The organism is Citrobacter sp. CK185 (genome assembly GCF_030333565.1).
Taxonomy (GTDB): domain Bacteria; phylum Pseudomonadota; class Gammaproteobacteria; order Enterobacterales; family Enterobacteriaceae; genus Citrobacter_B; species Citrobacter_B koseri.
Map to the genome: position 1 here is coordinate 1 of NZ_JAOWFR010000021.1, position 115,343 is coordinate 115,343.

The 115,343-nt window shown below is 54.5% G+C and carries 102 protein-coding genes and 1 riboswitch (1 of these 103 running past the window's edge); of the genes, 52 read left to right on the forward strand and 50 right to left on the reverse strand.

Annotated features, from left to right (window positions below):
- Positions 1 to 81 precede the first annotated feature (81 nt).
- Positions 82 to 933, reverse strand: coding sequence for a glutamate racemase (gene murI / locus OGV79_RS05165; RefSeq protein ID WP_024130654.1), 852 nt, complete (start codon positions 931 to 933; stop codon positions 82 to 84).
- Positions 878 to 2,746, reverse strand: coding sequence for a TonB-dependent vitamin B12 receptor BtuB (gene btuB, locus OGV79_RS05170; protein ID WP_286467999.1), 1,869 nt, complete (start codon positions 2,744 to 2,746; stop codon positions 878 to 880). The genes murI and btuB overlap by 56 nt, the downstream gene beginning before the upstream one ends.
- A 65-nt stretch (positions 2,747 to 2,811) precedes the next feature.
- Positions 2,812 to 3,001: riboswitch (cobalamin riboswitch) on the reverse strand.
- Positions 3,002 to 3,115: 114 nt separating this feature from the next.
- Between btuB and trmA the strand changes: the two genes are divergently transcribed.
- Positions 3,116 to 4,216: a tRNA (uridine(54)-C5)-methyltransferase TrmA gene (gene trmA, locus OGV79_RS05175; protein ID WP_047459762.1), complete on the forward strand. Its 1,101-nt coding sequence runs from the start codon at positions 3,116 to 3,118 to the stop codon at positions 4,214 to 4,216.
- 117 nt (positions 4,217 to 4,333) lie between these two features.
- On the opposite strand, the gene OGV79_RS05180 is transcribed toward trmA, so the two are convergent.
- Together OGV79_RS05180 and fabR are read right to left on the reverse strand one after the other, a co-directional pair.
- Positions 4,334 to 4,693: a YijD family membrane protein gene (locus OGV79_RS05180; RefSeq protein WP_012133827.1), complete on the reverse strand. Its 360-nt coding sequence runs from the start codon at positions 4,691 to 4,693 to the stop codon at positions 4,334 to 4,336.
- Between the two features lie 15 nt (positions 4,694 to 4,708).
- Positions 4,709 to 5,344 (reverse strand): HTH-type transcriptional repressor FabR, encoded by a 636-nt coding sequence (gene fabR / locus OGV79_RS05185; protein ID WP_047459767.1) that lies wholly within the window; start codon positions 5,342 to 5,344, stop codon positions 4,709 to 4,711.
- Positions 5,345 to 5,542: 198 nt separating this feature from the next.
- Between fabR and sthA the strand changes: the two genes are divergently transcribed.
- Positions 5,543 to 6,943 (forward strand): Si-specific NAD(P)(+) transhydrogenase, encoded by a 1,401-nt coding sequence (gene sthA, locus OGV79_RS05190; RefSeq protein WP_012133830.1) that lies wholly within the window; start codon positions 5,543 to 5,545, stop codon positions 6,941 to 6,943.
- Here sthA and oxyR read toward each other — a convergent pair.
- The 4 genes from oxyR to argC form a co-directional block, all read right to left on the reverse strand.
- Positions 6,926 to 7,843, reverse strand: a complete 918-nt coding sequence (gene oxyR / locus OGV79_RS05195) for a DNA-binding transcriptional regulator OxyR (protein ID WP_012133831.1) — start codon at positions 7,841 to 7,843, stop codon at positions 6,926 to 6,928. The two genes, sthA and oxyR, sit on opposite strands and share 18 nt — an antisense overlap.
- A gap of 320 nt (positions 7,844 to 8,163) precedes the next feature.
- Positions 8,164 to 9,537, reverse strand: a complete 1,374-nt coding sequence (gene argH / locus OGV79_RS05200; RefSeq protein ID WP_012133832.1) for an argininosuccinate lyase — start codon at positions 9,535 to 9,537, stop codon at positions 8,164 to 8,166.
- A 116-nt stretch (positions 9,538 to 9,653) separates the two neighbouring features.
- Positions 9,654 to 10,430, reverse strand: a complete 777-nt coding sequence (argB, locus tag OGV79_RS05205; protein ID WP_012133833.1) for an acetylglutamate kinase — start codon at positions 10,428 to 10,430, stop codon at positions 9,654 to 9,656.
- 7 nt (positions 10,431 to 10,437) lie between these two features.
- Positions 10,438 to 11,442, reverse strand: coding sequence for an N-acetyl-gamma-glutamyl-phosphate reductase (gene argC, locus OGV79_RS05210; RefSeq protein WP_286468005.1), 1,005 nt, complete (start codon positions 11,440 to 11,442; stop codon positions 10,438 to 10,440).
- A 154-nt stretch (positions 11,443 to 11,596) separates the two neighbouring features.
- Here argC and argE point away from each other — a divergent pair, with 154 nt between their 5' ends.
- From argE to OGV79_RS05230, 4 genes are all read left to right on the forward strand, one after another.
- Entirely contained in the window at positions 11,597 to 12,748 is a 1,152-nt protein-coding gene (gene argE / locus OGV79_RS05215; RefSeq protein WP_024130656.1) for an acetylornithine deacetylase, read from the forward strand.
- A 287-nt stretch (positions 12,749 to 13,035) separates the two neighbouring features.
- Positions 13,036 to 15,687: a phosphoenolpyruvate carboxylase gene (gene ppc / locus OGV79_RS05220; protein ID WP_012133836.1), complete on the forward strand. Its 2,652-nt coding sequence runs from the start codon at positions 13,036 to 13,038 to the stop codon at positions 15,685 to 15,687.
- 218 nt (positions 15,688 to 15,905) lie between these two features.
- Positions 15,906 to 17,639, forward strand: coding sequence for a phosphoethanolamine transferase CptA (locus OGV79_RS05225; RefSeq protein ID WP_286468012.1), 1,734 nt, complete (start codon positions 15,906 to 15,908; stop codon positions 17,637 to 17,639).
- A 138-nt stretch (positions 17,640 to 17,777) separates the two neighbouring features.
- Positions 17,778 to 18,638: an AraC family transcriptional regulator gene (locus OGV79_RS05230; protein WP_058668390.1), complete on the forward strand. Its 861-nt coding sequence runs from the start codon at positions 17,778 to 17,780 to the stop codon at positions 18,636 to 18,638.
- Here OGV79_RS05230 and OGV79_RS05235 read toward each other — a convergent pair.
- The 5 genes from OGV79_RS05235 to OGV79_RS05255 all read right to left on the reverse strand — a co-directional run bounded on the left by OGV79_RS05235 (position 18,625) and on the right by OGV79_RS05255 (position 23,651).
- Positions 18,625 to 18,981, reverse strand: a complete 357-nt coding sequence (locus tag OGV79_RS05235; protein ID WP_047459781.1) for a PTS fructose-like transporter subunit IIB — start codon at positions 18,979 to 18,981, stop codon at positions 18,625 to 18,627. The genes OGV79_RS05230 and OGV79_RS05235 overlap by 14 nt on opposite strands.
- Position 18,982: 1 nt before the next feature.
- Positions 18,983 to 19,861 (reverse strand): [formate-C-acetyltransferase]-activating enzyme, encoded by an 879-nt coding sequence (locus OGV79_RS05240; RefSeq protein ID WP_286468016.1) that lies wholly within the window; start codon positions 19,859 to 19,861, stop codon positions 18,983 to 18,985.
- Complete coding sequence (locus OGV79_RS05245) at positions 19,827 to 22,124, reverse strand: formate C-acetyltransferase (RefSeq protein ID WP_286468023.1); 2,298 nt, start codon at positions 22,122 to 22,124, stop codon at positions 19,827 to 19,829. The genes OGV79_RS05240 and OGV79_RS05245 overlap by 35 nt, the downstream gene beginning before the upstream one ends.
- Before the next feature lie 112 nt (positions 22,125 to 22,236).
- Positions 22,237 to 22,557, reverse strand: coding sequence for a PTS fructose-like transporter subunit IIB (locus OGV79_RS05250; protein WP_024130658.1), 321 nt, complete (start codon positions 22,555 to 22,557; stop codon positions 22,237 to 22,239).
- Between the two features lie 14 nt (positions 22,558 to 22,571).
- Positions 22,572 to 23,651 (reverse strand): PTS fructose transporter subunit EIIC, encoded by a 1,080-nt coding sequence (locus tag OGV79_RS05255; protein WP_012133843.1) that lies wholly within the window; start codon positions 23,649 to 23,651, stop codon positions 22,572 to 22,574.
- A 308-nt stretch (positions 23,652 to 23,959) separates the two neighbouring features.
- Here OGV79_RS05255 and ptsP point away from each other — a divergent pair, with 308 nt between their 5' ends.
- The 3 genes from ptsP to gldA are packed head-to-tail and all read left to right on the forward strand — an operon-like array spanning position 23,960 to position 28,251.
- Positions 23,960 to 26,461: a phosphoenolpyruvate--protein phosphotransferase gene (gene ptsP, locus OGV79_RS05260; RefSeq protein ID WP_058668385.1), complete on the forward strand. Its 2,502-nt coding sequence runs from the start codon at positions 23,960 to 23,962 to the stop codon at positions 26,459 to 26,461.
- A gap of 11 nt (positions 26,462 to 26,472) precedes the next feature.
- Positions 26,473 to 27,135 (forward strand): fructose-6-phosphate aldolase, encoded by a 663-nt coding sequence (fsa, locus tag OGV79_RS05265; RefSeq protein ID WP_058668384.1) that lies wholly within the window; start codon positions 26,473 to 26,475, stop codon positions 27,133 to 27,135.
- A gap of 12 nt (positions 27,136 to 27,147) precedes the next feature.
- Positions 27,148 to 28,251, forward strand: coding sequence for a bifunctional L-1,2-propanediol dehydrogenase/glycerol dehydrogenase (gene gldA / locus OGV79_RS05270; RefSeq protein ID WP_012133847.1), 1,104 nt, complete (start codon positions 27,148 to 27,150; stop codon positions 28,249 to 28,251).
- 99 nt (positions 28,252 to 28,350) lie between these two features.
- Here gldA and katG read toward each other — a convergent pair whose 3' ends face one another.
- From katG to OGV79_RS05285, 3 genes are all read right to left on the reverse strand, one after another.
- Complete coding sequence (katG, locus tag OGV79_RS05275; RefSeq protein WP_286468041.1) at positions 28,351 to 30,531, reverse strand: catalase/peroxidase HPI; 2,181 nt, start codon at positions 30,529 to 30,531, stop codon at positions 28,351 to 28,353.
- A 162-nt stretch (positions 30,532 to 30,693) separates the two neighbouring features.
- On the reverse strand, positions 30,694 to 31,584 hold the full coding sequence (gene metF, locus OGV79_RS05280; RefSeq protein ID WP_012133849.1) for a methylenetetrahydrofolate reductase: 891 nt from the start codon (positions 31,582 to 31,584) through the stop codon (positions 30,694 to 30,696).
- A 157-nt stretch (positions 31,585 to 31,741) separates the two neighbouring features.
- Positions 31,742 to 32,650: a LysR family transcriptional regulator gene (locus OGV79_RS05285; protein WP_058668383.1), complete on the reverse strand. Its 909-nt coding sequence runs from the start codon at positions 32,648 to 32,650 to the stop codon at positions 31,742 to 31,744.
- Positions 32,651 to 32,741: 91 nt separating this feature from the next.
- Here OGV79_RS05285 and OGV79_RS05290 point away from each other — a divergent pair, with 91 nt between their 5' ends.
- Positions 32,742 to 33,113, forward strand: coding sequence for a carboxymuconolactone decarboxylase family protein (locus OGV79_RS05290; protein WP_012133851.1), 372 nt, complete (start codon positions 32,742 to 32,744; stop codon positions 33,111 to 33,113).
- Between the two features lie 80 nt (positions 33,114 to 33,193).
- Here OGV79_RS05290 and metL read toward each other — a convergent pair whose 3' ends face one another.
- Both metL and metB read right to left on the reverse strand, forming a co-directional pair.
- Entirely contained in the window at positions 33,194 to 35,626 is a 2,433-nt protein-coding gene (metL, locus tag OGV79_RS05295) for a bifunctional aspartate kinase/homoserine dehydrogenase II (protein ID WP_060815949.1), read from the reverse strand.
- 2 nt (positions 35,627 to 35,628) lie between these two features.
- On the reverse strand, positions 35,629 to 36,789 hold the full coding sequence (metB, locus tag OGV79_RS05300) for a cystathionine gamma-synthase (RefSeq protein ID WP_047459810.1): 1,161 nt from the start codon (positions 36,787 to 36,789) through the stop codon (positions 35,629 to 35,631).
- Positions 36,790 to 37,056: 267 nt separating this feature from the next.
- Between metB and metJ the strand changes: the two genes are divergently transcribed.
- Positions 37,057 to 37,374 (forward strand): met regulon transcriptional regulator MetJ, encoded by a 318-nt coding sequence (gene metJ / locus OGV79_RS05305; RefSeq protein WP_012133855.1) that lies wholly within the window; start codon positions 37,057 to 37,059, stop codon positions 37,372 to 37,374.
- A gap of 117 nt (positions 37,375 to 37,491) precedes the next feature.
- Here the strand turns inward: metJ and rpmE are convergent, their stop codons facing one another.
- On the reverse strand, positions 37,492 to 37,704 hold the full coding sequence (rpmE, locus tag OGV79_RS05310; protein WP_024130659.1) for a 50S ribosomal protein L31: 213 nt from the start codon (positions 37,702 to 37,704) through the stop codon (positions 37,492 to 37,494).
- A gap of 206 nt (positions 37,705 to 37,910) precedes the next feature.
- Here rpmE and priA point away from each other — a divergent pair, with 206 nt between their 5' ends.
- From priA to rraA, 7 genes are all read left to right on the forward strand, one after another.
- The gene (gene priA / locus OGV79_RS05315; protein ID WP_286468049.1) at positions 37,911 to 40,109 is read left to right on the forward strand and encodes a primosomal protein N'; all 2,199 of its coding nucleotides are present in this window, start codon (positions 37,911 to 37,913) and stop codon (positions 40,107 to 40,109) included.
- A gap of 155 nt (positions 40,110 to 40,264) precedes the next feature.
- On the forward strand, positions 40,265 to 41,290 hold the full coding sequence (gene cytR / locus OGV79_RS05320) for a DNA-binding transcriptional regulator CytR (RefSeq protein ID WP_012133858.1): 1,026 nt from the start codon (positions 40,265 to 40,267) through the stop codon (positions 41,288 to 41,290).
- An 86-nt stretch (positions 41,291 to 41,376) separates the two neighbouring features.
- Positions 41,377 to 42,381, forward strand: coding sequence for a cell division protein FtsN (gene ftsN, locus OGV79_RS05325; RefSeq protein ID WP_024130660.1), 1,005 nt, complete (start codon positions 41,377 to 41,379; stop codon positions 42,379 to 42,381).
- Positions 42,382 to 42,472: 91 nt separating this feature from the next.
- Positions 42,473 to 43,003, forward strand: coding sequence for an ATP-dependent protease subunit HslV (hslV, locus tag OGV79_RS05330; RefSeq protein ID WP_012133860.1), 531 nt, complete (start codon positions 42,473 to 42,475; stop codon positions 43,001 to 43,003).
- A 9-nt stretch (positions 43,004 to 43,012) separates the two neighbouring features.
- A complete protein-coding gene (gene hslU, locus OGV79_RS05335; RefSeq protein ID WP_012133861.1) occupies positions 43,013 to 44,344 on the forward strand; it encodes an ATP-dependent protease ATPase subunit HslU in 1,332 nt (443 codons plus the stop codon).
- Positions 44,345 to 44,410: 66 nt separating this feature from the next.
- Entirely contained in the window at positions 44,411 to 45,340 is a 930-nt protein-coding gene (menA, locus tag OGV79_RS05340; protein WP_047459819.1) for a 1,4-dihydroxy-2-naphthoate polyprenyltransferase, read from the forward strand.
- Positions 45,341 to 45,432: 92 nt separating this feature from the next.
- Positions 45,433 to 45,918 (forward strand): ribonuclease E activity regulator RraA, encoded by a 486-nt coding sequence (rraA, locus tag OGV79_RS05345; RefSeq protein ID WP_012133864.1) that lies wholly within the window; start codon positions 45,433 to 45,435, stop codon positions 45,916 to 45,918.
- Between the two features lie 165 nt (positions 45,919 to 46,083).
- On the opposite strand, the gene zapB is transcribed toward rraA, so the two are convergent.
- Positions 46,084 to 46,329 (reverse strand): septal ring assembly protein ZapB, encoded by a 246-nt coding sequence (gene zapB, locus OGV79_RS05350; protein ID WP_012133867.1) that lies wholly within the window; start codon positions 46,327 to 46,329, stop codon positions 46,084 to 46,086.
- A 390-nt stretch (positions 46,330 to 46,719) separates the two neighbouring features.
- Between zapB and OGV79_RS05355 the strand changes: the two genes are divergently transcribed.
- The 4 genes from OGV79_RS05355 to fpr all read left to right on the forward strand — a co-directional run bounded on the left by OGV79_RS05355 (position 46,720) and on the right by fpr (position 51,132).
- On the forward strand, positions 46,720 to 47,565 hold the full coding sequence (locus tag OGV79_RS05355; RefSeq protein WP_012133869.1) for an MIP/aquaporin family protein: 846 nt from the start codon (positions 46,720 to 46,722) through the stop codon (positions 47,563 to 47,565).
- A 23-nt stretch (positions 47,566 to 47,588) separates the two neighbouring features.
- Entirely contained in the window at positions 47,589 to 49,097 is a 1,509-nt protein-coding gene (gene glpK / locus OGV79_RS05360) for a glycerol kinase GlpK (RefSeq protein ID WP_012133870.1), read from the forward strand.
- Between the two features lie 182 nt (positions 49,098 to 49,279).
- Positions 49,280 to 50,290 (forward strand): class II fructose-bisphosphatase, encoded by a 1,011-nt coding sequence (gene glpX, locus OGV79_RS05365; RefSeq protein WP_112001490.1) that lies wholly within the window; start codon positions 49,280 to 49,282, stop codon positions 50,288 to 50,290.
- A 95-nt stretch (positions 50,291 to 50,385) separates the two neighbouring features.
- The gene (gene fpr / locus OGV79_RS05370) at positions 50,386 to 51,132 is read left to right on the forward strand and encodes a ferredoxin--NADP(+) reductase (protein WP_012133874.1); all 747 of its coding nucleotides are present in this window, start codon (positions 50,386 to 50,388) and stop codon (positions 51,130 to 51,132) included.
- Positions 51,133 to 51,207: 75 nt separating this feature from the next.
- Here the strand turns inward: fpr and OGV79_RS05375 are convergent, their stop codons facing one another.
- Positions 51,208 to 51,654, reverse strand: coding sequence for a DUF805 domain-containing protein (locus tag OGV79_RS05375; RefSeq protein WP_047459829.1), 447 nt, complete (start codon positions 51,652 to 51,654; stop codon positions 51,208 to 51,210).
- Positions 51,655 to 51,754: 100 nt separating this feature from the next.
- Between OGV79_RS05375 and OGV79_RS05380 the strand changes: the two genes are divergently transcribed.
- Positions 51,755 to 52,351: a YiiQ family protein gene (locus OGV79_RS05380; protein WP_047459831.1), complete on the forward strand. Its 597-nt coding sequence runs from the start codon at positions 51,755 to 51,757 to the stop codon at positions 52,349 to 52,351.
- 114 nt (positions 52,352 to 52,465) lie between these two features.
- A complete protein-coding gene (gene tpiA, locus OGV79_RS05385; RefSeq protein ID WP_024130662.1) occupies positions 52,466 to 53,233 on the forward strand; it encodes a triose-phosphate isomerase in 768 nt (255 codons plus the stop codon).
- An 82-nt stretch (positions 53,234 to 53,315) separates the two neighbouring features.
- Here tpiA and OGV79_RS05390 read toward each other — a convergent pair whose 3' ends face one another.
- The 6 genes from OGV79_RS05390 to cpxP form a co-directional block, all read right to left on the reverse strand.
- Positions 53,316 to 54,620 (reverse strand): SLC13 family permease, encoded by a 1,305-nt coding sequence (locus tag OGV79_RS05390; RefSeq protein WP_058668379.1) that lies wholly within the window; start codon positions 54,618 to 54,620, stop codon positions 53,316 to 53,318.
- A 73-nt stretch (positions 54,621 to 54,693) separates the two neighbouring features.
- Positions 54,694 to 55,443, reverse strand: coding sequence for a CDP-diacylglycerol diphosphatase (locus tag OGV79_RS05395; RefSeq protein WP_012133879.1), 750 nt, complete (start codon positions 55,441 to 55,443; stop codon positions 54,694 to 54,696).
- A 103-nt stretch (positions 55,444 to 55,546) separates the two neighbouring features.
- On the reverse strand, positions 55,547 to 56,536 hold the full coding sequence (gene sbp / locus OGV79_RS05400; protein ID WP_012133881.1) for a sulfate/thiosulfate ABC transporter substrate-binding protein Sbp: 990 nt from the start codon (positions 56,534 to 56,536) through the stop codon (positions 55,547 to 55,549).
- Positions 56,537 to 56,743: 207 nt separating this feature from the next.
- Positions 56,744 to 57,706 carry a 6-phosphofructokinase gene (pfkA, locus tag OGV79_RS05405; protein WP_012133883.1) on the reverse strand — a complete coding sequence of 321 codons (963 nt, stop codon included), beginning with the start codon at positions 57,704 to 57,706 and terminating at the stop codon, positions 56,744 to 56,746.
- A gap of 190 nt (positions 57,707 to 57,896) precedes the next feature.
- A complete protein-coding gene (fieF, locus tag OGV79_RS05410; protein WP_049011792.1) occupies positions 57,897 to 58,799 on the reverse strand; it encodes a CDF family cation-efflux transporter FieF in 903 nt (300 codons plus the stop codon).
- 148 nt (positions 58,800 to 58,947) lie between these two features.
- On the reverse strand, positions 58,948 to 59,448 hold the full coding sequence (gene cpxP / locus OGV79_RS05415; protein WP_012133885.1) for a cell-envelope stress modulator CpxP: 501 nt from the start codon (positions 59,446 to 59,448) through the stop codon (positions 58,948 to 58,950).
- 150 nt (positions 59,449 to 59,598) lie between these two features.
- Between cpxP and cpxR the strand changes: the two genes are divergently transcribed.
- Complete coding sequence (cpxR, locus tag OGV79_RS05420) at positions 59,599 to 60,297, forward strand: envelope stress response regulator transcription factor CpxR (protein ID WP_012133886.1); 699 nt, start codon at positions 59,599 to 59,601, stop codon at positions 60,295 to 60,297.
- Positions 60,294 to 61,667, forward strand: coding sequence for an envelope stress sensor histidine kinase CpxA (gene cpxA / locus OGV79_RS05425; protein ID WP_110494833.1), 1,374 nt, complete (start codon positions 60,294 to 60,296; stop codon positions 61,665 to 61,667). The genes cpxR and cpxA overlap by 4 nt, the downstream gene beginning before the upstream one ends.
- 269 nt (positions 61,668 to 61,936) lie before the next feature.
- On the opposite strand, the gene yiiM is transcribed toward cpxA, so the two are convergent.
- Positions 61,937 to 62,608 carry a 6-hydroxyaminopurine reductase gene (gene yiiM, locus OGV79_RS05430; RefSeq protein ID WP_286468068.1) on the reverse strand — a complete coding sequence of 224 codons (672 nt, stop codon included), beginning with the start codon at positions 62,606 to 62,608 and terminating at the stop codon, positions 61,937 to 61,939.
- Between the two features lie 153 nt (positions 62,609 to 62,761).
- Here yiiM and OGV79_RS05435 point away from each other — a divergent pair, with 153 nt between their 5' ends.
- Positions 62,762 to 63,652, forward strand: coding sequence for a dihydrodipicolinate synthase family protein (locus OGV79_RS05435; protein WP_047459842.1), 891 nt, complete (start codon positions 62,762 to 62,764; stop codon positions 63,650 to 63,652).
- Between the two features lie 52 nt (positions 63,653 to 63,704).
- On the opposite strand, the gene kdgT is transcribed toward OGV79_RS05435, so the two are convergent.
- On the reverse strand, positions 63,705 to 64,688 hold the full coding sequence (gene kdgT, locus OGV79_RS05440; protein ID WP_012133890.1) for a 2-keto-3-deoxygluconate transporter: 984 nt from the start codon (positions 64,686 to 64,688) through the stop codon (positions 63,705 to 63,707).
- Between the two features lie 341 nt (positions 64,689 to 65,029).
- Complete coding sequence (gene sodA, locus OGV79_RS05445; protein WP_024130664.1) at positions 65,030 to 65,650, reverse strand: superoxide dismutase [Mn]; 621 nt, start codon at positions 65,648 to 65,650, stop codon at positions 65,030 to 65,032.
- 288 nt (positions 65,651 to 65,938) lie between these two features.
- Here sodA and rhaT point away from each other — a divergent pair, with 288 nt between their 5' ends.
- Positions 65,939 to 66,973, forward strand: coding sequence for an L-rhamnose/proton symporter RhaT (gene rhaT, locus OGV79_RS05450; RefSeq protein ID WP_049009553.1), 1,035 nt, complete (start codon positions 65,939 to 65,941; stop codon positions 66,971 to 66,973).
- On the opposite strand, the gene rhaR is transcribed toward rhaT, so the two are convergent.
- The gene (gene rhaR, locus OGV79_RS05455) at positions 66,970 to 67,818 is read right to left on the reverse strand and encodes an HTH-type transcriptional activator RhaR (protein WP_047459845.1); all 849 of its coding nucleotides are present in this window, start codon (positions 67,816 to 67,818) and stop codon (positions 66,970 to 66,972) included. The genes rhaT and rhaR overlap by 4 nt on opposite strands.
- A gap of 153 nt (positions 67,819 to 67,971) precedes the next feature.
- Entirely contained in the window at positions 67,972 to 68,808 is an 837-nt protein-coding gene (gene rhaS, locus OGV79_RS05460) for an HTH-type transcriptional activator RhaS (RefSeq protein ID WP_012133897.1), read from the reverse strand.
- Positions 68,809 to 69,108: 300 nt separating this feature from the next.
- On the opposite strand from rhaS, the gene rhaB reads away from it, so the two are divergent.
- The 5 genes from rhaB (at position 69,109) to rhaM (ending at position 74,383) form a co-directional block, all read left to right on the forward strand.
- Positions 69,109 to 70,578: a rhamnulokinase gene (gene rhaB / locus OGV79_RS05465; protein ID WP_286468072.1), complete on the forward strand. Its 1,470-nt coding sequence runs from the start codon at positions 69,109 to 69,111 to the stop codon at positions 70,576 to 70,578.
- Positions 70,575 to 71,834 (forward strand): L-rhamnose isomerase, encoded by a 1,260-nt coding sequence (gene rhaA, locus OGV79_RS05470; RefSeq protein WP_049009558.1) that lies wholly within the window; start codon positions 70,575 to 70,577, stop codon positions 71,832 to 71,834. Before rhaB ends, rhaA begins: the two co-directional genes overlap by 4 nt.
- A gap of 143 nt (positions 71,835 to 71,977) precedes the next feature.
- Entirely contained in the window at positions 71,978 to 72,805 is an 828-nt protein-coding gene (gene rhaD / locus OGV79_RS05475; RefSeq protein WP_012133901.1) for a rhamnulose-1-phosphate aldolase, read from the forward strand.
- Between the two features lie 118 nt (positions 72,806 to 72,923).
- On the forward strand, positions 72,924 to 74,072 hold the full coding sequence (fucO, locus tag OGV79_RS05480) for a lactaldehyde reductase (RefSeq protein WP_286468078.1): 1,149 nt from the start codon (positions 72,924 to 72,926) through the stop codon (positions 74,070 to 74,072).
- Entirely contained in the window at positions 74,069 to 74,383 is a 315-nt protein-coding gene (rhaM, locus tag OGV79_RS05485; RefSeq protein ID WP_012133904.1) for an L-rhamnose mutarotase, read from the forward strand. Before fucO ends, rhaM begins: the two co-directional genes overlap by 4 nt.
- A 138-nt stretch (positions 74,384 to 74,521) precedes the next feature.
- Here the strand turns inward: rhaM and OGV79_RS05490 are convergent, their stop codons facing one another.
- Positions 74,522 to 75,070, reverse strand: coding sequence for a helix-turn-helix domain-containing protein (locus tag OGV79_RS05490; protein WP_012133905.1), 549 nt, complete (start codon positions 75,068 to 75,070; stop codon positions 74,522 to 74,524).
- A gap of 101 nt (positions 75,071 to 75,171) precedes the next feature.
- Between OGV79_RS05490 and OGV79_RS05495 the strand changes: the two genes are divergently transcribed.
- Both OGV79_RS05495 and OGV79_RS05500 read left to right on the forward strand, forming a co-directional pair.
- The gene (locus OGV79_RS05495) at positions 75,172 to 75,831 is read left to right on the forward strand and encodes an AzlC family ABC transporter permease (RefSeq protein WP_047459858.1); all 660 of its coding nucleotides are present in this window, start codon (positions 75,172 to 75,174) and stop codon (positions 75,829 to 75,831) included.
- Positions 75,831 to 76,154 (forward strand): AzlD domain-containing protein, encoded by a 324-nt coding sequence (locus OGV79_RS05500; protein WP_012133907.1) that lies wholly within the window; start codon positions 75,831 to 75,833, stop codon positions 76,152 to 76,154. Before OGV79_RS05495 ends, OGV79_RS05500 begins: the two co-directional genes overlap by 1 nt.
- A gap of 88 nt (positions 76,155 to 76,242) precedes the next feature.
- Here the strand turns inward: OGV79_RS05500 and OGV79_RS05505 are convergent, their stop codons facing one another.
- The 6 genes from OGV79_RS05505 to OGV79_RS05530 all read right to left on the reverse strand — a co-directional run bounded on the left by OGV79_RS05505 (position 76,243) and on the right by OGV79_RS05530 (position 82,088).
- Positions 76,243 to 76,455, reverse strand: a complete 213-nt coding sequence (locus OGV79_RS05505) for a YdgH/BhsA/McbA-like domain containing protein (RefSeq protein WP_012133908.1) — start codon at positions 76,453 to 76,455, stop codon at positions 76,243 to 76,245.
- Positions 76,456 to 76,553: 98 nt separating this feature from the next.
- Complete coding sequence (gene fdhD, locus OGV79_RS05510) at positions 76,554 to 77,336, reverse strand: formate dehydrogenase accessory sulfurtransferase FdhD (protein ID WP_353622140.1); 783 nt, start codon at positions 77,334 to 77,336, stop codon at positions 76,554 to 76,556.
- A gap of 216 nt (positions 77,337 to 77,552) precedes the next feature.
- Positions 77,553 to 78,143, reverse strand: coding sequence for a DUF1120 domain-containing protein (locus OGV79_RS05515; RefSeq protein WP_127891250.1), 591 nt, complete (start codon positions 78,141 to 78,143; stop codon positions 77,553 to 77,555).
- Between the two features lie 20 nt (positions 78,144 to 78,163).
- Positions 78,164 to 80,587 carry a fimbrial biogenesis outer membrane usher protein gene (locus OGV79_RS05520; RefSeq protein WP_115609785.1) on the reverse strand — a complete coding sequence of 808 codons (2,424 nt, stop codon included), beginning with the start codon at positions 80,585 to 80,587 and terminating at the stop codon, positions 78,164 to 78,166.
- Between the two features lie 36 nt (positions 80,588 to 80,623).
- Positions 80,624 to 81,307, reverse strand: a complete 684-nt coding sequence (locus OGV79_RS05525; RefSeq protein ID WP_012133912.1) for a fimbria/pilus chaperone family protein — start codon at positions 81,305 to 81,307, stop codon at positions 80,624 to 80,626.
- A gap of 73 nt (positions 81,308 to 81,380) precedes the next feature.
- A complete protein-coding gene (locus OGV79_RS05530; RefSeq protein WP_047459869.1) occupies positions 81,381 to 82,088 on the reverse strand; it encodes a DUF1120 domain-containing protein in 708 nt (235 codons plus the stop codon).
- Between the two features lie 642 nt (positions 82,089 to 82,730).
- Here OGV79_RS05530 and fdnG point away from each other — a divergent pair.
- Genes fdnG through fdhE form a run of 4 tightly spaced genes read left to right on the forward strand, consistent with a single transcriptional unit; the run spans position 82,731 to position 88,254 of the window.
- Positions 82,731 to 85,781 (forward strand): formate dehydrogenase-N subunit alpha, encoded by a 3,051-nt coding sequence (fdnG, locus tag OGV79_RS05535; protein WP_115591159.1) that lies wholly within the window; start codon positions 82,731 to 82,733, stop codon positions 85,779 to 85,781.
- Positions 85,782 to 85,793: 12 nt separating this feature from the next.
- Complete coding sequence (gene fdoH, locus OGV79_RS05540; RefSeq protein WP_071259455.1) at positions 85,794 to 86,696, forward strand: formate dehydrogenase O subunit beta; 903 nt, start codon at positions 85,794 to 85,796, stop codon at positions 86,694 to 86,696.
- On the forward strand, positions 86,693 to 87,328 hold the full coding sequence (gene fdoI, locus OGV79_RS05545; protein ID WP_049011887.1) for a formate dehydrogenase cytochrome b556 subunit: 636 nt from the start codon (positions 86,693 to 86,695) through the stop codon (positions 87,326 to 87,328). Before fdoH ends, fdoI begins: the two co-directional genes overlap by 4 nt.
- Entirely contained in the window at positions 87,325 to 88,254 is a 930-nt protein-coding gene (fdhE, locus tag OGV79_RS05550; RefSeq protein ID WP_047459875.1) for a formate dehydrogenase accessory protein FdhE, read from the forward strand. Before fdoI ends, fdhE begins: the two co-directional genes overlap by 4 nt.
- Positions 88,255 to 88,290: 36 nt before the next feature.
- Here the strand turns inward: fdhE and OGV79_RS05555 are convergent, their stop codons facing one another.
- From OGV79_RS05555 to OGV79_RS05595, 9 genes are all read right to left on the reverse strand, one after another.
- Positions 88,291 to 88,665 carry a type II toxin-antitoxin system VapC family toxin gene (locus OGV79_RS05555; RefSeq protein WP_047459878.1) on the reverse strand — a complete coding sequence of 125 codons (375 nt, stop codon included), beginning with the start codon at positions 88,663 to 88,665 and terminating at the stop codon, positions 88,291 to 88,293.
- On the reverse strand, positions 88,662 to 88,907 hold the full coding sequence (locus tag OGV79_RS05560) for a ribbon-helix-helix domain-containing protein (RefSeq protein WP_162790489.1): 246 nt from the start codon (positions 88,905 to 88,907) through the stop codon (positions 88,662 to 88,664). The genes OGV79_RS05555 and OGV79_RS05560 overlap by 4 nt, the downstream gene beginning before the upstream one ends.
- 312 nt (positions 88,908 to 89,219) lie before the next feature.
- Positions 89,220 to 90,161: a fatty acid biosynthesis protein FabY gene (fabY, locus tag OGV79_RS05565; RefSeq protein WP_024130670.1), complete on the reverse strand. Its 942-nt coding sequence runs from the start codon at positions 90,159 to 90,161 to the stop codon at positions 89,220 to 89,222.
- Positions 90,162 to 90,205: 44 nt separating this feature from the next.
- Entirely contained in the window at positions 90,206 to 90,643 is a 438-nt protein-coding gene (dtd, locus tag OGV79_RS05570) for a D-aminoacyl-tRNA deacylase (protein WP_047459887.1), read from the reverse strand.
- The gene (locus OGV79_RS05575) at positions 90,640 to 91,512 is read right to left on the reverse strand and encodes a virulence factor BrkB family protein (protein WP_012133924.1); all 873 of its coding nucleotides are present in this window, start codon (positions 91,510 to 91,512) and stop codon (positions 90,640 to 90,642) included. Before OGV79_RS05575 ends, dtd begins: the two co-directional genes overlap by 4 nt.
- On the reverse strand, positions 91,506 to 92,105 hold the full coding sequence (yihX, locus tag OGV79_RS05580) for a glucose-1-phosphatase (protein WP_047459890.1): 600 nt from the start codon (positions 92,103 to 92,105) through the stop codon (positions 91,506 to 91,508). Before yihX ends, OGV79_RS05575 begins: the two co-directional genes overlap by 7 nt.
- Before the next feature lie 352 nt (positions 92,106 to 92,457).
- Entirely contained in the window at positions 92,458 to 95,190 is a 2,733-nt protein-coding gene (locus OGV79_RS05585) for an autotransporter outer membrane beta-barrel domain-containing protein (RefSeq protein ID WP_286468086.1), read from the reverse strand.
- 436 nt (positions 95,191 to 95,626) lie between these two features.
- Positions 95,627 to 96,430, reverse strand: coding sequence for a DeoR/GlpR family DNA-binding transcription regulator (locus OGV79_RS05590; RefSeq protein ID WP_012133927.1), 804 nt, complete (start codon positions 96,428 to 96,430; stop codon positions 95,627 to 95,629).
- 32 nt (positions 96,431 to 96,462) lie between these two features.
- Positions 96,463 to 97,359, reverse strand: a complete 897-nt coding sequence (locus OGV79_RS05595; protein WP_200076280.1) for a sugar kinase — start codon at positions 97,357 to 97,359, stop codon at positions 96,463 to 96,465.
- A gap of 166 nt (positions 97,360 to 97,525) precedes the next feature.
- Here OGV79_RS05595 and yihU point away from each other — a divergent pair, with 166 nt between their 5' ends.
- From yihU to OGV79_RS05640, 9 genes are all read left to right on the forward strand, one after another.
- Positions 97,526 to 98,422, forward strand: a complete 897-nt coding sequence (gene yihU / locus OGV79_RS05600; protein WP_024130674.1) for a sulfolactaldehyde 3-reductase — start codon at positions 97,526 to 97,528, stop codon at positions 98,420 to 98,422.
- A gap of 22 nt (positions 98,423 to 98,444) precedes the next feature.
- Positions 98,445 to 99,323: a sulfofructosephosphate aldolase gene (gene yihT, locus OGV79_RS05605; protein ID WP_286468102.1), complete on the forward strand. Its 879-nt coding sequence runs from the start codon at positions 98,445 to 98,447 to the stop codon at positions 99,321 to 99,323.
- A 15-nt stretch (positions 99,324 to 99,338) separates the two neighbouring features.
- Positions 99,339 to 100,580, forward strand: coding sequence for a sulfoquinovose isomerase (gene yihS / locus OGV79_RS05610; protein ID WP_115182264.1), 1,242 nt, complete (start codon positions 99,339 to 99,341; stop codon positions 100,578 to 100,580).
- Between the two features lie 110 nt (positions 100,581 to 100,690).
- Positions 100,691 to 102,715, forward strand: a complete 2,025-nt coding sequence (locus OGV79_RS05615; RefSeq protein WP_115615286.1) for an alpha-glucosidase — start codon at positions 100,691 to 100,693, stop codon at positions 102,713 to 102,715.
- Between the two features lie 45 nt (positions 102,716 to 102,760).
- A complete protein-coding gene (locus tag OGV79_RS05620; RefSeq protein ID WP_012133934.1) occupies positions 102,761 to 104,143 on the forward strand; it encodes an MFS transporter in 1,383 nt (460 codons plus the stop codon).
- Between the two features lie 45 nt (positions 104,144 to 104,188).
- Entirely contained in the window at positions 104,189 to 105,583 is a 1,395-nt protein-coding gene (locus OGV79_RS05625; RefSeq protein ID WP_012133935.1) for an MFS transporter, read from the forward strand.
- An 88-nt stretch (positions 105,584 to 105,671) separates the two neighbouring features.
- Entirely contained in the window at positions 105,672 to 106,364 is a 693-nt protein-coding gene (ompL, locus tag OGV79_RS05630) for a porin OmpL (RefSeq protein ID WP_024130675.1), read from the forward strand.
- 253 nt (positions 106,365 to 106,617) lie between these two features.
- Positions 106,618 to 106,980 (forward strand): CHAP domain-containing protein, encoded by a 363-nt coding sequence (locus OGV79_RS05635; protein WP_071259439.1) that lies wholly within the window; start codon positions 106,618 to 106,620, stop codon positions 106,978 to 106,980.
- Position 106,981: 1 nt separating this feature from the next.
- A complete protein-coding gene (locus OGV79_RS05640) occupies positions 106,982 to 107,443 on the forward strand; it encodes a YqhG/Tai3 family protein (protein WP_110494844.1) in 462 nt (153 codons plus the stop codon).
- Positions 107,444 to 107,596: 153 nt separating this feature from the next.
- Here the strand turns inward: OGV79_RS05640 and typA are convergent, their stop codons facing one another.
- Positions 107,597 to 109,420 (reverse strand): ribosome-dependent GTPase TypA, encoded by a 1,824-nt coding sequence (gene typA, locus OGV79_RS05645; RefSeq protein WP_012133937.1) that lies wholly within the window; start codon positions 109,418 to 109,420, stop codon positions 107,597 to 107,599.
- 377 nt (positions 109,421 to 109,797) lie between these two features.
- On the opposite strand from typA, the gene glnA reads away from it, so the two are divergent.
- The 4 genes from glnA to OGV79_RS05665 all read left to right on the forward strand — a co-directional run bounded on the left by glnA (position 109,798) and on the right by OGV79_RS05665 (position 114,179).
- A complete protein-coding gene (glnA, locus tag OGV79_RS05650) occupies positions 109,798 to 111,207 on the forward strand; it encodes a glutamate--ammonia ligase (protein ID WP_024130676.1) in 1,410 nt (469 codons plus the stop codon).
- A 279-nt stretch (positions 111,208 to 111,486) separates the two neighbouring features.
- Positions 111,487 to 112,536, forward strand: a complete 1,050-nt coding sequence (gene glnL, locus OGV79_RS05655) for a nitrogen regulation protein NR(II) (RefSeq protein ID WP_047459914.1) — start codon at positions 111,487 to 111,489, stop codon at positions 112,534 to 112,536.
- A gap of 11 nt (positions 112,537 to 112,547) precedes the next feature.
- Complete coding sequence (gene glnG, locus OGV79_RS05660) at positions 112,548 to 113,957, forward strand: nitrogen regulation protein NR(I) (RefSeq protein WP_047463826.1); 1,410 nt, start codon at positions 112,548 to 112,550, stop codon at positions 113,955 to 113,957.
- 111 nt (positions 113,958 to 114,068) lie between these two features.
- Entirely contained in the window at positions 114,069 to 114,179 is a 111-nt protein-coding gene (locus OGV79_RS05665; RefSeq protein WP_096753919.1) for a YshB family small membrane protein, read from the forward strand.
- Positions 114,180 to 114,269: 90 nt separating this feature from the next.
- Here OGV79_RS05665 and hemN read toward each other — a convergent pair whose 3' ends face one another.
- Positions 114,270 to 115,343, reverse strand: partial view of an oxygen-independent coproporphyrinogen III oxidase gene (gene hemN, locus OGV79_RS05670; RefSeq protein WP_071259434.1) — the 3' portion only. The gene runs 300 nt beyond the window's last position; only the last 1,074 of its 1,374 coding nucleotides appear in the window; its start codon lies off the right edge, out of view; it ends in the stop codon at positions 114,270 to 114,272.

Genomic DNA, 115,343 nt, shown 5'->3' on the forward strand with positions numbered 1-115,343 from the left:
GCATTATAGGGAGTTATTCCGGCCTGACAAGGGGAAATTTAAAATTATTTTCCGACTGCTTTCTTTTTAAGCAAAACCACCTCAAACCGCCAGTTTTTCGAGCGTTTCGAAACCGTAACGCTGTAAAACGGGTATTAATTGCTCGGTCTCTGGCGTCATTGCCATGCAGAAAGCAATATTAGCCTCCGCTGATTTGGCATCCGGCGCTTCATGCTCTAACAACCAGGCTGTGCGACGCGCAATCGCCGCCCCGGAATCCACCAGCCTTGTCCCTTCAGGAAGGACCTGCAACAGTTCTTCCTGTAATAGAGGGAAATGGGTACATCCCAGAACAACCGTGTCGGGCGGTTCCGGCATCCGCAGCCAGGGTCTCAGGATACGGCGTAGTTCTTCCAGCGATACGGGTTCACCGTGCAGTTTGGCTTCCGCCAGCTCCACCAGTTCTGCCGATCCCAACATCGCTATCTGACATTCATTCGCGAATCGCGCTATCAGCTCATGGGTATAAGGGCGTTTTACCGTGCCACGCGTTGCCAGCAACCCGACGATGCCGTTGGCGGTCAGCCTCGCTGCGGGTTTAATCGCAGGTACGACGCCCACAACCGGGAACGCGAATTTTTCACGCAATGCAGGAAGAGAAACCGTGCTGGCCGTATTACAGGCGATTACCGCAAGTGAGAGAGGATAACGCTGCTGCACTGCGGTAACGATCTCGACGACGCGCTCGACAATAAACGCTTCGCTCTTTTCCCCGTAAGGAAACGCGACGTTATCGAAAGCATATATATAGTGGAGATTCGGCAGGAGATGCCGAATCTCATCGTAGACCGACAACCCACCGACGCCGGAATCAAACACCAGCACGGTGGGACGTGGATCAGAAGGTGTAGCTGCCAGACAAGTAGTACTCTCGTCCTGCAGTTTGGTAGCCATAAGCTGTCTCGTAATCTTTATCGAACAGGTTGGCGATTTTACCACGAACTGTCAGGCGATCGGTGATCGGATACGATGCAGAAACATCAACAGTGCTATAGCTCGGCAAGATTTGCTGGGTGTTATTGTACTGGGAGGTGTTGTTATCGTAGCGCTTGCCGTAATACTGCCACGATACATCCATATCGACGTTAAACATCGTCCAGTCCAGTTGATACTTCGCCTGGCGCTTCGAGCGTCGGGCTAACACTTCACCGTTGTCGTCATTACGCGGATCGACATATTGCAACGTAACACGATGGCTAAAGATGCCGGTATCAAAGCTGCCCGTCCATTCCACGCCTTTAATGGTTGCCGCATCAATATTGTCATACTCACCCTGGTAGGTGTTTGGATCAAAGTAGTAAGTGATCAGGTTAGTAATCTTGTAATGGTAGGCAGACAGGCGCCAGTCCAGCGGACCAGTGAGCCCTTCCAGCCCGGCCTCCCACTGTTTAGACTCTTCCGGTTTCAGGTTAGGATTCGCGTTGATGCCAAAACGGGTAGAACCAAACTGCTGCCCCAGAGATGGAGACAGGAACCCGGTACCATAGCCGATAGTTACTCGATAGTTGTCGATAAACTCCCATCCAGCCGTCGTCTGCCAGGTGCCATGCCAGCCAAACTGTTCATCATGATCTTCACGCCCTGAAGCCTCCAGCGTTACATCGCCGAATTGTTGCTGACCGGTCAGGTATAAACCGGTGTTATCGCGTTTATATGTGTCCGACATCACGGTATCGGATGAGGTCAAACGCTGCTGCTGCCAGTCTACGCCCGCGCTAACGGAACCGTGCCCCACGATAAGGTTATTACCCCATTGCAGGTTACGCTGGGTCATGCGATCGAGCGTCGTACCGTCATGATAGCGACCATAAATACTGCTGTAGTTATAGTCCTTCACCTTCTGGTAGCTGGCGAGAAGTTGTGAAGAGTAAATCCCGGAGTTGAATTTCAGACCTGCGTCCCAGCTCTGATTGTAGAGTTGCGATTCATCAGCACTGTAGGCCGGAATAGACGGCGGGCTTCCCAGATCGTAATCAGAGTTGTTGGTATAACTGTGACCACGGAAAAAACCATCGAAATTATCATTAAATTTATGTTCGAGGCTGCCCCAGAATGCCTTGCTGCGAAAACCATCGCGGTCGCGATCGTGATCCCAGGTTGAGCCGGGCTGTACGTTAAAGCCTTTATTGCCCTCATAAGAACCCGCTACCGTGGCGACAGTGTCGCCAAAGCGATGGCGCAACGTACCGTCATATTGCTGATAACCTTTTGAACCAACACCCGCAGTAATTTTTGACTGTTCTTGATCGGAGTGCGTAATAACGTTAATGACCCCACCCATTGCGCCGGAACCATAAATCGCGGAACGTGGTCCACGAATGTATTCCACGCGTTGCACCAGCGATATTGGAATCTGATTCAGATCGGGGTTATTCGTAATGCCAGGGCGGGTCATGGGAACACCATCGACCAGAACCAATACCTGTTTGGCTTCCGTACCACGAATAAACAAAGAAGAAGACTGCCCTATGCCGCCGTTTTGATTGATATCAACGCCCGGCAGGCGGCGCATCACATCATTCAAATTCTTCGCTTGCCAGCGGTCGATATCCTCACGCGTCACAACATCAGCAGGCGCCAGTACGGTATTAACAGGTTGTTGAAAACGATTTGCGGTGACGATCAGGGTGTCTGGGTTAGTATCCTGCGCCCAGCCAGAAAATGCCGTGACGGAGAGCGCCGTCAGCAGCGAAGATTTTTTAATCATTGTAAAGCATCCACAATATAAGAAGGATGCCGCAGGCTTCATCGATAGTACGCGATGATGAACACCAGATGCGACGTTAGCCGGCAGGTCTTCGGGCTTGGAAGGTTATCCTCAGGATACAAGAGATGATGACTTCCCGCCGGGTGGCAGTGTCTGCTTATGCTCTCATCTCACCTTTCCTTACCGCTGCGCGTCAGCTCCAGATTCGCACTGGATTCCCTATTAACTCACAGGACCGGCTCACGGATGCTACATTCTGTAACAATCTACGTCCAGACCGCATATCACAATATCGGAAATCATCAATGACTGGACATCTGATGAGCAATCCCTACAATCCCCGCGTACTTTTATTTTTCAGGATGCATCATGACCCCCGAACACCTTCCGACAGAACAGTATGACGCGCAGCTAGCCGAAAAAGTGGTGCGCTTGCAGAGTATGATGGCGCCGTTTTCTGACCTGGTCCCGGAAGTGTTTCGCTCGCCAGTCAGCCATTATCGGATGCGCGCCGAATTTCGCCTGTGGCATGACGGCGACGACCTGTATCACATCATTTTTGATCAGCAGACGAAAAGCCGTATCCGCGTCGACAGCTTCCCGGCGGCCAGCGAGCTGATTAACCAGCTGATGACGGCGATGATTGAAGGCGTGCGCCATAATCGCGTCCTGCGCCATAAGCTGTTCCAGATTGATTACCTCACCACGATGAGCAATCAGGCGGTGGTTTCGCTGCTGTACCATAAAAAGCTGGATGATGAGTGGCGCCAGGAAGCGGAAACGCTGCGGGATGCGCTGCGAGCGCAAAACCTGAATGTGCATCTGATTGGCCGGGCGACCAAAACCAAAATCGAGCTGGATCAGGATTACATTGACGAACGTCTGCCCGTGGCGGGAAAAGAGATGATCTACCGTCAGGTAGAGAACAGCTTCACGCAGCCCAATGCCGCAATGAATATTCAGATGCTGGAGTGGGCGCTGGATGCAACCAAAGCGTCGAAAGGCGACCTGCTTGAACTGTACTGCGGCAACGGCAACTTCTCATTGGCTCTGGCGCGTAACTTCGACCGGGTGCTGGCAACGGAAATCGCCAAACCGTCAGTCGCCGCAGCGCAGTACAACATTGCCGCTAACCATATTGATAACGTGCAGATTATCCGTATGGCCGCCGAAGAGTTTACGCAGGCGATGAACGGAGTACGCGAGTTTAACCGTTTGCAGGGCATCGACCTGAAGAGCTATCAGTGTGAAACGATTTTTGTCGATCCGCCGCGTAGCGGGCTGGACAGTGAAACCGAGAAAATGGTGCAGGCATATCCGCGTATTTTGTACATCTCCTGCAACCCGGAGACGCTGTGTAAGAACCTGGAAACATTAAGCCAGACGCACAATGTGTCACGTCTGGCTCTGTTCGATCAGTTCCCGTATACGCACCATATGGAATGCGGCGTGTTACTCACTGCCAGGTAAAACGTAGGCCGGATAAAGTGGTTACGCCGCCATCCGGCGATATGCCCGGTGGCGCTGCGCTTGCCGGGCCTACAAATCATCGTAGGCCGGATAAGGCGTTTACGCCGCCATCCGGCATTACTCCGCGACTTCCTGCTTGCGGTTACGCATCTTAAAGCCAATCCAGAACACCAGAATCACCGACAGCACCGCCGGGAAGAAGTTAGAACCGATATCCGGGTATTCCGCACGTACCACGGTGCTGTACAACAGCACGCCGAGGATAAAACAGGCGGCAGCCAGCCCCGGCAAGCCGACAGGCATAGTGCGGTTTTGATAACGTTGATGCAGGCAATAAACCGCCAGCACCAGCGCGATAATCGGGAATACAGAAAACGGCACGATGGAGCTAAACAGCGCCGCGAATGTGCCATTGATCGATAAGCCAGCGACCAGCGCCAGCAACAGCGTACCTTTATCTTGACCTGACTGTTTCATTGCTCGTCCTTCACGTTACTCGGAGTGATGTGCCATCTTCTCTTGTTCACGGCGGTACCAGTAATATGCCCCTTTCGCAATCATGCGCAGTTGCAGTACCAGCCGCTCTTCCAGCTGTCGGCGTTGTTCCGCACCAACATCCAGCGCCTCGGCACCTGCACTAAACACAATCGTCACCATCGCTTCGGCTTGCGCTTCAGTGAACGCGCGCGGCATATGGTTTTCGAGTTCCAGATAGTCCGCAAGTTCCGCGATGAAATGCTGAATCTCACGCGCGACTGCGGCGCGAAACGCGGCCGAGGTGCCGGAACGTTCACGCAATAATAAACGGAAGGCGTTAGGATTGTTGCCGATGAACTCCATAAATGTGGAGACCGAGGTACGGATCACACTGCCGCCTTTGGCAATACGCTGACGCGCCTGGCGCATCAGCTGGCGCAGCATTAAACCGCTCTCATCCACCATCGTCAGGCCAAGCTCATCCACATCGCGGAAATGGCGATAAAATGAGGTTGGCGCAATGCCCGCTTCACGCGCTACTTCGCGTAAACTGAGACTGGCGAAACTCCGTTCGGCGCTCAGTTGACTGAATGCGGCTTCTACCAGCGAACGCCGGGTTTTTTCTTTTTGTTGCGCTCTAACGCCCATCACGATGTCTGAATCCTTCCATATGCCTTATCTGGCACTATACCAGAGAACAAACTTAATCTGTTTGTTCAGCTTTGTGAATGATTGTTTACAGGCTGTTTGTGCTCCAGCTCCACAAAAAAGCACAACGATAATTGGGTTAAAGGCGCGCGAATGTTATCATCGTGTTTATTTTATGTATAAAAACAGGTGAGTAATACCATGCCACATTCCTGGGATTATGATGCAATCGTCATAGGTTCAGGCCCCGGCGGCGAAGGCGCTGCAATGGGTCTGGTTAAGCAAGGAGCGCGCGTCGCCGTTATTGAGCGTTATCACAACGTTGGCGGCGGTTGTACCCACTGGGGCACCATCCCGTCGAAAGCGCTCCGCCATGCCGTCAGCCGTATCATCGAATTCAACCAGAACCCCCTCTACAGCGACCACTCCCGACTACTTCGTTCTTCCTTTGCCGATATTCTCAACCATGCCGATAACGTCATTAATCAACAAACGCGCATGCGGCAGGGCTTTTATGAGCGCAACCACTGTGAAATATTGCAGGGTAATGCGCATTTTGTTGACGAAAACACCCTCGCGCTGGAGTGCCACGACGGCACGGTCGAAACCCTGACGGCGGAGAAATTCGTGATTGCCTGCGGGTCGCGTCCTTATCACCCGGCCGACGTTGATTTCGCGCATCCACGTATTTACGACAGCGACTCAATCCTTAGCCTGCATCACGAACCTCGTCACGTCATCATCTATGGCGCCGGGGTGATCGGCTGCGAATATGCGTCAATCTTCCGGGGAATGGACGTCAAAGTTGATTTGATTAACACCCGCGACCGTCTGCTGGCGTTTCTTGATCAGGAGATGTCCGACTCTCTCTCTTACCACTTCTGGAACAGCGGCGTGGTTATTCGCCATAACGAAGAGTACGAGAAGATCGAAGGCTGCGACGACGGCGTCATTATGCACCTGAAATCCGGTAAAAAGCTGAAGGCCGACTGTCTGCTGTACGCCAACGGACGCACCGGTAACACCGATTCACTGGCGCTGGGAAATATCGGTCTGGAAACCGACAGCCGTGGGCAACTCAAGGTCAACAGCATGTACCAGACCGCGCTGCCGCACATTTACGCGGTGGGCGATGTGATTGGCTATCCGAGTCTGGCTTCCGCCGCTTACGACCAGGGTCGAATTGCCGCGCAGGCGCTGGTGAAAGGCGAAGCGACCGCCCATCTTATTGAAGATATCCCTACCGGGATTTACACCATCCCGGAAATCAGCTCTGTCGGCAAAACCGAGCAGCAATTGACGGCGATGAAAGTGCCTTACGAAGTCGGACGTGCGCAGTTTAAGCACCTGGCGCGCGCGCAAATCGTCGGGATGAACGTGGGAACGCTGAAGATCCTGTTCCATCGGGAAACAAAAGAGATTCTGGGGATTCACTGCTTTGGCGAACGCGCGGCCGAAATTATTCACATCGGCCAGGCGATTATGGAACAGAAAGGCGGCGGTAACACCATTGAGTACTTCGTTAACACCACCTTTAACTACCCGACAATGGCGGAAGCCTATCGGGTAGCGGCGCTAAACGGCTTAAACCGCCTGTTTTAACGCTTTGTCGAAATGGCCATCCATCTCTGCACGGATGGCCTCCGCCAGTTGCTCATAGCGACTGCGCAGCGGCGATCCCGGACGATAAACCAACCCAACCGTACGCTTAGGCTCCGGCTTAATGCACGGCAGGTAGACTACGCCATCACGCTTACGCTCCTGCGGAACCGCCAGCGCAGGCAGTAAGGTAATACCGCTCCCCGCCGCAACCATGTTGCGCAGCGTTTCCAGACTGGTCGCCCGGAAATGGGTGTCTTCATCCGCGCCCGCCTCAAAGCAGAAGCCCATCGCCTGATCGCGCAGGCAGTGCCCGTCTTCCAGCATCAGCAGTTTTTCACCCGCCAGATCGGACATCGGCACACGATCGCGATTCGCCCACGGGTGATCCTCATAGATCGCCAGCATCATGGGTTCATCAAACAGCGGCACTTCGATAAACGCCTCGCTCTCTTTCACCAGCGCCAGGATCACGCAGTCAAGCTTGCCGCTGTCCAGTTGCGCCAGCAGCTGGTGCGTCTGCGCTTCATGCAGATACATTTCCAGCTTCGGGAAGGTCTGATGCAGCATCGGAATAATATGCGGCAGCAGATAAGGGCCAACCGTTGGGATCAGGCCGATATGCAATGGGCCAGACATCGTCTCACCTTGCTGGCTTGCCATCTCCTTGAGCACTTTGACCTCACGCAGCACGGTGCGCGCCTGATCCACCAGCAGTAAACCTGCCTGGGTGAACAGAACTTTACGACTCGTACGCTCCAGCAGCATTACGCCCAGTTCATCTTCCAGCTTACGGATTTGCCCGCTGAGCGTCGGCTGGCTGACGTGACAGGAGTCCGCCGCACGCCGGAAATGGCGGTGTTCGGCTAATGCCACCAGGTATTCAAGATCACGAATATTCATTATTCATCCTCCGTCGCCACGATAGTTCATGGCGATAGGTAGCATAGCAACGAACGATTATCCCTATCAAGCTTTCTGTCTAATAATACATCACAGAAACGGAGCGGTACCTCTTTAACCCTTGAAGTCACCGCCCGTTCAAAGAGTTTTTCTCAACTCGAAATAACTAAAGCCAACGTGAACTTTTGCGGACCCTATGGTCCGCTTTTTTTTTGCATAAATAAGCCCGACGTAATGCCAGGCTCTGATGACTGTTGCCGGATGGCGACGGTTCACAATTTTTTGTAGGCCGGATAAGGCGTCATCCGGCACCACGCCAGTTACGCCAGACGCGCCTTCGCGTAGTCGATCGCCTGCGCAACCTGCTGCGGTGAAACACCGCCTTTCGCCGCACGTTTATCCAGGCATGATTGCAGCGACAGAATCGGATACACATCATCGCCAATCACAGCGCTAAATTTTTGCAGGTCAGCCAGTGACAGATCTTCCAGCGGTTTTCCCTGTCGAATCGCTTCCACCACCGTTTCGCCCACAATATGGTGCGCTTCACGGAACGGCACGCCTTTGGCAACCAGATAATCCGCCAGCTCAGTCGCATTCGCATAGCCCTGCTGCGCCGCTTCCTGGCAGCGCGGACGTTTTACCTGAATGCCGTCCAGCACCAGCGCCGCCATGTGCAGGCAGTCCAGCCAGGTGTCGAGCGCATCAAACAGCCCTTCTTTGTCTTCCTGCATATCTTTGTTGTACGCCAGCGGCAGGCCTTTCAGCGTCATCATCATCGCCGTTAACGCCCCCTGCACACGACCGCACTTGCCACGGATCAGTTCCAGCGCATCCGGGTTTTTCTTCTGCGGCATCAGCGATGAACCCGACGTCACGCGATCGGAGAGTTCCACGAAGCCCGCTTCACCGGTATTAAAGAAAATCAGGTCTTCCGCAAAGCGCGACAGGTGAACCATGCCGATAGACGCGTCGGACAGCAGTTCCAGCACATGGTCGCGATCGGACACGCTGTCCAGACTGTTACGCGTCGCCGAGGCAAAGCCCAGCCAGCCTGCCAGCTGTTCACGGTCGATTTCATACGCCGTACCCGCCAGCGCGCCGCAGCCTAACGGGCTGACGTCCAGACGCTTGAGCGCATCCTGCAAGCGGCTCTCATCACGCGCCAGCATTTCCACATACGCCAGGCACCAGTGGGCAAACGTCACCGGCTGCGCGCGTTGCAGATGGGTGTACCCCGGCATGACGGCATCCTGATTATTCTGCGCCGTCTCTACCAGCGCGCTTTGTAACTGACGGTTAGCAGACAGCAGCTCGGTGACCGTATCTTTGCACCATAGCTTCAGGTCGGTCGCAACCTGGTCGTTACGACTGCGCCCGGTGTGCAGCTTTTTACCCAACTGGCCGACTTTATCGATCAGTTTGCCTTCCACCCAGCTGTGAATATCTTCCGCGTCGCTTTCCAGAATCTGCTGCGGATTCACCCGAACCTCTTCCAGCAGCGCGCTCAGCGCCTCTTCCAGTTGCAGTTGCTCATCCGCAGTCAACACCCCAACCGTGACCAGAGCTTTGGACCAGGCCACAGAGCCGACGATATCCTGCTCGGCCAGGCGGTAATCAAAGCGCAATGAGTCATTAAACTGTTTGAACCGTTGATCCGCTGCCTGTGTAAAACGCCCACCCCAAAGTGCCATAACATGCTTCCTTAATATCTTGAATTTCAATGCCGGATGGCGCTTAGCTTATCCGGCCTATAGGTTCGGTTCACCCAGGCCCGATAAGGCGTGGTCGCCATCGGGCACAAAATAGTTTAAGCCAGAATACGCGTACCGATCGGCGTACCGTTAAACAACGCCGGAAGCTGCTCGGCATGACGCCAGGAGGCGATATCCACCGGGCGCCCCAGCGTGCGGGCGGCGTCCAGCGCCGCGTTCACCTTCACAATCATGCCGTCGGTAATGATGCCCTGATCGATCAGCTGTTCCGCTTTGGCCGCCGTCATCTCGGCAATACGCTGACCTTTGCCATCCAGAATACCGCTTACATCAGAAAGCAGGATCAGATCCGCCCCCAGCGTTGCCGCCAGCGCCGTCGCCGCCTGATCGGCATTGACGTTCATCAGTTGCCCTTCTTCGGTCACGCCAATGGAACTGACCACCGGCAAGAAGCCGCCTTCCAGCAGCGTGTTAATCAGCTTAGGCGAACCAGGCTGCGCCAGTCCAACGTGGCCCAACTCTTCATCGAGCTGAGTCACTTTTACGCTATCGCCGTCGCCGAGATACAGGCCAACGGACGCGATATGGTGTTTTTTCGCCCACGCCAGCAAGGTTTTATTGGCGGTTCCCGCCAGCGCGCCGGTGATGATGTCAATCTGATCGGCGGGCGTCACGCGCAGGCCATTTTTCTTTTTCACCGGCAAATTTAACTGTTTCATCAGCTCATCCACAACGCAGCCGCCGCCGTGCACGATAATCAGCGGACGCTGATGCGACTCGCGGTAATTGACCAGCGCGGTAAACAGACGCTCCAGCGCCTCTTCGCTATCCAGTAATACGCCGCCCAGCTTGATAATTAATGGATTCATCATTGCACCCTTAAATAAGAGACTGCGTTTCAGCAAAGCCGAAACGGATATTTGCGCACTGCACTGCCTGCGCCGCTGCGCCTTTCAACAGGTTATCTTCGGTCGCCACCACGATCAGGTGCTCGCCCTGAACGGCAAAACCAATATCGCAGAACGGCAGCCCGACCACATTCTTCAGCGCCGGAACGCCCTTGTCATATAGCCGCACCAGCGGCTTGTCGCCATACGCCTGCTGCAACGCCTGCGCCACCTGAGTATGGGTAACGCCAGCTTTCAGGCGGCAGGTGATCGTTTCCAGAATCCCGCGCGGGAAGTTCCCCAGATGCGGCGTGAAAATAACCTCAGCCCCCAGATGGGTGGCGATTTCCGGCTGATGACGATGGGTAAAGACGCCATACGGTTGCAGGCTGACTTCACAGAAACTGTTCGAAAGCGCCGCTTTACGCCCGGCGCCGCTCACGCCGCTGGTTGCGTTAATGACCGGCCACTGGTTGAGATCCAGCAGGCCTGCGTCAATCAGCGGTTTTAACGACAATTGCGCCGCCGTCGGATAGCATCCCGGCACCGCAATCAGATTCGATTCTTTTAGCTTGTCCGCGCTCCACTCCGCCAGGCCATACACCGCCTGTTCCAGCAGCTCAGGGTGCTGATGGGTAAAGCCATAATATTTTTCGTAGAAGGCGCTATCATTAACCCGGAACGCACCGGAGAGATCAAACACAACGCAGCCCGCATTCAGGAACTGCGGGGCCAGGTCGTGGCTCACTTCATGCGCGGTGGCGAGAAACACCACATCCACCCCGCCGCTGAACTCGCTAATATCAGACATTGGCTGCAATGGCAGATCGACAATGCCTTTTAACTGCGGATGTAAATCAGAGATTAGCTTTCCTGCATCATTGCTTTGCGCTGAGACGGTTAAAGCGGTTATGGTCATATCAGGATGACGATTTACATAGGTCACAAGCTCTGCGCCAGCGTAACCGCTGGCACCCACAATCAGCGTATTCAACATCGGGGCTGTTCACCTTCTTATGTCTGGTTGCCTGGTTAAGCCGTAACAACTTCACCTTACAGTTGGTGGGTTTTCTTACGCTCAACGTTAATGTATTTTTATTCACAAATAATGCATGAATATTGATACTATCATGACCCGAGGTGTGTCAACAATGAAAAACACTTTACCGCCATTTATCGAGATTTACCGCGCTCTGATTGCCACACCGTCGATTAGCGCTACCGAAGAAGCGCTCGATCAAAGTAATGCGTCTTTAATCACTCTGCTGGCAGACTGGTTTAAAGATCTGGGCTTCAAGGTTGAGGTTCAGGCAGTCCCCGGTACGCGCAATAAATTCAATATGCTGGCAAGCACCGGACAGGGTGCTGGCGGTTTGTTGCTGGCGGGCCATACCGATACCGTTCCCTTTGACGACGGACGCTGGACGCGCGATCCGTTCACGCTGACCGAGCACGATAACAAGCTCTACGGGCTGGGTACGGCGGACATGAAAGGCTTCTTTGCTTTTATCCTCGATGCCCTGCGTGACGTGGATGTGACGACGCTGAAAAAACCGCTGTATATTCTGGCTACCGCCGATGAAGAGACCAGCATGGCGGGCGCGCGCTATTTTGCTGAAACCACCGCCCTGCGCCCGGACTGCGCGATCATCGGTGAACCAACGTCCCTGCAACCGGTGCGTGCGCACAAAGGCCACATTTCAAACGCCATCCGCATTCTGGGGCAATCGGGCCACTCCAGCGATCCGGCGCGCGGGGTTAACGCCATTGAGCTGATGCACGACGCCATTGGCCGCATCATGCAGCTGCGCGATGACCTGAAAGAACGTTATCACTACGCGGCGTTTACCGTTCCTTATCCGACATTAAACCTGGGCCACATTCACGGTGGCGACGCCGCGAACCGTATCTGCGCCTGTTGCGAGTTGCATATGGATATTCGCCCGCTGCCGGGCATGACGCTGAACGATCTCAACGGATTGCTCAACGATGCGCTGGCGCCCGTGAGCGAACGCTGGCCGGGCCGTCTGACGGTGTCCGAACTGCATCCGCCGATTCCCGGCTACGAATGCCCGCCTGACCATCAACTGGTGGAAGTGGTCGAGAAACTGCTGGGCGCGCAAACCGAAGTGGTGAACTACTGCACCGAAGCGCCGTTTATCCAGACCTTGTGCCCGACGCTGGTGCTTGGCCCGGGTTCGATTAATCAGGCGCACCAGCCGGATGAATATCTGGAAACACGTTTTATCAAGCCAACCCGCGAGCTGATTACGCAGGTTGTCCATCATTTCTGCTGGCATTAACTGCTTATCACCTCGCTAACCCTTTAGTGGTAAACGAGGTGATTTATTAACATTTCCATAAGCAACGCTTATTTGATTCGATGTGAATTAAATTACGTAAATTCCCGTCATTTATTCGTTTGCTGAACCGATTTCGCAGCAATTGACGTCAGGTGTTTTACGTGGCTTTATAAAGATAAGAAGTGATGTAAAAAATTAAAGTCCGAAAGATTTCACGTTGCAGCCAACGCCGCTGTGACGCGAAAGATACAGGACATATTCAAAACAGATGGGGTGTCTGGGATCATATGAACGAACAATATTCCGCGTTGCGTAGTAATGTCAGTATGCTCGGCAAAGTGCTGGGAGAAACCATCAAGGATGCGCTGGGAGAGAACATTCTTGATCGCGTAGAAACAATCCGTAAGCTGTCTAAATCATCTCGCGCTGGCAATGAAGCGAATCGCCAGGAGTTGCTCACCACGCTACAGAATCTGTCCAACGACGAGCTGCTGCCTGTTGCCCGCGCGTTTAGTCAGTTCCTGAACCTGGCCAATACCGCCGAGCAGTACCACAGCATTTCGCCGCAGGGCGAAGCTGCCAGCAACCCGGAAGTGATTGCTCGCACCCTGCGTAAACTGAAAGATCAACCCAATCTCGACGAAGCCACCATCAAAAACGCGGTGGAGTCGCTATCTCTGGAACTGGTACTGACCGCACACCCTACCGAGATCACTCGCCGCACGCTGATTCACAAAATGGGCGAAGTCAACGCCTGTCTGAAGCAGCTTGATAACAAAGAGATCGCGGATTACGAACGTAATCAGCTCATGCGCCGTCTGCGCCAGCTGATCGCCCAGTCCTGGCATACGGATGAAATCCGTAAAAACCGCCCAAGTCCGGTCGACGAAGCCAAATGGGGCTTTGCGGTGGTTGAAAACAGCCTGTGGGAAGGGGTGCCAAATTATCTACGTGAGTTGAACGAACAACTGGAAGAACATCTGGGCTACAAACTGCCGGTGGATTTTGTTCCGGTGCGTTTCACCTCCTGGATGGGCGGCGACCGTGACGGCAACCCGAACGTAACGGCTGATGTCACCCGCCACGTTCTCCTGTTGAGCCGCTGGAAAGCCACCGATCTGTTCCTGAAAGATATTCAGGTTCTGATTTCTGAGCTGTCGATGGTCGACGCCACGCCGGAACTGCTGGCGCTGGTCGGCGAAGAAGGCGCATCAGAACCTTACCGCTACCTGATGAAAAGCCTGCGTTCCCGCCTGATGGCAACGCAAGCCTGGCTGGAAGCGCGTCTGAAAGGCGAGAAACTGCCGAAACCCGCTGGCCTGCTGACGCAAAACGAGCAGTTGTGGGAGCCGCTGTACGCCTGTTATCAGTCTCTGCAAGCGTGCGGCATGGGCATCATCGCCAATGGCGAACTGCTTGATACCCTGCGCCGGGTGAAATGCTTTGGCGTGCCGCTGGTGCGCATTGATATTCGCCAGGAGAGCACCCGCCATACCGAAGCGCTGGGCGAGCTGACGCGTTATCTGGGCATCGGTGATTATGAAAGCTGGTCCGAAGCCGATAAACAGGCTTTCCTGATCCGCGAACTCAACTCCAAGCGTCCGCTGCTGCCTCGTCAGTGGGAACCGAGCGACGACACCCGCGAAGTGCTTGAGACCTGTCAAGTGATTGCCGAAGCGCCGCTGGGTTCCATCGCCGCTTACGTTATCTCTATGGCGAAAACGCCGTCCGACGTGCTGGCCGTGCATCTGTTGTTGAAAGAAGCCGGAATTAGCTTTGCCATGCCGGTTGCGCCGCTGTTCGAAACGCTGGACGACCTGAACAACGCCGACGCGGTAATGACCCAGTTGCTGAATATCGACTGGTATCGCGGCTTTATTCAGGGCAAACAGATGGTCATGATTGGCTACTCTGACTCAGCGAAAGACGCAGGCGTAATGGCCGCCTCCTGGGCGCAGTATCAGGCTCAGGACGCGCTGATCAAAACCTGTGAAAAAGCCGGAATTGAACTGACGCTGTTCCACGGTCGCGGCGGTTCCATTGGCCGTGGCGGCGCGCCTGCTCATGCGGCGCTGCTTTCCCAACCGCCGGGCAGCCTGAAAGGCGGCCTGCGCGTGACCGAACAGGGTGAGATGATCCGCTTTAAGTACGGCCTGCCTGAAGTCACCATCAGCAGCCTGTCCCTGTACACCGGCGCGATTCTGGAAGCCAACCTGCTGCCGCCGCCGGAGCCGAAAAATTCGTGGCGTCATATCATGGACGAGCTGTCCGTGATCTCCTGCGACCTGTATCGCGGCTATGTCCGCGAGAATAAAGATTTCGTCCCGTACTTCCGTTCCGCAACGCCAGAACAGGAACTGGGCAAATTGCCGCTCGGTTCGCGCCCGGCAAAACGTCGCCCGACAGGCGGGGTTGAATCCCTGCGCGCCATTCCCTGGATCTTCGCCTGGACGCAAAACCGCCTGATGCTCCCGGCCTGGCTGGGTGCGGGCACCGCGCTGCAAAAAGTCGTTGAAGATGGCAAGCAAAGCGAACTGGAAGCCATGTGCCGCGACTGGCCGTTCTTCTCCACGCGCCTCGGCATGCTGGAGATGGTGTTCTCTAAAGCCGACCTGTGGCTGGCGGAATACTACGATCAACGCCTGGTCAAAAAAGCGCTGTGGCCACTGGGTGAAGAGTTACGCAACCTGCTGGCAGAGGACATCAAAGTGGTGCTGGCGATTGCCAACGATTCCCATCTGATGGCCGACCTGCCGTGGATTGCCGAGTCTATCCAGTTAAGGAATGTGTATACCGACCCGCTGAACGTATTGCAGGCGGAGCTTTTACACCGCTCTCGTCTTGCAGAAGAGCAAGGCAAAGATCCAGACCCGCGCGTCGAACAGGCGCTGATGGTCACGATTGCGGGCGTGGCTGCGGGGATGCGTAATACCGGCTAACCCACACGCATCGTCATATCCCCTCTCGCCCGCCCGGGCGAGAGGGCTTTGAAATATTTCTGTAATAATCGCCTGTTTTTCAATATATTCCTGCCTGCGTTTTGTTCACTCTGCTGAATACGCCATCAACAAGAATAGGTCACTGGCATCGCCATACTTAAGGTTCTCTTAATGATTTGTCGCTACGTTGGCGACTCGAATAAAAACAGGCTTCATATATGTTCTTCACACACACATCTGCTAAACCTTCGTTTAGCTGGAAAGCCCTTGGCTGGGCGCTACTCTATTTTTGGTTCTTCTCTACATTACTTCAGGCCGTTATTTGCATCAGCGGCTATAGCGGCACCAACGGGCTGCGTGACTCACTGCTTTTCAGTTCGCTCTGGCTGATCCCGGTATTTTTATTTCCCCGTCATACCCGCGCGATTGCCGCCGTTATTGGCGTTGTACTCTGGGCCTCTTCGCTGGCGGCGCTCAGTTATTATGTCATTTACGGGCAGGAATTCTCGCAAAGCGTTCTGTATGTCATGTTTGAAACAAACGCAAACGAAGCCAGCGAGTACTTGAGCCAGTATTTCAGTCTGAAGATTATCCTTATCGCCCTGGCCTATACCGCCGTGGCAATCCTGCTGTGGACGCGTTTAAAGCCAATATATATTCCCGCGCAGTGGCGCTGGTTAGTCTCCTTTGCATTGTTATACGGCCTTATTCTGCATCCGATCGCCGTCGGGACGTTTATCAAACATAAGCCGTTTGAGCAGACATTAGGCGGCCTCGCCTCGCGTATGGAACCCGCTGCGCCGTGGCAGTTTATCAATGGATATTATCAATATAATCAGCAACTCACGTCGCTGAATAGCCTGCTTAACGAGAACAACGCGCTGCCTCCGTTAACGAATTTTAAAGATAACTCCGGTGATGCGCCGCGTACGTTAGTGTTGGTTATCGGCGAGTCAACCCAGCGTGGTCGCATGAGTCTGTACGGTTATCCGCGTGAAACCACGCCAGAGCTGGACGCGTTGCATAAAAGCGACCCGGGTCTGACCGTATTCAATAACGTCGTCACCTCCCGGCCATACACAATTGAAATTCTGCAACAGGCGCTGACCTTCGCCAATGAAAAGAACCCGGATCTGTATCTGACGAAACCGTCGCTGATGAACATGATGAAACAGGCAGGTTATAAGACGTTCTGGATCACCAATCAGCAGACGATGACCGCGCGTAATACGATGCTGACCGTATTCTCGAAACAGACCGACAAGCAGTTTTATATGAATCAGCAGCGTACTCAAAGCGCGCGGGAATATGACACCAACGTTCTGGCGCCCTTTAAAGACGTGATGGCCGACCCGGCACCGAAGAAATTTATTATCGTTCACCTGCTGGGAACACATATCAAATACAAATTCCGCTACCCGGAGAATCAGGGAAAATTTGACGGTCAAACCGATCATATCCCTGCGGGCGTGAGCGAAGACGAACAGGATATTTATAACGATTACGATAACGCGAATCTGTATAACGACCATGTCGTCGCCAGCCTGATTAAGGACTATAAAGCGACTGACCCGAACGGTTTTCTGCTCTACTTCTCCGATCACGGTGAAGAAGTGTATGACACGCCGCCGCACAAAACGCAGGGACGTAACGAAGACAACCCTACGCGTCATATGTATACGGTGCCGTTCCTGTTATGGACGTCAGAAAAGTGGCAGGCCGCACACCCGCGCGATCTCTCTGCGTATGTTGATCGCAAGTACAGCAGCTCTGAACTTATCCATACCTGGTCCGACTTAGCGGGGCTGACCTACGACGGGTTCGACCCGACGCGCTCCGTCACCAGCCCGCAGTTCAAGGCGATCACGCGCTGGATTGGCAACCCGTATAAGAAAAACGCGTTGATTGATTACGATACCCTGCCTTACGGGGATCATGTCGGGAATCAGTAACGGCATCGCCGGATGGCGCTGACGCTTATCCGGCCTGCAAAATGCATAACCCGCGTACCGCCATCCGGCAATTATCGCTTGAGGCGGTTTACGTTCAACGTTACTGTTTCCTCTGTCTGCGCTCTGCAAGGTATCAACATGTATCACGACGTCAGCCACCTTCTCTCCCGTCTGATTAACGGCCCTATGGCGCTACGGCAGGTTTTTTTCGCCAATACCAGCGGTACGGCGCCCGAACTGGCGTATCAGGTTGATTTTCCACGCCTGGAGATTGTGCTGGAGGGGGAGTTCACCGATACAGGCATCCCGGCCGCGCCCGTGACGCTCATCGCTGGCGACGTTCTGTATGTTCCGGCAGGCAGCTGGAACTTCCCGCAGTGGCAAACGCCCGTCACCACGCTCAGCATCCTGTTTGGCAAGCAGCAATTAGGTTTCAGCGTTGTTCACTGGGACGGCAAACAATATCAGAATCTTGCGAAGCAGCATGTCGCACGTCGAGGCCCACGTATTGGCTCCTTCCTGCTGCAAACGCTCAATGAAATGCAGATGCAGCCGCAGGAACAGCAGACGGCCCGATTAATTGTCGCCAGCCTGTTGAGCCACTGCCGCGACCTGCTGGGTAGCCAAATCCAGACGGCATCACGGAGTCAGGCGCTTTTTGAAGCGATTCGCAGCTATATCGATGAGCGTTACGCTTCCCCGCTCACCCGCGAATCGGTGGCGCAGGCGTTTTATATTTCGCCAAACTACCTTTCTCATCTGTTTCAAAAAACAGGCGCTATCGGCTTTAACGAATATCTGAATCACACACGGCTGGAACACGCGAAAACGCTGCTGAAGGGTTACGATCTGAAAGTCAAAGAAGTGGCTCACACCTGTGGATTTGTCGACAGCAACTATTTCTGCCGCCTGTTTCGTAAAAATACGGAGCGTTCGCCGTCAGAATACCGTCGGCAGTACCACAGCCAGTTGACGGAAAAGAAGGCTACTCCAGAATAAGATGCGTATGCTGCGGCGCAGTGAGCAGTTTACGCACGGCGCTCATCACCCGCTGAGGTTCGCGAAGAAAGGCGTTAATTCCTGACTGAACATACCGACACTGAACAAAACGCTCCGCGCCCGCCAGTTCAATATCCGTAATCAGCAACACAACATCCGCCCGGTTGATATCCTCCTCCGTTAAGCGATTTTCCGTGCCCAGCGCTCCCTGGGTTTCAATTTTAATGTTCCATTTTTCCTGCTGGCAGAGCTTCTCCAGGCGTTCGGCGGCCATATAGGTATGCGCCACGCCGCTGACGCAGGCGGTAACGGCAACCAGATAGCGTACAGTTGAGACTGTCATATTAACCTCCCACAGTGACCAGAAACCCGGCTCGCTCTGCCAACGCCTGCATTTCCGCCACCTCTTGCGGCGAGGGTACAGGCACATCTTTCATTGCCCACGCCTGCCCAAGCAGACGGTATTTCGCTTCACCATACTGATGAAACGGTAGCAGGTGCACCTGATTAATCCCTGACGATAGCAACACTGCCAACGCACGCTGCATATTCTCAACGTTGAGCGTGTAGCCCGGAATCAACGGCAAACGGGGGATGACCGTAATCCCCTCGTTTACCAGTAAACGCAGGTTATCCAGCACGCGTGGTAAATTCATTTTGACCACCTCATGCGCCTGGCGCGGCTCCATAATCTTTAAATCAAACAGCACTTCATCACACGCTTTAGCCAGCGGTAGCAACCGACTGGCAGGCGCATCGCCTGCGGTTTCAATCGCACAGGAAATGCCGAAACGTCGCAGACGTTGCAAAAACCGCGTGGCAAACGCCGCCTGCATTAATACTTCACCGCCAGAAAGCGTGACGCCGCCGCCGGAGGTGCGAAAAAAGAGTTCGTCTTTCATCACCTCGCGTTCCAGTTCATCCAGCGTAATATCGCGCCCGATACGTTCAAACGCCCCGGAAGGACACTCATCCGCATCACGCAAGCAGGGCGAGCAATGCAGACATTTACTCTCCCGCCGCACCGTTTCGATGCGTGGCGAAATAGACTCTGGATTGGCGCACCACGGACAGGTATGCGGGCAGCCTTTAAAAAAGACCACCGTACGAATTCCCTGCCCGTCATTCAACGAATAACGCTGAATGTTGAAAATACGTGCGACATCATCAGCGCTCGTTTCCAGATTCTTACAGCTGATGCGCGGTGCGGCGAATGATGTCATCCTGGATCTCCTTCGACAGCTCGACAAAGAAGGCACTGTAACCCGCCACGCGCACCACCAGCCCGGCGAAATCCTGCGGGCGCAATTGCGCTTCACGCAACGTATCCGCATTCAACACGTTAAACTGAATATGCTGTAGCTTAAGCTGGGTAAAGGCGCGCAGAAAATCCGCCAGTTTGCGCAAGCCGGCCTCACCTTCCAGCGTCGCGGGCGTAAACTTCACGTTGAGCAGCGTACCGTTAGAAAGCAGCGTGTTATCCAATTTACTTACTGATTTCAGCACCGCCGTCGGCCCCTGCATATCCTGGCCGAGCATTGGCGACAACCCGCCGTCTGCCAGCTGTTCCCCGGCAAAACGGCCATCCGGCGTCGCCCCCACCACCGAACCCAGCGGCACATGCGCGGAGACAGTGTATGAACCCGGTGTAAATTGCCCACCGCGCGGGTTCTGGTATTTCTCCACCTCTTTACAGTAATGGCGCAGCAGTTCAGCGCTGATGTTATCCACATCATCAATATCATTACCGTATTTCTCGAAGCGATTAATCAGCCGGGCACGGATTCGCTCACCTTCCGGCGTCGCAAAGTTCGCCTTTAACACCGCCAGCAGCTCATCGAAACGTAAACGTTGCTGATCAAATACCAGCCCTTTTAACGCGTGCAGGGAGTCGCTCAGATTAGCAATGCCAATCCCCTGTACGCCAGAGAAGTTATAACGCGCGCCGCCATCGGTAATATCACGGCCTTTATCCAGGCAGTCGCTGATAAACGAGGAAAGCAGCGGCACCGGCGCCCAGTCACGGTGGCCGATATCGCAAATATTACTGCCTTCCACCATCAGCGTAATGTAATGGCTGATTTTGGCGCGAATATGCGCCAACAGATCTTCGTACGTCAGCGTGTGGTTTCCTTCATTCTCATACAGGCTGATTTCCATCACTTTCAGCAGGTTGAACATGGCGATGTCGTGCAGACCGTAGGTTCTGCCCGGAATCGACAGCTCCACACACCCCACTACCGCGTAATCACGGGCGTCCTCCAGCGAAACACCCCGGTTCAGGAACGCGGGCACAACCACTTCATCATTAAAGATCTGCGGAATACCGGTGCCGAGGCGAATCGTCTCCGCCGTTTTCATCAGGAAGGGCGTGTCAATCAGCGCATTGGTACGCACGCCAAGGTTCGGCTGCGGCAGTTGCACATTCTGGTACGCGTCAAGACAGAGAAAAGAGAGCACGTTCACCGCACTGCGTCCATTCTCCGTCAATCCCCCAAGCAATGCGGTGTAACCGGTCGGGAATCCGGCGAAATAGCGTGCGCTGCTGGTCGAACGTAACAGCACGATGTCGTTACATTTTACCCACAGCGATTCGAGGAGTTCTTTTAAAAATGCCGGGTCTTCGCCCTGGCTCAGCGATACCTGATAAAACGGCAGCATATACTGGTCAAAACGCCCCAGCGAGAGCGAGCTGGCGTTAGACTCATATTGCAGAATGATGTTCATGTACCAGAACAGCTGGCACGCCTGCCAGAAGGTTTGCGGCTTGTGCTGCATGTTATGTCGGGAGTTCGCGGCAATGGTGAGCAACTCCTGACGCCGACGCGCATCCAGGCAGCTTTCCGCCATTTTCTCCGCCAGCGTCGCGTAACGCAGAATGTGGCCTTGCGAAGCCTCCAGCAACAGCAACGCCGCCTGGTAAAAGTGATTGTCCGGCTGCTGCTGGCAGTGTTGCCGCACTTGCGCCACCAGTTCACCCAGACCGTGATTCAACAGCCGCGGGTAATCAATAATAATGTGCCCCTGCCCTTTATCCGTCTGGTTAACGCTAAAAATCTGCGTGCTGACGGCGGCTTTCACGTCATCGGTCATCTGGCCGTTGATGAAATCCTTCATCGACCGTTTTTCCCAGTACGGGAACAGCACCTCGCGGTAGAGGCGCTTATCGTCCTCGCTGATGTCAAAACGGTCCTGCGGACGCGTCGGGAACTGTTCTAACTCGTTAAGTAACCAGTACGGGTCCATTTCCGGCGACATAATCCCCGCCCGCGGTTTCACCGTGCGGTTCCCGGCAATCAACTCCTCATCACGAATCGAAATTTCAACATGCTCAAGGATATACGCCGTCGCTTTAGCACGGCGCAATATGACCGGCTCTCCCTCTGTCTGCTGATAGCTGGTGGTATACAGCTGCGCGCGCTCAAGCGAAATTTCACGGTTATTCTGGAAAAGTGCGGCTTTAAGGCGCTGGGTACGATTCGTCATGAGGAACTCCTGTAGGCAAGCTTGTTGCCGGATGGCGGCGTGAGCGCCTTATCCGGCCTACGGGGATTAACATCGTAGGCCCGATAAGCTTGCGCCATCGGGCATTCTAACGTTAAGCGATTTGCGAAAGATGCGCGTCAATTTTGTTCATAATGGCATCGGCGCGTTTTACCGCATCGCTGATGTTGACGCGGACAATGGTTTTACCCGCAAAGCGTTCCTCAAACTTGATGCCGATATCTTTGGTCAGAATCACCATATCCGCATCCGCCACATCCGCCGCAGTCAGTTCGTTTTCCAGACCAATCGAGCCCTGGGTCTCGACTTTGACTTCCCAGCCTTTCGCTTTGGCCGCGCTTTCCAGCGCTTCGGCCGCCATATAGGTGTGTGCGACACCAGAAGGACATGCTGTTACTGCGATAATCTTCGTCATGGCTCATTCCTCACTTAATTCATCTCAAACTCTAAATCCAGGTCGTCTTCTTTCTCATCAACCTGAGACACTTTCTTACGCGCCAGACTTTTCAGCACGTTAACGCAGATTGCCGTCACTACCGCCCCGACAGCGACTGCCGCGATATAACCCAGCTTGCCTTCCACAACCGGCAGAACAATCAGCCCGCCCCAGCCGGCATAACACTGCGCGCCAAACAGCGCAGCCGTTACCGCGCCACAGGCAGAGCCAACCATAATGGACGGGATCACGCGCAGCGGATCGGCGGCAGCGAAAGGAATCGCGCCTTCCGTGACCCCAACGCAGCCCATTACCAGCGCGGCTTTACCGGCTTCACGTTCTTCAGAAGAGAAGTTTTTACGACCAACCAGCGTTGCCAGGCCCAGACCCAGCGGCGGAACGCAGATACCCACCGCAGCAATCGCCACCACGCTGTATACGCCCTGCGCCACGCAAATCAGCATGAAGGCGTAGGCCACTTTGTTAATCGGGCCGCCCATATCGAAGGCCAGCATCAACCCCATGATGACCGCCAGCAGCACGATGCTGCCCTGCTGCATTCCTTGCAGCCATTGGGTCAGGCTGGTGGTTAACGCGCCAACCGGTTCGCCCAGCCCCCACATCATGATGCCTGCGGTAATGAAGGTGCCGACGATAGGGATAACGAAGATAGGCATCACCGAGCGCAATACCTTATGCACCGGGATTTTCTTCAGATAATGCACGACGATACCGCCGATAATCCCGGCAATGAGCGCGCCAAAGAACCCGGCGCCAAAGCTGTTGCCCACCCAGGCGCCGATCGCGCAAGGCGCCAGCGCGGAACGTTCAGCAATGGAGTAACCGATATAGGCGGCGAGAAAAGGCACCATCAGCGTCAGCCCTGCGACGCCAATATCAAAAAGCTTCTTGAGATTAGGATCGGTCGCGGCATCGGGAACAGCGCCTTTGCCATACAGCATGACGGAAACCGCCAGCAAGATCCCACCCGCTACGACGAAGGGGATCATATGCGAAACACCGGTCATCAGATGTTGACGGGTGTTTTTCAGGATCTGCACCAACTCTTTCATAAGTCGCTCCCGGGCCGCTTCAGGCCCCTATCCATAACGTTGTTGTGGCAAACAATAGGCAATCCAACGCGGCGCAGACAGTGGATAAAAAGGCCATTTACTGGATTTTTGTAATATCAGTACAAAAATGCGATCCGCCTCATAACTTATCAAACCTCAGAAATAAGATGCCGCACTCCGACTTGTGAAGTGTCTCGCAATTTGACGTGTATGTTACATTTGTCCAGCGTTTGGCAGTTTTGTCACATGGCACTATGCGGCAACGCCCTTTTATCCTGTAGCCAGAAAATCGTTATGGGAGAAAGGCAATGGCCCTGATTGTGGAATTTACCTGTGAGCTGCCCAATGGCGTACACGCCCGCCCGGCAAGCCACGTTGAGACGCTGTGCAACACCTTTACCTCACACATTGAGTGGCATAACCTGCGCACCGACCGTAAAGGCAACGCCAAAAGCGCGCTGGCGCTGATTGGCACCGACACGCTGGCAGGCGACGCCTGTCAGTTATTGATTTCAGGTACGGACGAACAGGATGCCCACCAGCGCCTGAGCCAATGGCTGCGCGATGAATTCCCCCTTTGCGATGCGCCTCTGGCGGAGATCAAAAACAGTGAGCTGGAGCCGCTTCCGGCATCGCTGACAAACCTGAACCCGCTGTTTTTTCGCGCCCGCGCCGTCTGCACCGGCAGCGCGGGCGGCGTTCTGACGCAGCTCTCCTCGCTGGATCTCAATACGCTCGGCGAACTCCCTGCTGCCAGTGATATAGAGACCGAGCAATCTGCGCTGGATAACGGCTTAACGCTGCTGATAAAGAATATTGCGTTCCGCCAGCTCGACAGCGACGGCGCCACCAGCGCTATTCTGGAAGCCCACCGTTCGCTGGCAGGCGACACCTCCCTGCGCCAACATTTGCTGGCAGGCGTTGCACGCGGTTTAAGCTGCGCGCAGGCGATAGTCGAAAGCGCCGGGCACTTTTGTGATGAGTTTGCCCGTTCCAGCAGCCGCTATTTACAGGAACGCGCGCTGGACGTACGCGACGTCTGCTTCCAGCTCCTGCAACAAATTTATGGCGAACAACGCTTCCCGGCGCCAGGCAAACTGACCCAACCCACCGTCTGTATGGCCGATGAACTCACCCCAAGCCAGTTCCTCGAACTGGACAAAACGTTCCTCAAAGGCTTGTTGTTAAAAAGCGGCGGTACAACTTCGCACACGGTTATTCTTGCCCGCTCATTCAACATTCCCACGCTGGTTGGCGTGGATATTGAGGCGCTAACGCCGTGGCTGCACCAGACGGTCTATATCGACGGCAACGCCGGTGCGATTGTCGTTGCGCCAGATGAACCCGTCACCCGTTACTACCAACAGGAAGCCCGCGTGCAGGACGCTTTACGCGAGCAACAGCGTATCTGGCTGACCCAACAAGCGCGCACTGCCGACGGTATCCGTATGGAAGTGGCCGCCAACATTGCGCACTCCGTCGAAGCGCAAGCGGCATTCGGCAACGGCGCGGAAGCGGTTGGTCTGTTCCGTACAGAAATGCTGTATATGGACAGAACCAGCGCACCTTGCGAGAACGAGCTGTACAACATTTTTTGCCAGGCGCTGGAGTCCGCACAGGGCCGTAGCATTATTGTGCGCACGATGGATATCGGCGGTGACAAGCCCGTTGATTATCTGAACATTCCTGCGGAAGCCAACCCGTTCCTCGGCTATCGCGCCGTACGTATTTATGAAGAGTACGCCACGCTGTTTACCACGCAGCTGCGATCGATCCTCCGCGCTTCCGCACACGGCAGCCTGAAAATCATGATCCCGATGATCTCCTCAATGGAAGAGATCCTGTGGGTCAAAGAGAAGCTGGCGGAGGCTAAACAGCAGTTACGCAACGAGCACGTCCCGTTTGATGAGAAGATCCCCCTCGGCATCATGCTGGAAGTGCCATCGGTGATGTTCATCATCGACCAGTGCTGTGAAGAGATCGATTTCTTCAGTATTGGCAGCAATGACCTGACGCAATACCTGCTGGCGGTCGATCGCGACAACGCCAAAGTCACTCGTCACTACAACAGCCTGAATCCGGCCTTCCTGCGCGCGCTGGATTTCGCCGTACAGGCGGTACATCGTCAGGGGAAATGGATTGGCCTGTGCGGTGAACTCGGCGCGAAAGGGTCAGTGTTGCCGCTGCTGGTCGGACTGGGGCTGGACGAGATCAGCATGAGCGCGCCGTCAATTCCTGCCGCTAAAGCGCGGATGGCGCAGCTCGACAGTCGTGCCTGCCGCCAGTTGCTGAATCAGGCGATGGCCTGTCGCACCTCGCTGGAAGTGGAGCATCTGCTGGCGCAATTCCGCATGACCCAGCAGGACGCGCCGCTGGTCACCGCCCAGTGCATCACGCTTGATAGCGACTGGCGCAGCAAAGAAGAGGTGATCAAGGGGATGACCGACAACCTGCTGCTGGCAAGCCGCTGTCGCTACCCGCGCAAGCTGGAGGCCGACCTGTGGGCGCGTGAAGCCGTGTTCTCCACCGGGTTAGGGTTTAGCTTCGCCATTCCGCACAGCAAATCTGAACACATTGAGCAGTCCACCATCAGCGTGGCGCGTCTGAAAGCGCCGGTACGCTGGGGCGATGACGATGCGCAGTTCATCATCATGCTGACACTCAACAAACACGCCGCAGGCGACCAGCATATGCGCATTTTCTCACGCCTGGCCCGCCGCATTATGCACGAAGAATTCCGCAACGCGCTGGTCAACGCCGCATCTGCCGAGGCAATTGCCAGCCTGTTGCAACATGAACTTGAACTCTAAGAGGGAGCAAAATGGAACTCTATCTGGATACCGCGAACGTCGCGGAAGTCGAACGTCTGGCGCGCATCTTCCCTGTTGCTGGCGTCACTACCAACCCAAGCATTGTGGCGGCGAGTAAAGAATCCATCTGGGATGTACTGCCTCGCCTGCAAAAAGCCATCGGCGAAGAGGGAACGCTATTTGCCCAGACGATGAGCCGCGATGCGCAAGGAATGGTGGAAGAAGCCAAACGCCTGAGCAATGCCATTCCTGGTATTGTGGTGAAGATTCCGGTCACTGCCGAAGGTCTGGCGGCGATCAAACAGCTCAAAAAAGAAGGTATTACGACGCTGGGAACGGCTGTCTACAGCGCAGCGCAGGGCTTGCTGGCGGCGCTGGCAGGCGCAAAATACGTCGCCCCGTATGTCAATCGGGTTGATGCCCAGGGCGGCGACGGCATCCGTATGGTGCAGGAACTGCAAACCTTGCTGGAGATGCATGCGCCGGGCAGCATGGTACTGGCCGCCAGCTTTAAAACGCCGCGTCAGGCGCTGGATTGCTTACTCGCAGGATGCGAAGCAATCACCCTTCCTTTAGATGTAGCTCAACAAATGCTCAATACCCCTGCGGTAGAGTCAGCTATAGGGAAGTTTGAGCAAGACTGGAATAACGCATTTGGCCACATCAACCTGTGAGGGAAATAAAGTATGGACCACATTATTCAATCTCCTGGTAAATACATCCAGGGTGCAGATGTCATCACACGTCTTGGAGAATATCTCAAACCCCTGGCCGAACGCTGGCTGGTGGTCGGAGACAAGTTTGTCTTAAATTTTGCCCAGTCCGCGCTGGAGAAAAGTTTCCAGGATGCCGGACTGGCTCTGGAAATCGCGCCATTTGGCGGCGAATGTTCGCAAAATGAAATCGATCGTCTGCGTATCGTCGCAGATAAAGCGCAGTGCGGCGCCGTTCTCGGCATCGGCGGCGGCAAAACGCTGGATACCGCGAAAGCGCTGGCCCACTTTATGGATGTCCCGGTCGCTATCGCGCCGACCATCGCCTCTACCGATGCCCCCTGTAGCGCGCTTTCCGTGATCTACACCGATGCAGGCGAGTTTGAACGCTATCTGATGCTGCCGCGTAACCCGAATATGGTGATTGTTGATACCAAAATTGTCGCGGGCGCGCCCGCACGTCTGCTGGCTGCCGGTATCGGCGATGCGCTGGCGACCTGGTTTGAAGCGCGCGCCTGTTCACGCAGCGGCGCGACCACGATGGCGGGCGGCAAGTGTACACAGGCGGCGCTCGCGCTGGCGGAGTTGTGCTATAACACGCTGATCGAAGAGGGTGAGAAGGCCATGCTGGCGGCTGAGCAGCATGTCGTCACGCCAGCGCTGGAACGCGTGATTGAAGCCAACACTTACCTGAGCGGCGTCGGTTTTGAAAGCGGCGGTCTGGCGGCGGCGCATGCCATACATAACGGCCTGACGGCGATTCCAGACGCGCATCACTACTATCACGGTGAGAAAGTGGCGTTCGGCACGCTGACGCAACTGGTACTGGAAAACGCGCCGGTTGAAGAGATAGAAACCGCTGCGGCGTTGTGCCATTCCGTTGGCCTGCCGATCACGCTGGCGCAACTGGATATTAAGCAGGATATTCCGGCGAAGATGCGCACGGTGGCGGAAGCCTCCTGCGCGGAAGGCGAAACCATTCACAACATGCCTGGCGGCGCCACGCCGGATCAGGTTTACGCCGCCCTGCTGGTTGCCGACCAGTACGGTCAGCGTTTCCTGCAAGAGTGGGAATAACGGTCAGGAGAGACAAAAAGCCCGCAGATCGTGCGGGCTTTTTTTTATTTGCCGGATGGCGCTGACGCTCATCCGGCCTACACATTTTACTGAGATGGCTTACAGCAGATCGAAACGATCCAGGTTCATCACTTTCACCCATGCCGCGACGAAATCCTTCACGAATTTCTCACGCGCATCGCTGCTGGCGTAAACTTCCGCCAGGGCACGCAGTACCGAGTTAGAACCGAATACCAGGTCTGCGCGGGTAGCCGTAAATTTCACCTCACCGCTCAGGCGATCGCGGCCTTCGAACAGCTCTTTCGATTCGTCCGCCGCTTTCCACTCGTTACGCATATCCAGCAGATTCACAAAGAAATCATTGCTGAGTACGCCCGGACGGTCGGTAAACACGCCATTCTGGCTGCCATCAAAGTTAGCGCCCAGAACGCGCATCCCACCCACCAGCGCCGTCATCTCCGGCGCGGTCAGCGTCAGTTGCTGCGCTTTATCAATCAGCAGTGACTCGGTGGTCGACACATCAAGCCGTGCGCGATAGTTACGGAAGCCGTCTGCGATCGGTTCGAGAAGCTCAAACATCTCGATATCCGTCTGATCCTGACGTGCATCCACACGGCCCGGCGCGAACGGCACGCTGATGCTGACGCCCGCCGCACTTGCTGCCTGCTCCACACCAACGACGCCCGCAAGGACGATGATATCGGCCAGAGACGCCTTCCCGGACGATTTCTGAATCTCTTCCAGAACCGGCAGAACGCGCGCCGCAGCGGCGTTCACATCCCAGTCTCGCTGCGGTGCTAAAGCCAGGCGAGCGCCGTTGGCGCCGCCACGTTTATCGCCGCCACGGAAGGTTGACGCAGATGCCCATGCAACCGACACCAGTTCGCTGACGGAAAGCCTGGACGCGGCAATCGCGGCCTTCAGGTTGACGATGTCTTCCTGGCTCGGATTAAATACCGGCTGCGGCAGCGGGTCCTGCCAAATCAGATCTTCTTTCGGTACTTCCGGCCCGATATAGCGCGCTTTTGGCCCCATATCCCTGTGCGTCAGTTTGAACCATGCGCGGGCGAATGCTTCGTTAAACGCCTGCGGATCGTTGAGGAAACGACGGGAAATTTTCTCGAATTCTGGATCGAAACGCAGCGTCAGGTCAGTCACCAGCATGGTGGGTTTACGTTTCTTCGACGGATCGAACGGATCGGGAATGATTTCTGGCGCATCAACCGCTTCGAACTGGATCGCGCCCGCCGGGCTGCGCGTCTGCACCCACTCGTATTTGAACAGGTTTTCGAAGAAGTAATTACTCCACTGGGTCGGCGTCTGCGACCAGACCACTTCCAGACCCGAGGTAATCGCATCGCCGCCTGCGCCGCTGCCGTAGTCACTGCTCCAGCCCAGCCCCTGCAATTCAATCGGCGCGGCTTCTGGATCAACGCCAACATGGGACGCCGCCGCCGCACCGTGGGTTTTACCCAGCGTGTGACCGCCGCCAATCAGCGCCACGGTTTCTTCGTCGTTCATGCCCATATTGCCGAACGTCGCGCGGATAGCCGCAGCGGCGGAAAGCGGTTCACCGCTGTGATCCGGCCCTTCCGGGTTAACGTAGATAAGCCCCATTTCGGTAGCGCCTAACGGCGCTTTCGCCAGCGCTTCGGGATGACGGTGCGTCAGCCAGGCTTTCTCATCCCCCCAGTTCACATCAAGATCCGGTTCCCACACATCTTCACGCCCGGCGCCAAAACCGAACGTACGGAAACCGGAGTTCTCCAGCGCCACGTTACCCGCCAGAATAAACAGGTCGGCCCAGGAGATTTTCTGGCCATATTTCTGCTTGACAGGCCACAGCAGACGACGCGCCTTATCCAGGCTGACGTTGTCCGGCCAGGAGTTCAGCGGTGCAAAACGCTGCTGCCCGCGTCCGGCGCCGCCGCGCCCGTCGACGGAACGATAAGTGCCCGCGCCATGCCATGCCATACGAATAAACAGACCGGCATAGCTGCCCCAGTCCGCAGGCCACCACGGCTGAGAATCGGACAGGAGAGCTTTAAGGTCCCCTTTCAGGGCGGAATAGTCGAGTTTGCTAAATTCTTTGCGGTAGTCGAAGTCCTCACCCAGCGGGTTCGAACGGTTGGAGTGCTGATTCAAAAGATCTACACGGAGTTGGTTAGGCCACCAGTCGTGGCTGCTGGTGCCAGCACCCGCGCTACGGTCGTGGCTGCCCTGATGGAAAGGGCACTTCCCGGTAGACAATGAATTATGGGTATCGTCAGACATGCTCATCTATATGCTCCCTCTACAGTGTTATCGTTACGATATACATCACCAACGATAAGATATAGTTGAAATAACCCACAGATTCGATAGCTAATATCTTTTAAATTTATGTATCAGGCGTCAGATCAAAATGTGCATAAAAAAGCCCTCCGAAGAGGGCTAATCATGTTACAGGCCGGGCCGCACACCCAACGTGTGGCAAATGGCGTAACTCATTTCAGCGCGGTTCAGGGTGTAGAAGTGGAAATCTTTCACGCCTTCACGGCTCAGGATCTTCACCATGTCCATCGCGATATTCGCCCCAACCAGCTTACGGGTTTCCGCATCGTCATCCAGGCCGTCAAACATCTGTGACATCCACGCCGGAATACGCACGTTAGTCATATCAGCGAATTTCTTCGCCTGCTTAAAGTTGGAGACCGGCAGAATGCCCGGAATAATTTCGACATCAATACCCGCAGAGACGCAGCGATCGCGAAAACGCAGGTAGCTTTCCACATCGAAGAAAAACTGGGTAATTGCGCGGTTAGCGCCAGCATCGACTTTGCGTTTCAGGTTGAGCAAATCCGCCTGCGCGCTTTTCGCTTCCGGGTGGACTTCCGGGTAAGCGGCGACGGAGATATCAAAATCGGCAACCTCTTTCAGTAAGCTGACCAGGTCAGCGGCATACATATCCGGCTTGCCGCTCCCCGGCGGCAGGTCGCCGCGCAGGGCAACAATATGACGGATACCGTTATTCCAGTAATCCTGGGCAATGGTACGCAGTTCATCGCGGGTGGCGTCGATGCAGGTCAGGTGCGGCGCGGCTTCCAGGCCCGTACGCTCTTTAATGCCTTTGATGATGCTGTGCGTACGGTCGCGCTCACCGGAGTTGGCGCCGTAGGTCACGGAGACAAACTTCGGTTTCAGGCTGCTCAGTCGATCGATAGAGTTCCACAAGGTTTGCTCCATTTCACTGGTGCGCGGCGGGAAAAACTCGAACGAAACATTAATCTGACCCTGAACTTCCGCCAGGCTCTGATTCAGGGCTTCCCGCTGGTTGGCGTGAAAAAAGCTCATACCTTACCTCATCAATCGCATGTCATTATATGTTGTGTTGTGAACATCTATCCGTTTAGACGTCTGGATGTAAAAATGACCGAAAAGTGGGATGCCGTCAACAGAAAAATCACTGTTAAAGGTGAGGAATACTCAGACAACGTGAAAAAAATTCAAATCAGTCCGAAATAATGAAGGATTGCATCGCAAGCGTATTTAACCACCGCAACCGTACAGCGTTCTCAGGCAGCATCACCAGCCCGGCACGAATACGTAATTCAGTGTCGCTAAGTACGCGGAATATCACGCCCTGGCGCTGAATAGCGGCAAACGAGCCCGGGAGCAAACTCAGGCCATCGCCGTGGGCGATTCGCGCGAGCAGCACATCATGTTCCAGCGGTTCTTCAAGGCAGGAGGGGGCGTAGCCAGCGCGACGGAAAATGTGTCGGGTGTAGTCAAAAAAGGCCGGATTACGTTCCCGTTTGAACCAGAACAGCGGGCGGTGGTTAAGCGCAGCTAAGGAGAGCGACGTCAGGCTCGCTTCCGGCCAGACGGAGGGTAATGCGGCAATCAACGGTTCTTGCCAGTCGAGCGGCGTGACGGTTAACCCTGTGGCCTCAAGCGGCAGCGCCACCAGCGCCGCATCCAGTTTCCCCCGACGTACCTGGCGTACCAGTTCAGGCGAACCATGACGCACAATATGCAGCCTCTCCACACGCGTATTCAGCTGCGCCTCCAGGGGGGCAAAAATCCCCTGCTCAAACGCGGTGCTCAGCCCTAAACGCAGCGATTGCGCGCCGGTTTGCGCCAGTTGATTCAGCGCAGCATACGTTTTGTCCTGCTGCGCCAGCAGCGGGCGGACGATTTCCAGCGCGCGCAGACCCTCATCCGTCAGCGTAAGTCCACGAGTATGACGGACAAAAAGCGTCACCCCCAGACGTTCTTCAAGCTGGCGAATATGGCGGCTCAGCGGCGGTTGCGACATAAACAGTCGCTGTGCCGCGCGGCTCATATTGTTCTCTTCCGCCACCACGGCAAAGTAGCGTAGCAGGCGGATATCCAGAGAGTGCAGAGGGGATGTTGTCATACCGAAAAGGTATCACGGAAACGGTATTATCCAAATCATTCCGCGCCCCCTATCCTCACGCCACAGACTCCAGACAAACGAGGAATACACTATGCATTCAGAACGCTTTATTACCGGTCAGAAAATGCTGCAACAGGTGGATGGCAAGGGTGGCGATGCGGTGATCGAAAGTTTGCAAGACATTGCGCCAGATTTTGCCCGCTATCTGATCGAATTTCCGTTTGGCGATATCTATTCCCGGCCAGGGCTGGATTTACGCAGTCGGGAAATCGCAACCGTCGCCGCGTTAACCGCGCTGGGCAACGCCACGCCGCAGTTGAAGGTACACATTGCCGCCGCGCGACATGTGGGGTTAACGCAGGAGGAAATTATCGAAGTGATAATGCAGATGGCGGTTTATGCCGGTTTCCCGGCTGCGCTGAACGGTCTGTTCGCCGCAAAAGAGGTGTTTGCAACTCGGTGAATCGCCGGGTGGCGGCGTTGCCTTATCCGGCCTACATATTCCGTAGACCAGATAAGCGCAGCGCCATCCGGCAACAAATACTACAGCAGCTGCGCCAGGCGGTTGATATCCGACTGAATCGCCCCGGCGGTGACGTCACGACCGGCCCCCGGCCCGCGGATCACCAGCGGATTGTCGCGATACCAACGGCTTTCGATGGCAAAGACGTTATCGCACGGCAGCAGCGCCGCCAGCGGATGTTCCGGGCGCACCGCTTCAACGCCAACGCGCGCTTTACCGTTGGCGTCGAAACGCGCCACGTAGCGCAGCACCAGCCCCATTTCACGAGCGGCTTCCAGACGCTGTACCATCTGCTCATTCAGCTCATCGCCATTTTCAAAGAAGTGATCGACAGATCCCTCTTCGCAGTGTGCGGGCACCAGCGATTCAACGCGCACCTGGTCCGGCTCGATGTCGTAACCCGCTTCACGCGCCAGAATCACCAGCTTGCGCATCACATCTTTACCAGAAAGGTCAACACGCGGGTCCGGCTCGGTCAGCCCCTGCTGCCAGGCCTGATCCACCAGATCGGTAAACGGTATGGAACCGTCAAATTGCAGGAACAGCCACGACAGCGTGCCGGAGAAGATCCCGCTGATCGACAGAATGGCATCGCCGCTGTCAATCAGATCGCGCACCGTATAGTTGATCGGCAGGCCCGCGCCGACGGTCGCGTTATACAGCCAGTGACGCCCGGTTTTTTCGAACGCGTCGTGGATCTGGCGATATTTATCGCTGGTGCTCGCCCCCGCCAGTTTATTGGCGCTGATGACGTGGAAGCCGTGGCTGGCGAAATCAAGATACTGATCGGCCAGTTGCTCGCTGGCGGTGACATCCAGCACCACCAGATCGTCATACGGGTGGGCGCGCATCCACAGGAACAGCGACTCTTCATCCTGCTCAATCGCTTCGTCGTTGAAGAACGCCAGCGCACGGCTGGCATCCAGCCCTTCGTAGTTCAGCAGGCTGCGACGGCTATCCACCACGCCCGCCAGGACAAATTCAAACCCGGTACGCGCGGAGAGCGTACTCTGCTCGCGGGCAAACAGTTCCAGCCAGCGGGAACCGATGTTGCCTTTGCCGAACAGCACCAGGCCGATGCGTTTTTCCGCGCGGAAAATAGACTGGTGCAGCCCCTGAATCAGGCTTTCGGTCGGGCCGGTGCGCAGTACGGCCACCAGGCTGATCCCCTCTTCCGACTGCCAGGTAAATTCAACCGGCTGGCCTTTCAGCTGTTGCCAGAAGCGGTGGCAGTGCAGCGGGTTACGGGTGACGCCAGCGCCAACCATCGCGACCAGCGCCAGCCCCTGACGCAGGCGCAATTCGCCCGGCAGGCCCGCTTCATCAAGAATTTTTAATGCGCTATCAGCGACTTCAGAGGTGTAGCAGAATTGCAGCAGATGGCGATCGTTATGCACGCCAACCGCCAGCGGACGCACCTGCGCCCGTTTCAGAATCTGGTCGACGTCTCTCCAGGCCAGTTTAAAGTCCTGGCTGGCGGGCACCTGAAACTCAATCAGGCAAACGTCATCATGGCTGGTGACGATACGCGCCCCGGTGCCGGACGCCAGCACGCGTTCAATGCGCGTGGACCCCTGATCCGGCGTGTAGCTACAGCGCAACTGCAAATCGATATCGCTGCCGGAAACCGGCTGTAGGGTACGGGCGTGCAGAACCGGCGCGGCCAGACGCGCCAGCTCGCTGGCTTCATCCAGACGCAGCAGCGGCAGCAGGCAGGCATCTTTCACTTTACGCGGGTCGGCGCTGTAAACCCCGGCCACATCGCTCCAGATGGTGACGCGGGAAACACCCGCCAGCGCGCCAATTTGCGTGGCGGAATAGTCAGAGCCGTTACGGCCCAGCAGCACCGTCTCGCCCGCATTGCTGCGACTGATAAAACCGGTAACGACCAGGCGCTTGCCCGGATGCTGCACCAGCAACTGTTGCAGTAACGGGTAAGAGAGACCTTCATCTACCTGCGGCTGCGCGGCGCGTTCAGCGCGTAAAAACTCACGCGCGTCCAGCCATGCCGACGCCAGTCCTTGCTCATTCAGCACTGCGGACATCAGACGCGCAGACCAGATTTCGCCATGCCCGACGACTTCGGCATAAACGGCATCGGTCACGCCGCTGTCGAGCAGCGCGGCAAGACGCTCCAGATCGCTAATGAAAGCGCTGATCAGGCCATCCGCAACGTCGGCGGGAAGCAGCCCGCTGATCAGATCGCTCTGATAGCGGCGTAACGTCTGTTGCACCTGATGCGCGGAGAGGCGGTCGGTCTGGCTTAACTTCAGCCAGCTAATCAACTGGTTGGTGGTACTACCGGCGGCGGAAACAACCATCATATCGTCAGGCTGCGAGTACTCCGCCATAATGCCTGCGACACGCAGATAACATTTCACGTCTGCCAGACTACTGCCACCAAATTTATGCAGTTGACGACCCTTCGCCCCTGCCTGCGCAATCACACTCATGTTTACCCCTTGTTTGCAGCCCGGAAGCCATTTTCCAGGTCGGCAATTAAATCTTCGCCATCTTCAATACCGGTGGAGATACGCAGCAGCGTCTCTGAAATTCCGGCGGCAGCACGCGCTTCTGGCGCCATGCCTGCATGTGTCATCGTTGCGGCGTGGGAGATCAGGCTTTCAACACCCCCTAAGGATTCCGCCAGCGTAAACAACGACAGCCCGCCCAGGAAACGACGCAGCGTCTGCTCATCGCCATCCAGTTCAAAACTCAACATTGCGCCAAAGCCTTTTTGCTGGCGCGCGGCAATCTCGTGCCCTTGATTATCCGGCAGCGACGGATGGTACAGTTTTTTCACCAGCGGTTGGGTTTGCAGATAGTCCACAATGGCCTGGGCATTGCGCTGAGCCACGTCCATTCGCGGCGCCAGAGTACGCAGCCCACGTAGCAGCAGATAGCTATCAAACGCGCCGCCGGTGACGCCGATATTATTGGCCCACCATGCCAGTTCGGTGACAATCTCTGGATCTTTCGCAATCACCACGCCAGCCACCACATCCGAATGGCCGTTTAAATATTTCGTGCATGAATGCAACACCAGATCGGCGCCCAACGCCAGCGGATTTTGCAGTGCAGGGCTTAAAAACGTGTTGTCCACAACGCTCACCGCGCCCGCTTCTCGCGACAGCTGGCAGATTTTCGCAATATCTACCACGCGTAACAACGGATTACTGGGGCTTTCCACCAGCACCAGCTTCGGTTTTTCCGCCAGCGCCGCTTTCAGCGCCTGCTCATCGCCTTGATCGACAAACAGCACGCGATAACAGCCCCGCTTCGCCAGGCTGTCAAACAGGCGATAGCTGCCGCCGTAGCAGTCGTGCGGCGCCACCAGCAGATCGCCCGGTTTCAGGAACACGGTCGTCACCAGCAGAATGGCCGACATCCCGGTATTGGTCAGCACCGCGCCCGTACCGCCCTCCAGCTCCGCCAGCGCGCGCTGAACCACATCACGCGTCGGATTTCCACGTCGCGAATAGTCATGGGCGCGAGGTTCATTAAAACCAGTGAAGTTATAGGTGCTGGAAAGGTGAATCGGCGGGACAACGCAACCGTACTGCTCGTCGTCATTTAACCCGCTACGCACTGCGATGGTGGCCTGTTTACGCGTCATGTTGAGAAGTTCCTGGGCTGAATCGGTGAAAAGTCAGGCACCAGAGTAAACATTGTTACAATAGACGTCAATACATCTGGACATCTAAACTTCTTTGCGTATAGATTGAGCAAACTGGAAATAGCCGTTAAAATTATATGCATTAGCGCACATCTACAGACGCTTAACCCGTGTCACGATATCGCCTGTACGGTAAACTATGCGGGATTACGGCCAGGCACGACGATTCTGGCCCTTAACTAATGACGAGAAGATTAAAGGTATCTCATGGCTGAATGGAGCGGCGAATATATCAGCCCATACGCTGAGCACGGTAAGAAGAGTGAGCAAGTCAAAAAGATTACGGTTTCCATTCCTCTGAAGGTGTTAAAAATCCTCACCGATGAACGCACGCGTCGTCAGGTGAACAACCTGCGTCACGCCACCAACAGCGAACTGCTGTGTGAAGCGTTTCTGCATGCCTTTACCGGGCAACCATTGCCGAACGATGAAGACTTGCGTAAAGAGCGCAGTGATGAAATACCGGAAGAGGCCAAAATCATCATGCGTGAACTGGGGATCGACCCGGATACGTGGGAGTATTGATTTTTTTGCCGGATAGCGGCGGAAGGATTCAGTACCGCAGGTACTGATAAGCGTCAACGCCATCAGGCAAAGACAAAAAAAGCGCCTTTCGGCGCTTTTTTCTTTGACAGCAATAACTTATTTGCTGCCCGGGATGCTGAAACGCTTGTTGAAGCGGTCAACACGGCCACCGGTAGCAACATCACGCTGTTTGCCAGTGTAGAACGGGTGGCATTTACCGCACACGTCCAGGTTCAGGTCGTGACCTGCAGTAGAGCGGATTTTGATGACATTACCGCAAGAGCAGTTTGCAGTAATTTCTTCGTATTTCGGGTGAATATCTTTTTTCATGGGGAAACCTCGGTTTAAGGCCGCGTCGCTCTTCCAGCCCTAACGCCAGACACCACGCGATGTTGATAGTATAGGTCGATGATACAAATGTGTATCAAAGGCGGCGAATCATACAGAATTTGACCAGCGTATGCAAACTGATCCGCGCTCCCTCATCACAATGTGTATACTAACCCGCCAGAATTCAAGTCAGCCAGGATGATTACATGCCCGTCGCGCACGTTGCCTTGCCCGTTCCGCTACCCCGCACCTTTGACTATCTCTTGCCGGAAGGCATGACCGTCAAAGCCGGGTGTCGGGTGCGCGTGCCGTTTGGCAAACAGCAGGAACGCGTCGGGATTGTGGTGTCGGTCAGCGAACAAAGCGAACTGCCGCTTAACGAACTGAAAGCGGTCGTTGAGGTACTGGACAGCGAGCCGGTCTTTTCGCCCTCCGTCTGGCGTTTGCTGCTTTGGGCGGCGGATTACTACCACCATCCAATGGGTGACGTTCTGTTTCACGCTCTGCCGATTTTGCTGCGCCAGGGGAAACCCGCCAGCAACGCGCCGATGTGGTACTGGTTCGCCACCGAAGACGGCCACGCTATCGATCTCAATAGCCTGAAGCGCTCGCCTAAACAGCAACAGGCGCTGGCCGCGCTGCGGCAGGGGAAGATCTGGCGCGACCAGGTGGCGGATCTTGAATTTAATGACGCGGCGCTCCAGGCGCTGCGTAAAAAAGGACTGTGCGAGCTGGCGAGCGAAACGCCCGGCTTTAGCGACTGGCGCACCCATTACGCCGTCTGTGGCGATCGGCTGCGTCTCAATACCGAACAGGCCACCGCCGTTGGCGCCATCCACAGCGCGTCGGACAGCTTTTCTGCCTGGCTGCTGGCGGGCGTTACGGGTTCCGGTAAAACAGAGGTCTATCTCAGCGTACTGGAAAACGTCCTCGCTCAGGGCAAACAGGCGCTGGTGATGGTGCCGGAAATTGGCCTGACGCCGCAAACCATCGCCCGCTTTCGCGAGCGCTTCAACGCCCCCGTCGAAGTTCTGCACTCCGGGTTAAATGACAGCGAACGTCTCTCAGCCTGGCTGAAAGCCAAAAACGGCGAGGCGGCGATTGTCATCGGCACCCGCTCATCGTTGTTTACGCCGTTTAAAAACCTCGGCGTCATTGTGATCGACGAAGAGCATGACAGCTCCTATAAACAGCAGGAAGGCTGGCGTTACCACGCCCGCGACCTGGCGGTGTACCGCGCTCACAGCGAACAAATCCCGATTATTCTCGGCTCGGCAACACCGGCGCTGGAGACGTTATGCAACGTGCGACAAAAAAAGTACCGCATGCTGCGCCTGACGCGCCGGGCAGGCAACGCACACCCTGCCCTCCAGCATGTGCTGGATTTAAAAGGCCAGAAGATCCAGGCCGGGCTGGCTCCCGCGCTTATCGCCCGTATGCATCAGCACCTGCAGGCAGATAACCAAGTCATTCTCTTCCTTAACCGCCGGGGATTTGCTCCTGCGCTGTTATGCCACGACTGCGGCTGGATTGCCGAATGTCCGCGCTGCGATCACTATTACACGTTGCACCAGGCGCAACACCACCTGCGCTGTCACCATTGCGACAGCCAGCGCCCGATACCGCGTCAGTGCCCTTCCTGCGGCTCCACGCATATGGTGCCGGTTGGGTTAGGGACAGAACAGCTTGAGCAGGCGTTGGCGCCCTTCTTTCCCGGCGTGCCGGTCTCGCGCATCGACCGCGACACCACCAGCCGTAAAGGCGCGCTGGAGCAGCATCTGGCGGAAGTCCATCGCGGCGGCGCGCGCATTTTGATCGGCACGCAAATGCTGGCGAAAGGGCACCATTTCCCGGACGTCACCCTGGTAGCGCTGCTGGACGTTGACGGCGCGCTGTTCTCGGCGGATTTCCGTTCGGCGGAACGTTTTGCCCAGCTTTACACTCAGGTTTCCGGCCGCGCCGGACGCGCCGGAAAACAGGGCGAGGTGGTATTGCAGACCCACCATCCAGAGCACCCTTTGCTGCAAACCTTGCTGCACAAAGGCTATGACGCTTTTGCTGAACAGGCGCTGGCCGAGCGGCAAACGCTGCAACTTCCGCCGTGGACCAGCCATGTGATTGTGCGGGCGGAAGATCATAACAACCAGCAGGCGCCGGTGTTCCTGCAACAGCTGCGTAATCTGATTCAGGCCAGCCCGCTTGCGGATGACAAGCTCTGGGTATTAGGCCCGGTGCCTGCGCTCGCGCCAAAACGCGGCGGCCGCTACCGTTGGCAAATTTTGTTGCAGCATCCGTCGCGAATTCGTCTGCAACATATCGTCAGCGGCACGCTGGCGCTCATCAATACGCTACCCGAATCCCGCAAGGTTAAATGGGTGCTGGATGTCGATCCCATTGAGGGATAACGGGTCACGATGCGAGGCGGATCGTAAAATTAAATATCCATCACACTTTTTATGAAAATTCTGTAACCGCTTCCATTAACTATCTGATAAAAATGTTTTCGATGTGAGTTAAACAAGGATAGTTCTGCGCCTGATTTCCCAGGCGAGGAGAGAGTGTGAAACCGAAGAAACAGGTTGCTGCCGCTACAATGAAAGATGTTGCTATGAAGGCGAAAGTCTCAACAGCAACCGTGTCCCGTGCGTTAATGAACCCGGATAAAGTCTCCCAGTCGACCCGTAACCGGGTTGAACAGGCGGCGATGGAGGTGGGATATTTACCGCAATCAATGGGGCGAAATAGCAAACGGAATGAATCACGCACCATCCTGGTGATCGTCCCGGATATTTGTGATCCCTTTTTCAGTGAAATCATCCGGGGCATTGAGGTTACCGCCGCAAGCCACGGATATCTGGTGTTGATTGGTGACTGCGCGCACCAGAATCAGCAAGAAAAGACCTTTATCAATTTGATCATCACCAAACAAATTGATGGCATGTTATTGCTCGGTTCACGCCTGCCGTTCGACGCCAGCATTGAAGAACAACGAAATCTGCCGCCGATGGTGATGGCCAACGAATTCGCGCCGGAGCTGGAGCTGCCTACCGTTCATATTGATAACCTGACTGCGGCCTTTAACGCCGTGAATTATCTGCATGAACAGGGCCACCAGCGTATCGGATGCATTGCCGGGCCGGAGGAGATGCCGCTGTGCCACTACCGTCTGCAAGGCTATGTGCAGGCGCTGCGTCGCTGCGGCATTACCGTCGACCCGCATTATATCGCCCGGGGCGATTTCACCTACGAGGCGGGCGGTCACGCGCTGCAACAGCTGCTTGCGCTTCCGCAGCCTCCGACCGCCGTGTTCTGTCACAGCGACGTTATGGCGCTCGGCGCGCTCTCCTGGGCCAAGCGTCATGGTCTGAAAGTCCCTGACGATCTGTCCATCATTGGCTTTGATAACATTGCGCTGGCGGAATTTTGCGACCCGCCTCTGACGACAGTTTCACAGCCGCGCTTCGATATCGGGCGCGAAGCAATGCTGCTCTTGCTCGACCAGCTACAGGGGCAAAATGTCAGCAGCGGCTCGCGCTTGCTGGACTGCGAGTTAATTATTCGTGGTTCGACGCGAGCCTTAACTTAAACCTTTAAGACTCACCTATCTGGTCAAAAGCCCGCCGCTTAAGTAACATGGCGGGCTGACGAACGAATAAATACAGCGAAACGATAGTGGCACAACGAGATTATGTACGTCGCGGTCAACCGGCACCTTCGCGGCGCAAAAAGAGCACCTCACGGAAAAAGCAACGCAACACGCCTGCGGTTTCACCCGCAATGGTCGCTATTGCGGCGGCTGTCCTTGTGGCCTTTATCGGGGGTCTGTACTTCATTACTCATCACAAAAAAGAAGAGTCCGAAACGCTGCAAAGCCAGAAAGTGACCGGCAACGGGCTGCCGCCGAAGCCGGAAGAGCGCTGGCGCTACATTAAAGAGCTGGAAAGCCGCCAGCCGGGCGTGCGTGCGCCAACCGAGCCTTCTGCGGGCGGCGAAGTGATGAACCCGGAGCAGCTCACCAGCGAGCAGCGTCAGCTACTGGCGCAAATGCAGGCGGATATGCGCCAGCAGCCGACCCAGCTTAACGAAGTGCCGTGGAACGAACAGACGCCTGAACAGCGTCAGCAGACATTGCAGCGCCAGCGTCAGGCACAGCAGCAGGTACAACAGCAGCAGTGGGCTAACACCCAGCCGGTTCAACAGCCGCGTACGCAGCCACGCGTGACGGAGCAACCGTACCAACAGCCACAGCAGCAACCGCGTACGGCGCAGACTGCGCCTGCACAGCAGCCACGCCAGACGCAGCAGCCGAAGCAGACGACATCCCAGCAGCCTTATCAGGACCTGTTGCAGACGCCTGCGCACACCACGACTTCTCAGCCTAAAACGCAGCAGGCCGCGCCGATCGCGCGTGAACCTGAAGCGCCAAAACAGACGGCAGAGAAAAAAGATGAACGTCGCTGGATGGTGCAATGCGGCTCCTTCAAAGGCGCCGAGCAAGCGGAAACCGTGCGCGCCCAGTTGGCTTTTGAAGGCTTTGACTCCAAAATCACCACCAACAACGGTTGGAATCGTGTGGTCATCGGCCCAGTCAAAGGCAAAGAGAATGCAGACAGCACCCTTAACCGCCTGAAGATGGCGGGTCACACAAACTGCATTCGACTCGCCTCCGGGGGTTGAAACCCCCAAAATCCCCCCCATTTATATTTGCATTATGCCCCGTACCGCGTGCGGGGCCTGTATTCTGCATTTGTAACCAAGGGGTCTGCTCGTGACAACAATAGTAAGCGTACGCCGTAACGGCCATGTGGTAATCGCCGGTGATGGTCAGGCCACACTGGGCAATACCGTAATGAAAGGCAACGTGAAGAAAGTTCGCCGTCTGTACAACGATAAAGTCATTGCGGGCTTTGCAGGGGGAACGGCAGACGCATTCACGCTGTTCGAACTGTTTGAGCGTAAACTGGAAATGCATCAGGGCCACCTGGTCAAAGCCGCCGTTGAACTGGCGAAAGACTGGCGTACTGACCGTATGCTACGCAAGCTCGAAGCGCTGCTGGCCGTCGCAGATGAAACCGCTTCACTGATCATCACGGGTAATGGCGATGTCATACAGCCGGAAAATGATCTGATTGCTATCGGCTCCGGTGGTCCCTACGCCCAGGCTGCGGCACGCGCACTGCTAGAAAATACCGAACTGGGCGCCCGCGAAATTGCTGAAAAGGCGTTGGATATTGCAGGCGATATCTGCATTTACACCAACCACTTCCACACCATTGAAGAATTACCGTCTAAAGCGTAAGGATCTCCCATGTCTGAAATGACCCCACGCGAAATCGTCAGCGAACTGAACAAGCACATCATTGGCCAGGACAACGCCAAGCGTTCCGTGGCGATTGCACTGCGTAACCGCTGGCGCCGCATGCAGCTCAACGAAGAGCTGCGCCATGAAGTGACGCCAAAAAATATTCTGATGATCGGCCCGACCGGCGTAGGTAAAACCGAAATCGCGCGTCGCCTGGCAAAACTGGCCAACGCGCCGTTCATCAAAGTTGAAGCGACAAAATTCACCGAAGTCGGTTATGTGGGTAAAGAAGTGGATTCCATTATCCGCGACCTGACCGACTCCGCGATCAAGATGGTGCGCGTTCAGTCTATTGAGAAAAACCGCTACCGCGCAGAAGAAATGGCGGAAGAGCGTATTCTCGACGCGCTGATCCCTCCGGCGAAAAATAACTGGGGTCAGGCTGAGCAACAGCAAGAGCCGTCCGCCGCGCGCCAGGCATTCCGCAAAAAACTGCGTGAAGGCCAACTCGACGATAAAGAAATTGAGATCAATCTCGCAGCCGCACCGATGGGCGTTGAAATTATGGCGCCTCCGGGAATGGAAGAGATGACCAGCCAGTTGCAGTCCATGTTCCAGAACCTGGGCGGCCAGAAACAAAAACCGCGTAAGCTGAAAATCAAAGACGCGATGAAGCTGTTGATTGAAGAAGAAGCGGCCAAACTGGTGAACCCGGAAGAGCTGAAACAGGAAGCTATCGACGCCGTTGAACAGCACGGGATCGTGTTTATCGACGAAATCGACAAAATCTGTAAACGCGGCGAATCCTCTGGCCCGGACGTTTCCCGCGAAGGCGTACAGCGCGACCTGCTGCCGCTGGTAGAAGGCTGCACCGTCTCTACCAAGCACGGTATGGTGAAAACCGACCACATCCTGTTTATCGCCTCCGGCGCGTTCCAGGTGGCGAAACCGTCTGATCTGATCCCCGAGTTGCAGGGGCGTCTGCCGATTCGCGTTGAGCTGAAAGCGCTGACGACGGAAGATTTCGAACGCATTCTCACCGAGCCGAATGCGTCCGTTACCGTTCAGTACAAAGCGCTGATGGCGACCGAAGGCGTGGACATCGAGTTTACCGAGTCCGGCATCAAACGCATTGCCGAAGCGGCATGGCAGGTAAACGAAACCACCGAAAACATCGGTGCGCGTCGTCTGCATACCGTTCTGGAACGTCTGATGGAAGATATCTCCTATGACGCCAGCGATCTGAATGGTCAGAGCATAACAATTGATGCGGAATATGTGAGCAAACATCTGGATGCGCTGGTCGCAGATGAAGATCTGAGTCGTTTTATCCTATAATCGCGTTCAATGCATTTTCATCACTGTTGATGGGGCTGAAAAGCCCCATTTTTATTGGCGCTAAATATGACTGAACAACAACAAATTAGCCGCTCCCAGGCCTGGCTGGAAAGTTTACGACCGAAAACGCTGCCGCTCGCGTTTGCGGCAATCATCGTCGGTACAGCGCTGGCATGGTGGCAAGGGTACTTCGATCCCCTGGTTGCGCTGCTGGCGTTGATCACCGCCGGGCTGCTGCAAATCTTATCGAACCTTGCCAACGATTATGGCGACGCCGTCAAAGGCAGTGATAAGCCTGACCGCATCGGGCCGCTGCGCGGGATGCAAAAAGGGGTGATCACCCGGCAGGAGATGAAGCGGGCGCTGATCATTACCGTGGCGCTGATTTGCCTCTCCGGTCTGGCGCTGGTGGCTGTCGCATGTCATACGCTGGCGGATTTTGTCGGATTCCTGGTGCTGGGCGGCCTGTCGATTATCGCCGCGATTACCTACACCGTCGGGAACCGTCCTTACGGCTATATTGGTCTGGGCGACATTTCCGTGCTGGTGTTCTTTGGCTGGCTCAGCGTAATGGGCAGCTGGTATCTACAGGCGCATACGCTCATTCCTGCGCTTATCTTACCTGCTACCGCCTGCGGACTGCTGGCGACCGCCGTGCTCAACATCAACAATCTGCGCGATATCAACAGCGATAAAGAAAACGGTAAAAACACGCTGGTGGTACGTTTAGGCGCGGTTAACGCACGTCGTTATCACGCCTGCCTGTTGATGGGTTCACTGGTCTGCCTGGCGCTGTTTAACCTGATTTCACTGCAAAGCCTGTGGGGATGGCTGTTCATCCTGGCCGCACCGTTACTGATTAAACAGGCGCGTTATGTGATGCGCGAAATGGAACCCGCTGCGATGCGCCCGATGCTGGAACGTACCGTTAAAGCCGCGCTGTTGACTAACCTGCTGTTTGTCGTCGGGATTTTCTTAAGCCAGTGGGCGGTTTAACTGACAAATATCAATGAACAATTGATGATTTTGCAAACAGTACGCATAGCGCGATATACTAAAAATTCTCGCAGCAACTGAACGTTAAGCCTATGAAATACGATACTTCCGAGCTTTGTGACATCTACCAGGAAGATGTCAACGTCGTGGAACCACTGTTCTCTAACTTTGGAGGACGGTCGTCGTTTGGCGGACAAATCATCACGGTAAAATGTTTCGAGGACAACGGGTTGCTCTACGATCTGCTCGAACAGAATGGCCGTGGTCGCATTCTGCTGGTCGATGGCGGTGGTTCTGTCCGTCGCGCGCTGGTCGACGCCGAACTGGCGCGTCTGGCTACGCAGAATGAATGGGAAGGGCTGGTCATCTACGGCGCGGTGCGTCAGGTAGACGATCTGGAAGAGCTGGATATCGGCATCCAGGCGCTTGCCGCGATTCCGGTAGGCGCCGCAGGTGAAGGAATTGGGGAAAGCGACGTCCGCGTCAATTTTGGCGGCGTGACCTTCTTCTCCGGCGATCATCTCTACGCCGACAATACCGGGATAATCCTCTCCGAAGACCCACTTGATATCGAGTGATCAAAAAAGGCACCGTAAGGTGCCTTTTTTATTGCGTTGCCGCTCATAAACGATGCCGACTGTAGGCCTGATAAGCGTAGCGCCATCAGGCGATATTGCAGTGCCGGATGGCGGCTTACGCCTTATCCGGCCTACAACGCTGAGCGCAGCCAACACTGCTACGGCTCAGACTTCTTCCATACGACCCAGCAGCGCCTGCAAACGATCCTGCCACCCGCTCTGCTGTTCTTTCAGATGGTTGTTCTCACGCTCCAGCTCTTCACGCTGATGCTGAGCAGACTGTACATCCTGCGCCAGGCTGTTGTTCTTTTCTTTCAGCTCTTCGATTTCCATCTGCAAAAGCGTAATGGTATCAATCGCCTGCTGTACTTTTGCTTCCAGTTTCTCAAACACTTCTAATGACATGGCCATACCTCTCCTGAATTGCAAGGCGACGCTTCACGTAAACGCGCACAATATATAGTGCCGATTGTATGAAGCCGCGCCATCCCTGTCCAGCGACATACCGCGTAGATTGCGGTTTGCAACACTTTTCATCCTTGTCCTGGTGACATAACTCACATAACTCTAAAGTGTTAACATATTGGTTAATGAAATGATTCAGCTCACACTCCTGGTTTGTCGTAAAACGCGCTTCATGGCGCGATAACGCTCATTTTATTGACGCAGTACACACATTTTGATTTCGATATTTCTCGTTTTTGCTCGTTAACGATAAATTAACAGTATGCCTACAGGCATCGAAGGCGTCAGTGACCTCTTCGCAAACAATAAACATTAAACTCTCTTCAGGATCCGATTATGAGTCAAACATCAACCTTAAAAGGCCAGTGCATTGCTGAATTTCTCGGTACTGGGTTGTTGATTTTCTTCGGTGTGGGTTGTGTCGCTGCTCTTAAAGTAGCAGGTGCTACTTTCGGTCAGTGGGAAATCAGTATCATCTGGGGTCTGGGGGTGGCGATGGCTATCTACCTGACAGCAGGTGTCTCCGGCGCACATTTAAATCCAGCCGTAACAATCGCACTGTGGCTGTTTGCCTGTTTCGACAAACGCAAAGTTGTTCCTTTTATCATTTCTCAAGTTGCCGGCGCGTTTTGCGCAGCGGCATTAGTTTACGGGCTTTACTACAATCTTTTCGCTGATTTTGAACAAACGCACCACATCGTCCGTGGCAGTATCGAAAGTGTTGATCTGGCTGGCACTTTCTCAACATATCCAAATCCACATATCAATTTTGTGCAAGCCTTCGCGGTTGAGATGGTAATTACCGCTATTCTGATGGGGCTTATTCTGGCGCTGACCGATGATGGTAACGGCGTGCCGCGCGGCCCACTGGCTCCTCTGCTCATTGGTTTACTGATCGCAGTAATTGGCGCCTCTATGGGGCCACTGACCGGGTTTGCGATGAACCCGGCGCGTGACTTCGGCCCGAAACTGTTCGCCTGGCTCGCTGGCTGGGGGAACGTTGCCTTGACTGGCGGTAAGGATATTCCTTACTTCCTGGTGCCGATGTTCGGCCCGATTGCGGGCGCCATTCTGGGCGCATTCGCCTATCGTAAACTGATTGGCCGCCATTTGCCGTGTGATACTTGCGTGGTTGAAGAGAAGGACACCACCACTACCGCACAACAAAAAGCTTCGCTGTAATGTGACTACGGGACAAAAAAATTATGACTGAGAAAAAATATATCGTTGCGCTCGACCAGGGCACCACCAGCTCCCGCGCCGTCGTGATGGATCACGATGCGAATATCGTTAGCGTGTCGCAACGTGAATTTGAGCAAATCTACCCGAAAGCAGGCTGGGTAGAACACGACCCAATGGAAATCTGGGCCACCCAAAGCTCAACGCTGGTTGAAGTGCTGGCGAAAGCAGACATCAGTTCCGATCAGATCGCAGCAATCGGTATTACTAACCAGCGTGAAACCACCATCGTCTGGGAACGTGAAACCGGCAAACCGATTTATAACGCGATTGTCTGGCAGTGCCGCCGTACCGCCGAAATCTGCGAACGCCTGAAGCGTGACGGCATGGAAGATTACATCCGCAACAACACCGGTCTGGTGATTGACCCGTACTTCTCCGGCACCAAAGTGAAGTGGATTCTCGATCACGTAGAAGGCTCCCGTGAGCGCGCACGTCGCGGTGAACTGCTGTTCGGTACAGTGGATACCTGGCTTATCTGGAAAATGACGCAGGGACGCGTACACGTCACGGATTACACCAACGCTTCACGTACCATGCTGTTCAACATCCATACCCTGGACTGGGATGACAAAATGCTGGATGCGCTGGATATCCCGCGCGCCATGCTGCCGGAAGTGCGTCGTTCTTCAGAAGTGTACGGCCAGACGAACATCGGGGGTAAAGGCGGCACGCGTATTCCAATCGCCGGGATCGCCGGTGACCAGCAGGCGGCGCTGTTCGGCCAGCTGTGCGTCAAAGAGGGGATGGCGAAAAACACTTACGGCACCGGCTGCTTTATGCTGATGAACACCGGCGAGAAAGCGGTTAAGTCCGAAAACGGACTTTTGACCACCATCGCCTGCGGCCCGACCGGCGAAGTGAACTACGCGCTGGAAGGGGCGGTGTTTATGGCTGGCGCATCCATTCAGTGGCTGCGTGATGAGATGAAACTCATTAGCGACGCATTCGACTCTGAATATTTCGCCACCAAAGTGAAAGATACCAACGGCGTATATGTTGTTCCGGCCTTTACCGGTCTGGGCGCGCCGTACTGGGACCCGTATGCGCGCGGCGCCATCTTCGGTCTGACCCGTGGCGTAAACTCCAACCACATCATCCGTGCAACGCTGGAATCGATCGCTTACCAGACGCGCGACGTGCTGGAAGCGATGCAGGCGGACTCCGGTATTCGCCTGCACGCCCTGCGCGTTGACGGCGGCGCGGTTGCCAACAACTTCCTGATGCAGTTCCAGTCAGACATTCTTGGTACGCGCGTTGAGCGCCCGGAAGTGCGCGAAGTGACGGCGCTGGGTGCGGCGTATCTGGCAGGTCTGGCGGTGGGTTACTGGCAGAACCTGGATGAGTTGCAGGAAAAAGCGGTCATTGAGCGTGAATTCCGTCCTGGCATCGAAACCACCGAGCGTAACTTCCGTTACAGCGGCTGGAAAAAAGCGGTCAAACGCGCCCTGGCGTGGGAAGACCACGAAGAGTAATACTGATCTGCCGGATGGCGGCTTCGCTTATCCGGCCTACATGCTACATGCTTGTGTAGGCCGGGTAGGCAACGCCGCCACCCGGCAAGTTATCTGTGCGGAAGTAACCCCCAAGCATATCAATTATTCCCACCCTCCCCTGTGCTACACTTCGCGCCATTCCTTTCTGCTACGAGTTTGCTATGAGACGAGAACTTGCCATCGAATTTTCCCGCGTAACGGAAGCGGCGGCGCTGGCTGGCTATAAATGGCTGGGACGCGGCGACAAAAATACCGCTGACGGCGCAGCGGTAAACGCCATGCGTATTATGCTCAACCAGGTCAATATTGACGGCACCATTGTCATCGGCGAAGGCGAGATTGATGAAGCGCCCATGCTGTTTATCGGTGAGAAAGTCGGCACCGGCCGTGGCGATGCGGTAGATATCGCCGTCGACCCTATCGAAGGCACCCGTATGACGGCGATGGGCCAGGCGAACGCGCTGGCAGTTCTGGCGGTCGGCGACAAAGGCTGTTTCCTCAACGCGCCGGATATGTACATGGAAAAACTGATCGTCGGGCCGGGCGCTAAAGGATCTATCGACCTGAATCTGCCGCTGGCGGACAACCTGCGTAACATCGCAGCCGCCCTCAGCAAACCGCTCAGCGAACTGACGGTTACGATTCTGGCCAAACCGCGTCATGACGCGGTGATTGCAGAGATGCAGCAGCTTGGCGTGCGCGTATTCGCCATTCCTGATGGCGACGTGGCGGCCTCTATTCTGACCTGTATGCCAGACAGTGAAGTGGATGTGCTGTACGGCATTGGCGGCGCGCCGGAAGGCGTTGTCTCCGCAGCGGTGATTCGTGCGCTGGATGGCGACATGCAGGGCCGTCTGCTGGCGCGTCACAACGTCAAAGGCGACAGCGAAGAGAACCGCCGCATTGGCGAGCAGGAGCTGGCACGCTGTAAAGCTATGGGCATTGACGCCGGTAAAGCGCTGCGTCTGGACGAAATGGCGCGCAGCGATAACGTCATCTTCTCCGCCACCGGGATCACCAAAGGCGATCTGCTGGAGGGGATTAGCCGCAAAGGCAATATCGCTACCACCGAAACGCTGCTGATTCGCGGCAAATCGCGCACTATCCGCCGTATTCAGTCCATCCACTATCTGGATCGCAAAGACCCGGATGTGCAGGCGCATATCCTGTAACTGATTTGTTCGATTGAGCCTTCCGGCCCTTCGGGGCTGGAAATCTTTCGTTCAACGAACGAAGATAAGGGTATTGCAGCAGACAGGAGAAGATCATGGCAGATTGGGTAACAGGAAAAGTCACGAAGGTACAGTACTGGACCGACGCCCTGTTTAGTCTGACCGTTCACGCCCCCGTTCATCCCTTCACCGCAGGCCAGTTTACCAAGCTCGGACTGGAGATCGATGGCGAACGCGTACAACGCGCCTATTCCTATGTGAATGCGCCCGATAATCCCGATTTAGAGTTTTACCTGGTGACGGTTCCCGAAGGCAAACTCAGCCCACGTCTGGCGGCGCTTAAACCTGGCGATGAAGTACAGGTGGTGAGTGAAGCGGCGGGGTTCTTTGTTCTGGATGAAGTGCCTGACTGCGACACCCTGTGGATGCTGGCGACCGGAACGGCCATTGGCCCTTATTTGTCGATTCTGCAACTCGGTAAAGACCTAGAGCGCTTTAACAACCTGGTACTGGTGCATGCCGCGCGTTACGCCGCTGATTTAAGTTACCTGCCGTTAATGCTGGAATTGCAAAAGCGCTACGAAGGCAAGCTGCGCATTCAAACTGTCGTCAGTCGGGAAACCATCGCAGGCTCGCTTACCGGGCGCGTCCCCGCGCTGATTGAAAGCGGCGCGCTGGAAGCGGCGGTCGGTTTACCGATGGACACCGAGACCAGCCATGTGATGCTGTGTGGAAATCCACAGATGGTGCGCGATACGCAACAGCTGCTGAAGGAGACCCGGCACATGACCAAACACCTGCGTCGTCGTCCTGGGCACATGACCGCTGAGCACTACTGGTAAGCACGGTTGCAGGCCCGGTAAGCGCCAGCGCCACCGGGCGCTCTGCCGGATAGAGGCATAAATGCCTTATCCGGCCTACGGTTTATCGCCTGCCTGAGGCTCTGCTTTAAACTTCACATCCTGCGTTTCTTTGCCGAACTTATTCTCGCCCTGAGTGCCGACAAACGCCCCCAGATCGATAAACATCATGACCAGAATGAGCGTCGGGACAAAGCGCCCCACGACCCACTGCCACATTCCCGGCAACATCATCCAATTTCCGGCCAGCAGCATCCACGCCAGAATCATCAATAACGCCCACAGACCGGAGCGCCCCCGGTCATGCAGACGCTTAACCGTGACCGCCGCCGTGGGCCAGAGCAGACACACCAGACAAAATGCCGCCGTCTGGATATCGAGTAAATTCTTGCTCGCCAGCGAAAACAGCACCAGCATGCCGACAAACCAGAGACCGAGCCAGATCCAGAAATCACGGCGTCCAATACGCCCTTTAAATGAGAATAACCACTGCTGTATGGTCATGTAAGTTCCTTTATTATTGCCTTCGCTGTCAGTTTACCCTTTTGACAAGCCCGACAGTTATCGTTTTAATCGTGAGCAGTCCTAACGAAAGGTAAGATTGATGAAGCCAGGGTGTACACTGTTTTTATTATTGTTTTCCGCCATAACTGCGAGCACAACGGTGCTGGCGGAGGCATCGCCGTCTGCGACGACCGCGCCCTACCTGCTGGCTGGCGCGCCGACGTTTGATCTCTCCATCAGCCAGTTTCGCGAAAACTTTAATCAGCAAAATCCCCGGCTTCCACTGAACGAATTTCGTGCTATCGACAGCAGCCGCGACAGGGCGAACCTGACCCGCGCCGCCAGCAAGATCAATGAAAATCTGTACGCCTCAACGGCGCTGGAGCGCGGTACGTTAAAAATCAAAAGCATGCAGATTACCTGGCTTCCCATTCAGGGGCCCGAGCAAAAAGCCGCCAAAGCCAAAGCGCAGGAATACATGGCGGCGGTGATCCGCACCGTCGCCCCGCTTCTGACAAAAGAGCAAAGCCAGCAAAAACTGCAAAAATTACTCACAGCGGGCAAGAATAAGCACTACTACGCCGAAACGGAAGGCGCGATTCGCTATGTTGTCGCAGACAACGGGGAAAAAGGGCTGACCTTCGCTGTTGAACCGATTAAGCTAGCGCTATCGGAGAATCTGGAAGGGCTGAATTAAGTGACAAAAAGCAAAGCCTTTCGAGGGAGGGATCTCTATACTGTTTCACAGACCATGCCGTCCCTGAAGGGCGGCCATCTTCCTTAATTCGCTGACAAAGCGTGGAGAAATGAAATGCGACATCCTTTAGTGATGGGTAACTGGAAACTGAACGGCAGCCGCCACATGGTAAACGAGCTGGTGGCTAACCTGCGTAAAGAACTGGCTGGCGTTGCTGGCTGTGCAGTTGCGATTGCACCGCCGGAAATGTATATCGACATGGCGAAACACGCCGCTGCCGGTAGCCACATCATTCTGGGCGCGCAGAACGTTGACCTGAACCTGTCTGGCGCATTCACCGGTGAAACTTCTGCTGAAATGCTGAAGGATATCGGCGCGCAGTACATCATCATCGGCCACTCTGAGCGTCGTACTTACCACAAAGAGTCTGACGAGCTGATCGCGAAGAAATTCGCCGTGCTGAAAGAGCAGGGTCTGACTCCGGTTCTGTGCATCGGTGAAACCGAAGCAGAAAACGAAGCCGGCAAAACTGAAGAAGTCTGTGCTCGTCAGATCGATGCGGTACTGAAAACTCAGGGCGCTGCGGCGTTTGAAGGCGTGGTTATCGCTTACGAACCTGTATGGGCGATCGGTACTGGCAAATCCGCCACTCCGGCGCAGGCGCAGGCTGTTCACAAATTCATCCGTGACCATATCGCCAAAGCTGACGCGAAAATCGCTGAGCAAGTGATCATCCAGTACGGCGGTTCCGTAAACGCAGCTAACGCGGCAGAACTGTTCGCTCAGCCGGACATCGACGGCGCGCTGGTTGGCGGTGCTTCCCTGAAAGCTGACGCGTTCGCGGTGATCGTTAAAGCAGCGGAAGCGGCTAAACAAGCTTAATGCTGTTGTGGCGGGTGGCGCGTGCGCTTACCCGCCACATAAAATCACAGGCCCGGTAAGCGTTAACGCCACCGGGCTTTTTTTACAAACGCCCCAGTAAACTAAACCACATGTAATCCAGCGGCAACAGCACCAGATACGTTGCCAGCGCCAGTGCCAGACACAGTGTCATGCCTGGTTTTGCCGGGACTTTCCCTAATGCCATCGCCACCACAATCGGCGATGCCTGATACGGCAACAGCGGCGTGGAGTACCCCAATACCTGAATCATAATCACCGACAGCAGCGGAAAACCGGTTGCGTCGGAAAAACTCTGCGCCAGCGTGGTATACAGCGCCGGAACGCCGTTCGCCGTCATAATAAAATTCAGCGCGGTGGTAATGCCGGTCAGCGCCAGGAAACTGGTGAAGGGCTTTTCCGGGTCCAGCGGCATGACATGCAACAGCGCCTCGCCCACCGCATTGCCAATGCCGGTTTGCGTCACGGTGATCGCCAGCCCCAGAATGCCTGCCACATAAATACAGGTGCGGATATTCACGCCGCTGGAGAACTCTTCCCCGTTGATAAACCCCACGCGCGGCAACAGCGTGATCACCGCCGCCGCCAGCCCGGTCCACGCCGGGCCAATACCGTGCCAGCTTTCGCTGACCCACATCGCCAGCACCACCGCCAGCATCCACGCCAGCCGTTTCTCCGCACGGCTCATCGGCGCAGGCGGCGTCAGGTCGCGAGGCGCATGCGGTTTACCGGGAAACAGCCAACAAATAAGGACGATTAACAGCGCACCTTTCAACCAGCCCAGAACAGGCGTATGCAGCAGAAGATACGGCAGATAGTTCAGGTGGATGCCATACGAACCTTCCGCCGCCCCGCTCATCACCAGGTTAGGTACATTAGCAGGCAGGATGGTCGCGGAGAGCTGGAAGGTTCCAAAGCCCACCGCAAGCGCCAGTCCGTACCAGGCGCGCGTGCCATCGGCAATCCCGGCACGTTTCGCCATCGCCGCGACAATGGGCATCAGCAGCGCGATACGCCCCATATTGGACGGCATCACAAACGCCAGCGCATAACTGAGCAGCACCACGCTTGCCACCATCAGCGGCCATGAGTCGGTCAGTCTGGCGGATAAGGCGCGCGCCGCCCTGTCTGCCAGCCCTGTTTTGCGAATCGCCACCCCCAGCACAAAACCGCTAAAAACCAGCCAGAAAGCCGACGAGGCAAAACCGCCAAAAATGACGTCCGGCGGCGCGATCTTCGCCACCATCGCCACGGTAAAGAACAACAGCGCGGTAATAAACTCCGGCAACAGCGAGGTTGCCCAGAGCAGAATGGTCACGCCGACCACCAGCGAAGGAATGAACAGAGGGTGTGTAAGCCAGAGCGACATGCCTGTCTCCTGTTGTTTTTTTCAACAAGAATACGGAGACAGGCAGGTGGAGTAAACGCCAGATTAGGTGGGGTTACTGCAAAATCTCACATTGATGATCCTGAATTTCCTCAGCGGAAGCGAGGTTAAACGCCAGCAGGTTGCGCTGCGTCGCCAGCAAAACAAAAGAGTCGTCGCTCTGGCGCACCACCGCCAGCGCATAGCTGCCCATGTGCTCACGCGCATCCGGCACCTCTTCCGCCAGCATCATGAACGGGCTGCGTTGCGCCAGCTCGCTTTCCGTCACCCGACGCGCCAGATATTCATTCCCGCGCAATCCGCCCGGCAGCGGCAGCCAGCGTGTACTCACTTTCGCCAGATTATCATCCAGTTGCGCTCGCACATCAGGGCGCAGGCAGGAGATGTGGATATGAAAGTGGTTTTGCGTCCGCCCGGAGCGTGAGTTAATCGCCAGCGAAATGGCGCTGTCTGGAATATCTTTGCCGTACTTTTGGCTCATAAAGCTGCGCGCCTGCCAGGCTAGCCAGAAGAAGTTCGGCGTGTAGGGCTCCACCAGCAGCGGGCTTTCCGTACCGTTGATGCGGTACGTCGGCATCAACAGATACTGCAACGGGCCATTACGATCTTTAAACACGACATACCCGGCATCCGGTTTCACTTCAGCGCATGGCGCAGGATTTTGCTGTTGCAGTTGGTTCGGTACGCATTGTTGCAGAACAATATCCCGCAATGCGTTCGGATTAGCGGCCAGCTTCCAGTAGCCAATGCCCGCGACGGCGGCAACAATCACAACCGCCAGCAAAAAATAACCTGTTTTTTTCATTACTCATTCCCTGTCTCTTATTGACGTGCAAGAGTAACGCAAAATGATGACAAATAAAAAAGCCCGGTCGCACGATGCCACCGGGCTGGAAAAGCAATTTACATTAGCGTTTGCTGATTTGGTCGAACGTACCGCCATTAGAGAAATGCTCTTTCTGCGCTTTCGTCCACCCGCCAAACTCCTCGTCAATGGTGAAGAGTTTCAGCTTCGGAAATGCATTTTCATATTTCTTCGCCACTTCAGGGTCGCGTGGGCGATAGAAGTTTTTCGCCGCAATTTCCTGCCCTTCCGGCGAGTAGAGATACTTCAGATAGGCTTCCGCCACGGCTTGCGTCCCTTTTTTCTCCACGACTTTATCCACCACGGAGACGGTCGGTTCTGCAAGAATTGATTCGCTCGGCGTCACGATTTCAAATTTATCTTTGCCCAGTTCGTTCGTCGCCAACAGCGCTTCGTTCTCCCAGGCGATCAGCACGTCGCCAATCCCACGCTCAACAAAGGTGTTGGTTGAACCGCGCGCGCCAGAATCCAGCACTTCCACGTTCTTAAATAACGCTTTTACGAAGTCCTGCGCTTTGGCCTGATCGTTGTTATTGTGGTGCAGGGCGTATCCCCACGCAGCCAGATAGTTCCAGCGTGCGCCGCCAGAGCTTTTCGGGTTCGGCGTAATCACCGACACGCCCGGTTTTACCAGGTCGTTCCAGTCATGGATTTGCTTCGGATTGCCTTTACGCACCAGGAAGACGATGGTGGACGTGTACGGCGCGGAGTTGTCCGGCAGACGTTTGATCCAGTTTTTGTCGATACGGCCGCGCTCTGCAATGGCATCAACGTCATAAGCCAGCGCCAGCGTCACCACATCGGCCTCAATACCGTTAATGACTGACGTCGCCTGCTTACCGGAACCGCCATGCGACTGACGGATCACCACGTTGTCGCCCGTTTCTTGTTTCCAGTGCGCGCTAAACGCTTTGTTGTACTGATCGTACAGCTCGCGCGTTGGATCGTAAGACACGTTAAGTAACTGAATATCCTTCGCCAGAACGCTGGTCGATGCCAGCAATAATGTTAACCCCACGCCCCATTTATTCATCGCCCAGCTCTCTTATGTAGTGTTGTGATGAGTAAAGCGTGCCAGAAAGGAATCCAAACATTAAAGAATAAAAAAAGATTGGCTATAACTTGAGGGAATAAATGAAGGATATTGCCGGATGCTGGCTAGCGCCTTATCCGGCCTACAGGCCGTACTGTTGTAGGCCGGGTAAGGCGAAGCCGCCACCCGGCACAATACACACAACGATCAGTACAGCTTTTTAGCGCAATCCAGCCAGTCACCTTTGAACGGACGCTTCATGTTTTCGATAGCGTCGATGATGTCATGGTGAACCAGTTGTTCGTTCTGGATGCCCACACAACGTCCGCCAAAACCTTCCAGCAGCAGTTCAATGGCATATGAGCCCATACGGGAAGCCAGAATACGGTCGTAAGGCACCGGAGAGCCGCCACGCTGGATGTGACCCAGTACGGTCGCACGCGTTTCACGGCCAGTCTCTTTCTCGATGTAGTGCGCCAGTTCATCAACGTCACACATATGTTCGGTGATCGCGACAATCGCGTGTTTTTTACCTTTCGCGATGCCCGCTTTGATTTCCGCAACCAGATCGTCACGGCTGAATTCCACTTCCGGCACCACAACAAACTCACAGCCCCCAGCGATAGCCGCCGCCAGGGTCAGGTCGCCGCAGTAACGCCCCATCACTTCAACGATGGAAATACGCTGGTGAGAGGAAGAGGTGTCACGCAGACGGTCAATCGCTTCCACTACCGTACCCAGCGCGGTGAAATAACCGATGGTGTAGTCAGTGCCTTTGATGTCGTTGTCGATCGTGCCCGGCAGACCGATGCACGGGAAGCCCATTTCAGTCAGACGTTTTGCACCCATATAGGAACCGTCACCGCCGATAACAACCAGCGCGTCGATGCCACGTTTTTTCAGGTTTTCGATAGCCACTGCGCGAACATTTTCATCGCGGAATTCCGGGAAGCGCGCGGAACCGAGGAAAGTACCGCCACGGTTGATCATGTCGGACACGCTGTAACGGTCGAGCTGAACCATACGGTCTTCATACAGACCCAGGTAGCCATCATAAATACCCATTACTTCCAGTCCTTCCGTCAACGCTGCGCGTACAACACCACGGATTGCTGCGTTCATGCCAGGCGCATCACCGCCGCTTGTCAACACACCGATTTTCTTAATCATGACTACCTCTGAACTTTGGAATGCAAAATGAAATCTGTTGCCGGAAGCCGATACTGTTACTGCACATCGGGACGATCCAACGAATATGCAGATAGTATAACAACCGCTTCCTGCTGAATTGATTCAGGTCAGGCCAAACGGCGGTAATTTATACACAAAATGCTGGCCTTGCTCACTTTTTTACAACGAATTACGAAAGCTCAAACCTCTTGCCTTCCCTGGGTACGACTGAACAGGGGTCCTGGTGGATAATGACATCCGAACCCGGAAAACGCCGCAAAATCGCCTGCTCTACCTGTTCAGCCACCAGATGCGCCTGAACGAGCGGCAGATTATCTTCCATTTCCAAATGAATCTGAATAAAGCGGGTCGGCCCTGACTGCCGCGTGCGAAGATCGTGAGCACCGTTGACGCCCGGCCACGATGTCACGATATCAATAATTTCCTGACGTTCCTCATCGGGCAGCGCGCGATCCAGTAACGACTGCACTGCCTCATACCCCATACGTAGTGCGCTGTATAGAATATAGATGCCGATTCCCAACGCAAACAAGGCGTCCGCGCGATGCCAGCCATACCAGGCCAGCCCAAGCGCAACGAGAATCGCTCCGTTCATCATAACATCAGACTGATAATGAAGCATATCTGCCCGTACTGCCTGACTTTGCGTCTTGCGCACAACCCAACGCTGAAACGTGACCAGAATGATCGTACAAACCAGGGCGATAAGCGTCACCACGACCCCGACGCCCGGTTCGTTCATTGGCGTAGGGGTAATCAGATGCTGAATACCGGTCAAAAACAGAAACAGCGCCGAGCCGGAAATAAACATGCTCTGCGCCAGCGCCGCCAGCGACTCTGCTTTGCCGTGTCCAAAGGTGTGTTCATCATCCGCCGGTTGCAGCGAATAGCGCACCACTAACAGGTTAGTCAGCGACGCGGCAATATCCACCAGCGAGTCAACCAACGCAGCCAGAATACTCACCGACCCGGTGTACCACCACGCAAAAATTTTGATCAAAAGTAACAGTGACGCCATCACTGTCGCGGCAATTGCCGCCCGGCTGACCAGTCGCCCATAGGTTTGATTCATAAACACTCCTGCCTCTCCATGCCGGTAGTATAACGGATGGAGTAAAACAGTAAGGCAATAACCGGATGACAAATTTTGGACAAAAAAAACCCCTCCATCATGGAGGGGAAGACAGGGATGGTGTCTATGGCAAGGAAAACAGGGTTTGTTACTGGGAACGTGAGTTGCTACTACTCAATAACTTCAACGAGGAGCCGTTTTGCCATTGCGCCACATCGCGCAGTTGCTCCATTCGTTGTTGATGCTTCTCATTTAAAACCGCTTGCTGCTCCGGCGTTAACAGGCGATACATCTGGTTGCGAACCCTGGCCATTTCGACCTGGCGAGCAACCTGTTCTTGCGCCATTTTTTCTGCCTGAGCGCGCACAGCGTTTTCATCAAATTTTTCTGCGATGACAAGGCGATGCATTGTCTCCATTTCGCTAACATTAACAGGAGGCTGTTCGTGTCTTGCCTGCTGCATCAGATCTCGCATCTGTTGACGCTGATGTTCGGTTAAACTTATGCCGTCGAACATATGGCTCTGCGTACTGCGCTGCGTAAGTCCTTCACCTTGATGCCAGTTATCGCCTGTAACGACTTCAGCAGCGTGGCTTAAAGGACTGAGTGCCAGCGTTGAGGCCATGACGGCAGCGGTAACTTTGCGCATCACTTGCTCCCAAAATCTTTTCTGTCGCGATTCAACGAGAGACAGTTTACGATTCGGGCTGCAAACATGCGTCAGGGGGTGTAAAACAACGTAAAGTCATGGATTAGCGACGCCTGATGACGTAATTTCTGCCTCGGAGGTACTTAAACAATGAATAAAATCCTGTTAGTTGATGATGACCGAGAGCTAACTTCCCTGTTAAAGGAGCTGCTCGAAATGGAAGGCTTCAATGTGCTGGTTGCCCATGACGGGGAGCAGGCGCTTGAGCTTCTGGACGACAGCATTGATTTACTTTTGCTCGATGTCATGATGCCGAAGAAAAACGGTATTGATACGTTGAAAGCGCTTCGCCAGACACACCAGACCCCTGTCATTATGCTGACCGCGCGCGGCAGCGAACTGGATCGCGTACTCGGCCTTGAGCTGGGCGCGGATGATTATTTACCTAAACCGTTTAACGACCGCGAACTGGTCGCGCGTATCCGTGCGATTCTGCGCCGCTCGCACTGGAGCGAACAGCAGCAGAACAACGACAACGGCTCGCCGACGCTGGAAGTGGATGCGTTAAGCCTCAATCCGGGTCGCCAGGAGGCCAGCTTCGATGGTCAAACCCTGGAGTTAACCGGCACCGAATTTACCCTGCTCTATCTGCTGGCACAGCATCTCGGCCAGGTGGTTTCGCGTGAACATTTGAGCCAGGAAGTGCTGGGTAAACGCCTGACGCCGTTTGACCGCGCGATCGACATGCATATCTCCAACCTGCGTCGTAAGCTGCCGGAGCGTAAAGACGGGCACCCGTGGTTTAAAACCCTGCGTGGTCGCGGTTATTTGATGGTTTCCGCTTCATGATAGGCAGTTTAACCGCGCGCATCTTTGCCATCTTCTGGTTGACGCTGGCGCTGGTGCTGATGTTGGTATTGATGTTACCCAAGCTCGACTCACGCCAGATGACCGAGCTACTGGACAGCGAACAGCGCCAGGGGTTGATGATTGAGCAACATGTAGAAGCTGAACTCGCGAACGATCCACCCAACGATTTAATGTGGTGGCGTCGCCTGTTCCGTGCGATCGACAAGTGGGCGCCGCCAGGACAGCGGTTATTGCTTGTGACCACTGAAGGACGCGTGATCGGCGCAGAACGCAGCGAAATGCAGATCATTCGTAACTTTATTGGTCAGGCGGATAACGCCGATCATCCGCAGAAGAAGAAATATGGCCGCGTTGAGATGGTAGGCCCGTTCTCTGTCAGAGACGGGGAAGATAACTACCAGCTTTATCTGATTCGACCGGCCAGCAGTTCCCAATCCGATTTTATTAATCTGCTGTTTGACCGCCCGCTCTTGTTGCTGATCGTCACCATGCTGGTCAGTTCGCCTCTGTTGCTTTGGCTGGCCTGGAGCCTGGCGAAACCGGCGCGTAAGTTGAAAAACGCGGCGGACGAAGTGGCTCAGGGTAATCTGCGACAACATCCAGAACTGGAAGCAGGCCCGCAGGAATTTCTTGCGGCTGGCGCCAGCTTTAACCAGATGGTGACCGCGCTGGAACGTATGATGACCACGCAGCAGCGTCTGCTGTCGGATATCTCGCACGAGCTACGCACTCCGCTTACGCGTCTGCAACTGGGCACCGCGCTGCTGCGTCGCCGTAGCGGCGAGAGTAAAGAGCTGGAGCGCATCGAGACCGAAGCGCAGCGGCTGGACAGCATGATCAACGACCTGCTGGTGATGTCGCGTAATCAACAGAAAAACGCGCTGGTCAGCGAAACGATGAAAGCCAATCATCTGTGGGGAGACGTGCTGGATAACGCCGCCTTCGAAGCCGAGCAGATGGGCAAATCGTTAACGGTGAACTTCCCGCCGGGGCCGTGGCCGTTATACGGCAATCCTAACACCCTGGAAAGCGCGCTGGAGAACATTGTCCGTAACGCCCTGCGCTATTCGCACACGAAGATTGAAGTCGGCTTCGCGGTGGATAAAGACGGCATTACGATAACGGTTGATGACGATGGCCCGGGCGTTAGCCCTGAAGACCGTGAACAGATCTTCCGCCCGTTTTATCGTACCGATGAAGCGCGCGATCGGGAGTCCGGCGGAACAGGGTTGGGGCTGGCCATCGTTGAGACCGCGATCCAGCAGCATCGCGGTTGGGTGAAAGCCGAAGACAGCCCGCTGGGCGGCTTACGGCTGGTGATCTGGCTGCCGTTGTATAAGCGTTCTTAAGTCTCGCTGTGGTGCCGGATGGCGGCGTGAACGCCTTATCCGGCCTACGAAAAACCGCACGTTGTAGGCCCGATAAGCGCAGCGCCATCGGGCATTACGCCGGATGGCGGCGTAAACGCCTTATCCGGCCTACGAAAAACCGCACGTTGTAGGCCCGATAAGCGCAGCGCCATCGGGCATTACGCCGGATGGCGGCGTGAACGCCTTATCCGGCCTACGGGAAACCGCACGCTGTAGGCCCGATAAGCGCAGCGCCATCGGGCATTACATCATCCACGTAAACGCCGTGACTGATCTTCAATTTTGCCGCTCAAACGGCGCTTCTGCATCGTTCTGGTCCAGCTTTTCGATAACCCCGCCGCCGACAGCAAACGATGATACTGGCCGTCGTCAAACGGCATATGCCAGGCTATCGCAATCGCCTCCTGTACGCTCACATCGCTGACGCGCGACGCCAGAATCAACGGCGCATCCGCCGATACCTGCCCCGGCGCGATAACGCTGTACAGCCAGCCGGTTTTCCCGGCGTTCTGCATTTGCGTCGCCATATCGCTAATGCCGAAATGGAAGTTGAGCTTAAAGCACGGCGAACGTGGCTGAGTCACCTGAATCAGCGCCTCTCCCCACTGAAAAATATCGCCGATAAAAACATTTTGCTCGGTCAGACCGTCGGTCGAAAGGTTTTCGCCAAACGCGGGCGCGACAAACAGATCCGCCTGCGCCGGGAATTGACGCGCCCAGTGCAGATAGTGTTCACGGGGATAATGGCACAGCGCGCGATCGGGCCCGCCGTGAATTTTCGTCTCTGCCTGCTCATCACCGGCAAGGCCCTGATCGCTAAGCATCAGCTCGCCATCAACCTGGATTTTCGCAATGGCGCTGGGACGACTTCCCGCATAGTCCCGAATTTTGCCCGTAAACACCTCGACCGGATATCGCATCAGCTTCCCTCTCCCGACAAATAATCCTCATTAGAGCATATTTATTTTGTCTCAGCCGCTCAAAATGAGAGCCGGGTTCACATGATGCGCCAGCAGACGTGCTATCAATTAAAGTGATTTTGAAACGCCATTTCATAATAAGGAGTCAACAACGTGACAGTACAATCGCAGTTTGCTGGCGTCTGGTGTCCTTCCATTACGCCGATGGACAATGACGGAAAAGTCGATCTCAACGGCCTGAGCCAGCATCTCAAACGTCTTACCGAGGCCAACATTGATGTTATTTTGCTGATGGGCAGCATTGGCGAATTTGCGTCTTTCACGCTGGAAGAGCGGCTGATGCTGATCCGCGAGGCCCGCGCGATGAGTTCGCTGAAGATGGTTGCCAATGTCTCCTCCACCTGCACCAGCGACATCCTGCTTATGGCGCAGGAAGCGTACCGCGTCGGGTACGATGCGGTGATGATTCTGCCACCGTATTACTACGGGCAGACGTCGAAGCAGCTTCTGAGCTACTTCCGCCAGCTTGGTAACGCCCTGAGCGGCAAATGGTTTGCCTACAATTTCCCGGCACGCACCGGCTGCGATTTAACGCCGGATCTGGTGGCGACCCTTGCCGCCGAATTCCCGAATTTTGCCGGGATTAAAGATACCGTCGACTGCCAGTCCCATACCCGCAGCATGATTCAGACCACCCGAGCGGTACGCGACGATTTTGCCGTGCTCTCCGGCTATGACGAGTATTACATTCCCAACCTGCTGGCGGGCGGCGCAGGCATTATTTCCGGCTTAAACAACGTGATGCCGGAGCTGTTTGTCAGCGCGCGGGAGGCGTTTAAGCAGGGTGATTTGCAAACGTTGCGCGATATCCAGGAGAAAATCGGCACGTTTATGTCCATTTACGCGATTGGCGAGGATTTTGTAACCACGATTAAAACCGTGGTATCGCGTAAGTTCGGCTATTGTACCGGCGTGTCGCGTAATGCGGGAGGAGAACTGAACGAGCACGAGCGTCGCACAATTGATGAGGTGTTTGGCCGTTAATTCTGACCGGAAGCGCCGGATGAGGCATAAGCCGTCATCCGGCAAAACGGGTTTATTTCACCGTACCGCGAATATCGATTTCCGCCGCTCTGGCCTTCACCTTCCGCGACCAGACTGAGGTAATGATCGGCACCAGAATCGAAGTCACGATAACCGATGTGGCAACCAGCGAGGTCGCGGCGGGCGCCATTGGTTTAAACGCCGGAACCATCTCTGCGATCAGCACGGGCGTGGCTACTGCGGCGCCCGCAGAACTTGAGGCGGCAATACCTGCCGTACCGTCACCGCCGCCGATAAACTTGTCAGCGATGATTAACGGGATGCCGGTGATAATAATGACCGCCACACCCAGTAGAATCCCCAGCACGCCCGTCTGTGCAATCACGCTCAAATCAATGGTGTTGCCCAGCGCGAAGGCGAAGAACGGGATCAGCGTCTGTACCGCTTTGCTGAAGAATTCCCGCAGTTCCGGGTCGAGATTCCCCAGCGCGAAACCAATCAGGAACGGCAATACCGCCCCCACAAATACATGCGGTTCAAACGAGGCAATCCCGGCGGTTCCCAGAATAACCATCGTCATCAGCGGCCCTGACTCCAGCGACATCAGGACAAATGCCCCGGCCTCTTCTTTCGTGCCGTACTGCTGCATGATGGAGGCGTACAGCCCACCGTTGGTCATGTCCATAGAGGCCACCAGCGCCAGCGTCGACAGCCCGGCGAAGAAGCCCGCTTCCACCCCATGTTCCGGGATAACGCGTGACGCAATAGCGGCCACCACCCAGGCAACCGCAATTTTAGTCACCACCAGCGTCCCGGATTTACGCAGTACGGTGCCTGTGGCGCTCAGTTTGATCGACGCGCCCATACAAAAGAACCAGACCGCCAGAATCGGCACCGTACCGGTGATCATACCGTTTGTGAATGAGCCGAAGTATTTCCCTGCGCCGGGCGCGAAGGTGTGGCATAGCGCGCCGAGGAACAACGGAACGAGCATCATCCCACCCGGGACTTTTTCTATCGTGCGTTTAATCTGCATTTCCTTCACCTGTAGACATAAAAACGGGCAATTTTTATGGGCGAATGCGCCTTACTTTGAGGCACACCCGCGTTGATGAAGAAACGATAGACATTCATTCGCACAATAAAAGTGATCCCAACCACATAACAAAACTATGTTTCATTTTTTATGGATTGATGTTTTTAATTTGACGTAAGTCACACCAGGCAAGCCCAAAAGCGCCTAAAAGAAAGCCCCCGCAGGTTATGCCTGCGGGGGCTGAATTCAATGCCGGATGGCGGCTAACGCCTTATCCGGCCTACAAATCGACAAATCCTCTTCGTAGGCCTGATAAGCGCAGCGCCATCAGGCAAAAAGACTTATTTTTTCGCCGCGAAACGCGCAGCAGCTTCGTCCCAGTTCACCACGTTCCAGAACTCTTTGATGTAGTCCGGGCGACGGTTCTGGAATTTCAGGTAGTAAGCGTGTTCCCATACGTCCAGACCCAGGATTGGGAAACCGGAAACGCCGGAAATGGCCTCGCCCATCAGCGGGGAGTCCTGGTTAGCGGTAGAGACAACCGCCAGTTTGTCGCCCTGCAACACCAGCCAGGCCCAACCGGAACCGAAACGCGTTGCCGCCGCTTTTTCAAACTCCGCTTTGAAGTTATCAACGGAACCGAAATCACGCTCGATAGCCGCTTTCAGGTCGCCCTGCAAAGCGGTGCCTTTTTTCAGGCCTTTCCAGAACAGGCTGTGGTTAGCGTGGCCGCCCGCGTTATTGCGCAGTACGGTTTTTTTGTCCGCCGGAAGCTGATCCAGTTTGGTGATCAGTTCTTCAACCGGCAGGTTCGCGAATTCAGGCAGGTTTTCCAGCGCCGCGTTAGCGTTGTTGACATAAGTTTGATGGTGTTTGGTATGGTGGATTTCCATCGTCTGCTTATCGAAGTGCGGTTCCAGCGCATCATAAGCGTACGGCAGGGATGGCAGTGTATAACTCATAATCATCTCCATTATTGTCGAGCGGCTGAAGTGTTAATGCCGCGTAAGCAGTTGGTTCATTATAGTTAATTAAATGATATTGAAAATGCTTATCAATGCCGTAGTTTTAATAAGGATATAACTTTTCATTATGTTCTTGAATATGTGAGCCAAATCACCCGTATAACGTGCTGGTTGCCAGGAAGGAAGAAATGTCGGCAATCCTCAAAAGGTTAATCAACTGCGCAATTTTTACACTCATCAGGTCGGGAGGGTCACACCGGCAATAAAAACGATGAGGATTAAGTCATGAGTAACGCGATTACGATGGGTATCTTTTGGCATTTGATAGGTGCGGCCAGTGCAGCCTGTTTTTATGCCCCGTTCAAACAAGTTAAACAATGGTCCTGGGAAACCATGTGGTCAATCGGTGGGATTGTCTCCTGGCTTATCCTGCCCTGGACCATCAGCGCCCTGCTGCTCCCGGATTTCTGGGCCTATTACAGTTCCTTCAACCTCTCCACCCTGTTGCCCGTATTTCTGTTCGGCGCAATGTGGGGCATCGGTAATATTAACTACGGCCTGACCATGCGCTATCTCGGCATGTCGATGGGGATCGGCATCGCGATTGGTATTACGCTGATCGTCGGCACCCTGATGACCCCCATCATCAATGGAAACTTTGATGTGCTGATCAATACCGAAGGCGGACGAATGACGCTGCTGGGCGTCCTGGTGGCGCTGATCGGCGTTGGCATCGTCACCCGCGCCGGGCAGTTAAAAGAGCGCAAAATGGGGATCACCGCCGAGGAGTTCAACCTGAAAAAAGGTCTGCTGCTGGCGGTGATGTGCGGTATTTTCTCCGCCGGGATGTCCTTTGCGATGAACGCCGCCAAACCGATGCATGAAGCCGCTGCCGCGCTCGGCGTCGATCCGCTGTATGTCGCTCTGCCAAGCTACGTGGTCATCATGGGCGGCGGCGCGCTGATCAACCTGGGCTTCTGTTTCATTCGTCTGGCAAAAGTGAAAAACTTGTCGATAAAAGCCGACTTCTCGCTGGCAAAATCGATGATCATCACCAATATCCTGCTGTCCGCGCTGGGTGGCCTGATGTGGTATTTGCAGTTCTTTTTCTACGCCTGGGGCCACGCTCGCATTCCGCCGCAGTATGACTACATCAGTTGGATGCTGCACATGAGCTTCTACGTGCTGTGCGGTGGGATTGTGGGTCTGGTGCTGAAAGAGTGGAAAAACGCGGGTCGTCGTCCTGTCAGCGTTCTCAGTCTGGGTTGCGTGGTCATTATTATCGCCGCCAACATCGTCGGCATGGGAATGGCAAGCTAATCGTTTTGCGTACTGTGATGACGCCACTGGCTGGGCGTCATCCCGGTTTCCCGCGTAAACACCACCGAAAAGTAGTTACTGTCCTCAAAGCCGCACTGCATTGAAATCTCACTGATCATCAGGCGGCTGTGCTGAAGCAAATACTGCGCATGGCAGATGCGGATCTGGCGAAGATACTGGTTGATGGTCATCCCGGTCTGTGAGCGAAACTGCTGTCGCAGCACCCGCTCGCTGCACTGCTCCTGGTCGCAAAACGCGTCCAGCGCAAAGGGGCGCTCCAGGCTTCCGGCCAGCGCGGTAATCAATTTATCCAGCAACGTTTCGCTCGCTCTGGTCGGGAGATCATCGGTGGCATAGCGATGTCTTTTCAGCGTCATCACCAACTGACCAAATAGCAGCTCCGCCATCTCATTCGCCAGCGGATCGCCCTGATTGCTCTCATGTTCAAGCTGGCTGATAACCTGCCGCGCCTGATTCATCCCCACGCTGCCCAGCCGCCAGTGCGGGCGCCGTTCACTGCCGTTAAAGCCCGGAATGGCGCTTTCCCAGCCAAGATTCAGGGTCAACCGCTCAGGGCAGTAAATAATATTCTGCAAAACCAAATCGTTAACGGAGGTGTAGGAGTGTCTGTCCTCGGCGCGAATATAAAACAGATCGCCGCGCGTGATGCGGTAAGGGCGATCGTTGAGCACATGCAAACCGTTGCCGCGCCAGACCAGCACCAGTTCACAAAACTCGTGTGTATGTTCCGCGAACACATTTTGCGGATAGCGATCAGCAACCGCGACAGCCTGGCCGTCATTCGCAAAAAAGTCTTTTTTCAGAAGGACTAACTGATTTGCCACCGCAGCACCTCACGTTGAATGCTTGCCGGATGGCGCTACGCTTATCTGGCCTACAGATCGCCGCCGTAGGCCGGATAAGACGAAGTCGCCATCCGGCATTGAAGGGGACGATTATCAGCAAATTGGCGACAAAAAACGGTGATAGCTTTCGCGTTACTGTAGCAATGCGTCCCGCCCCTGACGAATATCCCTGGGCGACCAGTCAAATTCCCGGCGAAACAGCGTCGAAAAATGGTTACTGTCGCCAAAACCGCAGCGATACGCGATATCTGTGACACTTTCATCACTGTGACGCAGCAGGTGGCGAGCCTTGATAAGCCGCAGACGGTTAAGATAGCGCTGCGGCGTCAGGCCGGTCTGTTGTTTGAGCTGACGGTGCAGCGTGCGCAGCGAGAGCGAAAACTTGTCGGCTATCGATTCCCAGCACACCTCTTCAGCAAAATGATCCTCCAGCCAGGCCAGCAACTGATTCAGCCGCGCATCGTTATTGGCCGCCCCTTCCATCAGGCTGCTTTTACGCAGCAGCACCAGCAACTGCATAAACAGAATTTCACGGTTGGCGACCGCAGGTGTGTCCATCTCGTCTCCGGCGTTTTCCATCTGCGCCACCAGTTGTCGCACCTGCTGCAACGCGCTCTGATTCACGCGCCAGTGTGACGGATACTGCCCATCCTGTTCCTGCGGCAAGAGCTGGTTCAGCCCTGCCAGAAACTGAAACGCGTCCGGCGAGCGATAGAGCACATTCGTCAGACACAGGTTGTCGGTGTGTTCATACAGATGCCTGTCATGATCGCGAACAAAGCAGACCGTACCGCCGCTAATGGTGTAGGGCTGCCCATTGAACACATGAATGCCGGTGCCATGTTCAACAATCACAATCTCATGAAAATCATGATGATGTTCAGGAAAAGCGGACTGAGGAAGCCGGGGTTCAATGGCCACGGGCGCTTTACCTGACGGAAAAAAATCCACGCTATGCAGTACGGTCATGATGGCTTCCTGATATGAGAAACATGTCAGAAATAGTAATTAAGGGTTACTACCCTCACCTTAAATTTTTAACGCCAAAGCGCGCAAACCCGGTCGTTTTTTCAAGAAAGGACGGGAAAGATCAGGAAATGCGGACGCCGTCACATCCGGCCAATTCACGCTGATAAACGGAAATTGTGAACGCTATCACGTTCACCTTTGCCTCCTTGCCAGCGGCCAATTTAACCTGTCAGTAACAGGAAGGTACGCCTTCCTGGGGGTTCTTAGACTGAGTGCAATGAAACTCAGAAGGACTTCACCATGACTTTTCGCCATTGTGTCGCTGTCGATCTCGGGGCATCCAGCGGGCGCGTAATGCTGGCGCGTTACGACAGTGAACAACACGCCCTGACGCTGCGTGAAATCCACCGCTTCGCGAACTGTTTGCAAAAAACAGACGGGTTCGACGCCTGGGATATCGACAGCCTGGAAAATGAAATTCGCCTTGGACTGGAGAAAGTCTGCGATGAAGGTATCCGTATTGACAGCATCGGCATTGATACCTGGGGCGTGGACTATGTGCTGCTCGACAAGCACGGCCAGCGCGTCGGTCTGCCCGTATCTTATCGCGACAACCGTACCACGGGGGTGATGCAGCAGGCGCTGGTGCAGCTCGGCAAGCATGATATCTATCGCCGCAGCGGCATTCAGTTTCTGCCGTTCAATACGCTGTATCAGCTCCGCGCGCTGGTTGAACAACAGCCTGAACTTATCCCGCAGGTGGCACATGCCCTGCTGATCCCCGACTATTTCAGTTTCCGCCTGACGGGCGAAATGAACTGGGAATACACCAACGCCACCACCACGCAGCTCGTCAATATCAACAGCGATGACTGGGACGATACCCTGCTGGACTGGACCGGCGCCAACAAAGCCTGGTTTGGCAGACCTACCCATCCGGGCAACGTGATCGGCTACTGGATCTGCCCACAGAAAAATCAGATTCCGGTGGTCGCCGTCGCCAGTCACGACACCGCCAGCGCGGTGATCGCCTCTCCGCTGGCCGATAAAAACAGCGCTTATCTCTCTTCCGGCACCTGGTCGTTGATGGGCTTCGAGAGCAGAACGCCTTACACCGATGACGCGGCGCTGGCGGCGAACATCACCAATGAAGGCGGCGCAGAAGGCCGCTACCGGGTGCTGAAAAACATCATGGGGCTCTGGCTGCTTCAGCGCGTACTGAAAGAGCGCCAGATTACCGACCTGCCCGCGCTGATCGCCGAGACCCAGTCGCTTCCGGCCTGCCGTTTCCTGATAAACCCGAATGACGATCGCTTTATCAACCCCGCCGATATGAGCGCGGAGATCCAGGCGGCCTGCCGTGAATCCGGCCAGCCGGAACCCACCCGTAACGCCGAACTGGCACGCTGCATTTTCGACAGTCTGGCGCTGCTGTATGCCGATGTGTTGCAGGAGCTGGCGAACCTGCGTGGTGAAGCCTTTAGCCAGCTGTACATCGTTGGAGGAGGTTGCCAGAACGCCCTGCTGAACCAGCTGTGCGCCGATGCCTGCGGCATTCGCGTGATGGCCGGGCCGATTGAGGCTTCCACCCTCGGCAATATCGGCATCCAGCTCATGACGCTGGACGAACTGAACAACGTTGACGACTTCCGTCAGGTGGTGAGAACCAACTACGACCTGACGACCTTTACCCCAAATCCTGACAGTGAAATTGCCCGCCACGTTGCGCAGTTTCAATCAAAACGACAGACAAAGGAGCTTTGCGCATGACCACTCAACTTGAACAAGCCTGGGAACTGGCGAAACAACGTTTTGCTGCGGTAGGTATTGATGTCGAGGAGGCGTTACGCCAGCTCGATCGTCTGCCGGTATCGATGCACTGCTGGCAGGGCGATGACGTCGCCGGATTCGAAAACCCGGAAGGATCGCTCACCGGCGGTATTCAGGCCACCGGTAACTATCCCGGTAAAGCACGTAGCGCCAGCGAGCTGCGCGCCGACCTGGAACAGGCGCTAAGCCTGATCCCGGGGCCAAAACGCCTGAACTTACACGCAATCTATCTGGAGTCTGACACGCCGGTGTCCCGCGACCAGATCAAACCGGAGCACTTCAAAAACTGGGTGGAATGGGCAAAAGCGAACCAGTTAGGGCTGGACTTCAACCCTTCCTGCTTCTCTCACCCGCTGAGCGCTGACGGCTTCACCCTGGCGCACGCGGACGACAACATTCGCCAGTTCTGGATTGACCACTGCAAGGCCAGCCGCCGCGTATCCGCGTACTTCGGTGAGCAACTGGGCACGCCGTCGGTGATGAACATCTGGATCCCGGATGGCATGAAAGACATCACCGTTGACCGCTTAGCGCCGCGCCAACGCCTGCTGGAGGCGCTGGACGAGGTGATCAGTGAAAAACTGAATCCGGCGCATCACATCGACGCCGTGGAAAGCAAACTGTTCGGTATTGGCGCGGAAAGCTATACCGTTGGCTCCAACGAGTTCTACATGGGCTACGCCACCAGCCGCCAGACCGCGCTGTGCCTCGACGCGGGCCACTTCCATCCGACCGAAGTGATTTCCGACAAGATTTCCGCCGCCATGCTGTATGTGCCGCGCCTGCTGCTGCACGTCAGCCGCCCGGTGCGCTGGGACAGCGATCACGTCGTGCTGCTGGATGATGAAACCCAGGCAATTGCCAGCGAAATCGTGCGTCATAACCTGTTTGACCGCGTGCATATCGGCCTCGATTTCTTCGATGCCTCCATCAACCGTATCGCCGCGTGGGTTATCGGCACGCGCAATATGAAGAAAGCGCTGCTGCGCGCGCTGCTGGAACCAACCGGGCAGTTGCGTCAGTTAGAAGCCAGCGGCGATTACACCGCCCGCCTGGCGCTGCTGGAAGAGCAGAAATCCCTGCCGTGGCAAGCCGTCTGGGAAATGTATTGCCAGCGTCACGACACGCCAGCCGGCAGCCAGTGGCTGGAAAGCGTCCGTGCCTATGAAAAAGAGATTCTGAGCAAACGTAGCTAACCGCGACGCCTGACTTGTAGGCCGGATAAGACGTTCCGCGTCGCCATCCGGCAATAAATGAAACACGATTGCCGGATGGCGCTGCGCTTATCCGGCCTACGTAAGACCCGATAACGTTCGGGCAATAAATGGGAACACCGAACATGCAGAACATTACCCACTCCTGGTTTGTCCAGGGAATGATCAAAGCCACCTCCGACGCCTGGCTGAAGGGCTGGGACGAACGCAACGGCGGCAACCTGACGCTGCGTCTGGATGAGGCGGATATCGCGCCGTTTACCGACGATTTCCACCAGGAGCCGCGCTATATCGCGCTGAGTCAGCCAATGCCGCTGCTGGCGAACACGCCGTTTATCGTCACCGGCTCCGGCAAATTCTTCCGCAACGTACAGCTCGATCCGGCAGCGAATTTAGGCGTGGTGAAAGTGGACAGCGACGGCGCGGGCTACCACATTCTGTGGGGGCTGAATCATGAGGCGGTTCCAACCTCCGAGCTGCCGGCCCACTTCCTCTCCCACTGCGAGCGCATTAACGCCACCGACGGCAAAGACCGCGTGATTATGCATTGCCACGCCACCAACCTGATCGCGCTGACCTACGTGCTGGAAAACAACACGCCGCTTTTCACCCGCAAACTGTGGGAAGGCAGCACCGAGTGCCTGGTGGTGTTCCCGGACGGCGTCGGCATTCTGCCGTGGATGGTGCCGGGCACCGATGAGATCGGTCAGGCCACCGCGCAGGAAATGCAGAAGCACTCGCTGGTGCTGTGGCCCTTCCACGGCGTGTTCGGCAGCGGCCCGACGCTGGATGAAACATTCGGCCTGATCGATACCGCCGAGAAGTCTGCGGAGGTGCTGGTCAAAATCTATTCGATGGGCGGTATGAAGCAAACCATCACGCGTGAAGAACTGGTAGCGCTTGGCAAACGCTTTGGCGTGACTCCGCTTGCCAGTGCATTAGCGTTGTACTGATTCTTCCCGCAATCCAATGCCGGATGGCGGCTTCGCCTTATCCGGCCTATGCCGTAGGCCCGATAAGCGCAGCGTCATCGGGCAATAGGGTAACGCGTCAATCTTAAGGAGAATATTCATGAGCTTCATGTTGGCACTTCCCAAAATTAGCCTGCATGGCGCAGGCGCAATCGGCGATATGGTTAACCTCGTCGCGAATAAGCAATGGGGTAAAGCGCTGGTCGTCACTGACGGGCAACTGGTAAAACTGGGCCTGCTGGACAGCCTGTTTGCCGCGCTTGACGCGCATCAGATGTCGTACCACCTTTTCGACGAGGTTTTCCCGAACCCCACTGAAGAACTGGTGCAAAAAGGGTATGCGGCATATCAGGACGCGCAGTGTGATTACATCATCGCCTTCGGCGGCGGCAGCCCGATCGATACCGCCAAAGCGGTCAAAATTCTGACGGCGAACCCTGGCCCCTCTACCGCCTATTCTGGCGTCGGCAAAGTCAAAAACGCGGGCATTCCGCTGGTGGCGATTAATACCACCGCCGGTACGGCAGCGGAAATGACCAGCAATGCCGTCATTATCGACTCCGCGCGCCAGGTCAAAGAGGTCATCATCGACCCGAATATCATCCCTGATATCGCGGTGGACGACGCCAGCGTTATGCTGGACATCCCGCCATCCGTCACTGCCGCCACCGGTATGGATGCGCTGACCCACGCCATTGAGGCCTATGTCTCGGTTGGCGCGCACCCGCTTACCGACGCCAACGCGCTGGAAGCCATTCGGCTGATTAACCTGTGGCTGCCGAAAGCGGTTGATGACGGCCACAACCTCGAAGCGCGTGAGCAGATGGCGTTTGGCCAGTATCTGGCGGGTATGGCGTTCAACAGCGCTGGCCTTGGTCTGGTACACGCGCTGGCGCATCAGCCGGGCGCCACGCACAACCTGCCGCACGGCGTCTGTAACGCCATCCTGCTGCCGATCATTGAGAACTTTAACCGCCCGAACGCGGTCGCGCGTTTTGCCCGCGTCGCCCAGGCGATGGGCGTCGATACTCAAGGTATGAGCATTGAGGCGGCGAGTATGGAAGCGATCAATGCAATCCGCGCATTGAGCAAACGCGTCGGCATTCCTGAAGGTTTCAGCACACTGGGCGTCACGAAAGACGATATTGAAGGCTGGCTGGACAAAGCGCTGGCAGATCCGTGTGCGCCGTGCAATCCACGCACCGCCAGCCGCGATGACGTCCGCGAGTTGTATCTGGAGGCGCTATGATCCGCAAAGCGTTTGTGATGCAGGTGAATGCCGACGCACACGAGGAGTATCAGCGTCGCCATAATCCCATCTGGCCGGAGCTGGAAAGCGTATTGAAAGCGCATGGCGCGCATCACTATGCGATTTACCTCGATAAAGAACGCAACCTGTTGTTCGCGACCGTCGAGATTGAATCGGAAGAGCGCTGGAATGCCATCGCCAGTACCGACGTGTGCCAGCGTTGGTGGAAGCATATGCGCGACGTGATGCCTGCCAACCCGGATAACAGCCCGGTGAGCGCAGAGCTGAAAGAAGTGTTTTACCTGGCGTAGGCTGTCTGAAGCCGGATGACTCAACGCCGGATGGCGACGCTAACGCGTCTTATCCGGCCTACAATTTCGCGCCATTTGCTACCTGTAGGCCGGATAAGCGTCAGCGCCATCCGGCATCATAAACCTCATCGCGCGGAATTAATTTTGCTCGGCCACCAGGATCGCCTGCGTATCCGCTTCCAGCGCTTTAAAGATGTGCTCCTGATCGGCGGGATAACAAATATAATCGCCCTCGCCTAACTCTTCCGGCGCCTCTGTCAGCCCGACAAGCGCTTTCCCCTGCGTCACAATAATATGCTCCACCGATCCCGGCGGATGTGGATGTGAAATACGATCCGCCCCCGGCTGCGTCAGCAGCAGGTAGATATCGCGCCGCGCCCCTGGCGGACAGGCAGCCAGTAAAATAGCCTGATAGTGGGCCTGTTCCGCCACCACTTTTGTCCCTTCTCCGCGACGAATCACCTGCGTTTTTTGCGCCTGCGGCTCCAGCAGACGCGCAAAGGGAATATCCAGGGCCACGCAAAGCGCCCAGAGCGTTTCCAGGCTAGGATTTCCATTGCCCGCTTCCAGTTGCGACAGGGTAGATTTCGCAATCCCCGCACGCCGGGCGATTTCCGCCAGCGACAGGCCGGTACGCTGACGTTCGCGCACCAGGCTTTTCGCGATCACGCTAATGGGCTGTGTCATTCACGACTCCGCGTTCTTTATATCGAACGAATCGTTCGACTTGTAAATCAATTCTGTTGCGTTCATTATAATGGAAATTCGTTCGATATGGCTAAAATAGTATGAAACATCACCTCTCATGTCTCAGCGGAGACACGATAAAAGCGATATTTTTAGTGTGTCTGGCCGTTGGCGTCGTCGGGATGTCCTACGGATCGCTGGCGATGGCCTACGGCTTCCCGATTTGGGTGCCGTTTGTACTCTCCATTTTTGTCCTGGCGGGGGCGTCCGAATTTATGTTTATCGGCATTGTCGCCAGCGGCGGGAACCCGCTGGCCGCCGCCGCTGCCGGTTTGCTGGTGAATGCCCGCCATATTCCATTCGGCGTAACGGTACGTGAACTGGTAGGCACCCGCGCCGCCAGCTTTCTGGGCTGCCATATCATGAATGATGAAAGCGTCGTCTTTGGTCTGTCGCAAAAAACACGGCAACAGCGCAAAGCCGCCTACTGGCTGTGCGGCGCGGGCGTCGCAATTTTTTGGCCACTGGGCGCACTGCTTGGCGCGATGGTCGGCAAACTGCTCCCGGCACCGGAAACCATCGGTCTGGACGCGGTATTTCCCGCCATTTTATTGGCGTTAGTGATCCCGGCGTTCAGGAATCGCACCACGCTAATCCGCGCCTGTAGCGGCGCCGGGCTGTCGCTTGCCGCCGTCCCCTTCGCACCGGTCGGGTTGCCGGTACTGCTCTCTCTGCTTGGCTTACTGACGAGGAAAAAATAATGGGCAACATGACGCTGTTTATCGTCGGTATTGCTGTGTTATCGGCAGGCACCTATCTGATGCGTCTTGGCGGAGCAAAGCTCGGCAACCGGCTGGCGCTCTCCGAACGTTCTCAGGCGCTATTGTCGGATGCGGCAACGGTATTGCTGTTTTCAGTGGCGCTGGCAACCACGTTTTATGAAGGCGAACATTTTGCCGGAATGGCGCGGGTACTGGGCGTCGCGTTCGCTGTTTTCCTGGCGTGGCGCAAAATGCCGCTGATTGTGGTGATTATCGCTGCGGCGGTGGTGACAGCGCTGCTAAGGCTGGCGGGTATGCACTAAATATGAGGCATTTATCGGAATAGTAAAACAGTAAACGCAGAAACGAAAAAAGCGCCCTGAAGGCGCTCTTTCGACAGTTTTGAATCACTTATTTCAGCAGTTCAGCGGTCATATGCACGCGGTTACCGGAGTATGCGGAAGTGATTTTGTAATCACTGGCGCCAGCCTGCTGAGCCTGAGCGGCGATTTTTGCTTCTGCGCTTTCCAGAGTAGAGCCCGTCGCGGTAACAGACTGAGCGGCGAAAGAACCGAAAGAAGTAGCGAGAGCGATAACTGCGACAAAAGTTTTGATGCTTTTCATGATATAAACCCTTTAACTTAGTTGTTTGAGTAAGGCACCGTGCCTTGATGTGATAAATAATAGGCCGGTATTCGAACAACTAAAAGCGGAAGGATTTGCTATTCTTTTTCAAATTTACTGAATAAAACTCTACCTGTCATCAAACGCCGTGGATGCGTATAAATTGTCGCCTTGCCCGGCTTGCAAAAACCCACCAGCGTCAGGTTACAGCGCTCAGCCACGTCAACCGCTAACGTGGTGGCAGCGGAGACGGCAAACAGGATTTCAACGCCGCACATCGCCGATTTCTGCACCATTTCATAGCTGGCGCGACTGGAGACCAGCACCGCGCCCTGCTGCCAGCTTTCGCCTTCCGTCGCCCGGTGCCCCAGCAGTTTATCCAGCGCGACATGGCGACCGACATCTTCATGCCCGCCCGCTAATTCACCGGACGGCATCGCCCACGCCGCCGCATGAGTACAGCCGGTAAGCTGACCAACCGGTTGAAAATCAGACAGATGCTTCAGCGCGCGATCAAGATTCGCCAGGCTAAAGGTTTGGGTAAACGGGAGCGGCGTAATGGGTTTGCCGATGTCATTCAGCTGCTCCACGCCGCAAACGCCGCAGCCGGTACGCCCGGCCAGGGCGCGACGACGTTCTTTCAGCCCCATAAAACGGCGGCTGGAAAGCTCAATCTGCACTTCAAGGCCGTTGCAGGAAGGAACGACGTCCATGCCATAAATATCCTGCGGACATTCAATAATGCCTTCCGACAGTGAAAAACCGATCGCGAATTGTTCCAGATCTTTCGGCGTGGTCATCATCACCACATGGGAAATGCCGTTATAGACCAGCGCGACAGGAACTTCCGTCGCCAGCATATCCGGTTTTGATTGCGTCAGGCACCCGCGCGTCCAGACGGCATGAGAAACAGCGCCCTCCGGGGATGAATTTTGATGGTCAGACAAAGCAGCTTCCTGGTATGGACTCACGATAAGAGAGATTACGTTCAGGCAGGATGAGAGCGCCTTTGCGCATTTAACTGCGGTTATTGTCCTCCATTATTTTTGTGAGGTCAAAACCGGGGCAAAACCGCCCCGGTCGGCAGGATGAGAACGCTAGTTAGCCGCGAGAGCGTCAAACGACACGGTGTAGGTTTCTTCCAGATCCTGCGTATTGCTGGTCTGGAAAGCTTTATCGGCAAGATAAGTGGTGATCATCAGTGTTGCAACCCACTGTTTTCCTGCCACTTCCTGGCCGTTTACCGCAGCAGCGGACATATCCGGCAACAGCGTCATTTCCGCAGCGCCACCCGATACCTGCGCCGCGCCCCGGGGAACCGAAGCCAACTGAACGGGAGCGTTATCGACTCTGGCATTTTTCATTTTAATCGACATCGCGCCGTTGTCAGAAAACCGCCAGGCCTGCCCCTGCCGGGCGGGGCCATCCACAAAGAGCCGAATTTTATGTTCATCAGTACAGATGACGGAGACCTGTAACTCCCGGGTGACGGAGGCATAACCGTGATACATATTCCCGGCGTATTCGGTGCTCCCCTCCCTCATATCCTCCCTGCGGAACCGCCCATAGTCGACCTGTTTTGTCGAAGATAAAATCTGACAGTCGCCTTCTTCCGCCAGTGCGGATGGCACATTCCCACACAAGAAACCCGCCAGTAATACAGGCATAAAAACGCTAAGGTGTTTCATGGAGCCAGCTCCCTGTTTCATTAGAGACATTTCCCTTTTATCTCCTCGTAGAATTTCTGCGGATCGGCTTCCGGCAGGGTGTAGTTCAGTTTGCATCGTCCACCGTCCACCTTCGCATACAGCTGATGGCTTGCTGAGATATCATTCAGGAAGATCAAACCGTCCTCTGGCGCGGAAGTGATGTATTCCCCGGCGTCGTTGACAATGGAGACGCCTTTCGGCAACGGAGTACCGTCTGCACGCATGACAGAGAGCAGCACGCGCCGCTGACTCAGCGTGGTGAATTGCCATTTCGCGACCGCCCCGTGCGATGCTTTAATCGCCGTCCGGCCATTATTGACGTCAAGATTGCCCGGAAGACTTTGGGTATTAAGTTCCAGCGTACTTTCATGGAACGGCGTCAATGACGGGACGACGGCCTGGCCCCATTTATCGGTCCAGACGGGCCCGCGCGACGTCACGATTTCGATACCGGCAACAGGCTTGTCCAGTTGGGTAATGGCATACGTGTCCGCGACCGGATACGGTGAGAAGGTCACGCCATCGTCATGCGCCACAATGCCGCCACTCAATGCGGCAGAGTAGTTCGTATTGCTGTCGTTATCGCCGCCAGCCGCCACGGACAGCGTGGTATAGTGAAGATTGCTGTTGAGCGAGCTATCCCAGTCGGTAACACTTTCGTCCTGATCGCGAGACACGCCGACCGTGTATTGGTTGTCGTCATTCAGCGACCCCATCGCCCGCGTGCCATAAGAGCTTCTTCCTTCACTCTCGCGATACCACGAGTTCGTTGAAACACCGGTACGGCCTAACGGAACAGAAACGTTCACGTAGAACATATCGCGATCGCTCTCATCCCCACGACTGATATCCGATTCCCAGTTCACGCTGACGCTGAAATATTTATAGGTTTGCGACCAGGAAGAGATAATGCGGCGGCTATTATAGTCGCTGTCCCAGGCCTCATTACGGTAGTAGCCGAGTGAAAAACGCCCCAGAAGCGTATCCGACCAACTGACCGCGACGTTCGTATCGTATTTCGTTGGGGAGTAATCATCGTCGTCGCTATACAGTTCCTGCATTTCGCGATAGTCCGCCGTGCCGTAGCTGCCGCCCAGCGAAATCCCCATCCCCCAGGGCAAGGAATACCCAAGATCCAGCGTGGTTTTGTGCCCATCAGTCTGGCTACGGTTATCGATCGACCCAAGAAACCCGAGCGAGGCATATAAATTCTGTACGGGAACGGTATCCACATTGGCAGAGAAACCGTAATAGTGGTTATCCGCCATCACCATTCCGGCCATGAGATTCATACGATTATTCACTGACCAGCCATCAGACGCCGACACAATCCAGGGCTGCTCAAAATTCGTGTCCATATCTTCCGCACGCCCCACGGCCAGAGAAAAGCCCGGCGCCCTGCCGACATGGTTGCTACGAAACGTGCTCGCCGATACGGTAAAATGGCTCTCGCTTCCATCGGTCTCCGTCACCGTGACATTCAGGTCGGTGTTGAGGTTGGCAATGGGTACATCGGTTAAGGTAAAGGGGCCAGCGGGAACAAGCGTTGAATAGATGATCTGCCCACCCTGGCGAATATCCACGCGCGCCTGAGAATATCTGGCGATCCCCGTCACCTCGACGCCGCTCCCCTCGTTCGGTAACAGGGTATTATCCGGCATGACTTGCACACCGTAGACCGATGGAATACTAAAGCGGCTGTTGGCAATGTTGATTTGCCCGCCCTGCACCATCACGCCATAGTCGGCGAAAGTGCGTTGCGCGTAGGTATAATACGAGTCGGTCTCTAATTCCTGGTCGCTGCCGTCGCTGACGAATTGCGTGCTGCGCACAATCCAGTCACCCGCATTAAAACCAAGTTCAAACGTTGACTGAAAGCGGTCTGAATTATCGCCGTCATATTTATAATGCGTGCCAAACATGGAGTAATTCAGCATTGCGGCATGACCACCGCGAACGTCCGCGACCTGTCGGTTATTATCTGGATCAATCGCTTCCTGCGGAACAACCAGCGACATTTCTTCTGTTTCAGGCGTAGCGCTAACGGTTGCCGTAGACCAGTATTGATGGATCAGCGGGCAGGTTTCTCTTTTTATTTTCGTGATGAGTCCTGCGCTTTCCAGAAATGCTTTATCAATACAGGGCTGCCCTTCCTCATTAAACTTAACCGACATGACACTGTGTTTCTTGCCATTAATAATAACGGTCACATTATGGACACCAGGAGTGAACCGGGACGCTAAGGAATAATAATCAGCAATCACAGGATCGAGACCATTAGATTCTAATGCATCAGTATCAAATACCGCTCTCGCCAACTCCATCGTTCCAGTAGAGGTCGGCATTATTTCCGCCCGTATACTGAAAGCGATTGCCGTCAGACAAAACACAATAATTCCTTTTTTAGCGGAACCGCGAATCATAACCACTCCATGTGTTTTACAATAAACTGAGATTAATTATTTTATTTCTGCAACAAAACTCTTCGCCTTATAGCCATAGCGCGTAGCAGGATACATTTCGATATTTTTATCCAGTGCGGATAATGTGGTCGAGGCATGGGCACTTATTGTTTCACCCGGCAGAATATAAGCCTTTGGTAAATCAGCGTGCGCGCCTGATGGCAATAATTTTACTTTCTGCTCCAGACGGATAACATAAGGCGTTTTATTTTCCACGCTGAGTTTTCCGCCGCGCATATGCCACTGGAGATCTTTCCACGGCTCCATATTCACGTCTAAACCCGAAGGATGAATAATGACGGGAAGGTTTTGGCTAAAGACCACTTTAACTTTGTTTTTATCCCGTTGCGGGATGGTCGTAAAAATAACGCGCTTCAAATGCTCAACTTTTAACGGCTCCGCGCTATTTTTAAGAACGAATCGCACACGTTGCGTCTTACCGGCATCAACACGCGTAACGGGTTGCGTGACAATCAGACCAGGCTGAGGATCGTCTGGAAGATTGACGATTTTGGTATACAAGAGCTGGGCATCAGCATCGGTGTTTTTAACATCCATACTGCCGCCTTGCTCTTCTTCATTAATCAGCAGCAGCGACGTGTCGGGCACCATCCCGGCAGCCAGACAGTTAAATGACGCCAATAAACAGGCGCAGATTAATGTTTTCTTGAAGGAAAGCATAATATTAGTCCATTAATATTCATAACTGCTCCCCATAGTAATATGGGGAGCATCTACGATACGTGCAGTGTAATTACAGATATACCAGCTCTACGGTGGTTAAGCCGTCAAGCGTCGCTTCATCGGTAATTTGCAGATCGTCTGTCGGGTTGATAATCGCGGACACACCGACGTTAAAGTTGACTTTTGTTTGCGGTTCTGGCGCATCAGCCGAGCTTTTACCAAAGCTGTAAACCTCGCTGTTATTATTTATAATCTGCATATAGCTGTTGCCTGCTTTTGTTCCCCAGGTAGTGCCGTCATTTGCTGAGAAATAGGCAATCAGATTATCGCCATTGCCGTTAGTCAGCGTTCCTGAATCAATCTGAATACCCAGCGCATATGCCCCAATTTTCTGGCTACCGTACAGCCCCAGGCCAAAAAGATAATTAGCAGAAGAAATGAAATCAGTCGATGCGAAATTAATGGCATAACCGGTGGTCGGTACAGAAGCGCTATGCATATCAGTAAAAGAAACGCCGACACGCGTATCTTCTTCACAGGTAATGGCGACTGGCACGGTTTTAATGTCAGGCAGTGCGGTTGGCGCAGTTGAATTTAATGACGCCACTTTGATGGTGCCAAAATCAGCGATACCGCCGCCGCTTGGGAATGACGGAATACAGGAAGCAGGAACAATTTTCCCTGATACTTTAATATCAACGCTCGGTGCCGCCATAACGGAAGAAGCCGTCAGCGCCAGCACAGACACCATCAGGCTTTTTTTAAAAAAAACATTCATTTTTATTTCCTTATAAAAGAAGCCACTTTATATAATGATGACCTCTGCATATTTCAAAAAATTGACATGACACCAACATACAATATTGGTTGGCGAAATTTATCATTTGTCAAAAAACCATACAATCGAAAGATTATTTTTAAGAATTTATTCCAGGAAAATCCTCAAAGGAAATCCTTATATACATTCACCAGACATATATAAAGATTCATATAAAAGATTAAATCCCGTTATTGTATAAATAATAAATATTATCTACCGCCAGAAAAGTCGATCCATCCAGAACTACCGATAAAGAATGCTGATACCTCATCTCTTTTCGAACAACAACACAATTATTTAACATAGTGATGATTACGCAGCGAAATTTATTAACTCCAAAGTATTAGTTCCTGCTTTTTCGGTTGCAAAGATCGTCAGTCATTATGCATCAATGTGATAAACATCACATTTTCATGTTGCCATCATGAAAACTCATTCACTTTTATTTAACCGCAACAGAACACACCTACCAACATTATGGTATCCTGAGTTATATCCCTCCCGGAACTGAGGGAATGCGCAAATTCTTCCCTTTGCGGCCGGTTTCATGGTGGTCCGCAAAGTAAAACTACATAGCAATGTCGAAACAAGGAGCAAACCATGCAGGTCAGCAGAAGGCAGTTCTTTAAGATCTGCGCTGGCGGTATGGCAGGCACCACGGCGGCGGCACTGGGTTTCGCACCCAGCGTAGCGCTAGCGGAAACACGGCAATATAAATTGCTGCGCACCCGCGAAACCCGTAACACCTGCACTTACTGTTCCGTTGGTTGTGGGCTGTTAATGTACAGCCTCGGCGACGGTGCAAAAAACGCCAAAGCATCTATCTTCCACATCGAGGGCGATCCGGATCATCCGGTCAGCCGTGGCGCGCTTTGCCCGAAAGGGGCCGGTCTGGTGGACTTCATTCACTCCGAAAGCCGCCTGAAATACCCGGAATACCGCGCGCCAGGTTCAGATAAATGGCAGCAAATCAGTTGGGATGAGGCATTCGACCGCATCGCTAAACTGATGAAAGAAGACCGCGACGCCAACTACGTTGCGCAGAACGCCGAAGGCGTGACCGTTAACCGCTGGCTCTCCACCGGGATGCTGTGCGCTTCCGCATCCAGTAACGAAACCGGCTATTTAACGCAAAAATTCTCCCGCGCGCTCGGTATGCTCGCGGTCGACAACCAGGCGCGTGTCTGACACGGACCAACGGTAGCAAGTCTTGCTCCAACATTTGGTCGCGGTGCGATGACCAACCACTGGGTCGACATGAAGAACGCCAACCTCATCGTGGTGATGGGCGGTAACGCCGCTGAAGCCCACCCGGTAGGGTTCCGTTGGGCGATGGAAGCTAAAATTCACAACGGCGCGAAGCTGATTGTGATTGATCCTCGCTTCACGCGTACGGCGTCGGTGGCCGATTTCTATGCCCCTATCCGTTCCGGTACTGACATTGCCTTCCTGTCAGGCGTACTGCTGTACCTGCTGAACAACGAAAAATACAACCGCGAATACACCGAAGCCTATACCAACGCCAGCCTGATCGTGCGTGAAGATTTTGGCTTCGAAGATGGCCTGTTTACGGGCTATGACGCGGATAAACGCAAGTACGACAAAACCAGTTGGGCCTACGAACTGGATGAAAATGGCTTCGCTAAACGCGATACCACGCTGCAACATCCTCGCTGCGTGTGGAACCTGCTCAAGCAGCACGTTTCCCGCTATACGCCGGAGGTAGTGGAAAATATCTGCGGCACGCCGAAAGCCGATTTCCTGAAAGTATGCGAATACATTGCGGAAACCAGCGTCAAAGATAAAACCGCGTCGTTCCTGTATGCCCTCGGCTGGACGCAGCACTCCATCGGCGCGCAAAACATCCGCACGATGGCGATGATCCAACTGTTGCTCGGCAACATGGGGATGGCTGGCGGCGGCGTCAACGCGCTGCGCGGTCACTCCAACATTCAGGGGCTGACTGACTTAGGGTTGCTGTCGCAAAGCCTGACGGGTTACATGACGCTGCCCAGCGAAAAACAGACCGACCTGCAAACCTACCTTGCCGCCAACACGCCAAAACCGCTGCTGGAAGGTCAGGTCAACTACTGGAGCAACTACCCGAAATTCTTCGTTTCTATGATGAAAGCCTTCTTTGGCGATAACGCAACGAAGGAAAACGACTGGGGCTTCGACTGGTTGCCGAAGTGGGACAAAGGGTACGACGTCCTGCAATACTTCGAGATGATGAACGAAGGCAAGGTCAATGGCTATCTCTGCCAGGGCTTTAACCCGGTCGCCTCATTCCCGAACAAAAACAAAGTGGTTGCGTCACTCTCTAAACTGAAGTTCCTGGTGACTATCGACCCGCTCAATACCGAAACGTCCACCTTCTGGCAAAACCACGGTGAGTCGAACGATGTTGATCCGTCGAAAATCCAGACCGAAGTGTTCCGTCTGCCGTCAACCTGCTTTGCCGAAGAGAACGGCTCTATCGTCAACTCCGGCCGCTGGCTGCAATGGCACTGGAAAGGCGCGGACGCCCCCGGCGACGCCGTAACCGACGGCGAGATCCTGGCCGGTATCTTCTTACGCCTGCGTAAGATGTACGCCGAGCAAGGCGGCGCGAACCCGGAACAGGTGCTGAATATGACCTGGAACTACTCCACGCCGCATGAACCGTCTTCGGAAGAAGTGGCGATGGAAAGTAACGGTAAGGCGCTGGCCGATCTTATCGACCCGGCAACGGGGGCGGTGATCGTGAAGAAAGGCCAACAGCTCAGCTCGTTCGCCCAGCTACGTGACGATGGCACCACGTCCAGCGGATGCTGGATTTTCGCCGGTAGCTGGACGCCGGAAGGCAACCAGATGGCGCGCCGCGATAACTCCGATCCGTCAGGCCTCGGCAATACGCTGGGGTGGGCATGGGCATGGCCGCTGAACCGCCGCATTCTGTATAACCGCGCCTCCGCAGACCCACAGGGCAACCCGTGGGATCCGAAGCGCCAAATCCTGAAATGGGATGGCGCGAAATGGGGCGGGATGGATATCCCGGACTACAGCGCCGCTGCGCCGGGTAGCAACGTCGGGCCGTTCATCATGCAGCCGGAAGGGATGGGTCGCCTGTTCGCGCTCGACAAGATGGCGGAAGGGCCGTTCCCGGAACACTACGAGCCGTTTGAAACGCCGCTGGGGACGAACCCGCTGCACCCGAACGTTATCTCCAACCCTGCCGCCCGTATCTTTAAAGGCGACGCAGAGGCGTTGGGTAAAGCCGATAAGTTCCCTTACGTCGGAACAACTTACCGTCTGACCGAGCACTTCCACTACTGGACCAAACACGCGCTGCTTAACGCTATCGCGCAGCCGGAACAGTTTGTGGAGATCGGCGAGAAGCTGGCGAACAAGCTCGGTATCGCACATGGCGATACCGTAAAAGTCTCCTCCAACCGTGGCTATATCAAAGCTAAGGCGGTAGTGACCAAGCGCATTCGCACGCTGAAAGCAGACGGCAAGGATATCGATACCATCGGTATTCCTATTCATTGGGGCTACGAAGGGGTGGCGAAAAAAGGCTTTATCGCCAATACGCTCACACCATTCGTCGGTGATGCGAACACGCAGACACCGGAGTTCAAGTCCTTCCTGGTGAATGTGGAAAAGGTGTAACGGAGACGACCTATGGCTTATCAATCGCAAGACATCGTTCGTCGTTCCGCGACTAACGGTTTCACTCCCGCGCCACAGGCGCGGGATCACCAGCAAGAGGTGGCGAAGCTTATCGACGTCACCACCTGTATTGGCTGTAAAGCCTGTCAGGTGGCCTGTTCGGAATGGAACGATATTCGTGATGAAGTGGGCAGCAACATCGGGGTGTACGACAACCCGGCTGATCTGACCGCAAAATCCTGGACGGTGATGCGCTTCTCGGAAGTGGAGCAAGACGACAAACTGGAATGGCTTATCCGTAAGGATGGCTGTATGCACTGCGCCGATCCGGGCTGCCTGAAGGCATGTCCGGCAGAAGGGGCTATCATTCAGTATGCCAACGGCATTGTCGACTTCCAGTCTGAACAGTGTATCGGCTGCGGCTACTGCATCGCCGGCTGTCCGTTCGATGTGCCACGCCTCAACCCGGACGACAACCGCGTTTATAAATGTACGCTGTGCGTTGACCGCGTGGTGGTGGGGCAAGAACCGGCCTGCGTGAAGACTTGCCCGACTGGCGCTATCCACTTTGGTTCCAAAGAGGCGATGAAAACGCTGGCAGGCGAACGTGTGGCTGAGCTGAAAACCCGTGGTTACGACAATGCAGGTCTGTACGATCCGGCGGGCGTCGGCGGTACTCACGTCATGTACGTGCTGCACCATGCCGACAAACCGAATCTGTACCACGGTCTGCCGGAAAACCCGGAAATCAGCGCGACGGTGAAATTCTGGAAAGGCATCTGGAAACCTCTCGCAGCGGTCGGCTTTGCTGCGACCTTTGCGGCCAGCATCTTCCACTATGTCGGTGTCGGCCCGAACCGTGCAGATGAGGAAGAAGACAATCTGCATGAAGAGAAAGACGAGGTGCGCAAATGAAACGACGTGACACCATCGTGCGCTATACGGCGCCGGAACGCATCAACCACTGGGTAACCGCCTTCTGTTTCGTACTGGCGGCGGTGAGCGGACTGGGCTTTTTGTTCCCGTCCTTCAACTGGCTGATGCATATCATGGGCACCCCACAGCTGGCGCGCATTGTGCACCCGTTCGTGGGCGTGATCATGTTCGCCTCATTCATCATCATGTTTTTCCGTTACTGGCACCACAATCTAATCAATCGGGATGATATCTTTTGGGCGAAGAATATTCGTAAGATCGTCGTCAACGAGGAAGTCGGCGACACCGGACGTTATAACTTCGGCCAGAAATGCGTATTCTGGGCGGCGATTATTTTCCTGGTCCTGTTGCTGGTCAGTGGAGTGATCATCTGGCGTCCGTATTTTGCGCCTGCTTTCTCAATCCCGGTGATCCGATTCGCGTTAATGCTGCATTCATTTGCCGCAGTAGCGTTAATTGTGGTTATCATGGTGCACATTTACGCCGCCCTCTGGGTGAAAGGCACCATTACCGCGATGGTGGAGGGATGGGTAACCCGGTCATGGGCGAAGAAACATCACCCGCGCTGGTACCGTGAAGTCCGCCAGAAACAGGAAAAGTCATCTGAATGAGTATTCGCATAATCCCGCAAGATGAGCTGGAGAAGAGCGAGAAACGTACGGCGGATATGATTCCGCCGTTATTGTTCCCCCGGCTCAAAAATTTGTATAACCGCCGCGCCGAGCGTCTGCGCGAGCTGGCCGAAAACAACCCGCTGGGCGATTACCTGCGCTTTGCCGCGCTGATCGCACATGCCCAGGAAGTGGTGCTGTACGACCATCCGCTGGAGATGGATCTAACCGCGCGCATCAAAGAAGCGAACGCGCAGGGCAAACCGCCGCTGGACATTCACGTTTTACCGCGCGATAAGCACTGGCAGAAACTGCTGCATTCGCTGATTGCTGAGCTGAAACCGGAGATGAGCGGCCCCGCGCTGGCGGTAATCGAAAATCTGGAGAAGGCTTCGGAACAGGAACTGGAGCAAATGGCGAGCGCGCTGTTTGAATCCGATTTTGCCTCCGTCAGCAGTGATAAGGCCCCGTTTATCTGGGCGGCGCTGTCGCTCTATTGGGCGCAAATGGCCAGCCTGATCCCCGGTAAAGCCCGTGCGGAGTACGGCGAACAGCGTCAGTATTGCCCGGTATGCGGCTCAATGCCGGTTTCCAGCATGGTGCAAATCGGCACCACGCAGGGTCTGCGTTACCTGCACTGCAACCTGTGCGAAACCGAGTGGCATGTGGTGCGCGTCAAATGCAGCAACTGCGAGCAGAGTCGCGATCTGCACTACTGGTCGCTGGATAACGAACAGGCGTCGATTAAAGCAGAAAGCTGTGGTGACTGCGGTACTTACCTGAAAATTCTGTATCAGGAAAAAGACCCGAAAGTGGAAGCCGTCGCCGACGATCTCGCCTCACTGGTGCTCGACGCGCGCATGGAGCAAGAGGGCTTTGCCCGCAGCTCCATCAACCCGTTCCTGTTCCCGGGCGAAGGGGAGTAATTCTGACGTCAGGTCGGGTGGTGCGTGCCGCCCGGCTTATAAATGATAAGGCGTAATGACTCCCGGAATCCCCGCGAAGTCCTTTGTATTGCGCGTCACGAGCGCAAAACGATGAATGTGCGCTGTAGCCAGAATAACCGCATCCGGCAACTTCATCCCGTATTCCTGCCTGAGACTGACACTTCTTTCGGCAATATCCTGTGAAACGCCGATAACGTTAAAAGCGCTCAATGCTATACGTGTGCGGGATTCCTGATGGTACTTTTTTGCCCCTACCATCACTTCCATCCAGGTAATGAGACTAATGGCATTCTGGGGTGAGTAAGCTTCGAGAGCCTTCTTCGCTTCATCACGCCCGCTAAATAAATCAATGAGAATATTGGTGTCAAACAACACCGGACCTTTAATCATTGCCACTCCTCGCGGAGCTTCCTTTCGTATTCAACGCCATCTTCTTCGCAACCTTGCCAGAGCCCCAGCGCATCGGAAATAGTGGTTTCGGCTTGTCCCTGCCTTTCCAGGTATTGTTCAACTGCTTCGCGTAATAGCTCTGCTCGCGGAAGATTACGCTGTTGTTTGAGGTCATCAAGCCGCTTGATAACTTCATCTGATAAATCAAGTAATATTCTGCCCATTTCCATCCCAGCCATCATACTCATATATACCTCCAGTATATCATTGGCGATTAATTTTCAAACAACATACACCGATGAAAGACCAGAAAAAAGACTCTATGAGCGCGATTTTTGCTTTTACGAGCCGCTTTCCAGAATTGCAACCTCGTCAGCACTCCCCGTTTCTTTTCGCTAAAAACCAGGTTATAACGCTGTATATCCATACAGATTAAGGGAGTAAAAATGGCACTGGAAAGCGGTATTGCACAGCTGGTTGAGGCGTTTATCGCTGCGGGTCGCCCCTCTTCACGGGCGCAAAATATCGAATAAAGGGGGATGACCCCCTTTATCCTACTCTTCCTCGTTGCCGCCCTCTTCATAAGGGCCAAACGGTTTTGCCGGCAATACGATATAAATACCTTCAAAAACTGCGCCTGACGTCTCGTCGCCAAACAACTCCACTTGCAGTTGCACGCGTGCTTTACGGCCTCGCGCCAGCCTGTCCAGATCGCCGCTCAACGACCCCAGATCGGCGATTGCGCTGGGTTTGCCGCTGATGGGTCTGCTGTAGCGAATATGCGCATCGGCGAGAATAATCGTACCGCCCAGATGACGCTCGCGCAGCATGAGCCAGATCAGCCCCCAGCCGGTAAGCGTTGCCAGTGAAAACAAACTCCCGGCAAACAACGTGTGGTGCGGATTCTGATTGCCCGTTTCAGGCATGGTCGTAATAAATTTCTGACCAGTGTACTGCTGAATGCGCACCCCCATTTTTTCACTTAACGGGATGTGCTCATACCAGGCCTGCTGAAGCTGCCCACACCAGTCGCCACGGTGCAGAATGTCATCCAGCGTCGCGACCGGTTTAATCATCAGAAAATGGCGAACCGGCGTGGTTTGCGGGGTCGTGATTTCCCCTTGATTCACAAAGCCAAGTTTGGCGAAGAACGCTACCGCATCTTCACGGGCGCTACAGGTGACGCGTTTTACCCCTTCCTGGCGCGCCACGGACTCCAGGGTCATCGCCATCAACGTTCCCAGCCCTTTATCCTGAACAGACGGTTCAACGGCCATGAAACGAATAGAGGCTTCGTTATCCGCATTGATATACAAACGCCCTACCGCAACCAGGTTCCCCTCTTCATCCACCACCATTTGATGATGCGCCATCGCATCCCAGGCATCGCGTTCGGAGCCTTTCGGCTGGTGGAGCGGTTTGCGCAGCATTTCCCAGCGAAACTGGTAGTAACGCGCTAATTCTTCTTCTGTTTGCGGTACTCGAAGGTGATACATAGCTGTACTCTCTCTTGTTACCCGCGGCCACGCCGGAAGCTGGCTCATACCTGTAGCCAGAACGTTACGGGGCCATCATTGACCAGCGAGACCTGCATATCGGCAGCGAAACGTCCGGTTTGCGTGTTCATTTCCTGTTGGCGGCAGCGCTCAACAAAGTATTCATACAGCGCTTCAGCGCGATCCGGCGCGGCGCCTCTTGAGAAGCCCGGTCGCATACCGCGTTCAGTATCGGCGGCCAGCGTAAATTGCGACACCACCAGCACGCTTCCCCCCGCCTGTTGCACGTTGAGATTCATTTTGCCTTCGGCATCGCTAAAAATTCGATAACCGAGCACGCGCTCGCACAGGCGATTCGCTTTCTGTTCGTCATCATCCCTTTCGACACCTAATAACACTAAAAGTCCCTGGCCGATTTCACCCGTCACCTCGCCCTCCACGGTGACGCTGGCACGGGTTACGCGCTGAATTAATGCAATCATGATTGGTCTGCTTCTTCTTGTTCTGCGGCTTGTTTGAGTTTGCGGTATTCCCCGAGAGTGACAGTTATTTCGGCACCAAGCAAGACGATACACCATGTCCAGTACACCCAGACAAACAAAATGGGGATAACCGCCAGCACGCCGTAAATCAACTGATATGACGGGAACATGGTGATATAAAGCGCGAATCCTTTCTTTCCTGCTTCGAACAGTACCGCTGCGACAAAAGCGCCGACGACGGCATCGCGGTTTGGTACGCGCGTGGTCGGCACAATGCTGTACAGCAGCCAGAACGAAATCCAGGAGAGAATCAGAGGGAATACCCTCAGGACGTTATCGATAACCGTGTTGAGCTCGCTGGCCCAGCGCAGAGAAAGCAGATAGGAGCTGATCGCCAGGCTGGCGCCCGCCAGCAGTGGCCCCAGGGTCAGAATCATCCAGTAAACGGCGAAAGAATACACTTTTGGACGCGTGCGTTTGCTACGCCAGATGGTGTTCAGGGCGCTGTCGATGGCATACATCAGCAACAGCGCCGTGACGATCAGTCCACAAGCGCCTACCGCCGTCATTTTGTTGGAATTTGCGACGAACTGCTCAATATAACGCTGAATAACATCTCCCGTCGCCGGGATGAAGTTAGCAAAAATAAAATGGCGTAACTGGAGGCTGACATCGGAAAACATGGGAAAGGCGGCGAAAAGCGCAAAAACGACGGCGATCAACGGCACTAACGAAAGCAACGAGACATAGGCCAGGTTCCCCGCCAGGGTGGTCATATTGTCCTCGTCAATGCGCTGCCACAACAGTTTAAGCCAGGCTCTGACTGGACGCGTATGATGCCTGGCTTTTTGATGCACGTTTTTTAGCATAACAACTTCGCGAAATAGTCCGGGATGGTCGTTTTATCCGTCACCAGAATACTGGTGATCCCCAACTGGTTAGCCCCTTCTATATTATCGGCGTTATCGTCAAAAAAGACCGTATCGGCGGCGGAAAAACCTTCTGTCTGCAAAACATGCTGGTAAATCCGCACCTCAGGTTTACGCATGCCCAATTCCTGGGACAGATAAATATGATCGGCAGCCTGGCGAACTTCAGGGTATTCATCCGGCCAGAAGGTCGTATGCAGACGGTTGGTATTAGACAATACGACGACACGATGCCCCTGCTCGCGAAGCTTATGCATGATGTCGATAACCTCGGGCCGTAATGCGACAAATACCGCCTGCCAGCCGTGGGAAAATTGCTCATAGCTCAGCGGCAACGCCATCTCATGGCACAGCGCTTCTGCGAAGGCTTCATCAGTGATCTCCCCCCGCTCATGCTGATGAAACGCCTCTCCCATCGTAAAACTTTGCTTCAACGAAGCCAGCGGGACACGGCTCAGGTCACTCCATGCACCTAACACGCGGTTGAAGTCGATATCGACAATCACATTACCTAAATCAAAGATATAGAGCATGATCCTCTCCTTGCAAGCCGTGGATGAATAACTGTAGCGGGAAAGCAGGAGTTTGACTATGCGCCGGACAGGGAAAAAATCGACTAACGCAACCGGAAAAAAGGCGATGCATTGCATCGCCTTAACACTTTTCGCCGGATGGCGGCTATGCCTTATCCGGCCTACAAAATAGCCCGTAGGCCCGGTAAGCGGTAGCGCCACCGGGCGCCTGCCGGATGCCTTATCCGGCCTACAAAATAGTCCGTAGGCCCGGTAAACGGTAGCGCCACCGGGCGACCTGCCGGATGGCGGCTTTGCCTTATCCGGCCTACAAAACAGTCCGTAGGCCCGGTAAGCTATCCGCCGTTATGGTTCAGAAGCTGTATTTCACCCCCAACATCGCTGCGGTATCACTGTAACTGTTGTCGCCTACCTGCTGAGCTACGTTCCCCCACACCTGCAAACGCGGGTTAATTTGCCCTTCCACACCAACTTTCAGCTCACCAATATTTTTGGTGCCGCTGATTTCATCCCGGATCGCCCCCATCTGGACGCTCTGGTTGTGGGTATTGTGGAGCCAGTTTGCTTCAACAAACGGCTGAAACTCACGGTCTTTGCCGTCATCAATGGCGTTATGGCCTTTCAGGTATGCGCGCACACCGAGTCGGGTCATCAGGTTGCCGTCAGTTTTGTCTTTCACCTGGGTGCCGTTGCTTTCACGGTGCGAGTCGGCCTGCACGTCCATCCAGATCACCTGGGCTTTTGGCTGGAGCCAGTAACTCGTACGCTCGCTTTCGCCTATCAGGAAGGTGTATCCCCCTTCGATAGATGCCGTGATACCGTCAGATTTGTATTTTTCACTGGCAAGATGGTCACCCTGCACGGTGTTATCAAACCAGTTATAGAGCACCCAGCTATCCAGATACGTACCGGTTTTATCCGCTTCATTCGCATACCACGTCGCATACAACCCCGCACTGTAGCCGTTCACATGACCGCGTGAAGCGTAGCCATTATGGGTGTTATGCGTTTTACTTTTCTGATTGGCGTAACCCGCCATCACCCCCAGATGCCAGCGGTCGAGACCATCGCTGCTCCACTGCGCCAGGTCGCCGCCAATCTGCAATACATAGCGATTAGCCTGCGTTTTCAGCTGCTTGCTGCCATCAGTAAAGCGCATATGACCACCTACGTTACGCATCCACATGCTGGTCACTTTCTGCTCGCCCGTTAATATGTCGGTGTACTGGGTTTCACCCAGGCGATCGTGCAGACGGGTGATAAACAGCGTATTAGCGGCATAGTTGTTCGCCAGATAGCTACCAAACTCCGGGCGGTATTGATGTTCACCAGGTTCAGGCGCTGGCGGCAGCGGCGGCTCTGGTGGCGCAGGGGGCTCAACAGGATCGACCGGCCCTGGCGGCGTTGGTGGTTCCACGGGATCAACCGGCCCTGGTGGTGCTGGCGGGTCCACCGGGTCAACCGGTCCCGGCGGTGTTGGTGGATCGACCGGGTCCGGGTTTTCTGGTTCCGGTTCCGGCTCAGGTTCTGGTTCTGGTTCTGGCTCCACCGGGCTTAGCTGGCTGGTGAGATACCAGTTACTGGCATTTTTCACCACGTCATAGTCATAGCCGCCCGCCACAATACGTCCGGCTTTGGTGAACGTTCCGTCGGAAACGCCCTCAACGTCCACAATCTCAATACCGTTAAGGGTCAGATCGCCCACACCGCCGATGTTATTGATGCCTACATTGGTATTGCCGGAGGTATCCCCTTTGACGATCAGTTTATCGGTAAAAGAATCATCGCCTTCAAGCACGGTGTTCAACACCAGTAACGCATCTGTGCCGGTGTAGTTGCCCATCACGGTCAGGGTTTTAAAGGTACTTTCGTCATCGCGGGACACGCCATCTGCGCTATAACGCAATGTGGCCTGGTTCAGCGTCAGAGTAGAGACCACAGAGTTCCCGGTCATCGTCCATTCGCTGTTTGCACCGTTCATGTTGAGATTTATTGTGGCACGAAGCGATGTTGTATTTTCCAATTGTGATGAGTTGGCTATACCGACAAACTGGCTGCCATCATCCATTGTAAGGTCAATAATGCCACTCGAACGCGCATACAAATTGCCCTCAATATCATAGATACCAGAGCTTGCGGTATCCGTTGCGGCATCCCAGGAGCGGATTAAACCTTTACTTTGGTAGGCATACATCGCATAGGCATTATTGCCTGTCACTTTAATGGTTGTATTCCCACCCAGATTTACTCTGGAAAAGTCACTGTTGGCGTAAGCATAGATACCATTCGCCCCGTTCCCGGTTGTCGTGATATCAGTGTTATTAAGGTTAATCTCACCTTTTCGTCCCGCATAAACCCCATGAGCATTCGAACCAGAAGTGGTGATTTTTGCAGTCCCATTGATCGTGACATCCGCAACGCCTGCCGCGCTACCAAATAAATCTCCAGGATCTTTACCAGCATAAATACCATAGCCAGAATTTGCACCACCATTACCTCGGGTTACAACATCAGCATTCCCATGAATAATAATAGAAGATTTCGCACTCGTATTTACTCTGGAGATATTTGCGCGTAGTCCCATGCCGTCAGAAGCATCGACAGAAACATTACCGCTGACTTCAACAATTGAGTAAGCGCTGTTAAGTTCGCGTCCCAGATTAATCCCATCAGAACTGGTTCCGGTCGTGGTAATCTTGATATTTTCCGCTTCCAGCCTCCCCCCTGCGTTTTTGGAGTGAATACCGTCAGCTTCAGATCCCGTGGTGTTAATTACCAGGTCTTTAAATTTGTACCCCGTTGAATCAAGATAGACTCCCCACCCCTGAAGCGGTGTGGTTATACCATTCTGGCTGGTATTAATTAATACTTCATCAAACGTGGTGTAATCACGAGAACCACCATTCAGAGGATTACCAAAATAATAGATCGTCGTATCATCGCAGAAAAATTGCGTACTGGAGGATTGGCTACATCCTGCTGCCAGAACGTGTCCACTCAACCCGCTCAACGCCAGCGCACTGGCGATACAGAGCGCAAGCTTTGCCGGGATCGGCGTTTTTTGAATAAGACGAGAAGATTTCATGAGAGCCACCTTTTCCGTAAGGCTTTTTTATTCGGATAAAAGCATCAAAGACGCGTGCATAAGATATTTATAAAAGGCGAAATCCATCCGCTCATCTTTAAATAATTAAAGAGTCAGAGTTCAAAGGCGTAATGAATTGTCACCTTAGCAGAATAAATACAAGTATTCATTTAATCTGTCAATGTACGGCAGGGGCTCATGAGATAACAGTAAATAAAATGCACCTTATTTATTGGCATTATTCTTAATAACTATTTTTATAAAATAAAAGCATCTCCGGCAGGGAAATAAACGCCTTATAAAACAACAGCTATCAGGGTAACAATAAGCAGGCGGTTTTTATTTTAAGATTTTTATATCACCACCAAGATGATTATATATTTGACAAAAAGGTGAAAAAGAACCGTCTAAAAAGACGGTTCTTTTTATAACCCCTTCAGACTGACGTTGCATCATCCTGGCCTGGGCTAACCTGGACAATCTCAACCTGCTGTGACTGAAGCAGGTTATGCAATGCCGGGCCAGGGTACTCATCAGTAAACAGCGCCGTTACCTGCGACACGTTGCCAATCTCTACCGCTGCGGAAGCATGGTATTTCGTATGATCGGCAGCAAGGAGAATATGCCGGGAATGAGCCATCATGGTTTTCACCACACTGGCTTCATTGACGTCAAACTCCAGCAACGCGCCATCGCTTTCTATCGCGCCGACGCTGGTGACAAGATAGTCCGCACGAAACCCCGCCACAAACGCCGTCGCAGAAGGGCCGATAATGCCGCTGTTATGCGGGCGAAGCGTTCCGCCAGGCACCATCACTTCAAAACGCGGATTATTGTACAGAATATGCGCCACACGCAGGCTGTTAGTGATAATTCGCAGATGATTGTGGTTTAACAGCGCCCGTGCTACCTGTTCAACGGTCGTACCAATGGTGATAAAGACCGTGGAGCCGTCTGGAATATAGTCCGCCACCGCTTCCGCGATGGCTTTTTTCTCTTCCGTCCAGGAGACTTCTCGCTGCTCAAAGGCGGTATTCACAACGCTGGAAGCCCGTCCCGCGCCACCGTGATGACGCGTAATCAATCCCTGATCGCTCAGTTTGCGGATATCGCGACGCACGGTCTGCGTGGACACATCCAGCAGGCCAGCCAGTTCGTCAATATTCATGTAACCGCGCTCGCCAATCAGCGCCAGCAACTGATCATGCCGTGGGTTACCGGTCAGTTCAGTAAGACTCATGCAAATTCCTCGAAAAACCATTGCCTTACATTTTATACAAAAAGTGACAGAAAAGATCGGGTTTGATCACAGTCAGGGATTCCGGCACGCCCGCCAGGTCGGGTGCATTTCAGTGCGGCCACGCCGCTGGCAAACCTGACGGCCTCTTCGACCGGCGCTCCACCCGCCAGGCTAAAGGCGAGCGCACCGTGAAAAACATCCCCCGCGCCGGTGGTGTCGACCACCTCTACCGGGAATCCGGGTTGATGCCGAAAGACATTATCGTCTAACCAGTCGCATCCTTCACCGCCGCGCGTGACATAGACATGTCCATTTGTGAGCATTTGTGATTTTTTTAACGCGCTTACGGTATCCTGTATTCCCGTCAGGCGCGCCAGACCCGGTTCAGAGAAGGCGGCATGATCGCTTAACGCCACCAGCTCGCTGATGTCCTGTGGCGTCACATCGCCATCCAGAACCGTCATGACTCCGGCCCGGCGCGCCAGCGTGAACGCCCGTTTCGCCCCTTCATGCCAGCGAACATCCGCCAGCACCACATCCCATTGAGAAAAGTCGATCTCATTAAGCCAGTCAGCGTCATGCAATAAATCCGGGCTGGGATAATTGACGATAATCCGCTCCCCTTTCGCATCGACGATGACCGCAGACTGTGAGGACTTCGCCCCCGCGTAACGCCGGGTATAGCGGGTATTTACCCCCAGGGATTCCAGCTCCGCCAGCAGGCTGTTTCCGGTGTCGTCATCTCCCACACGCCCAATAAAGTCCACCTGCGCCCCCAGTTTCGCCGCAGCCACTGCGGCAGTTGCAGCAGGCCCGCCGCCCACTTCCGTATAACGTTTCGCCACATATTTACCTCCTTCAGTCGGTAAACCTTCAACGTAATAGATGCGATCCATCACGGTGATACCCACACAAGCAACACGAATCATGGTCATTCCTTAAGCATTTCGGGATGCGATTATTTTAATTTCGCAAAATGTTTAAAAAGTGACGGCTGTCAATTTTTTGACCATAAATTACAAATACGATCAAAAACAGACAAAATCAGCGTCACGCAAGTGACAAAAAATGACATTCACGTTTCAGGAGAACGATATGGCAGTGATTGCATTTGTCGGATTAGGCCAGATGGGTTCGCCCATGGCGAGTAATTTGCTCAAGCAGGGCCATCAGCTCAGCGTCTTTGATGTGAACCCCGACGCCATACAGACCCTGGTGGAAAAAGGCGCTCGTCCGGCCAGCAGCCCGGCGCAGGCGGCGAAAGAGGCCGAGTTTGTCATCACAATGCTGCCTAATGGCGATCTCGTTCGCAGCGTGTTATTCGGCGATCAAGGCGTTTGCGAAGGCTTGTCGCAGGACGCGCTGGTGATCGATATGTCCACCATCCATCCGCTACAGACGGACAAACTTATCGCAGATATGCGCGCCAGAGGGTTCAGCATGATGGATGTCCCGGTCGGTCGAACGTCCGATCACGCCATTGCGGGGACGTTGCTATTACTGGCAGGCGGCAGCGCAGAACAGGTGGAGCGCGCAACGCCGGTACTGATGGCGATGGGCAATGAATTGATTAACGCTGGCGGCCCCGGCATGGGGATTCGCGTAAAGCTTATCAATAACTATATGAGCATCGCGCTGAATGCGCTTTCTGCCGAAGCCGCCGCGTTATGCGAAGCGCTGGGCCTCTCCTTCGACGTCGCGTTAAAAGTGATGAGCGGAACCCCGGCAGGCAAAGGCCACTTCACCACCTCCTGGCCCAACAAAGTGCTGAAAGGCGACCTTTCTCCCTCCTTCATGATCGATCTGGCGCACAAAGACCTGGGGATTGCGCTGGATGTTGCCAACCAACTGCATGTGCCGATGCCGCTCGGCGCCGCATCCCGTGAAGTTTATAACCAGGCTCGCGCCGCCGGTCGTGGCCGGGAAGACTGGACAGCCATTCTCGAACAGGTGCGTAACAGCGCCGGATTACCGAACAAATTCAAAATGTAACGACTGAATAAAGGAAAACTGAATGAACAACTACACCATCAAAGACATTACGCGCGCATCCGGCGGCTTTGCCATGCTGGCGGTCGATCAGCGTGAAGCGATGCGCTTAATGTTTGCAGCTGCTGGTGCGAAGTCTCCTGTTGCCGACAGCGTGCTGACGGATTTCAAAGTGAATGCCGCAAAAGCGCTGTCTCCTTATGCCTCCGCCATTCTGATTGACCAACAGTTCTGTTACCGCCAGGTGGTGGAGCAAAACGCGATTGCGAAAAACTGCGCCATGATCGTCGCCGCCGATGCGTTCATTCCCGGCAATGGCATTCCTGTCGATAGCGTCGTCATTGATAAAAAAATCAATCCACAAGCGATAAAGCAAGACGGCGGTAAAGCGCTAAAACTGCTGGTGCTCTGGCGCAGCGATGAAGACGCCCAACAGCGTCTTGATATGGTCAAAGAATTTAATGAGATGTGCCACAGCAATGGTCTGGTGAGCATTATCGAACCGGTTGTGCGCCCACCTCGCCGTGGCGATAAGTTCGACCGCGAACAGGCCATCATTGATGCCGCAAAAGAGTTGGGCGACAGCGGCGCGGATCTCTACAAAGTTGAAATGCCGCTGTACGGCAAAGGCGCGCAGCACGACCTTCTCGCCGCGTCACAGCGCCTGAACGAGCATATCAATATGCCGTGGGTCATCCTCTCCTCCGGTATTGAGGAAAAATTGTTCCCTCGGGCGGTCAGAGTCGCAATGACCGCAGGCGCATCCGGTTTTCTGGCGGGTCGCGCCGTCTGGTCATCGGTGATTGGCCTGCCGGATACCGAACTGATGCTGCGTGATATTTCTGTGCCTAAGTTGCAGCGTTTGGGTGAGATCGTCGACGAAATGATGGCCCGCCGTCGTTAATGTGAGGATGAAAGCATGAAATGGTTTAACACGTTGAGCCACAACCGCTGGCTGGAGCAAGAAACCGATCGCATTTTTGACTTTGGGAAAAAATCCGCAGTACCTACCGGTTTCGGCTGGCTGGGAAATCAGGGACAGATCAGAGCGGAGATGGGTACGCACCTGTGGATTACCGCCCGTATGCTGCACGTTTATTCCGTTGCCGCATCGATGGGCCGTCCGGGCGCATATCAGTTAGTCGAGCATGGTATTAACGCGCTGAACGGCGCGTTACGCGATCGGCGCTACGGCGGCTGGTATGCCTGTGTAAACGATGAAGGCGTGATGGACGCCTCCAAACAGGGATATCAGCATTTCTTCGTCTTGCTAGGGGCGGCAAGCGCCGTCACCACGGGCCATCCACAGGCCAGAAAACTGCTGGATGACGCGATCGAGGTCATCGAAAAATACTTCTGGAGCGAAGAGGAGCAGATGTGCCTGGAGTCCTGGGACGAAGCCTTCAGCCAGACCGAAGATTACCGTGGCGGCAACGCCAACATGCATGCCGTAGAGGCTTTTTTGATCGTGTACGACGTGACCCACGATCGTAAATGGCTCGACCGCGCGCTGCGCATCGCCTCCGTCATTATTCACGATGTGGCCCGCAACGGCGACTACCGCGTCAACGAGCACTTCGATGCGCAGTGGAACCCCATCCGCGATTACAACAAAGATAACCCTGCCCACCGTTTCCGCGCTTACGGCGGCACGCCGGGGCATTGGATCGAGTGGGGTCGCCTGATGCTGCACCTGCATGCGGCCCTGGAAGCGCGTTTTGAAACTCCGCCCGCCTGGCTGCTGGAAGATGCCAAAGGGTTATTCCACGCCACCCTTCGCGACGCCTGGGCGCCCGATGGCGCAGACGGCTTCGTCTACTCCGTGGACTGGGACGGCAAACCGATTGTACGTGAAAGAGTACGCTGGCCGATTGTGGAAGCAATGGGCACCGCTTACGCCCTGTATACCCTCACCGGCGATAGCCAATACGAAGCCTGGTATCAGAAGTGGTGGGATTACTGCATCACTTATCTGATGGACTACGAGAACGGTTCGTGGTGGCAGGAGCTGGATACCAATAACCAGGTGACCACCAAAGTGTGGGACGGCAAGCAGGATATTTACCACCTGCTGCATTGCCTGGTGATCCCGCGCCTGCCGCTGGCGCCGGGGCTGGCACCCGCCGTTGCTGCGGGCCTGCTGGATAGCAACGCGAAATAACAATATGACATGCCGGATGGCGACGTTAAGGCGTCTTATCCGGCCGACGAGCGCCATGCTAACCGTAGGCAAGAGCGCTGCCGTCCGGCAACATTGAGGATAGAAAACTTATGCATACCCTACACAATATCACCCTGACAACAACCGATGACGGCTTCACCCTGAGCTGGCAAGATCGTCTGTTGCTATCCCACAGCGCAGAAAATCCCTGCCTGTGGATCGGCGCCGGCGTCGCCGATATCGACATGTTTCGCGGTAATTTCAGCATAAAAGATAAGCTGAATGAGAAAATCGCGCTGACTGACGCAACGATAAGCCAGTCCCCGGATGGCTGGTTGATCCATTTCAATCGCGGCGATGCCATCAGCGCGGCGTTACACATCGCCACCGATGAGGCGGGCCGCCTGACGCTGAAACTGCAAAACAGCGCTCTTACCCATAACCGCATCTGGTTACGCCTGGCCGCCCAGCCAGAAGATCACATCTATGGCTGCGGCGAACAATTCTCTTATTTCGATTTACGCGGCAAGCCTTTCCCGCTCTGGACCAGCGAACAAGGCGTCGGGCGCAACAAAAACAGCTATGTCACCTGGCAGGCGGACTGCAAAGAAAACGCGGGCGGGGATTACTACTGGACCTTTTTCCCACAGCCCACTTTTGTCAGCACGCAAAAGTACTACTGCCACGTCGATAACAGCTGCTACATGAATTTCGACTTTAGCGCGCCGGAATACCATGAGCTGGCGCTATGGGAAGACAACGCCACCCTGCGTTTTGAATGCGCCGACAGCTACATCGCCCTGCTGGAAAAATTGACGGCGCTGTTAGGCCGCCAGCCGGTGTTGCCGGACTGGGTTTACGACGGCGTGACGCTCGGCATTCAGGGCGGCACCGACGTCTGCCAGCAGAAGCTGGACACCATGCGCAACGCAGGCGTGAAGGTGAATGGCATCTGGGCGCAGGACTGGTCCGGCATCCGCATGACCTCTTTCGGCAAACGCGTGATGTGGAACTGGAAGTGGAACAGCGACAACTATCCGCAGCTGGATACCCGTATCAAGCAGTGGCAAGAAGAAGGCGTGCAGTTCCTCTCCTACATCAATCCTTACGTCGCCAGCGATAAAGATCTTTGCGCCGAAGCGGCCAGACACGGTTATCTGGCAAAAGACGCTGCGGGCGATGACTATCTGGTTGAGTTCGGAGAGTTTTATGGCGGCGTCGTGGATTTGACCAATCCTGAAGCCTATGACTGGTTCAAGAATGTCATCAAGAAAAACATGATTGAGCTGGGTTGCGGCGGCTGGATGGCGGATTTCGGGGAATACCTGCCAACCGACACTTACCTGCATAACGGCGTCAGCGCGGAAATTATGCATAACGCCTGGCCGGCGCTGTGGGCGAAATGTAACTACGAAGCGCTACAAGAGACCGGCAAGCTGGGCGAGATCCTGTTCTTTATGCGTGCGGGTTATACCGGCAGCCAGAAGTACTCCACCATGATGTGGGCGGGCGATCAGAACGTCGACTGGAGTCTGGACGACGGTCTCGCCTCCGTGGTGCCTGCCGCATTGTCGCTGGCGATGACGGGTCACGGTCTGCATCACAGCGATATTGGCGGTTATACCACCCTGTTCGACATGAAGCGCAGCAAAGAGCTGCTGCTGCGCTGGTGTGACTTCAGCGCCTTCACCCCGATGATGCGTACCCACGAAGGGAACCGCCCCGGCGATAACTGGCAGTTTGATGGCGACGCGGAAACTATCGCCCACTTTGCCCGTATGACAACCGTTTTTACCACCCTGAAACCGTATCTCAAACAGGCGGTGGCGCAGAACGCCAGAACCGGTCTGCCGGTCATGCGCCCGCTGTTCCTGCACTACGAGGACGATGCGCAGACCTACACCCTGAAATACCAGTATCTGCTGGGTCGCGACCTGCTGGTTGCGCCGGTCCACGAACAAGGACGCCGCGACTGGACGCTATATCTGCCTGAGGATAACTGGATCAACGCGTGGACGGGCGAAACGCTTCGCGGCGGCGAGATTACCGTGGACGCGCCGCTCGGCAAGCCTCCGGTCTTTTACCGTGCAGAGAGCGAGTGGGCATCTCTGTTTGCCTCTTTACGCACTATCTAATACGGCTCGCCCGTGGGGAAACTCACGGGCATATGGAGAAAAATAATGAGTCAAACGTCATCAAATCCGGCGACCCTACGCTTGCCGTTTAAAGAAAAACTTGCCTATGGGATGGGTGATTTAGGCTCCAATATCCTGCTGGATATTGGTACGCTTTATTTACTTAAGTTTTATACCGATGTGCTGGGTCTACCGGGCACGTATGGCGGTATTATTTTCCTGATCGCCAAATTCTTTACCGCCTTCACCGATATGGGGACCGGGATTATGCTCGACTCGCGACGTAAAATCGGCCCGAAAGGCAAGTTCCGCCCGTTCGTGCTCTATGCCGCGTTTCCTGTGACCCTGCTGGCCATCGCCAACTTTGTCGGCACGCCGTTTGAAATCACCGGTAAGACGGTGATGGCGACGGTGCTGTTTATGCTGTACGGCCTGTTCTTCAGCATGATGAACTGTTCGTATGGCGCGATGGTGCCCGCCATTACCAAAAACCCGGATGAGCGCGCCTCGCTTGCCGCCTGGCGTCAGGGCGGCGCCACGCTCGGCCTGCTGCTGTGCACCGTCGGTTTTGTTCCGGTGATGAATCTGATCGAAGGGAACGCACAGCTAAGCTATATTTTCGCCGCCACGCTGTTCTCACTGTTTGGCCTGCTGTTTATGTGGCTCTGCTACGCAGGCGTCAAAGAGCGTTATGTGGAGGTAAAACCGGTTGAAGCGACCGAAAAACCGGGGCTGCTCCAGTCGTTTCGCGCCATTGCCGGGAACCGTCCGCTGTTCATTTTATGTATCGCGAATCTCTGCACCCTGGGCGCTTTCAACGTTAAGCTGGCGATCCAGGTGTATTACACCCAGTACGTACTGAATGACCCGATCCTCCTCTCCTGGATGGGCTTTTTCAGCATGGGCTGCATTTTCATCGGCGTCTTTTTAATGCCCGGCGCGGTAAGACGCTTCGGCAAGAAAAAGGTCTACATCGGCGGCCTGCTGGTTTGGGTTATCGGCGATCTTCTCAACTACTTCTTTGGCGGCGGCTCGGTCAGTTTTGTCGCGTTTTCCTGCCTGGCATTTTTCGGTTCAGCATTTGTGAACAGCCTGAACTGGGCGCTGGTCTCCGACACGGTGGAATACGGTGAATGGCGCACCGGCGTGCGTTCAGAAGGAACGGTATACACCGGTTTTACCTTCTTCCGTAAGGTGTCTCAGGCGCTGGCGGGCTTCTTCCCCGGCTGGATGCTGACCCAAATCGGCTACGTGCCCAATGTGGTGCAATCAGCAGGCACTGTCGAAGGTTTGCGGCAGCTGATCTTTATTTATCCGTGCGCGCTGGCGGTGATAACCATCATCGCAATGGGATGTTTCTACAACCTCAACGAGAAGATGTATGTCCGCATCGTTGAAGAGATAGAAGCCCGTAAACAAACGGCTTAACAACGATAATAAAGGCGCCCTTCGGGGCGTTATTGAGGAGCGATTATGTCTGACCATGATCCGCTGACGCTAAAACTGAGCCTACGGGAAAAATATGCCTATGGCATGGGTGACTTCGGCTCAAATTTGATGCTGTGTATCGGTACGCTGTATCTGCTTAAGTTTTATACCGATGAACTGGGGATGCCCGCATATTACGGTGGGATTATCTTTCTGGTGGCGAAATTCTTTACCGCGTTCACCGATATGTTGACGGGAGTGCTGCTGGATTCCCGTCGTCATATTGGCGCTAAAGGTAAGTTTCGCCCTTTCATTCTGTATGCATCATTTCCTGTCGCGCTGGTTGCCAGCGCGCAGTTTCTCGCCACCGATTTTACACTGACGGTCAAAACAGCGCTGGCAACCGTACTGTTCATGCTGTTTGGCCTGTTTTACAGCCTGATGAATTGCTCATACGGGGCGATGGTGCCCGCTATCACCAGAAACCCGCATGAGCGCGCCCAACTCGCAGCATGGCGTCAGGGCGGCGCAACGCTCGGTCTGTTGCTGTGTACCGTTGGCTTTATGCCGATTCAGGCGCTCTTTACCCAGTCATCTTCTCTGGGTTATCTGGTAGCCGCGCTGATTTTCTCCGTTTGCGGCCTGTTCAGTATGTGGTGGTGTTTCAGCGGGGTGAAAGAACGGTATATCGATATCGTTCCGGCCCACCATAAGCCCAGCATTCTTAAATCCTTCTGTGCGATTTTCCGCAATCCGCCGCTGCTGGTGCTCTGCGTGGCCAACTTATGTACGCTGGCCGCGTTTAACATCAAACTGGCGATTCAGGTCTATTACACCCAGTACGTGCTGAACGACATCCATTTGCTGTCATGGATGGGATTTTTCAGTATGGGGTGCATTCTGGTCGGCGTACTGCTGGTGCCCGTAACCGTAAAAAGGTTTGGGAAAAAGCAGGTCTATCTCGGCGGTCTGACGCTGTGGGCTATCGGCGATGTGCTGAACTTTCTCTGGGGCGGAACCTCTTTCCTGTTCGTGATCTTCTCCTGCATGGCGTTTTTCGGCACCGCGTTCGTTAACAGCCTGAACTGGGCGCTGGTTCCTGATACGGTCGATTACGGCGAATGGAAAACAGGCATTCGTGCGGAAGGGTCGGTCTATACCGGTTATACCTTCTCACGAAAAATTTCTGCGGCGCTGGCGGGTTTCTTGCCCGGCATTATGCTGACGCAAATTGGCTACGTGCCGAACATAGCGCAAAGCGCGGAGACGTTACTTGGCCTGCGTCAGCTGATATTTCTCTGGCCATGCGGCCTGGCGATTATCGCCGCTCTCACAATGGGCTTTTTTTATAAGCTCAATGAAAAACGTTTTGCTTTTATTATTGAGGAAATTAGCCAACGAAAGAAACAATCGATACAAACCGGCGTTGTAAGCCATTAAAAAACCTCTGTTCTAATTAAATAAAATAATTGCCGCTCTATCCATTTCGATGGATAGCGGCTCCCTACGCTTAAAAAATGGATTTACTATGAAAACGTTGAACACAATAATGCTGTTATCCTCTGTTATCTCCACTTCTGTTTTTGCGGGCGCTTATGTGGAAAACCGCGAAGCCTATAATCTGGCATCCGATCAAATGGAATTCATGCTGCGCGTTGGCTACAACTCCGATATGGGGGCTGGAATTATGTTGACCAACACCTATACGCTACAGCGTGATGATGAATTAAAGCATGGTTATAATGAAATTGAGGGTTGGTATCCGTTATTTAAACCGACGGACCGGTTAACCATTCAACCCGGTGGTCTGATAAACGATAAAAGCATCGGTTCTGGCGGCGCTGTTTATCTGGACGTCAATTATAAATTCACGCCGTGGTTTAACCTGACGGTTCGTAACCGTTACAACCATAATAACTACAGTTCTACTGATTTAAATGGTGAATTAGATAATAACGATAGCTATGAAATCGGCAACTACTGGAATTTCATCATTACTGATAAATTTTCTTATACCTTTGAGCCACACTATTTTTATAATGTGAATGATTTTAACAGCAGCAACGGAACCAAACACCACTGGGAAATTACCAATACTTTCAGATACCGGATTAACCAGAACTGGCTGCCGTACTTAGAGTTACGTTGGTTGGATCGCAATGTGGAGCCCTACCATCGAGAGCAAAACCAGATTCGTGTCGGGGTAAAATATTTCTTCTGATTTTAATTATGCGATCTTCAACTGAAAGATCGCATTTTTAATTTTTATGAAAACATTTAAATTATAATAATAATTTATTTTCATTAATATATAGAAAACATTTAATAATACACATCCTATATAAATAATGTAATAACTTCTTTTTTATACCTTACATAATTCAAGTAGCAGGACGGTAGCGACACAGCTACGTCGCCACCTTGATGTAATGCGAAATACATTGGTATATATTAACAATAAAGGAGTTATTATAATGTCATGGAATAAACATTCCGCAGTAACCTTTGCACGCCAGCATGCACACCAACAAAGTACTCATTTTTGTGCCCGTGCCGTTGCAGCCGCGATACGAGCTGGCGGTATTCAGATTGAGGGAGCCAATGCCATGAATTTTGATCGTTCACTTGAGCGTGCCGGATTCAGGCAAGTTTATGGTGAACCGATGGAAGGAGATGTCGCAGTGATAAGCGCATTACCTGGCCCGCATCAATATGGTCATACCTGTATTTACGATGGGATGGGAACATGGTATTCCGATTTCATTCAACGCAGTATGTACCCTGGCCCACATTACAGGGAGCTACATCCTGCTTTTAAACTTTACAGGCACAATTAATATGAAAGAATTATTGAAATTATTGATATTACTTTCCATCAGTTTCGCAACATTTGGCGCAATTGATGATAAAACCCCCATATCTCGGGCGCTTGAATTCAATAAATGGTATATTAATCAGATAAATAAAGATATTTATCCTATCAGCGTCGGTCATGAAATTGATAACTTTGTTACGTCAGACACGATGAAAAAGCTGCGTCATGCGCAAGATCCTAAATACGCGGACGATGAATTTTATGACGCTGACTTCTTTATCAAGGCGCAATACATCGGCGATGACTGGCCAACCAACGTAACCGTAGTTTCATCCGATTATGATCCGGTTTGTGTGAATGTATATGTGTCATTTGGCAAAAAACGCGATCACATTGTCGTTGATTGTATGGTCCGGGAGGGAGGGAGGTGGAGAGTTCAGTCAGTCGTCGGACATGAGATTTACCACAATAGCAGCTTACAGTAATAAATCGAGAGTCAAAAAAAGCCGCTGAAATCAGCGGCTTTTTGTTGCCGGATGGCGGCTAACGCCTTATCCGGCCTACGAATCGGAGTTATCAGGCCGATTTTGTAGGCCCGATAAGCGAAGCGCCATCGGGCATTTCACGGTAAGCCCGTATTACTCTTCTTTCGCGCCGCGCATTGCACGACGACGATCGTTTTCCGTCAGGTGACGTTTACGAATACGGATAGAGGTTGGAGTCACTTCTACCAGTTCGTCGTCATCGATGAACTCCAGAGCCTGCTCCAGGGTCATCTTGATCGGCGGAACCAGAACCGTTGCTTCGTCAGTACCAGACGCACGCATGTTGGTCAGTTTCTTACCGGTCAGGCAGTTTACGGTCAGGTCGTTAGAACGGCTGTGAATACCGATGATCTGGCCTTCGTAAACTTCCGCGCCGTGACCCAGGAACAGCTTACCGCGATCCTGCAAACCGAACAGTGCGAACGCAACCGCTTTACCCTGACCGTTGGAGATCAGTACGCCGTTCTGACGCTGGCCCACTTCGCCCGGACGGATATCGTCGTAGTGGCTGAAGGTGGAGTACAGCAGACCCGTACCGGAGGTCATGGTCATGAACTCTGAACGGAAACCGATCAGACCTCGGCTTGGGATCACGTAGTCGAGACGTACGCGGCCTTTGCCATCTGGATTCATGTTTTTCAGGTCGCCTTTACGCTCGCCCAGCGCCTGCATCACAGAACCCTGGTGCTGCTCTTCGACGTCCAGCGTGACGTTTTCGTACGGCTCCTGTTTACGGCCGTCAATTTCGCGGAAGATAACTTTCGGACGGGAAACCGCCATCTCGAAACCTTCACGACGCATGTTTTCAATCAGAACGGACAGGTGCAGTTCACCACGACCGGATACACGGAACGCGTCCGCATCTTCGGTTTCTTCAACGCGCAGCGCAACGTTGTGTACCAGTTCTTTGTTCAGACGCTCAAGGATCTGACGAGAGGTCACGTATTTACCTTCTTTACCGCAGAACGGAGAGGTGTTTACGCAGAAGAACATAGAAACGGTCGGCTCATCAACAGACAGCGCTGGCAGCGCTTCAACATTCTGCGGATCGCAGATGGTGTCGGAGATGTTCAGCTCGCCCAGACCGGTGATTGCAATGATATCGCCCGCTTCCGCCAGGTCGCTATCAATACGTTCCAGACCCAGGTGAGTCAGCACTTTGCCCACTTTACCGTTACGGGTTTTGCCTTCGCTATCGATGATAGTGATCTGCTGGTTCGGCTTCACTTTACCGCGCTTGATACGACCAATGCCGATAACGCCAACATAGTTGTTGTAGTCCAGCTGAGAGATCTGCATCTGGAGCGGGCCGTCCAGGTCAACGTCCGGTGCCGGTACGTGGTCAACGATCGCCTGATACAGCGGGGTCATGTCTTCCGCCATATCTTCGTGATCCAGACCTGCGATACCGTTCAGCGCCGAAGCGTAGATGATCGGGAAGTCCAGCTGTTCGTCGGTCGCGTCGAGGTTAACGAACAGGTCGAATACCTGGTCTACAACCCAGTCAGGGCGCGCGCCAGGACGGTCAACTTTGTTGATAACAACAATCGGCTTCAGGCCATGAGCAAAGGCTTTTTTGGTCACGAAGCGCGTCTGCGGCATCGGGCCGTCAAATGCGTCAACCACCAGCAGCACGGAGTCTACCATGGACATTACACGTTCAACTTCACCACCGAAGTCGGCGTGTCCTGGGGTATCAACGATGTTGATACGGTAATCATTCCATTTGATAGCAGTGTTTTTAGCGAGGATGGTAATCCCACGCTCTTTCTCCAAATCGTTGGAGTCCATCACACGCTCTTGAGTTTCGGCACGCGCATCAAACGTACCGGATTGCTGTAGCAGCTTATCGACCAGGGTAGTTTTACCGTGGTCAACGTGCGCGATGATGGCGATGTTACGCAAATTTTCGATCACAACTTTGCCTCAGGCATTAGAAATAGCGCGTTATTGTACACGGATTAATCGCACTACAAAACAGGATCACAGAGATCCTCCGCAAACAAGTATTGCAGAGTTTCTTTGTGATCGCTTTCACGGAGCGTTAAAAGGGTCACTCACTGTCCATTGCACCAACATGGTGCTTAATGTTCACATTAAAGCACTATATTGGTGCAACATATCCACTATGGTGCGGCCCTTTTGCACGATGGTGCGCATGATAACGCCTTTTAGGGGCAATTTAAAAGTTGGCACAGATTTCGCTTTGTATTTTTTACGGCGACACGGCCAATTTTTGCAGAATTGAAGACTTCGTTACCACGACGACAATGACCAATCCGGGAGAGTTAAGTATGTCCGCTGAACACGTTTTGACGATGCTGAATGAGCATGAAGTGAAGTTTGTTGATTTGCGCTTCACCGATACCAAAGGTAAAGAACAGCACGTCACGATTCCTGCTCATCAGGTGAATGCCGAATTCTTTGAAGAAGGCAAAATGTTTGACGGCTCCTCGATCGGTGGCTGGAAAGGTATCAACGAATCCGACATGGTTCTGATGCCGGACGCATCCACTGCGGTCATTGACCCGTTCTACGCTGATTCTACGCTGATTATTCGTTGCGACATCCTGGAGCCAGGCACCCTGCAAGGCTACGATCGCGACCCGCGTTCCATCGCCAAGCGCGCGGAAGAGTACCTGCGCTCTACCGGCATCGCAGACACCGTTCTGTTCGGGCCAGAGCCAGAGTTCTTCCTGTTTGACGATATCCGCTTCGGTTCTTCTATCTCCGGTTCCCACGTCGCTATCGACGATATCGAAGGCGCATGGAACTCCTCCACCCAGTACGAAGGTGGCAACAAAGGTCACCGTCCGGCAGTAAAAGGCGGTTACTTCCCGGTTCCGCCGGTAGACTCTTCTCAGGACATCCGTTCTGAAATGTGTTCCGTTATGGAGCAGATGGGTCTGGTTGTAGAAGCTCACCACCACGAAGTGGCAACCGCAGGTCAGAACGAAGTGGCAACCCGCTTCAACACCATGACCAAAAAAGCGGACGAAATTCAGATCTACAAATACGTTGTGCACAACGTCGCTCACCGTTTCGGTAAAACTGCGACCTTTATGCCAAAACCGATGTTCGGCGATAACGGTTCCGGTATGCACTGCCACATGTCCTTGTCCAAAAACGGGACTAACCTGTTCTCCGGCGACAAATATGCGGGTCTGTCTGAGCAGGCGCTGTACTACATCGGCGGCGTAATCAAACACGCAAAAGCGATCAACGCCCTGGCGAACCCGACCACCAACTCCTACAAACGTCTGGTTCCGGGTTATGAAGCACCGGTCATGCTGGCCTACTCCGCCCGTAACCGTTCTGCCTCTATCCGTATTCCGGTTGTGGCCTCTCCGAAAGCGCGTCGTATCGAAGTGCGCTTCCCGGACCCGGCTGCAAACCCGTACCTGTGCTTTGCCGCTCTGCTGATGGCGGGTCTTGACGGTATTAAGAACAAGATCCACCCAGGCGAAGCGATGGACAAAAACCTGTATGACCTGCCGCCGGAAGAAGCGAAAGAGATCCCACAGGTTGCAGGCTCTCTGGAAGAAGCGCTCAACGAGCTGGATATTGACCGTGAATTCCTGAAAGCAGGCGGCGTGTTCACTGATGAAGCGATCGACGCGTACATCGCCCTGCGCATTGAAGAAAATGACCGCGTGCGCATGACGCCGCACCCGGTAGAGTTTGAGCTGTACTACAGCGTTTAATCGTTGAGTTGCCGTGGAACTTTTAGCCTGTTCAGGCAGGTTTGAGATTGATGGCGAATGATAAGACGCCTGATGGCGCAAGCTTATCAGGCCTACCGGTAACATCACCTTGTAGGCCGGATAAGGCAAAGCCGCCATCCGGCACAACGTTTGCCACTCATCTGTAGCCCATCACACGATGGGCTTTTTTCTCCACCAACATTCTGATCCCACGCGCTTTTTACACGTAAAAAGCTATAATGCACTAAATTGGTGCAAACTATTCCAGGAGACTGCTAAATGGCAACAGGCACGCAGCCCGATGCTGGGCAGATCCTCAATTCTTTAATCAACAGCATCTTACTGGTCGACGACGAGCTGGCGGTGCATTACGCCAACCCGGCCGCACAACAGCTGCTCGCCCAAAGCGCCCGCAAGCTGTTTGGTACGCCGCTGCCTGAGCTGTTGAGCTATTTTTCATTAAATATTGGGCTGATGCGCGAAAGCCTGGAAGCAGGTCAGGGATTTACGGACAACGAAGTCACGCTGGTGATCGACGGGCGCTCTCATATTCTCTCGTTAACCGCCCAGCGCCTGCCGGATAACTTCATCCTGCTGGAAATGGCGCCGATGGATAACCAGCGTCGCCTGAGCCAGGAACAGCTTCAGCATGCCCAGCAAATCGCCGCCCGCGACCTGGTGCGCGGTCTGGCGCATGAGATCAAAAACCCGCTTGGTGGTTTACGCGGCGCGGCCCAGCTGCTCAGTAAAGCCCTGCCTGACCCGGCGTTGCTGGAGTACACCAAAGTCATTATTGAGCAGGCCGACAGGCTGCGTAATCTGGTTGACCGACTGTTGGGGCCGCAACAGCCGGGTATGCACGTCACGGAGAGTATCCACAAAGTCGCAGAACGCGTCGTCGCACTGGTGTCGATGGAGCTGCCAGAGAACGTCACGCTGATTCGTGATTATGACCCCAGTCTGCCGGAACTGCCTCACGACCCGGACCAGATTGAACAGGTCCTGCTGAACATCGTGCGTAACGCTTTACAGGCGTTAGGGCCGGAAGGCGGTGAAATCATTCTGCGTACCCGTACCGCATTCCAGCTGACGCTGCATGGCGTGCGTTATCGCCTGGCGGCGCGCATCGACGTTGAGGACAACGGGCCGGGTATTCCGTCCCATTTACAGGACACGCTGTTTTACCCGATGGTCAGCGGTCGCGAAGGCGGCACCGGGCTGGGCTTATCCATTGCCCGTAATTTGATTGATCAGCATTCCGGCAAAATTGAATTTACCAGTTGGCCGGGTCATACCGAGTTCTCGGTTTACCTGCCTATCAGGAAATAAAGGTGACGTTTATGCAACGAGGGATAGTCTGGGTAGTCGATGACGATAGTTCCATCCGTTGGGTGCTTGAACGTGCGCTCGCCGGGGCGGGATTACATTGCACCACATTTGAAAACGGCAACGAAGTGCTGGACGCGCTGGCGAGTAAAACGCCGGATGTCCTGCTGTCGGATATCCGTATGCCGGGAATGGACGGACTGGCGCTGTTAAAACAGATCAAACAGCGTCACCCCATGCTTCCGGTCATCATAATGACGGCGCATTCCGATCTCGATGCCGCCGTCAGCGCTTATCAACAAGGCGCGTTTGATTATCTGCCAAAGCCTTTTGATATTGACGAAGCGGTCGCGCTGGTTGAACGCGCGATCAGCCATTATCAGGAGCAGCAACAGCCACGCAATGTCCAGATCAACGGCCCGACAACCGATATCATCGGCGAAGCGCCCGCGATGCAGGATGTCTTTCGCATTATTGGCCGCCTCTCACGCTCGTCTATCAGCGTGCTGATCAACGGCGAGTCCGGGACCGGTAAAGAGCTGGTCGCCCATGCGCTGCATCGCCATAGCCCACGCGTTAAAGCTCCCTTTATCGCCCTGAATATGGCGGCTATTCCGAAGGATTTGATCGAGTCCGAACTGTTTGGTCATGAAAAAGGGGCGTTCACCGGGGCGAATACCATTCGTCAGGGGCGCTTTGAGCAGGCCGACGGCGGCACGCTGTTTCTCGATGAAATCGGCGATATGCCGCTGGATGTGCAGACGCGTTTGCTACGCGTCTTAGCCGATGGGCAGTTTTACCGCGTTGGTGGCTATGCGCCGGTGAAGGTTGATGTGCGGATTATCGCCGCCACCCATCAGAACCTGGAATTACGCGTACAGGAAGGTAAGTTCCGTGAAGATCTGTTCCACCGCCTGAACGTGATTCGCGTACATTTGCCGCCGCTGCGCGAGCGTCGGGAAGATATTCCACGCCTGGCGCGGCATTTCCTGCAAGTGGCTGCCCGCGAGCTGGGCGTCGAAGCCAAATTGCTCCACCCGGAAACCGAAGCGGCGCTGACGCGTCTGGCCTGGCCTGGCAACGTGCGTCAACTGGAGAATACCTGCCGTTGGTTAACGGTGATGGCCGCCGGACAGGAGGTTCTGATTCAGGACTTACCCGGCGAGCTGTTTGAAGCCACGGTGCCAGACAGCCAGTCGCACATACAGTCAGACAGTTGGGCCACATTGCTGGCGCAGTGGGCGGATCGCGCGTTGCGTTCCGGTCATCAAAACCTGCTTTCTGAAGCGCAGCCTGAGCTGGAGCGTACGCTGTTAACCACCGCGCTGCGTCATACCCAGGGGCACAAACAGGAAGCGGCACGGCTGCTGGGATGGGGTCGTAACACCCTGACTCGCAAGCTAAAAGAGCTGGGTATGGAGTGACGATTCGTCGTTGTGTAAAGATTAATATTTAAGCGCAAATTGCCGTTATTTTGCGCTTTACTGTTCCGATGAGTTGAGTATGATCATGCCCGGCAAACAGGGGGAATCATCATGCTGGAATCATTAATCAATCTGGTATCGAGCGGAGCGGTCGACAGCCACACGCCACAAACTGCGGTTGCCGCAGTGCTGTGTGCAGCGCTGGTTGGGCTGTTTAGCTAAATGCGTGCCGGATGGCGCTACCGCTTATCCGACCTACGGTTGATGTTAACTTGTAGGCCCGGTAAGCGGTAGCGCCACCGGGCAACGCCACTAAATCACCCGTGAGAACTGCTGCATCCGCGCTTTCTGGCGCAGATAAGCATCAAAGCACATACAGATGTTACGGATCAGCAGACGGCCTTTCGGCGTAACCTGAATCCCCTTATCATCCACATCCACCAGCCCATCTTTCGCCAGCGGCGCCAGCAGCGCTAAATCTTCCGCAAAGTACGCCGCGAAGTTGAGATCCCACTGCTGTTCAACCGCTGCGTAATCGAGACGGAAGTTGCAGATCAGCGACTTAATAATATCCCGACGAATGCAGTCATCGCGGGTCAGCACAATGCCGCGCCATAACGCATTCCCCAGCTCATCCACCTGCTGATAGTAGCGCTTCAGCTCTTTCTGGTTCTGCGCGTAGCTGTCGCCAATCATACTGATGGCGGAAACGCCCATCCCCAGCAGGTCCGTATCGCCCTGAGTGGTATAGCCCTGGAAGTTACGATGCAGAACACCTTCACGCTGGGCAACGGCCAGCTCGTCATCCGGGCGGGCAAAGTGATCCATCCCGATGAACTGATAGCCCGTCTCCGTCAGCGATGAGATGGTCTCTTGCAGGATATCGAGTTTTTGCTGCGCGCTGGGCAGGTCAGCCTCTTTGATTTTGCGCTGAGCGGCGAATAACGTGGGCAAATGAGCGTAGTTAAAGACGCTCAGGCGATCGGGGCTCAGCTCTGCCACGCGTCTGAGCGTAAAGGCGAAGCTTTCCGGCGTTTGCTTTGGCAGCCCGTAAATCAGATCGATATTCGTCGAGGTGAAGCCTATCTCGCGCGCATGATTGAGCAGCGAGAAGATAAACTCTTCATCCTGCTCGCGGTTAACCAGACGCTGAACGTCTTTATTGAAGTCCTGCACCCCCATACTCAGGCGGTTAAACCCTTGCGCGCGTAAATGATCGAGCACATCCAGCTCAATTTCACGGGGATCGACTTCGATCGAGATTTCGACGTCGTCGTTAAAATGAAAGTTTCCACGCAGAAGCGTCATTAACCGACTGATTTGCGCTTTATTCAGGTACGTTGGCGTTCCGCCGCCCCAGTGCAGTTGACTAACGCGACGTCCGGC

Bases quoted from the DNA above. Each gene is read 5' to 3' on its own strand.
- murI (WP_024130654.1), bottom strand. From the start codon at position 933: ATGGCTACCAAACTGCAGGACGAGAGTACTACTTGTCTGGCAGCTACA.
- btuB (WP_286467999.1), bottom strand. From the start codon at position 2,746: ATGATTAAAAAATCTTCGCTGCTGACGGCGCTCTCCGTCACGGCATTT.
- trmA (WP_047459762.1), top strand. From the start codon at position 3,116: ATGACCCCCGAACACCTTCCGACAGAACAGTATGACGCGCAGCTAGCC.
- OGV79_RS05180 (WP_012133827.1), bottom strand. From the start codon at position 4,693: ATGAAACAGTCAGGTCAAGATAAAGGTACGCTGTTGCTGGCGCTGGTC.
- sthA (WP_012133830.1), top strand. From the start codon at position 5,543: ATGCCACATTCCTGGGATTATGATGCAATCGTCATAGGTTCAGGCCCC.
- oxyR (WP_012133831.1), bottom strand. From the start codon at position 7,843: ATGAATATTCGTGATCTTGAATACCTGGTGGCATTAGCCGAACACCGC.
- argH (WP_012133832.1), bottom strand. From the start codon at position 9,537: ATGGCACTTTGGGGTGGGCGTTTTACACAGGCAGCGGATCAACGGTTC.
- argB (WP_012133833.1), bottom strand. From the start codon at position 10,430: ATGATGAATCCATTAATTATCAAGCTGGGCGGCGTATTACTGGATAGC.
- argC (WP_286468005.1), bottom strand. From the start codon at position 11,442: ATGTTGAATACGCTGATTGTGGGTGCCAGCGGTTACGCTGGCGCAGAG.
- argE (WP_024130656.1), top strand. From the start codon at position 11,597: ATGAAAAACACTTTACCGCCATTTATCGAGATTTACCGCGCTCTGATT.
- ppc (WP_012133836.1), top strand. From the start codon at position 13,036: ATGAACGAACAATATTCCGCGTTGCGTAGTAATGTCAGTATGCTCGGC.
- OGV79_RS05225 (WP_286468012.1), top strand. From the start codon at position 15,906: ATGTTCTTCACACACACATCTGCTAAACCTTCGTTTAGCTGGAAAGCC.
- OGV79_RS05230 (WP_058668390.1), top strand. From the start codon at position 17,778: ATGTATCACGACGTCAGCCACCTTCTCTCCCGTCTGATTAACGGCCCT.
- OGV79_RS05235 (WP_047459781.1), bottom strand. From the start codon at position 18,981: ATGACAGTCTCAACTGTACGCTATCTGGTTGCCGTTACCGCCTGCGTC.
- OGV79_RS05240 (WP_286468016.1), bottom strand. From the start codon at position 19,861: ATGACATCATTCGCCGCACCGCGCATCAGCTGTAAGAATCTGGAAACG.
- OGV79_RS05245 (WP_286468023.1), bottom strand. From the start codon at position 22,124: ATGACGAATCGTACCCAGCGCCTTAAAGCCGCACTTTTCCAGAATAAC.
- OGV79_RS05250 (WP_024130658.1), bottom strand. From the start codon at position 22,557: ATGACGAAGATTATCGCAGTAACAGCATGTCCTTCTGGTGTCGCACAC.
- OGV79_RS05255 (WP_012133843.1), bottom strand. From the start codon at position 23,651: ATGAAAGAGTTGGTGCAGATCCTGAAAAACACCCGTCAACATCTGATG.
- ptsP (WP_058668385.1), top strand. From the start codon at position 23,960: ATGGCCCTGATTGTGGAATTTACCTGTGAGCTGCCCAATGGCGTACAC.
- fsa (WP_058668384.1), top strand. From the start codon at position 26,473: ATGGAACTCTATCTGGATACCGCGAACGTCGCGGAAGTCGAACGTCTG.
- gldA (WP_012133847.1), top strand. From the start codon at position 27,148: ATGGACCACATTATTCAATCTCCTGGTAAATACATCCAGGGTGCAGAT.
- katG (WP_286468041.1), bottom strand. From the start codon at position 30,531: ATGAGCATGTCTGACGATACCCATAATTCATTGTCTACCGGGAAGTGC.
- metF (WP_012133849.1), bottom strand. From the start codon at position 31,584: ATGAGCTTTTTTCACGCCAACCAGCGGGAAGCCCTGAATCAGAGCCTG.
- OGV79_RS05285 (WP_058668383.1), bottom strand. From the start codon at position 32,650: ATGACAACATCCCCTCTGCACTCTCTGGATATCCGCCTGCTACGCTAC.
- OGV79_RS05290 (WP_012133851.1), top strand. From the start codon at position 32,742: ATGCATTCAGAACGCTTTATTACCGGTCAGAAAATGCTGCAACAGGTG.
- metL (WP_060815949.1), bottom strand. From the start codon at position 35,626: ATGAGTGTGATTGCGCAGGCAGGGGCGAAGGGTCGTCAACTGCATAAA.
- metB (WP_047459810.1), bottom strand. From the start codon at position 36,789: ATGACGCGTAAACAGGCCACCATCGCAGTGCGTAGCGGGTTAAATGAC.
- metJ (WP_012133855.1), top strand. From the start codon at position 37,057: ATGGCTGAATGGAGCGGCGAATATATCAGCCCATACGCTGAGCACGGT.
- rpmE (WP_024130659.1), bottom strand. From the start codon at position 37,704: ATGAAAAAAGATATTCACCCGAAATACGAAGAAATTACTGCAAACTGC.
- priA (WP_286468049.1), top strand. From the start codon at position 37,911: ATGCCCGTCGCGCACGTTGCCTTGCCCGTTCCGCTACCCCGCACCTTT.
- hslU (WP_012133861.1), top strand. From the start codon at position 43,013: ATGTCTGAAATGACCCCACGCGAAATCGTCAGCGAACTGAACAAGCAC.
- menA (WP_047459819.1), top strand. From the start codon at position 44,411: ATGACTGAACAACAACAAATTAGCCGCTCCCAGGCCTGGCTGGAAAGT.
- rraA (WP_012133864.1), top strand. From the start codon at position 45,433: ATGAAATACGATACTTCCGAGCTTTGTGACATCTACCAGGAAGATGTC.
- zapB (WP_012133867.1), bottom strand. From the start codon at position 46,329: ATGGCCATGTCATTAGAAGTGTTTGAGAAACTGGAAGCAAAAGTACAG.
- OGV79_RS05355 (WP_012133869.1), top strand. From the start codon at position 46,720: ATGAGTCAAACATCAACCTTAAAAGGCCAGTGCATTGCTGAATTTCTC.
- glpK (WP_012133870.1), top strand. From the start codon at position 47,589: ATGACTGAGAAAAAATATATCGTTGCGCTCGACCAGGGCACCACCAGC.
- glpX (WP_112001490.1), top strand. From the start codon at position 49,280: ATGAGACGAGAACTTGCCATCGAATTTTCCCGCGTAACGGAAGCGGCG.
- fpr (WP_012133874.1), top strand. From the start codon at position 50,386: ATGGCAGATTGGGTAACAGGAAAAGTCACGAAGGTACAGTACTGGACC.
- OGV79_RS05375 (WP_047459829.1), bottom strand. From the start codon at position 51,654: ATGACCATACAGCAGTGGTTATTCTCATTTAAAGGGCGTATTGGACGC.
- OGV79_RS05380 (WP_047459831.1), top strand. From the start codon at position 51,755: ATGAAGCCAGGGTGTACACTGTTTTTATTATTGTTTTCCGCCATAACT.
- tpiA (WP_024130662.1), top strand. From the start codon at position 52,466: ATGCGACATCCTTTAGTGATGGGTAACTGGAAACTGAACGGCAGCCGC.
- OGV79_RS05390 (WP_058668379.1), bottom strand. From the start codon at position 54,620: ATGTCGCTCTGGCTTACACACCCTCTGTTCATTCCTTCGCTGGTGGTC.
- OGV79_RS05395 (WP_012133879.1), bottom strand. From the start codon at position 55,443: ATGAAAAAAACAGGTTATTTTTTGCTGGCGGTTGTGATTGTTGCCGCC.
- sbp (WP_012133881.1), bottom strand. From the start codon at position 56,536: ATGAATAAATGGGGCGTGGGGTTAACATTATTGCTGGCATCGACCAGC.
- pfkA (WP_012133883.1), bottom strand. From the start codon at position 57,706: ATGATTAAGAAAATCGGTGTGTTGACAAGCGGCGGTGATGCGCCTGGC.
- fieF (WP_049011792.1), bottom strand. From the start codon at position 58,799: ATGAATCAAACCTATGGGCGACTGGTCAGCCGGGCGGCAATTGCCGCG.
- cpxP (WP_012133885.1), bottom strand. From the start codon at position 59,448: ATGCGCAAAGTTACCGCTGCCGTCATGGCCTCAACGCTGGCACTCAGT.
- cpxR (WP_012133886.1), top strand. From the start codon at position 59,599: ATGAATAAAATCCTGTTAGTTGATGATGACCGAGAGCTAACTTCCCTG.
- cpxA (WP_110494833.1), top strand. From the start codon at position 60,294: ATGATAGGCAGTTTAACCGCGCGCATCTTTGCCATCTTCTGGTTGACG.
- yiiM (WP_286468068.1), bottom strand. From the start codon at position 62,608: ATGCGATATCCGGTCGAGGTGTTTACGGGCAAAATTCGGGACTATGCG.
- kdgT (WP_012133890.1), bottom strand. From the start codon at position 64,688: ATGCAGATTAAACGCACGATAGAAAAAGTCCCGGGTGGGATGATGCTC.
- sodA (WP_024130664.1), bottom strand. From the start codon at position 65,650: ATGAGTTATACACTGCCATCCCTGCCGTACGCTTATGATGCGCTGGAA.
- rhaT (WP_049009553.1), top strand. From the start codon at position 65,939: ATGAGTAACGCGATTACGATGGGTATCTTTTGGCATTTGATAGGTGCG.
- rhaS (WP_012133897.1), bottom strand. From the start codon at position 68,808: ATGACCGTACTGCATAGCGTGGATTTTTTTCCGTCAGGTAAAGCGCCC.
- rhaB (WP_286468072.1), top strand. From the start codon at position 69,109: ATGACTTTTCGCCATTGTGTCGCTGTCGATCTCGGGGCATCCAGCGGG.
- rhaA (WP_049009558.1), top strand. From the start codon at position 70,575: ATGACCACTCAACTTGAACAAGCCTGGGAACTGGCGAAACAACGTTTT.
- rhaD (WP_012133901.1), top strand. From the start codon at position 71,978: ATGCAGAACATTACCCACTCCTGGTTTGTCCAGGGAATGATCAAAGCC.
- fucO (WP_286468078.1), top strand. From the start codon at position 72,924: ATGAGCTTCATGTTGGCACTTCCCAAAATTAGCCTGCATGGCGCAGGC.
- rhaM (WP_012133904.1), top strand. From the start codon at position 74,069: ATGATCCGCAAAGCGTTTGTGATGCAGGTGAATGCCGACGCACACGAG.
- OGV79_RS05490 (WP_012133905.1), bottom strand. From the start codon at position 75,070: ATGACACAGCCCATTAGCGTGATCGCGAAAAGCCTGGTGCGCGAACGT.
- OGV79_RS05495 (WP_047459858.1), top strand. From the start codon at position 75,172: ATGAAACATCACCTCTCATGTCTCAGCGGAGACACGATAAAAGCGATA.
- OGV79_RS05500 (WP_012133907.1), top strand. From the start codon at position 75,831: ATGGGCAACATGACGCTGTTTATCGTCGGTATTGCTGTGTTATCGGCA.
- OGV79_RS05505 (WP_012133908.1), bottom strand. From the start codon at position 76,455: ATGAAAAGCATCAAAACTTTTGTCGCAGTTATCGCTCTCGCTACTTCT.
- OGV79_RS05515 (WP_127891250.1), bottom strand. From the start codon at position 78,143: ATGAAACACCTTAGCGTTTTTATGCCTGTATTACTGGCGGGTTTCTTG.
- OGV79_RS05520 (WP_115609785.1), bottom strand. From the start codon at position 80,587: ATGATTCGCGGTTCCGCTAAAAAAGGAATTATTGTGTTTTGTCTGACG.
- OGV79_RS05525 (WP_012133912.1), bottom strand. From the start codon at position 81,307: ATGCTTTCCTTCAAGAAAACATTAATCTGCGCCTGTTTATTGGCGTCA.
- OGV79_RS05530 (WP_047459869.1), bottom strand. From the start codon at position 82,088: ATGAATGTTTTTTTTAAAAAAAGCCTGATGGTGTCTGTGCTGGCGCTG.
- fdoH (WP_071259455.1), top strand. From the start codon at position 85,794: ATGGCTTATCAATCGCAAGACATCGTTCGTCGTTCCGCGACTAACGGT.
- fdoI (WP_049011887.1), top strand. From the start codon at position 86,693: ATGAAACGACGTGACACCATCGTGCGCTATACGGCGCCGGAACGCATC.
- fdhE (WP_047459875.1), top strand. From the start codon at position 87,325: ATGAGTATTCGCATAATCCCGCAAGATGAGCTGGAGAAGAGCGAGAAA.
- OGV79_RS05555 (WP_047459878.1), bottom strand. From the start codon at position 88,665: ATGATTAAAGGTCCGGTGTTGTTTGACACCAATATTCTCATTGATTTA.
- OGV79_RS05560 (WP_162790489.1), bottom strand. From the start codon at position 88,907: ATGATGGCTGGGATGGAAATGGGCAGAATATTACTTGATTTATCAGAT.
- fabY (WP_024130670.1), bottom strand. From the start codon at position 90,161: ATGTATCACCTTCGAGTACCGCAAACAGAAGAAGAATTAGCGCGTTAC.
- dtd (WP_047459887.1), bottom strand. From the start codon at position 90,643: ATGATTGCATTAATTCAGCGCGTAACCCGTGCCAGCGTCACCGTGGAG.
- OGV79_RS05575 (WP_012133924.1), bottom strand. From the start codon at position 91,512: ATGCTAAAAAACGTGCATCAAAAAGCCAGGCATCATACGCGTCCAGTC.
- yihX (WP_047459890.1), bottom strand. From the start codon at position 92,105: ATGCTCTATATCTTTGATTTAGGTAATGTGATTGTCGATATCGACTTC.
- OGV79_RS05585 (WP_286468086.1), bottom strand. From the start codon at position 95,190: ATGAAATCTTCTCGTCTTATTCAAAAAACGCCGATCCCGGCAAAGCTT.
- OGV79_RS05590 (WP_012133927.1), bottom strand. From the start codon at position 96,430: ATGAGTCTTACTGAACTGACCGGTAACCCACGGCATGATCAGTTGCTG.
- OGV79_RS05595 (WP_200076280.1), bottom strand. From the start codon at position 97,359: ATGATTCGTGTTGCTTGTGTGGGTATCACCGTGATGGATCGCATCTAT.
- yihU (WP_024130674.1), top strand. From the start codon at position 97,526: ATGGCAGTGATTGCATTTGTCGGATTAGGCCAGATGGGTTCGCCCATG.
- yihT (WP_286468102.1), top strand. From the start codon at position 98,445: ATGAACAACTACACCATCAAAGACATTACGCGCGCATCCGGCGGCTTT.
- yihS (WP_115182264.1), top strand. From the start codon at position 99,339: ATGAAATGGTTTAACACGTTGAGCCACAACCGCTGGCTGGAGCAAGAA.
- OGV79_RS05615 (WP_115615286.1), top strand. From the start codon at position 100,691: ATGCATACCCTACACAATATCACCCTGACAACAACCGATGACGGCTTC.
- OGV79_RS05620 (WP_012133934.1), top strand. From the start codon at position 102,761: ATGAGTCAAACGTCATCAAATCCGGCGACCCTACGCTTGCCGTTTAAA.
- OGV79_RS05625 (WP_012133935.1), top strand. From the start codon at position 104,189: ATGTCTGACCATGATCCGCTGACGCTAAAACTGAGCCTACGGGAAAAA.
- ompL (WP_024130675.1), top strand. From the start codon at position 105,672: ATGAAAACGTTGAACACAATAATGCTGTTATCCTCTGTTATCTCCACT.
- OGV79_RS05635 (WP_071259439.1), top strand. From the start codon at position 106,618: ATGTCATGGAATAAACATTCCGCAGTAACCTTTGCACGCCAGCATGCA.
- OGV79_RS05640 (WP_110494844.1), top strand. From the start codon at position 106,982: ATGAAAGAATTATTGAAATTATTGATATTACTTTCCATCAGTTTCGCA.
- glnA (WP_024130676.1), top strand. From the start codon at position 109,798: ATGTCCGCTGAACACGTTTTGACGATGCTGAATGAGCATGAAGTGAAG.
- glnL (WP_047459914.1), top strand. From the start codon at position 111,487: ATGGCAACAGGCACGCAGCCCGATGCTGGGCAGATCCTCAATTCTTTA.
- glnG (WP_047463826.1), top strand. From the start codon at position 112,548: ATGCAACGAGGGATAGTCTGGGTAGTCGATGACGATAGTTCCATCCGT.
- OGV79_RS05665 (WP_096753919.1), top strand. From the start codon at position 114,069: ATGCTGGAATCATTAATCAATCTGGTATCGAGCGGAGCGGTCGACAGC.